119 protein-coding genes and 2 pseudogenes (2 of these 121 running past the window's edge) are annotated in these 112,563 nt (G+C 60.8%); 59 read left to right on the top strand and 62 right to left on the bottom strand.

Annotation, left to right across the window (positions count from 1 at the left end; all coding sequences use genetic code 11):
* Positions 1–412, bottom strand: the 5' portion of a protein-coding gene (locus ABD112_RS04915; protein ID WP_343923708.1) for a TrmH family RNA methyltransferase. Its footprint begins 224 nt before the window's first position; the window shows 412 of its 636 coding nt (coding positions 1–412); the start codon lies at positions 410–412; the stop codon falls past the left edge of the window.
* A gap of 132 nt (positions 413–544) precedes the next feature.
* Between ABD112_RS04915 and ABD112_RS04910 the strand changes: the two genes are divergently transcribed.
* Together ABD112_RS04910 and ABD112_RS04905 are read left to right on the top strand one after the other, a co-directional pair.
* The gene (locus tag ABD112_RS04910) at positions 545–1,405 is read left to right on the top strand and encodes a DNA-methyltransferase (protein ID WP_343923706.1); all 861 of its coding nucleotides are present in this window, start codon (positions 545–547) and stop codon (positions 1,403–1,405) included.
* Positions 1,402–2,178 carry an HAD-IIA family hydrolase gene (locus ABD112_RS04905; protein ID WP_343923704.1) on the top strand — a complete coding sequence of 259 codons (777 nt, stop codon included), beginning with the start codon at positions 1,402–1,404 and terminating at the stop codon, positions 2,176–2,178. The genes ABD112_RS04910 and ABD112_RS04905 overlap by 4 nt, the downstream gene beginning before the upstream one ends.
* A gap of 50 nt (positions 2,179–2,228) precedes the next feature.
* Here ABD112_RS04905 and ABD112_RS04900 read toward each other — a convergent pair whose 3' ends face one another.
* Both ABD112_RS04900 and pyrE read right to left on the bottom strand, forming a co-directional pair.
* Entirely contained in the window at positions 2,229–3,281 is a 1,053-nt protein-coding gene (locus tag ABD112_RS04900; RefSeq protein ID WP_343923702.1) for a septum formation family protein, read from the bottom strand.
* Positions 3,278–3,829, bottom strand: coding sequence for an orotate phosphoribosyltransferase (gene pyrE / locus ABD112_RS04895; protein ID WP_343923700.1), 552 nt, complete (start codon positions 3,827–3,829; stop codon positions 3,278–3,280). The genes ABD112_RS04900 and pyrE overlap by 4 nt, the downstream gene beginning before the upstream one ends.
* A 122-nt stretch (positions 3,830–3,951) precedes the next feature.
* Between pyrE and ABD112_RS04890 the strand changes: the two genes are divergently transcribed.
* Positions 3,952–4,788, top strand: a complete 837-nt coding sequence (locus ABD112_RS04890; RefSeq protein ID WP_343923698.1) for an exodeoxyribonuclease III — start codon at positions 3,952–3,954, stop codon at positions 4,786–4,788.
* A 60-nt stretch (positions 4,789–4,848) separates the two neighbouring features.
* On the opposite strand, the gene ABD112_RS04885 is transcribed toward ABD112_RS04890, so the two are convergent.
* The 5 genes from ABD112_RS04885 to ABD112_RS04865 all read right to left on the bottom strand — a co-directional run bounded on the left by ABD112_RS04885 (position 4,849) and on the right by ABD112_RS04865 (position 11,621).
* Positions 4,849–7,011, bottom strand: a complete 2,163-nt coding sequence (locus ABD112_RS04885; RefSeq protein WP_343923696.1) for an ATP-dependent Clp protease ATP-binding subunit — start codon at positions 7,009–7,011, stop codon at positions 4,849–4,851.
* A gap of 312 nt (positions 7,012–7,323) precedes the next feature.
* Positions 7,324–7,929, bottom strand: coding sequence for a DUF305 domain-containing protein (locus tag ABD112_RS04880; RefSeq protein ID WP_343923694.1), 606 nt, complete (start codon positions 7,927–7,929; stop codon positions 7,324–7,326).
* An 87-nt stretch (positions 7,930–8,016) separates the two neighbouring features.
* Positions 8,017–8,382 carry a DUF6153 family protein gene (locus tag ABD112_RS04875; protein ID WP_343923692.1) on the bottom strand — a complete coding sequence of 122 codons (366 nt, stop codon included), beginning with the start codon at positions 8,380–8,382 and terminating at the stop codon, positions 8,017–8,019.
* A gap of 244 nt (positions 8,383–8,626) precedes the next feature.
* Positions 8,627–9,991 (bottom strand): NAD-dependent succinate-semialdehyde dehydrogenase, encoded by a 1,365-nt coding sequence (locus tag ABD112_RS04870; RefSeq protein WP_343923690.1) that lies wholly within the window; start codon positions 9,989–9,991, stop codon positions 8,627–8,629.
* A gap of 121 nt (positions 9,992–10,112) precedes the next feature.
* Positions 10,113–11,621 (bottom strand): PucR family transcriptional regulator, encoded by a 1,509-nt coding sequence (locus ABD112_RS04865; RefSeq protein WP_343923688.1) that lies wholly within the window; start codon positions 11,619–11,621, stop codon positions 10,113–10,115.
* A gap of 125 nt (positions 11,622–11,746) precedes the next feature.
* Between ABD112_RS04865 and gabT the strand changes: the two genes are divergently transcribed.
* From gabT to ABD112_RS04850, 3 genes are all read left to right on the top strand, one after another.
* Positions 11,747–13,108, top strand: coding sequence for a 4-aminobutyrate--2-oxoglutarate transaminase (gabT, locus tag ABD112_RS04860; protein ID WP_343923686.1), 1,362 nt, complete (start codon positions 11,747–11,749; stop codon positions 13,106–13,108).
* A 124-nt stretch (positions 13,109–13,232) separates the two neighbouring features.
* A complete protein-coding gene (locus ABD112_RS04855) occupies positions 13,233–14,699 on the top strand; it encodes an NAD-dependent succinate-semialdehyde dehydrogenase (RefSeq protein WP_343923684.1) in 1,467 nt (488 codons plus the stop codon).
* Between the two features lie 207 nt (positions 14,700–14,906).
* Positions 14,907–16,043 (top strand): class I SAM-dependent methyltransferase, encoded by a 1,137-nt coding sequence (locus tag ABD112_RS04850; protein ID WP_343923682.1) that lies wholly within the window; start codon positions 14,907–14,909, stop codon positions 16,041–16,043.
* Here the strand turns inward: ABD112_RS04850 and ABD112_RS04845 are convergent.
* The 7 genes from ABD112_RS04845 to ABD112_RS04815 all read right to left on the bottom strand — a co-directional run bounded on the left by ABD112_RS04845 (position 16,015) and on the right by ABD112_RS04815 (position 20,540).
* Positions 16,015–16,821 carry a hypothetical protein gene (locus tag ABD112_RS04845; RefSeq protein ID WP_343923680.1) on the bottom strand — a complete coding sequence of 269 codons (807 nt, stop codon included), beginning with the start codon at positions 16,819–16,821 and terminating at the stop codon, positions 16,015–16,017. The genes ABD112_RS04850 and ABD112_RS04845 overlap by 29 nt on opposite strands.
* Before the next feature lie 177 nt (positions 16,822–16,998).
* Positions 16,999–17,460, bottom strand: coding sequence for a DUF6176 family protein (locus ABD112_RS04840; protein WP_343923678.1), 462 nt, complete (start codon positions 17,458–17,460; stop codon positions 16,999–17,001).
* Between the two features lie 41 nt (positions 17,461–17,501).
* Positions 17,502–17,741 (bottom strand): toxin, encoded by a 240-nt coding sequence (locus tag ABD112_RS04835; protein WP_343923676.1) that lies wholly within the window; start codon positions 17,739–17,741, stop codon positions 17,502–17,504.
* Complete coding sequence (locus tag ABD112_RS04830; RefSeq protein ID WP_343923674.1) at positions 17,738–18,001, bottom strand: ribbon-helix-helix domain-containing protein; 264 nt, start codon at positions 17,999–18,001, stop codon at positions 17,738–17,740. Before ABD112_RS04830 ends, ABD112_RS04835 begins: the two co-directional genes overlap by 4 nt.
* Before the next feature lie 70 nt (positions 18,002–18,071).
* A complete protein-coding gene (locus tag ABD112_RS04825) occupies positions 18,072–18,884 on the bottom strand; it encodes a shikimate 5-dehydrogenase (RefSeq protein WP_343923672.1) in 813 nt (270 codons plus the stop codon).
* Between the two features lie 25 nt (positions 18,885–18,909).
* Positions 18,910–20,259 (bottom strand): type II toxin-antitoxin system HipA family toxin, encoded by a 1,350-nt coding sequence (locus ABD112_RS04820; RefSeq protein WP_343923670.1) that lies wholly within the window; start codon positions 20,257–20,259, stop codon positions 18,910–18,912.
* The gene (locus ABD112_RS04815) at positions 20,256–20,540 is read right to left on the bottom strand and encodes a helix-turn-helix domain-containing protein (RefSeq protein WP_343923668.1); all 285 of its coding nucleotides are present in this window, start codon (positions 20,538–20,540) and stop codon (positions 20,256–20,258) included. Before ABD112_RS04815 ends, ABD112_RS04820 begins: the two co-directional genes overlap by 4 nt.
* Positions 20,541–20,735: 195 nt before the next feature.
* Between ABD112_RS04815 and ABD112_RS04810 the strand changes: the two genes are divergently transcribed.
* The 4 genes and pseudogenes from ABD112_RS04810 to ABD112_RS04795 all read left to right on the top strand — a co-directional run.
* Positions 20,736–21,416, top strand: a complete 681-nt coding sequence (locus ABD112_RS04810; protein WP_343923666.1) for a hypothetical protein — start codon at positions 20,736–20,738, stop codon at positions 21,414–21,416.
* Positions 21,417–21,445: 29 nt separating this feature from the next.
* Positions 21,446–21,760, top strand: a complete 315-nt coding sequence (locus ABD112_RS04805; RefSeq protein ID WP_343923664.1) for a hypothetical protein — start codon at positions 21,446–21,448, stop codon at positions 21,758–21,760.
* Positions 21,761–21,786: 26 nt separating this feature from the next.
* Complete coding sequence (locus ABD112_RS04800) at positions 21,787–22,263, top strand: SecDF P1 head subdomain-containing protein (RefSeq protein WP_343923662.1); 477 nt, start codon at positions 21,787–21,789, stop codon at positions 22,261–22,263.
* 422 nt (positions 22,264–22,685) lie between these two features.
* A pseudogene (locus ABD112_RS04795) lies at positions 22,686–22,855 on the top strand (methyltransferase); the annotation flags it as partial.
* 34 nt (positions 22,856–22,889) lie between these two features.
* On the opposite strand, the gene ABD112_RS04790 reads toward ABD112_RS04795, so the two are convergent.
* From ABD112_RS04790 to ABD112_RS04775, 4 genes are all read right to left on the bottom strand, one after another.
* Entirely contained in the window at positions 22,890–23,132 is a 243-nt protein-coding gene (locus ABD112_RS04790; protein ID WP_343923824.1) for a RidA family protein, read from the bottom strand.
* Positions 23,133–23,307: 175 nt separating this feature from the next.
* Complete coding sequence (locus ABD112_RS04785) at positions 23,308–23,955, bottom strand: GNAT family N-acetyltransferase (protein ID WP_343923660.1); 648 nt, start codon at positions 23,953–23,955, stop codon at positions 23,308–23,310.
* Positions 23,956–24,036: 81 nt separating this feature from the next.
* Positions 24,037–24,765: a cache domain-containing protein gene (locus ABD112_RS04780; RefSeq protein ID WP_343923658.1), complete on the bottom strand. Its 729-nt coding sequence runs from the start codon at positions 24,763–24,765 to the stop codon at positions 24,037–24,039.
* Between the two features lie 97 nt (positions 24,766–24,862).
* Positions 24,863–25,666, bottom strand: coding sequence for a FadR/GntR family transcriptional regulator (locus tag ABD112_RS04775; RefSeq protein ID WP_343923656.1), 804 nt, complete (start codon positions 25,664–25,666; stop codon positions 24,863–24,865).
* Positions 25,667–25,797: 131 nt separating this feature from the next.
* Between ABD112_RS04775 and ABD112_RS04770 the strand changes: the two genes are divergently transcribed.
* The 4 genes from ABD112_RS04770 to ABD112_RS04755 all read left to right on the top strand — a co-directional run bounded on the left by ABD112_RS04770 (position 25,798) and on the right by ABD112_RS04755 (position 29,854).
* On the top strand, positions 25,798–26,856 hold the full coding sequence (locus ABD112_RS04770) for an ABC transporter ATP-binding protein (RefSeq protein ID WP_343923654.1): 1,059 nt from the start codon (positions 25,798–25,800) through the stop codon (positions 26,854–26,856).
* 101 nt (positions 26,857–26,957) lie between these two features.
* Positions 26,958–28,136, top strand: a complete 1,179-nt coding sequence (locus tag ABD112_RS04765; protein ID WP_343923652.1) for an ABC transporter substrate-binding protein — start codon at positions 26,958–26,960, stop codon at positions 28,134–28,136.
* Between the two features lie 70 nt (positions 28,137–28,206).
* Positions 28,207–29,034: an ABC transporter permease gene (locus ABD112_RS04760; protein WP_343923650.1), complete on the top strand. Its 828-nt coding sequence runs from the start codon at positions 28,207–28,209 to the stop codon at positions 29,032–29,034.
* Positions 29,035–29,041: 7 nt separating this feature from the next.
* Entirely contained in the window at positions 29,042–29,854 is an 813-nt protein-coding gene (locus tag ABD112_RS04755) for an ABC transporter permease (protein ID WP_343923648.1), read from the top strand.
* A gap of 75 nt (positions 29,855–29,929) precedes the next feature.
* Here the strand turns inward: ABD112_RS04755 and ABD112_RS04750 are convergent, their stop codons facing one another.
* Entirely contained in the window at positions 29,930–31,255 is a 1,326-nt protein-coding gene (locus tag ABD112_RS04750; RefSeq protein WP_343923646.1) for an aspartate aminotransferase family protein, read from the bottom strand.
* On the opposite strand from ABD112_RS04750, the gene ABD112_RS04745 reads away from it, so the two are divergent.
* Positions 31,254–31,400, top strand: a complete 147-nt coding sequence (locus tag ABD112_RS04745) for a hypothetical protein (RefSeq protein ID WP_343923644.1) — start codon at positions 31,254–31,256, stop codon at positions 31,398–31,400. The two genes, ABD112_RS04750 and ABD112_RS04745, sit on opposite strands and share 2 nt — an antisense overlap.
* Before the next feature lie 9 nt (positions 31,401–31,409).
* On the opposite strand, the gene ABD112_RS04740 is transcribed toward ABD112_RS04745, so the two are convergent.
* The 12 genes from ABD112_RS04740 to dnaK form a co-directional block, all read right to left on the bottom strand.
* The gene (locus ABD112_RS04740; RefSeq protein ID WP_343923642.1) at positions 31,410–32,552 is read right to left on the bottom strand and encodes an ABC transporter substrate-binding protein; all 1,143 of its coding nucleotides are present in this window, start codon (positions 32,550–32,552) and stop codon (positions 31,410–31,412) included.
* 129 nt (positions 32,553–32,681) lie between these two features.
* Positions 32,682–33,533 (bottom strand): ABC transporter permease, encoded by an 852-nt coding sequence (locus tag ABD112_RS04735; protein WP_343923640.1) that lies wholly within the window; start codon positions 33,531–33,533, stop codon positions 32,682–32,684.
* 26 nt (positions 33,534–33,559) lie between these two features.
* Entirely contained in the window at positions 33,560–34,456 is an 897-nt protein-coding gene (locus ABD112_RS04730; protein ID WP_343923638.1) for an ABC transporter ATP-binding protein, read from the bottom strand.
* Positions 34,453–35,334: an ABC transporter permease gene (locus tag ABD112_RS04725; protein ID WP_343923636.1), complete on the bottom strand. Its 882-nt coding sequence runs from the start codon at positions 35,332–35,334 to the stop codon at positions 34,453–34,455. The genes ABD112_RS04730 and ABD112_RS04725 overlap by 4 nt, the downstream gene beginning before the upstream one ends.
* A 4-nt stretch (positions 35,335–35,338) precedes the next feature.
* Positions 35,339–36,355, bottom strand: a complete 1,017-nt coding sequence (locus tag ABD112_RS04720; RefSeq protein WP_343923634.1) for a TIGR03842 family LLM class F420-dependent oxidoreductase — start codon at positions 36,353–36,355, stop codon at positions 35,339–35,341.
* 52 nt (positions 36,356–36,407) lie between these two features.
* The gene (gene hydA / locus ABD112_RS04715) at positions 36,408–37,871 is read right to left on the bottom strand and encodes a dihydropyrimidinase (RefSeq protein ID WP_343923632.1); all 1,464 of its coding nucleotides are present in this window, start codon (positions 37,869–37,871) and stop codon (positions 36,408–36,410) included.
* Positions 37,872–37,938: 67 nt separating this feature from the next.
* Entirely contained in the window at positions 37,939–38,787 is an 849-nt protein-coding gene (locus tag ABD112_RS04710) for a nitrilase-related carbon-nitrogen hydrolase (RefSeq protein WP_343923630.1), read from the bottom strand.
* A gap of 149 nt (positions 38,788–38,936) precedes the next feature.
* The gene (locus ABD112_RS04705; protein ID WP_343923628.1) at positions 38,937–39,722 is read right to left on the bottom strand and encodes a YqjF family protein; all 786 of its coding nucleotides are present in this window, start codon (positions 39,720–39,722) and stop codon (positions 38,937–38,939) included.
* A 30-nt stretch (positions 39,723–39,752) separates the two neighbouring features.
* Positions 39,753–40,187, bottom strand: coding sequence for a heat shock protein transcriptional repressor HspR (locus ABD112_RS04700; protein WP_343923626.1), 435 nt, complete (start codon positions 40,185–40,187; stop codon positions 39,753–39,755).
* A gap of 5 nt (positions 40,188–40,192) precedes the next feature.
* Positions 40,193–41,173, bottom strand: a complete 981-nt coding sequence (locus ABD112_RS04695) for a DnaJ C-terminal domain-containing protein (RefSeq protein WP_343923624.1) — start codon at positions 41,171–41,173, stop codon at positions 40,193–40,195.
* Between the two features lie 17 nt (positions 41,174–41,190).
* Positions 41,191–41,913, bottom strand: coding sequence for a nucleotide exchange factor GrpE (locus tag ABD112_RS04690; RefSeq protein ID WP_343923622.1), 723 nt, complete (start codon positions 41,911–41,913; stop codon positions 41,191–41,193).
* A complete protein-coding gene (dnaK, locus tag ABD112_RS04685; RefSeq protein ID WP_343923621.1) occupies positions 41,914–43,788 on the bottom strand; it encodes a molecular chaperone DnaK in 1,875 nt (624 codons plus the stop codon). It abuts the gene before it with no gap.
* 174 nt (positions 43,789–43,962) lie between these two features.
* On the opposite strand from dnaK, the gene ABD112_RS04680 reads away from it, so the two are divergent.
* Together ABD112_RS04680 and ABD112_RS04675 are read left to right on the top strand one after the other, a co-directional pair.
* A complete protein-coding gene (locus ABD112_RS04680; RefSeq protein ID WP_343923620.1) occupies positions 43,963–45,420 on the top strand; it encodes an MFS transporter in 1,458 nt (485 codons plus the stop codon).
* Positions 45,421–45,499: 79 nt separating this feature from the next.
* On the top strand, positions 45,500–45,973 hold the full coding sequence (locus tag ABD112_RS04675; RefSeq protein ID WP_343923619.1) for a hypothetical protein: 474 nt from the start codon (positions 45,500–45,502) through the stop codon (positions 45,971–45,973).
* Between the two features lie 67 nt (positions 45,974–46,040).
* Here the strand turns inward: ABD112_RS04675 and ABD112_RS04670 are convergent, their stop codons facing one another.
* Genes ABD112_RS04670 through ABD112_RS04650 form a run of 5 tightly spaced genes read right to left on the bottom strand, consistent with a single transcriptional unit; the run spans position 46,041 to position 50,052 of the window.
* Positions 46,041–46,898, bottom strand: coding sequence for a prenyltransferase (locus tag ABD112_RS04670; protein WP_343923617.1), 858 nt, complete (start codon positions 46,896–46,898; stop codon positions 46,041–46,043).
* Entirely contained in the window at positions 46,891–47,253 is a 363-nt protein-coding gene (locus tag ABD112_RS04665) for a lycopene cyclase domain-containing protein (RefSeq protein ID WP_343923615.1), read from the bottom strand. Before ABD112_RS04665 ends, ABD112_RS04670 begins: the two co-directional genes overlap by 8 nt.
* A complete protein-coding gene (locus tag ABD112_RS04660) occupies positions 47,250–47,609 on the bottom strand; it encodes a lycopene cyclase domain-containing protein (RefSeq protein WP_343923613.1) in 360 nt (119 codons plus the stop codon). Before ABD112_RS04660 ends, ABD112_RS04665 begins: the two co-directional genes overlap by 4 nt.
* Positions 47,606–49,189 (bottom strand): phytoene desaturase family protein, encoded by a 1,584-nt coding sequence (gene crtI / locus ABD112_RS04655; protein ID WP_343923611.1) that lies wholly within the window; start codon positions 49,187–49,189, stop codon positions 47,606–47,608. The genes ABD112_RS04660 and crtI overlap by 4 nt, the downstream gene beginning before the upstream one ends.
* Positions 49,186–50,052, bottom strand: coding sequence for a phytoene/squalene synthase family protein (locus ABD112_RS04650; RefSeq protein ID WP_343923609.1), 867 nt, complete (start codon positions 50,050–50,052; stop codon positions 49,186–49,188). The genes crtI and ABD112_RS04650 overlap by 4 nt, the downstream gene beginning before the upstream one ends.
* Before the next feature lie 106 nt (positions 50,053–50,158).
* On the opposite strand from ABD112_RS04650, the gene idi reads away from it, so the two are divergent.
* A complete protein-coding gene (gene idi, locus ABD112_RS04645; protein WP_343923607.1) occupies positions 50,159–50,683 on the top strand; it encodes an isopentenyl-diphosphate Delta-isomerase in 525 nt (174 codons plus the stop codon).
* On the opposite strand, the gene dcd is transcribed toward idi, so the two are convergent.
* Positions 50,680–51,285, bottom strand: a complete 606-nt coding sequence (dcd, locus tag ABD112_RS04640) for a dCTP deaminase (protein ID WP_343923606.1) — start codon at positions 51,283–51,285, stop codon at positions 50,680–50,682. The genes idi and dcd overlap by 4 nt on opposite strands.
* A gap of 72 nt (positions 51,286–51,357) precedes the next feature.
* Here dcd and ABD112_RS04635 point away from each other — a divergent pair, with 72 nt between their 5' ends.
* Positions 51,358–51,930 carry a PadR family transcriptional regulator gene (locus ABD112_RS04635; RefSeq protein ID WP_343923605.1) on the top strand — a complete coding sequence of 191 codons (573 nt, stop codon included), beginning with the start codon at positions 51,358–51,360 and terminating at the stop codon, positions 51,928–51,930.
* Here ABD112_RS04635 and ABD112_RS04630 read toward each other — a convergent pair.
* A complete protein-coding gene (locus ABD112_RS04630) occupies positions 51,927–52,298 on the bottom strand; it encodes a hypothetical protein (RefSeq protein WP_343923604.1) in 372 nt (123 codons plus the stop codon). The two genes, ABD112_RS04635 and ABD112_RS04630, sit on opposite strands and share 4 nt — an antisense overlap.
* A 25-nt stretch (positions 52,299–52,323) precedes the next feature.
* Here ABD112_RS04630 and ABD112_RS04625 point away from each other — a divergent pair, with 25 nt between their 5' ends.
* Complete coding sequence (locus ABD112_RS04625; protein ID WP_343923602.1) at positions 52,324–52,608, top strand: hypothetical protein; 285 nt, start codon at positions 52,324–52,326, stop codon at positions 52,606–52,608.
* 85 nt (positions 52,609–52,693) lie between these two features.
* Here the strand turns inward: ABD112_RS04625 and ABD112_RS04620 are convergent, their stop codons facing one another.
* The 3 genes from ABD112_RS04620 to ABD112_RS04610 form a co-directional block, all read right to left on the bottom strand.
* Positions 52,694–53,389 (bottom strand): Crp/Fnr family transcriptional regulator, encoded by a 696-nt coding sequence (locus tag ABD112_RS04620; RefSeq protein WP_343923600.1) that lies wholly within the window; start codon positions 53,387–53,389, stop codon positions 52,694–52,696.
* A gap of 97 nt (positions 53,390–53,486) precedes the next feature.
* A complete protein-coding gene (locus tag ABD112_RS04615; RefSeq protein ID WP_343923598.1) occupies positions 53,487–54,119 on the bottom strand; it encodes a class I SAM-dependent methyltransferase in 633 nt (210 codons plus the stop codon).
* Positions 54,120–54,132: 13 nt separating this feature from the next.
* Positions 54,133–54,894 (bottom strand): flavodoxin family protein, encoded by a 762-nt coding sequence (locus ABD112_RS04610; protein WP_343923596.1) that lies wholly within the window; start codon positions 54,892–54,894, stop codon positions 54,133–54,135.
* Positions 54,895–55,012: 118 nt separating this feature from the next.
* Between ABD112_RS04610 and ABD112_RS04605 the strand changes: the two genes are divergently transcribed.
* Positions 55,013–56,452 carry a dihydrolipoyl dehydrogenase family protein gene (locus ABD112_RS04605; protein WP_343923595.1) on the top strand — a complete coding sequence of 480 codons (1,440 nt, stop codon included), beginning with the start codon at positions 55,013–55,015 and terminating at the stop codon, positions 56,450–56,452.
* 2 nt (positions 56,453–56,454) lie between these two features.
* On the opposite strand, the gene ABD112_RS04600 is transcribed toward ABD112_RS04605, so the two are convergent.
* Entirely contained in the window at positions 56,455–57,096 is a 642-nt protein-coding gene (locus ABD112_RS04600) for a CDP-alcohol phosphatidyltransferase family protein (RefSeq protein WP_343923593.1), read from the bottom strand.
* Positions 57,093–57,788, bottom strand: coding sequence for a TVP38/TMEM64 family protein (locus ABD112_RS04595; protein ID WP_343923592.1), 696 nt, complete (start codon positions 57,786–57,788; stop codon positions 57,093–57,095). Before ABD112_RS04595 ends, ABD112_RS04600 begins: the two co-directional genes overlap by 4 nt.
* A gap of 148 nt (positions 57,789–57,936) precedes the next feature.
* On the opposite strand from ABD112_RS04595, the gene ABD112_RS04590 reads away from it, so the two are divergent.
* The 5 genes from ABD112_RS04590 to mgrA are packed head-to-tail and all read left to right on the top strand — an operon-like array spanning position 57,937 to position 63,143.
* Complete coding sequence (locus ABD112_RS04590; RefSeq protein ID WP_343923591.1) at positions 57,937–59,217, top strand: ABC transporter substrate-binding protein; 1,281 nt, start codon at positions 57,937–57,939, stop codon at positions 59,215–59,217.
* Positions 59,214–60,074 carry an ABC transporter permease gene (locus ABD112_RS04585; protein WP_343923590.1) on the top strand — a complete coding sequence of 287 codons (861 nt, stop codon included), beginning with the start codon at positions 59,214–59,216 and terminating at the stop codon, positions 60,072–60,074. The genes ABD112_RS04590 and ABD112_RS04585 overlap by 4 nt, the downstream gene beginning before the upstream one ends.
* Positions 60,071–60,955, top strand: coding sequence for an ABC transporter permease (locus ABD112_RS04580; RefSeq protein ID WP_343923588.1), 885 nt, complete (start codon positions 60,071–60,073; stop codon positions 60,953–60,955). Before ABD112_RS04585 ends, ABD112_RS04580 begins: the two co-directional genes overlap by 4 nt.
* Positions 60,955–62,076, top strand: coding sequence for an ABC transporter ATP-binding protein (locus ABD112_RS04575; RefSeq protein ID WP_343923586.1), 1,122 nt, complete (start codon positions 60,955–60,957; stop codon positions 62,074–62,076). Before ABD112_RS04580 ends, ABD112_RS04575 begins: the two co-directional genes overlap by 1 nt.
* 38 nt (positions 62,077–62,114) lie before the next feature.
* Positions 62,115–63,143: an L-glyceraldehyde 3-phosphate reductase gene (gene mgrA, locus ABD112_RS04570; RefSeq protein WP_343923584.1), complete on the top strand. Its 1,029-nt coding sequence runs from the start codon at positions 62,115–62,117 to the stop codon at positions 63,141–63,143.
* Between the two features lie 39 nt (positions 63,144–63,182).
* Here mgrA and ABD112_RS04565 read toward each other — a convergent pair whose 3' ends face one another.
* Positions 63,183–63,356, bottom strand: a complete 174-nt coding sequence (locus ABD112_RS04565) for a hypothetical protein (RefSeq protein WP_343923583.1) — start codon at positions 63,354–63,356, stop codon at positions 63,183–63,185.
* A gap of 294 nt (positions 63,357–63,650) precedes the next feature.
* On the opposite strand from ABD112_RS04565, the gene ABD112_RS04560 reads away from it, so the two are divergent.
* A complete protein-coding gene (locus ABD112_RS04560) occupies positions 63,651–64,679 on the top strand; it encodes a DUF3179 domain-containing protein (protein ID WP_343923581.1) in 1,029 nt (342 codons plus the stop codon).
* Between the two features lie 32 nt (positions 64,680–64,711).
* Here ABD112_RS04560 and ABD112_RS04555 read toward each other — a convergent pair whose 3' ends face one another.
* From ABD112_RS04555 to ABD112_RS04535, 5 genes are all read right to left on the bottom strand, one after another.
* Positions 64,712–65,698, bottom strand: a complete 987-nt coding sequence (locus ABD112_RS04555; protein WP_343923579.1) for a carbon-nitrogen hydrolase family protein — start codon at positions 65,696–65,698, stop codon at positions 64,712–64,714.
* Positions 65,685–66,539, bottom strand: a complete 855-nt coding sequence (locus tag ABD112_RS04550; protein WP_343923577.1) for a nitrilase family protein — start codon at positions 66,537–66,539, stop codon at positions 65,685–65,687. Before ABD112_RS04550 ends, ABD112_RS04555 begins: the two co-directional genes overlap by 14 nt.
* 42 nt (positions 66,540–66,581) lie before the next feature.
* Positions 66,582–68,033 (bottom strand): purine-cytosine permease family protein, encoded by a 1,452-nt coding sequence (locus tag ABD112_RS04545; RefSeq protein ID WP_343923575.1) that lies wholly within the window; start codon positions 68,031–68,033, stop codon positions 66,582–66,584.
* A 35-nt stretch (positions 68,034–68,068) separates the two neighbouring features.
* Positions 68,069–69,043 (bottom strand): agmatinase, encoded by a 975-nt coding sequence (speB, locus tag ABD112_RS04540; RefSeq protein WP_343923573.1) that lies wholly within the window; start codon positions 69,041–69,043, stop codon positions 68,069–68,071.
* Between the two features lie 191 nt (positions 69,044–69,234).
* Positions 69,235–69,972: an IclR family transcriptional regulator gene (locus tag ABD112_RS04535; RefSeq protein ID WP_343923571.1), complete on the bottom strand. Its 738-nt coding sequence runs from the start codon at positions 69,970–69,972 to the stop codon at positions 69,235–69,237.
* Between the two features lie 89 nt (positions 69,973–70,061).
* On the opposite strand from ABD112_RS04535, the gene ABD112_RS04530 reads away from it, so the two are divergent.
* Positions 70,062–70,976: a sugar kinase gene (locus ABD112_RS04530; protein WP_343923569.1), complete on the top strand. Its 915-nt coding sequence runs from the start codon at positions 70,062–70,064 to the stop codon at positions 70,974–70,976.
* A 29-nt stretch (positions 70,977–71,005) separates the two neighbouring features.
* Positions 71,006–71,623, top strand: a complete 618-nt coding sequence (locus ABD112_RS04525) for a bifunctional 4-hydroxy-2-oxoglutarate aldolase/2-dehydro-3-deoxy-phosphogluconate aldolase (RefSeq protein ID WP_343923567.1) — start codon at positions 71,006–71,008, stop codon at positions 71,621–71,623.
* Here the strand turns inward: ABD112_RS04525 and ABD112_RS04520 are convergent.
* From ABD112_RS04520 to ABD112_RS04505, 4 genes are all read right to left on the bottom strand, one after another.
* Positions 71,620–72,384, bottom strand: coding sequence for an SGNH/GDSL hydrolase family protein (locus tag ABD112_RS04520; RefSeq protein WP_343923565.1), 765 nt, complete (start codon positions 72,382–72,384; stop codon positions 71,620–71,622). The genes ABD112_RS04525 and ABD112_RS04520 overlap by 4 nt on opposite strands.
* Before the next feature lie 7 nt (positions 72,385–72,391).
* On the bottom strand, positions 72,392–72,580 hold the full coding sequence (locus ABD112_RS04515; RefSeq protein ID WP_343923563.1) for a hypothetical protein: 189 nt from the start codon (positions 72,578–72,580) through the stop codon (positions 72,392–72,394).
* A gap of 65 nt (positions 72,581–72,645) precedes the next feature.
* The gene (locus ABD112_RS04510) at positions 72,646–73,290 is read right to left on the bottom strand and encodes a peroxiredoxin-like family protein (protein WP_343923561.1); all 645 of its coding nucleotides are present in this window, start codon (positions 73,288–73,290) and stop codon (positions 72,646–72,648) included.
* A gap of 506 nt (positions 73,291–73,796) precedes the next feature.
* A complete protein-coding gene (locus ABD112_RS04505) occupies positions 73,797–75,335 on the bottom strand; it encodes a sugar transferase (RefSeq protein ID WP_343923559.1) in 1,539 nt (512 codons plus the stop codon).
* A 986-nt stretch (positions 75,336–76,321) separates the two neighbouring features.
* Between ABD112_RS04505 and ABD112_RS04500 the strand changes: the two genes are divergently transcribed.
* Entirely contained in the window at positions 76,322–76,834 is a 513-nt protein-coding gene (locus tag ABD112_RS04500) for a hypothetical protein (protein WP_343923557.1), read from the top strand.
* 230 nt (positions 76,835–77,064) lie between these two features.
* On the opposite strand, the gene ABD112_RS04495 is transcribed toward ABD112_RS04500, so the two are convergent.
* A complete protein-coding gene (locus ABD112_RS04495; RefSeq protein ID WP_343923555.1) occupies positions 77,065–77,376 on the bottom strand; it encodes a hypothetical protein in 312 nt (103 codons plus the stop codon).
* Positions 77,377–77,425: 49 nt separating this feature from the next.
* On the opposite strand from ABD112_RS04495, the gene ABD112_RS04490 reads away from it, so the two are divergent.
* Positions 77,426–78,229 (top strand): tetratricopeptide repeat protein, encoded by an 804-nt coding sequence (locus ABD112_RS04490; RefSeq protein ID WP_343923823.1) that lies wholly within the window; start codon positions 77,426–77,428, stop codon positions 78,227–78,229.
* Positions 78,230–78,616: 387 nt separating this feature from the next.
* Positions 78,617–78,871, top strand: a complete 255-nt coding sequence (locus ABD112_RS04485; RefSeq protein ID WP_343923553.1) for a hypothetical protein — start codon at positions 78,617–78,619, stop codon at positions 78,869–78,871.
* 26 nt (positions 78,872–78,897) lie between these two features.
* Here the strand turns inward: ABD112_RS04485 and ABD112_RS04480 are convergent, their stop codons facing one another.
* Positions 78,898–80,934, bottom strand: coding sequence for a heavy metal translocating P-type ATPase (locus tag ABD112_RS04480; RefSeq protein ID WP_343923822.1), 2,037 nt, complete (start codon positions 80,932–80,934; stop codon positions 78,898–78,900).
* Between the two features lie 136 nt (positions 80,935–81,070).
* Between ABD112_RS04480 and ABD112_RS04475 the strand changes: the two genes are divergently transcribed.
* The 3 genes from ABD112_RS04475 (at position 81,071) to ABD112_RS04465 (ending at position 82,490) form a co-directional block, all read left to right on the top strand.
* Positions 81,071–81,373, top strand: coding sequence for a DUF2470 domain-containing protein (locus tag ABD112_RS04475; protein ID WP_343923551.1), 303 nt, complete (start codon positions 81,071–81,073; stop codon positions 81,371–81,373).
* Positions 81,374–81,450: 77 nt separating this feature from the next.
* On the top strand, positions 81,451–81,858 hold the full coding sequence (locus tag ABD112_RS04470; protein ID WP_343923550.1) for a DUF4383 domain-containing protein: 408 nt from the start codon (positions 81,451–81,453) through the stop codon (positions 81,856–81,858).
* Between the two features lie 44 nt (positions 81,859–81,902).
* Complete coding sequence (locus ABD112_RS04465) at positions 81,903–82,490, top strand: hypothetical protein (protein WP_343923548.1); 588 nt, start codon at positions 81,903–81,905, stop codon at positions 82,488–82,490.
* Between the two features lie 18 nt (positions 82,491–82,508).
* Here the strand turns inward: ABD112_RS04465 and ABD112_RS04460 are convergent.
* Positions 82,509–84,024: pseudogene (locus ABD112_RS04460) on the bottom strand (MFS transporter).
* A 107-nt stretch (positions 84,025–84,131) separates the two neighbouring features.
* On the opposite strand from ABD112_RS04460, the gene ABD112_RS04455 reads away from it, so the two are divergent.
* Positions 84,132–84,779 (top strand): biliverdin-producing heme oxygenase, encoded by a 648-nt coding sequence (locus ABD112_RS04455; protein WP_343923547.1) that lies wholly within the window; start codon positions 84,132–84,134, stop codon positions 84,777–84,779.
* A 48-nt stretch (positions 84,780–84,827) separates the two neighbouring features.
* On the opposite strand, the gene ABD112_RS04450 is transcribed toward ABD112_RS04455, so the two are convergent.
* Entirely contained in the window at positions 84,828–85,841 is a 1,014-nt protein-coding gene (locus tag ABD112_RS04450) for a Gfo/Idh/MocA family protein (RefSeq protein ID WP_343923546.1), read from the bottom strand.
* Entirely contained in the window at positions 85,838–86,431 is a 594-nt protein-coding gene (locus tag ABD112_RS04445; protein WP_343923544.1) for a GNAT family N-acetyltransferase, read from the bottom strand. The genes ABD112_RS04450 and ABD112_RS04445 overlap by 4 nt, the downstream gene beginning before the upstream one ends.
* A 221-nt stretch (positions 86,432–86,652) precedes the next feature.
* On the opposite strand from ABD112_RS04445, the gene ABD112_RS04440 reads away from it, so the two are divergent.
* The 13 genes from ABD112_RS04440 to pcaC all read left to right on the top strand — a co-directional run bounded on the left by ABD112_RS04440 (position 86,653) and on the right by pcaC (position 98,242).
* On the top strand, positions 86,653–87,381 hold the full coding sequence (locus ABD112_RS04440; RefSeq protein WP_343923542.1) for a GntR family transcriptional regulator: 729 nt from the start codon (positions 86,653–86,655) through the stop codon (positions 87,379–87,381).
* The gene (locus ABD112_RS04435) at positions 87,381–88,304 is read left to right on the top strand and encodes an N-acetylglucosamine kinase (RefSeq protein ID WP_343923540.1); all 924 of its coding nucleotides are present in this window, start codon (positions 87,381–87,383) and stop codon (positions 88,302–88,304) included. The genes ABD112_RS04440 and ABD112_RS04435 overlap by 1 nt, the downstream gene beginning before the upstream one ends.
* Positions 88,301–89,059 (top strand): SIS domain-containing protein, encoded by a 759-nt coding sequence (locus ABD112_RS04430; RefSeq protein ID WP_343923539.1) that lies wholly within the window; start codon positions 88,301–88,303, stop codon positions 89,057–89,059. Before ABD112_RS04435 ends, ABD112_RS04430 begins: the two co-directional genes overlap by 4 nt.
* Positions 89,056–90,453: a protein O-GlcNAcase gene (locus ABD112_RS04425; protein ID WP_343923538.1), complete on the top strand. Its 1,398-nt coding sequence runs from the start codon at positions 89,056–89,058 to the stop codon at positions 90,451–90,453. The genes ABD112_RS04430 and ABD112_RS04425 overlap by 4 nt, the downstream gene beginning before the upstream one ends.
* A gap of 2 nt (positions 90,454–90,455) precedes the next feature.
* On the top strand, positions 90,456–91,724 hold the full coding sequence (locus ABD112_RS04420; RefSeq protein ID WP_343923536.1) for an ABC transporter substrate-binding protein: 1,269 nt from the start codon (positions 90,456–90,458) through the stop codon (positions 91,722–91,724).
* A gap of 87 nt (positions 91,725–91,811) precedes the next feature.
* A complete protein-coding gene (locus ABD112_RS04415) occupies positions 91,812–92,693 on the top strand; it encodes a carbohydrate ABC transporter permease (RefSeq protein WP_343923534.1) in 882 nt (293 codons plus the stop codon).
* Positions 92,690–93,532: a carbohydrate ABC transporter permease gene (locus tag ABD112_RS04410; protein WP_343923532.1), complete on the top strand. Its 843-nt coding sequence runs from the start codon at positions 92,690–92,692 to the stop codon at positions 93,530–93,532. Before ABD112_RS04415 ends, ABD112_RS04410 begins: the two co-directional genes overlap by 4 nt.
* Before the next feature lie 28 nt (positions 93,533–93,560).
* A complete protein-coding gene (locus tag ABD112_RS04405) occupies positions 93,561–94,346 on the top strand; it encodes an IclR family transcriptional regulator (protein WP_343923530.1) in 786 nt (261 codons plus the stop codon).
* A 67-nt stretch (positions 94,347–94,413) separates the two neighbouring features.
* Positions 94,414–95,214: a protocatechuate 3,4-dioxygenase subunit beta gene (pcaH, locus tag ABD112_RS04400; RefSeq protein WP_425563798.1), complete on the top strand. Its 801-nt coding sequence runs from the start codon at positions 94,414–94,416 to the stop codon at positions 95,212–95,214.
* The gene (gene pcaG / locus ABD112_RS04395) at positions 95,211–95,759 is read left to right on the top strand and encodes a protocatechuate 3,4-dioxygenase subunit alpha (RefSeq protein ID WP_343923526.1); all 549 of its coding nucleotides are present in this window, start codon (positions 95,211–95,213) and stop codon (positions 95,757–95,759) included. Before pcaH ends, pcaG begins: the two co-directional genes overlap by 4 nt.
* Positions 95,746–97,092: a class-II fumarase/aspartase family protein gene (locus tag ABD112_RS04390; RefSeq protein WP_343923524.1), complete on the top strand. Its 1,347-nt coding sequence runs from the start codon at positions 95,746–95,748 to the stop codon at positions 97,090–97,092. The genes pcaG and ABD112_RS04390 overlap by 14 nt, the downstream gene beginning before the upstream one ends.
* Positions 97,089–97,853 carry an alpha/beta fold hydrolase gene (locus tag ABD112_RS04385; protein ID WP_343923522.1) on the top strand — a complete coding sequence of 255 codons (765 nt, stop codon included), beginning with the start codon at positions 97,089–97,091 and terminating at the stop codon, positions 97,851–97,853. Before ABD112_RS04390 ends, ABD112_RS04385 begins: the two co-directional genes overlap by 4 nt.
* Entirely contained in the window at positions 97,853–98,242 is a 390-nt protein-coding gene (gene pcaC, locus ABD112_RS04380) for a 4-carboxymuconolactone decarboxylase (protein ID WP_343923520.1), read from the top strand. Before ABD112_RS04385 ends, pcaC begins: the two co-directional genes overlap by 1 nt.
* 90 nt (positions 98,243–98,332) lie before the next feature.
* Here the strand turns inward: pcaC and ABD112_RS04375 are convergent, their stop codons facing one another.
* Positions 98,333–99,556: a 4-hydroxybenzoate 3-monooxygenase gene (locus ABD112_RS04375; RefSeq protein ID WP_343923518.1), complete on the bottom strand. Its 1,224-nt coding sequence runs from the start codon at positions 99,554–99,556 to the stop codon at positions 98,333–98,335.
* Between the two features lie 114 nt (positions 99,557–99,670).
* Between ABD112_RS04375 and ABD112_RS04370 the strand changes: the two genes are divergently transcribed.
* From ABD112_RS04370 to ABD112_RS04330, 9 genes are all read left to right on the top strand, one after another.
* Entirely contained in the window at positions 99,671–100,843 is a 1,173-nt protein-coding gene (locus ABD112_RS04370) for a thiolase family protein (RefSeq protein ID WP_343923516.1), read from the top strand.
* A 47-nt stretch (positions 100,844–100,890) separates the two neighbouring features.
* A complete protein-coding gene (locus ABD112_RS04365) occupies positions 100,891–101,748 on the top strand; it encodes an IclR family transcriptional regulator domain-containing protein (protein WP_343923514.1) in 858 nt (285 codons plus the stop codon).
* Positions 101,749–102,074: 326 nt separating this feature from the next.
* Positions 102,075–103,037 (top strand): ABC transporter substrate-binding protein, encoded by a 963-nt coding sequence (locus tag ABD112_RS04360; protein ID WP_343923512.1) that lies wholly within the window; start codon positions 102,075–102,077, stop codon positions 103,035–103,037.
* A gap of 45 nt (positions 103,038–103,082) precedes the next feature.
* The gene (locus ABD112_RS04355; RefSeq protein ID WP_343923511.1) at positions 103,083–103,877 is read left to right on the top strand and encodes an ABC transporter permease; all 795 of its coding nucleotides are present in this window, start codon (positions 103,083–103,085) and stop codon (positions 103,875–103,877) included.
* The gene (locus ABD112_RS04350) at positions 103,874–104,647 is read left to right on the top strand and encodes an ABC transporter permease (protein WP_343923510.1); all 774 of its coding nucleotides are present in this window, start codon (positions 103,874–103,876) and stop codon (positions 104,645–104,647) included. The genes ABD112_RS04355 and ABD112_RS04350 overlap by 4 nt, the downstream gene beginning before the upstream one ends.
* Before the next feature lie 46 nt (positions 104,648–104,693).
* Positions 104,694–105,515: an ABC transporter ATP-binding protein gene (locus ABD112_RS04345; protein ID WP_343923508.1), complete on the top strand. Its 822-nt coding sequence runs from the start codon at positions 104,694–104,696 to the stop codon at positions 105,513–105,515.
* The gene (locus ABD112_RS04340) at positions 105,512–107,149 is read left to right on the top strand and encodes a thiamine pyrophosphate-binding protein (protein ID WP_343923506.1); all 1,638 of its coding nucleotides are present in this window, start codon (positions 105,512–105,514) and stop codon (positions 107,147–107,149) included. Before ABD112_RS04345 ends, ABD112_RS04340 begins: the two co-directional genes overlap by 4 nt.
* Before the next feature lie 4 nt (positions 107,150–107,153).
* The gene (locus ABD112_RS04335; protein ID WP_343923504.1) at positions 107,154–107,846 is read left to right on the top strand and encodes a 3-oxoacid CoA-transferase subunit A; all 693 of its coding nucleotides are present in this window, start codon (positions 107,154–107,156) and stop codon (positions 107,844–107,846) included.
* Entirely contained in the window at positions 107,846–108,493 is a 648-nt protein-coding gene (locus tag ABD112_RS04330; protein ID WP_343923502.1) for a 3-oxoacid CoA-transferase subunit B, read from the top strand. Before ABD112_RS04335 ends, ABD112_RS04330 begins: the two co-directional genes overlap by 1 nt.
* Here the strand turns inward: ABD112_RS04330 and ABD112_RS04325 are convergent.
* A complete protein-coding gene (locus ABD112_RS04325) occupies positions 108,490–109,788 on the bottom strand; it encodes an ATP-dependent DNA helicase (RefSeq protein ID WP_343923500.1) in 1,299 nt (432 codons plus the stop codon). The genes ABD112_RS04330 and ABD112_RS04325 overlap by 4 nt on opposite strands.
* Before the next feature lie 95 nt (positions 109,789–109,883).
* On the opposite strand from ABD112_RS04325, the gene ABD112_RS04320 reads away from it, so the two are divergent.
* Positions 109,884–110,930, top strand: coding sequence for a hypothetical protein (locus ABD112_RS04320; RefSeq protein ID WP_343923498.1), 1,047 nt, complete (start codon positions 109,884–109,886; stop codon positions 110,928–110,930).
* Between the two features lie 36 nt (positions 110,931–110,966).
* On the opposite strand, the gene ABD112_RS04315 is transcribed toward ABD112_RS04320, so the two are convergent.
* On the bottom strand, positions 110,967–112,563 hold the 3' portion of the coding sequence (locus ABD112_RS04315) for a bifunctional copper resistance protein CopD/cytochrome c oxidase assembly protein (RefSeq protein WP_343923496.1). It continues 368 nt past the right edge of the window; only the last 1,597 of its 1,965 coding nucleotides appear in the window; its start codon lies off the right edge, out of view; the stop codon is at positions 110,967–110,969.

The raw sequence follows: 112,563 nt of genomic DNA, 5'->3' as shown, positions 1-112,563 counted from the left end.
CGATCGCAATGATCGGCAGGTCGTTGGCTGCGGTCCACTCGACAAAGGCTGCGACATCCGGATGATGCAGCACGTGTTGGTAGCGGTCAGTGACCATGGCGCCGCGTTTGTTCCAGCGCCGACGCCCAATGATGTGCACCGTGTCGGCCCCAAACGCGTTGGCGCTGCGCACGATGGAACCGATGTTCATATCGTGCTGCCAGTTCTCGATAGCAACATGGAACGGATGCCGCGTCACGTCAAGATCGGCAACGATCGCTTCCATGTTCCAGTAGCGATACCGGTCGATCACATTGCGGCTATCGCCACGTTCGAGCAGCGCAGGGTCAAAGTGGGGATCGGTGGGCAATTCGCCCCGCCACGGCCCCACCCCGTTGGTGGACAGCTCGACGCTGGGGTTCGGTTCAGTCACCGTTCCACGATACTCGTGGTGGCTCCAGCCTTCGTACCGCGCGGCCCTATTTTCGTACCGACCTAGGTCTCGTACCACTCCACGTGCAGCACTCAGCACGCGGCTGAAGCAAACGACTGTTAATCTCAGATAATGCAACTGCACTGGCAGCCCACCGGCCCCGACCTTGTCGTACACGGCGACAACCTTCCCGCGATTAGCGCCCTGCCCGACGAGAGCTTCCGGTTGATCTACATCGATCCGCCGTTCAACACGGGCCGCAAACAATCGCGGCAAGCCATAGCGACGAAGCGGTCAACGGATGGCGCCAGGGTCGGCTTCGGAGGAAACACCTACGAGGCGGTCAAAGGTGCCCTCTACTCCTACGACGACACCTTCGCCGACTACTGGGAGTTTCTCGAACCACGGCTCCAGGAAGCATGGCGGCTACTCGACGACCGCGGCACCCTCTATCTCCACCTCGACTATCGAGAGGTGCACTACGCCAAAGTCGCCCTAGACGCATTATTTGGTCGGGATAGCTTTCTCAACGAAATCATTTGGGCCTACGACTACGGTGCCCGCGCCACCAAAAAATGGCCATCGAAGCACGACACGATCCTCGTGTACGTCAAAAACCCCAAGAACTACTACTTCAACAACGAAGAAGTAGACCGCGAGCCCTACATGGCACCGGGACTAGTGACCCCAGAGAAGGCGGCACGTGGCAAGCTTCCCACTGATGTCTGGTGGCACACCATCGTCTCCCCCACCGGTAAAGAGAAAACCGGCTATGCCACCCAGAAGCCGGAAGGCATCCTGCGTCGCATTATTCAGGCATCCAGCCAACCTGGCGATTGGGTGCTCGACTTCTTCGCCGGCAGTGGCACAACTGGTGCCGTCGCCCAAGCGCTAAAACGGCGCGTGGTGCTGGTCGAGCAAAATCCCGCTGCGGTCGAAATCATCACGCGTCGTCTTTCAGACGAGACCGTGTTCGCTAACATGAGCGCATGATCAATCGCAGCGAAATCGAATGCTGGCTCACCGACATGGATGGCGTTCTCGTTCATGAAAACCATCCCGTGCCTGGCGCAGCAGAGCTTCTGCAGCAGTGGCGAGACGAAGACAAGCCCTACCTGGTGCTCACCAATAACTCGATTTTCACGCCCCGCGACCTGAGCGCACGGCTCAAGGCCTCAGGACTCGACGTTCCGGAATCCGCAATCTGGACCTCCGCACTGGCAACAGCAGATTTCTTGAAAGAACAGATCCCAGGCGGCAGCGCCTTCGTAATCGGCGAGGCCGGCATCACGACCGCCCTGCACGAAGCTGGTTTCATCATGACCGAGACCGACCCTGACTACGTTGTGATCGGAGAGACCCGCAACTACTCGTTCGAGTCGATCACTAAGGCAATCCGCCTTATCGGCAATGGCAGCCGGTTTATCGCCACCAACCCGGATGCCACCGGCCCCAGCGCAGACGGCCCCCTGCCCGCAACCGGTGCAGTCGCCGCTCTCATCACCAAGGCCACCGGCCGGGAGCCCTACATCGTGGGCAAGCCCAACCCGATGATGTTCCGCTCAGCACTCAACAAAATCGGCGCACACAGCGAGACAACAGGAATGATCGGTGACCGCATGGACACCGACATCGTCGCCGGCATCGAAGCCGGGCTCCACACGGTGCTCGTGCTGACCGGCATTAGCGATCAGAAGGAAATTGACCGCTACCCGTTCCGCCCCCACGAGGTGCTCAACAGCGTGGCAGACCTGCTCAACAAGTAGAGCGTCGCTCCGGCGGCGCGAATGCGATTGCGTTGTCGGCAGTGCCGTCGCTACTCGCCGTCTGCGTCTGCGGCCACCTGCGGTTGTGCGACTGATTCGGTGAGCACTTCGTCGCCAGTTCGGGTAGCAAAGCAGTAGTAGTCGCGCTGACCGGCATCCCAATCGCTGGCGGTCGGCGCGAAGCTCGCCACCAGCTCAAGGTCGGCAAAAGATTTTGCAGCAGCGAAATTAATCACCTTGTCGGTCGAGCACGACGCGTTCGTTCGCGCCACGAGGTCGTCGACTTCTGGGTACGGGGCCGAGACCGCATCATCAAACTCTCCCCGGGTCAGGAGCTGCGCAGCGTGCGGCTGCGCACACTCGATAACCCTGTACTCGTCCTGCCACGCGGAATCGAACGGCTCGAGGCATTCGCCGCCCAGAAGTTCATTCCACGCGTAAGTTCCGACAGGAAGTGGCCCCACGGTCGGCGCGGCGCTCGCGGTGTCAGTCGGTATTAGCGTGGCGACCGCGGCCGGCGCAATCGAGTCGCCGATCCGAGTGCCAGCCAAGAACAGGGCAGCAAGCGCTAGCGCCGCAACAAGCCCGGCGGCAATAGAGATCGCGAATAGCTGCCCCCGTGGGATCGGCGGCCGAGGTGCACGGGGCCGGCTGATCGTTGCGGGGACTAATGCACCGCGCGACTGCTCCTCGTACTCAAAAAACTGCTCGTCGCCGAAAAGCGCGCCCACCGCATCGTGATCGACAGACTCGTCCTCTGGACCTGCCGCGGAAACTGGATGCGCAGCAAGAACCTCTGTTGCGCCCTCCAGCGCAGGGTCTACCGCTGCGGGCATCCGGAGTTGGCGTCGCGTCGGGAGATCCATCGCGGCCGTGGGCAGATCCGAAGAGTTGATCGCCGCTGTCGGCAGATCGGCTGCATTCAGTGCCTCGGTGGGAGGCGGCTCGGTCAGGGCCGGGGGCTCAGCGTCAGGCAGCACGAGCTCCGGCAGTTCAGGAGTCTCGGGCTCGGGCTCGGTCGGGGTCAGCCCCCAATTGAACGCTGGCTCGCGCGGCTGCTGATCATCATCATCAGAGCCCGAGGAATGGTTGCCAGGAGTCACGAAGTCAGCCCCAGATCACCAAGCCCGATCGCAGAAAAATATGGGTATCCCGCTGCTTCGATGCGTTCTTTTGCTCCCGTGTCACGATCGACGACCACGGCAACGCCGGCGATGATCGCACCGACCTTCTCCAACGCTTCAATGGCGGCCAGCGGCGAACCACCGGTCGTTGACGTGTCCTCGAGCACAATCACCCGCTTGCCTTCAAGTTCAGGGCCTTCGACCTGACGACCGCGACCGTGATCTTTGGGTTCTTTGCGCACAACGAAGGCGTCATAGCTTGCCCCACGTGCAGCACCCTGGTGCAAGATCGCGGCGGCAACAGGATCAGCACCCATCGTCATCCCACCGACGGCGGCGATGTTGGGGATGTCGGCAATGAGATCAAGCATCACCTGACCGATCAGCGGGGCGACGCGGTGGTCAAGACTGACCCGGCGCAGATCGACGTAATAGCTCGCCTGCTTGCCACTGGTCAGCGTGAAGTCGCCGTGGAAGACGGCATCGGCGGAAATGTAGTCAATAAGCTGCTGCTTGGCGTCGGTCACGAGTAAAGGATACCCATGTGAGGCGCAATGCTAGAAGCACAGTCTGGAGAGTAGTGAGCAGGATGCCCGCAATAGTCATGCCGGCGGCGCCCAATCCGGGGTATACCGATTAGCGTTGAGACATGCGTATTGCTACCTGGAACGTGAACTCAATCCGAACCCGAGTTGGTCGCGTTGTCGACTGGATGCTTCGTGAAGATATTGACGTTCTGGCAATGCAAGAAATCAAATGCAAGCCCGAGCAGTTCCCGATTGAGGCGTTCACAGAAGCGGGCTACGAGGTTGAGCTTCATGGCCTGAGCCAGTGGAACGGTGTCGCCTTCGCAAGCCGACTTCCCATGGAAGACGTAACCGTCGGTTTCGACACGCAACCCGGCTTTGGCAACCCTCTCGATGACGGCACCATCCCAATCGAAGCACGCGCTATCGGGGTCACCGTCGAGGGTGCGCGCCTGTGGAGCCTTTACGTTCCCAACGGCCGGGAGCTCGACAACCCGCACTACCCGTACAAGCTCGAGTGGCTCGCCAACTTGGCGACTCAGACCACGAAGTGGATGCACAACAACCCCGAGCAGCCCCTCGCCCTGATGGGTGACTTCAACATCGCGCCATTCGACATCGACGTGTGGGACATCGCCGCGTTCGAAGGCAAGACTCATGTGAGCGACGCCGAGCGCGCAGCATTTAGGGCATTCGAGACTGCTGGCCTCATTGATGCACTGCGCAGTCGCGGCATCGAGGGCTACACCTACTGGGACTACCAGCGCCTGCGTTTTCCCCGCAACGAAGGCCTGCGCATCGACTTCATTATGGGTTCGCCGCAGTTTGATGAACTCGTGACTGCGGCATCCATCGACCGCGAAGAGCGCAAGGGCGACGGACCAAGCGACCACGTTCCTGTCGTGGTCGACCTTGCGATCGACACCGAGAACGAGGACGATCGGCCAATGTTCCTCTAGCCGCTTACAGCAAGCCGCATCGCTGCGTCGCTGAAGCAGCTACTGACTGCGCTGCCCGGCCTAGCTGCCGTCAGGCTGCATACGGGTCACAACCAGCGCATTGCCATCAGAGGCGAGTGCCACGAGCACGGTGTCTCCATCGCGTATGTCACCGGCGAGCAAGGCCTTCGCGAGCCGGTCATCGATCTCACGCTGCATAAGTCTGCGCAGCGGACGCGCCCCATAGATCGGGTCATAGCCGCGTTCGGAAAGCCAGGTGCGAGCATCCGGGGTCACCGCCAACTGGAGGCGGCGGTCGGTCAGTCGCTTGCTCAGTCGGTCGATATCGAGCTCAACGATTTGGCTGAGGTCATCGGTCGAGAGCGGCTGGAACACCACAATGTCGTCGAGTCGGTTGATGAACTCTGGCTTGAACGACTTGCGCACCAGATCGTGCACCGCGTCTTTGCGAGCTTCCCACGGCAGTGCCTGCTCGGTAATGAACTGGCTGCCCAAGTTGCTGGTCAAGATCAGAATCACGTTGCGGAAATCTACGGTGCGACCCTGACCATCGGTGAGACGTCCGTCGTCGAGAACCTGCAACAGAACATCGAAGACCTCTGGATGCGCCTTCTCAACCTCATCGAGCAGAATCACCGAATACGGCCGGCGTCGCACGGCTTCGGTCAGCTGACCGCCCTGCTCAAAGCCGATGTAGCCGGGAGGGGCACCAACCAGTCGCGAGACCGAGAACTTCTCGCCGTACTCGCTCATGTCGATGCGGACGAGAGCTTTCTCGTCGTTGAAAAGGTATTGAGCGAGCGCCTTCGCGAGTTCAGTCTTGCCGACACCGGTGGGGCCGAGAAACAGGAACGATCCAGTGGGCCGGTCGGGGTCGGAGATTCCCGCCCGAGTTCGACGTACAGCTTCGGAGACAGCTTGCACCGCTTCTCGTTGACCGATTAGCCGTTTGCCCAGTTCAGCTTCAAGGTGCAGCAGTTTTTCGGTCTCACCTTCGGTGAGGCGGTCAACAGGGATGCCCGTCCAGGCGGCCACGACGGATGCGATGTCTTCTTCGGTCACTTGGTCGTTAACCATGCGTGGGCCCGTTGGCTCGTTGTTTTCTGCCGTGACAAGTGCCTCTTCGATTGAAGGAATCGTCTCGTAGTTGAGCTTCGATGCTCTTTGGTATTCGCCGTCTCGCATGGCGCGATCAAGTTCGATGCGAGCATCATTGAGCCGGGTTTTGAGTTCACCGACCCCCGTGAGGCTCGACTTCTCGATCTTCCACCGCGCTTCAAGTGCGCTCAGGTGCTTTCCCTGAACCGCGAGATCTTCGCGCAGTTTTGCCAGCCGTGCTTTAGACGCTTCGTCCTTCTCTTTCTTAAGCGCTAGCTCTTCGATGCGTAGCCGGTCGACGGCGCGTTTAAGCTGATCGATCTCCACTGGTGAGGAGTCGATTTCCATCTTGAGGCGGCTCGCGGCCTCATCGATCAGGTCGATGGCCTTGTCCGGAAGCTTTCGTCCTGAGATGTAGCGGTTGCTCAAGGTTGCGGCAGCAACGAGCGCTGAATCTGCGATCGCAACCTTGTGGTGTGCTTCGTAGCGCTCTTTCAGACCACGCAAGATCGCGACAGTGTCTTCAACGGATGGCTCACCCACGAATACTTGCTGAAAGCGTCGTTCGAGGGCGGCATCTTTCTCAATGTATTGGCGGTACTCGTCGAGAGTGGTTGCACCGATCAGACGCAACTCACCGCGCGCCAACATCGGCTTGAGCATGTTGGATGCTGCGACTGAGCCGTCGCCACCTCCGGCCCCCATGAGGGTGTGAAGTTCGTCGATGAAGGTGATGACCTCACCATCAGATTCTTTGATTTCTTTGAGCACTGCTTTGAGTCGTTCTTCGAATTCACCGCGGTACTTAGCACCCGCAACGAGCGCAGCAAGGTCGAGCGAAATGAGTTGCTTGCCTTTCAGCGAATCGGCGACGTCACCGGCGATGATGCGCTGGGCAAGACCTTCGACCACAGCCGTCTTTCCGACTCCGGGCTCGCCAATGAGAACAGGATTGTTCTTGGTGCGACGCGTGAGCACCTGGCTAACGCGTCGAATTTCTGCGTCACGCCCGATTACGGGGTCGAGTTTGCCGCTGCGTGCGATCTCAGTGAGATTGACGCCGTACTTTTCGAGAGCACTCTGTTGCTCTTCGTCGGTACTAGGGGCACCCTGCATGTTTGCCATTGCAAACCCTCCACAAAAGTTGAGTTAAGACGACTCAAGTTTATACCGGTGAGCGGGCTCGTGGCTAGGCGAAGGCAGAGTGCAGCCTCGATATCCCTGAGCCAGAAGCGGCGGCAGCGGCTGCGCGAACTCCTGTGGAGTACGCGCAGCCCTAACCAGCGTGTGCCGCGCCCCTAGAATGCCGGGACGGGACGCGCCTCCGCTTCTTCCTGAGTGGTGGCCTTGCCGTTTGCTTCAATATTGGCAATGAGCCACTTCATATATCCCCCATGGGGGTATCAATCGCAAGGTTTTCTGCAGCAGCAATGAGGGCTAGAGAGTGTCGAGAATTGCCTGCATCGTGACAATTTCTTCGGTCTGAGCTGAAACAATCGCGGTGGCCAGTTCGATCGCCGCCGGGAACTCACCCTCGTCGATCTGAGCCTGCGCCATCACAATCGCGCCCTCGTGGTGCTCAATCATCTGCTCAAGGAAAAGGCGCGACGCCTCGCTGCCCTCAGCCTGCTGAAGATCATCCATATCGGCATCAGACATCATGCCGTCGCCATGCCCCATGCCCGCCATACCGCTCGTTTCCGAGCTGTCATAGTCGATTCCCCAGCCCCTCAGCCAACCCTCCATGATCGAAATCTCAGGGTCCTGCGCGGCCTTGATTTGCTGCGCGAGCTCGCTAACACGCTCATCGATGTCAGCCTTCTCCAACACGAGATCAGCCATCTCGACCGCCTGCTGGTGGTGCGGGATCATCATGATGGCGAACATCTGATCTGCCGCATTAAACGAGCCCGATTCGGCGGAGGATGGCGCCGAATTTTCGCCAGTGTTGACGCCACCTGGAGCAGTCCCCGCCGAGCATCCAGCGAGCAAAAGTGTTGCCGTGAGAGCACTCGAAATGAGCGCGGTTGTGCGGATTTTCATTATGATCTTTCTTATTCAGTAGAGGAAATATTCCAGACGCCCCGCGGGGCGGTCATGCCGGTTCTGGTCACACCAGAGCGAGCAGAATCAAGTCCTACTGATCGAAAGCACATGAAGAGACGGTGGTTCAGGCACGGGCAGAGCTGCAAGCGCCACGGTGAACGAGACAGTCAGACGTCGAGCCAGACGCCAGACAGTAATTGCGCGGATTCGAGCAACGACGAGCACCGCACCGACGAGCGCGAGGATGCAGCCCATCACGATCATCGAATGCTCCGGGGCGCACGACCCACCGCATCCCTCCGAAACCATCGAGTCATCAGTGGCATAGGTCATCGCCCCATCGTGCTGTGAGACCGAACTGGTCATCGCGGTCGCGCTATGGTCAAGGCTGAGCGAGTGCATGGCGACGAGCGCAAGAACCACGCCGGCGACGACCAATGCGGTGAGCATGAGGCTATGCCGCAGAGAATGCTGCGGCCGCAGCGTTCGACCTAGCCCGGTCATGCTCATGTACACACCTCTCTCGCAGCGAGAGTAAATCAGCTACTTGAGTGAGCGCTGTAGATCGACGGCCTGAGCAGGGCTGATTTCAGTGCCTCTCGCGGTGCTGATTCGGCTGCCATCGAGCACGCAAAAAAGTGCTGCGCGACCTCCGACGGAGAGCGCGCAGCACTTGATGAGAAAGTTTCGACCACTACGGGCGCTTAACCAACTTGCGGTTCATGAACTCGTCAATGCCGTGAGAGCCAAGCTCGCGACCGGTGCCGGAATTCTTGACTCCACCAAATGGCAGCTCGGGAGCATCCGCCCCGACCTCGTTGATGTACACCATGCCGGCGTCGATGCCGTCAGCGATGCGGTCGGCCTGGTCTGCGTCCGTGGTGAACACGTACGATCCGAGCCCGAACGGTGTTGCGTTGGCCAGCTCGATTGCCTCAGCTTCGCTGCTCACGCGGTGAAGCTGAGCCACCGGTCCAAAGAATTCCGTCCTGTACGCGGGGTTCTCGGGGCTGATGTTCTCAAGCACAGCGGGCGCAAACTTGGTGCCGTCGCGCTTGCCCGTTCCAACACGAAGGGTTGCGCCAGCGGCGACCGCTTCAGCAACCTGTTCTTCCAGGTTCTTGGCGGCATCCACTGAGCACAGCGGGCCGAGCTCGGTGCCCTCTTCCATGGGATCGCCCACAGTGATCTCGCCCATTGCGGCGCTGAACTTCTCGGCGAATTCTTCATAGAGGGAGTCGAGCACGACGAAGCGCTTTGCCCCGTTGCAGGCCTGACCGTTGTTGTCGATGCGGGCAGCAACAGCGGCCTCGACGGTGGCATCCATGTCGTCGGTCGACATCAGGATGAACGGGTCTGAGCCGCCCAATTCGAGCACGCTCTTCTTGAGGTTCGCACCGGCGGCAGCGCCGACAATGCTTCCGGCACGCTCGGAGCCCGTGAGCGAGATTCCTTGGATGCGGGGGTCTTCAACCAACTTCGCAATTTGGTCGTTATCGGCGAGCACATTTTGGTAGCCACCGATCGGCAAACCGGCCTCGTGAATGAGAGCTTCAAGCATTGCGGATGACTCTGGGCACTGCTGTGCTGGCTTCACCAAAACGGGGTTGCCGAGCACGATGCTGGGGCCTGCGAAACGGGCGATCTGGTAGATCGGAAAGTTCCACGGCATGATGCCCAAGATAGGGCCGATCGGGCTCTTGCGGATCCACGCTGTGCCAGCGCCGGCGGGAATTTCCTCGTCGGCAAGGAACGCTTCAGCGTTGTCGGCGAAGTAGCGGAAAATGTCGGCGGAGAACTCAACTTCGCCCACTGCTTGAGCCAGCGGCTTGCCCATTTCTCGCACAATAATTTCGCCGAATTCAGCGGCACGTTCGGCCAAAAGATCGGCGATGCGGATGACGATTGCCGCACGCTCTTTTACCTGATCACGGTTCGTTCCGCCCGCATATTCGGAGTGCGCTGCGGCGACGATCTGCTCAATCACTTCGTCACTGGCAGCGGGGTGTGCCGTGCCCTCCTCGCCGGTGTACGGATTGATCAATTGAAAGGTCTTCATGACAAGCTCCTCTGCTGCTCGAAAATGACCGGCGACGCCGCCGAGAATTGTTCGTAGGCTACATGCGAAATCCTGTGAGGGGGAAGTCAGACTTTTTCGAGCGAGGCTTCAGCCCTAGCCGTTACGGCTTTTCGTTGAGGTCAATTGCGGCCAACATTGCCCACAATTCGGCTCGGCCCTGAAAGCTGTCGAGACCCAAATTTGTGAGCTCGGCGAGACGCTGCATCCGAGTCTTGAGACCGTGTCGATGGATGCCCAACTCACGTGCCGCCGGATCCCACTGACCATTGTGCCGAAGCCACACTTGCGCGAACCGCAGCAGCCCAAGTCCTTCATTCGAATCGATGACGCTCGCGAGTCGCGCGTGGGCGATATCGGCGACGGAACTCGACGCGAGTAGCCCGAAGAAGCTTTCTCCGACGAGGCTGTCGAATTCGGTGACGCTGCCTGGGGGTGCAGCTTCGAGTGATCGCACGGCCTGGGTGATGGCGACGGTCAATTCTGCCCAACCGACTTCGGCAGAGAGCCCAACCGTGAGGCCGTTGATTTCGAAGAACCGGCACTCGGCGGCGAGCTGACTCGCATCGATCAGCACAAGCAGGTGCCGACCATCCGAGACCGCAAAGAATCTGCTCTCGGGGCGGGCAGCGCGACGCTCGAGCACATCGCGAATGTTCGCGCTTGTGCCGCCGAGGTCGAGGGCTGCCACCACAAAATGGTCAGTCGGAAGAGTGATGCCAGCGGCTCGCACTGCGCGACGCACACTCTCGACGCGGCCGTCTTTCAGGAGTTGAAATAGTTGTTCGAGAATCGCGCGGTGGCCGACTCGCAGGTTCTCGGTCTGTTCGAGCGAGACTTCGGCGAGCGCCGCGAGAACCGTCATTACCGAGCGGTCGAGGTCGCCAAATTGACTGCTGCGTGACCACGCCACGGCGCCACAGAGCTGGCCGCTCGGACCCAAGGTCTGCACAATGCGGTGCTCATCTGGGGTGTCATCGGCGACGCGTGCGCGACGGGCCCGGCCGAGGAGGTCGCTCACCGAGGCGCGGATGTCGGCGGGGCACTCGGGTGCGTTTGCTTCGGCACGGTCGCTCACGATTTCGCCGTCGGCATCGAAGATCCACACTCGGCAGTCGAGGTGTTCGGCGGCACGGGCGGTTGCCGCGCTGAGGCGGCCTTTGCCGACTGCGGCGCGAGCGATGTCATTTTGGGCAGCAAGAGCGCGGTCGAATCCGGCGCGGGCCTGTTCAGCTTCGTTGTCGGCGACGAGTCGGCTGATGGCGATGAACGGGATTCGGTACGGCACTTCGAATAGTGGCAGGCCGACTGCGGCGCAGGCACTGATGAGCTCAACGGGCACACCGTGGGTGATTACCTCGGTTCCGAATCCGAGGGCCGCGATCCCGGCCGCGGTGAGGCGCGCGACGTAGGCGACAAAGTCGGGGTCGGGGTTGTCGACGAACTGGCGGCCGGTCGTGAGCAGCAGTTGGCCGTCGGCCAAAAACGGGGTCGGGTCGTCGAGGTCGGAGTTGTGCACCCAGTTCACCGAACGGTCGAAAGTCTCTTGTGGGGTTAGCGCGCGCAACGACAATTGCGGCGTCGTGACGATGTCCCAAACCGGTGTTGGCATTGTGAAACCTCCTCGTGCCATTCTGGCACTATGTGCGAACTAAGTTGCCATTGTGGGTCTATTGCCGGCGGCATCCAGAGACTACGTTGATCCAAACGAATTCTTCACAGATTGGATCGGTGGCCATGACTACTTCCGCACTCGCCCCCACGGCCCCGATCGGCGGCCCCACCCTCACGCAAAAACGCGAGCTGGTCACGGCAATTCCCGGGCCCCGTTCGCTTGAGCTTCTCGAGCGCAAGAAGCAGTCGGTTGCCGCAGCAATCGGAATCACCCTTCCCGTCTTCGTGGAAGCAGCAGGCGGCGGCGTCGTTCGCGATGTCGACGGAAACACCCTCATTGACTTTGGTTCGGGCATCGCCGTCACCGGTGTCGGCAACTCGGCGCCCGCAGTCGTTGAAGCCGTCACCCAGCAGGTCGCCCAGTTCACCCACACCTGCTTCATGGTCAATGGCTACGAAAGCTACATCGAGGTCGCCGAGAAGCTCAACGAGATCACCCCCGGTGACCACGAAAAGCGCACTGCACTCTTCAACTCCGGCGCTGAAGCCGTCGAGAATGCGATCAAGATCGCCCGCTACTTCACCGGCAAGCAGGCCGTCGTCGCCTTCGACCACGCCTACCACGGTCGCACCAACCTCACGATGGGCCTCACCGCCAAGTCGATGCCGTACAAGAGTGGCTTCGGACCGTTCGCGTCAGAGATCTACCGTGCACCAATGTCATACCCATTCCGCGATGGCGGAATCAGCGGCGACGAAGCTGCCGCCCGCGCCATCCTGCAGATCGAAAAGCAGGTCGGCGCCGCCAACCTCGCCGCCATCATCATTGAGCCCATCCAGGGTGAAGGCGGATTCATCGAGCCCGCCCCCGGATTCCTCCCAGCGCTCAGCGCGTGGGCAACCGCGAACAACGTGATCTTCATCGCCGACGAAGTGCAGACCGGATTCGCACGCACCGGAGACCTCTTCGCCTCCAACCACGAAGACCTCGTGCCCGACATCATGGTGACCGCCAAGGGCATCGCCGGCGGACTCCCCCTCTCAGCCGTCACCGGGCGCGCCGATGTCATGGATGCCGCCCACGTTGGTGGACTCGGCGGAACTTACGGTGGAAACCCCATCGCCTGTGCCGCAGCACTCGCCACCATCCGCACCTTCGAAGAGAGCGGCGCCATCAACCGTGCCCGCGAAATCGGAACCATCTTCCGCGGCCGACTCAACGGACTCCGCGCCGGCGACCCCCGCATCGGAGACGTACGAGGCCGTGGCGCAATGATCGCCATGGAAATCATCGACCCGGCCACGAAGGAACCAGACGCAGCGCTCACGTCGAAGGTTGCGGCTGCAGCGCACGCCGCCGGCGTCATCGTGCTGACCTGCGGAACCTTTGGAAATGTCATCCGCTTCCTTCCGCCGCTATCAATCTCCAATGAGCTCATCGCTGACGGTCTCGACGTCGTTCGCGACGCTCTGGCCAAGGCTTAGTTCACCGCCTTAGCTCACACAACACTGCCCCACACAGCACTGCCCCATGCAGCACCAAGCCGAAGTTCAGCTAGCGCTGTTTGACTGACTCGCAGATTTCCTCACCACGAAAGGTGCACACCCCATGACTAATGCCACCGAAACCCAGCTTCTCGAAGCCGTTCCGAACCAGCTCTTCATTGGCGGTCAGTGGGTCGCAGCATCAGGCGATAAAACACTCGACGTAACCGACCCCGCTACTGGCAAGGTCATCCGCAGCATTTCGGATGCCTCTGCCGACGACGGAATGCGGGCGCTCGACGCGGCCGTTGCTGCTCAGGATGCCTGGGCCGCGACCCCCGCTCGTGAGCGTGGCGAGATTCTGCGTCGCACCTTCGACCTCGTGCAGAAGCACCGCGATGACTTCGCCCTGCTCATGACGCTCGAGATGGGCAAGCCGCTCGCGGAGGCCAACGGTGAAGTGACGTATGGGGGCGAATTCTTGCGCTGGTTCAGCGAAGAGGCGGTACGCATTTCGGGTCGCTTCGGCGACACTCCTGAAGGCACCGGTCGCATGATCGTGTCACAGCGTCCGGTTGGGCCCTGCTTCCTGATTACGCCGTGGAACTTCCCGCTCGCGATGGCAACCCGCAAGATTGCCCCCGCGCTGGCCGCAGGCTGCACGGTTGTTGTGAAGCCTGCAGCACTCACGCCGCTCACCACCCTGTTCCTTGCGAAGCTGTTCGAAGAGGCTGGCCTTCCCACCGGTGTACTCAACGTTGTGACGACCTCCAGCTCGTCTGAAGTGTCGGAGCCGATCATCGCTGACTCACGTCTGCGCAAGCTCTCGTTCACAGGGTCAACCCCGGTGGGCAAGGCACTCATCAAGCAGGCTTCCGAAAACGTTCTGCGTACGTCGATGGAACTTGGCGGCAACGCCCCGTTCGTCATCTTCGGCGACGCCGATCTCGACAAGGCCGTTGACGGTGCGATGGCGGCGAAGTTCCGCAACATCGGCCAGGCCTGCACTGCAGCGAACCGTTTCATCGTGCACAGCTCGGTTGCTGCAGAATTCGCCGAGAAAGTTGCCGCACGTGTCGGTGAGCTGAAGATCGGCCGCGGCACCGAAGAGGGTGTCGGCATTGGCCCGCTTATCAACGACAAGGCTGTCGATAAGGCAGACGAGTTGGTTCAGGATGCCGTGAAGCGCGGTGCGACCCTCGTCTCCGGCGGCAAGCGCGTCGAGGGCGATGGAAGCTTCTATGAGCCCACGATTGTCAGCAGCGTTCCGGCCGACAGCGACATCCTGCGTGAAGAAATCTTCGGACCGGTCGTCTCGATCGTCGAATTCACCGACGAAGCCGACGCCGTGAAGATCGCCAACGACACCGAATATGGCCTGATCTCGTACGTGTTCACCGAAAGCTTGGCTCGGGGAAACCGGATGATTGACGCCCTCGACACCGGAATGATGGGCCTCAACGTGGGAGTCATCTCCAACGCAGCGGCCCCCTTCGGTGGCGTCAAGCAGTCCGGTATCGGTCGCGAGGGTGGCTCGGAGGGTATCCACGAGTACCTCTCCACCAAGTACACGCTCGTCCCCAATAGCTAATGTGCAATTGCATCCCGTCGGCGCATTTAGAGGAATGTCCTCTGTGCGTTGACGAGCCCCACATCACGCGGGGCTACAACTAGATTCCCGTGAGCGAGTGGCCCCACTAGTGCCGGGGCCGCTCGCTTTCTGGGTTAGCGGTGACGGCTACGCTGGGGGCACCGCCGCACGCGCTGTCTGCGGTGCCGCTCCACTGAAAGAGTCCCCATGTCTGAGCACCTGTTCGCCACTCTGCGACGTTGGCCCGACGTGGAAGCCCCCAACCTTTTTGCGGTGGATGCCAGCGACCGCCTCATTCTTGACGAGGCCGCTCCGCAGTTGGCCGACATCCAGCCGGGTGAACTCGTGGTGATGGGTGACAACTATGGGGCGCTCACGCTAGGGGCCGCTACCATGCACGACTGCCGCGGCATCCGCGTGTTTCAGGATTCTTTGGTGTCGGAGCTTGCTCTGGCCGAGAACGCGGGTGACCTCGCACCGCACTACAGCTCGCACACGCTGAATGCTGATCTCTTGTCGGGTGCCCGACTGGTGTTGATGCAGTTGCCGCGCAGCCTGGCCGAGCTGGATGAGTGGGCTCAGGCCATTGCCCGCTTCGCATCGCCTGACGTGACCGTGATTTCGGGTGGCCGCATTAAGCACATGACGTTGGCGATGAATGAGGTGTTGGGTCGCTCCTTCGATGATGTCAGCGCGGGGCGTGCCCGCCAAAAGTCGCGCACGCTCACCTCGCTGGGCGCACGACACGGGGCTGTCGAAGCTCGCTACCCAACGACGTCGGTGTTGCGGGAACCAGAACTTCCGGTTGATGAGTTGACGGTCAGCGCCCATGGTGGTGCTTTCGCCGGTGCGACCCTCGACATGGGCACCCGCTTCTTGTTGACGTTCTTGCCGGAGATGAAACCGGATGCCGCCACCGCTGTTGATCTTGGCAGCGGCACTGGGGTGCTCGCCGTCGCACTCGCTCTTGCCCGCCCCGACCTGCACGTGGTTGCCGTTGACCAGTCCACCGCCGCCGTGGCGTCGACCCGCGAAACGGCCGACGCGAACGGTGTCGGCGCGCGCGTCGAGGCCGCGCGCGAAGATGCCCTCGCCGAACGACCGACAGCCAGTGCTGACCTCATTGTGTGCAATCCGCCCTTCCACAGCGGTGCCACCGTTCATGCCGGCGTTGCTTTGCGGATGCTGGCTGACGCCCGCCGCGTGCTCAAACCTGGCGGAGAACTGTGGGTAGTTTTCAACACCCACCTCGGGTACCGCGACTACCTGAACCGCACCGTCGGCCCCACCCGCCAGGCCGGACGCAACAGCAAGTTCACCGTGACCGTTTCGGTGCGCGAGTAGGGTTTGGCTGCCGCGCACGACAAAGGCGCGTCGCGGGCGAAACGACTCGCATCCCTGAGTCCGTGAGACTGCAATCTCGGCATACGTAATGCACAACTGTCGGCACGATCAACCCTGGTCGAGAAGCTTCTCGGTTTGAAGGCTCAAGGCCCGCCAGCCGGCCGGCCGAGAAATGGTTCGGGAGTGAGTCCTCGCTGCGCCAGTTCGGCAAACGCGCGATGTGCACGAAGCCACATTCCTGCCAGCCCAAGTCACTCTTTCGGAACCGGGTCACGTTGTAGATGATGGGACGTTCAGGCATCGACACTGTTGCTGGTGCGTGGATCGGCTTCAGCCGCGCCATCCGACTATTTGTCGCGGTGTAGGCAAGCACGTCCCCCGCCACCAACTCAGTCTCTTCGTGACGCCATGGCGGGCGGAGTTTCTTCGGGGCCGGCTGCGGTCCGGTCAGCTGGTCACGCAGTTTCTGGAGGGCCGCGACACGCTTCGCGAGTGCGGGCGAACCTGCATCAGCCCACAACTCGAGGCCCGCGCCGTGATCAATCGCTGCCAGCGCAGCCGCCTTTACTTCCGAATCCAGGCGGCCGACCTGAGTCTGCGCAGCGGCCAAGGCTATCCAAAGCTCTCCCCTGTCATTGGGTTGAAGATGAGCGAATGACTCGATGACGAGTCGAGTCGCTTCCGCATCCGGTACCCGATCTTCGAGGTGTTCACGGTACTCACTGCGGATGTCCGCTGCAGTGTCGTTAGCGAAGATGCCTGTCCCCCATGCGCCCATCTGGGAAGTATGTCAGCAAGTGCCGCCCTTGCGATATAGATACCGCCGCTCGTTGAAGCGCGCTCGCAACAGTAGATCTCGATGCCAAGCGCGACTAGCACCTTGTCCCTCGAAATCCGCAGCTCAAGTGGCTCGAAATCCGCGACTTCAACGCCGTTTGCCACGGCTCAGTGCGCCTCACACGATTCCAGTCGCTGCCCACTTCTCCATCAGCTCGCGGAGGTGGAGAGGAGTGAGCATGAATTTGGGCTCGAGCTCCTCCCATCCAGGTTCCTTTGCGCGTCGGCTATACGCTGCGTGATCCGCTCCCATTGGGAGTTGCCCATCAAGGGCCGCCCCCTCCGCGCCCATGAGACTGAGGTGATAAATCCAGACTTGGCCATTGGCTTCTGTACTTTTGAACGTCGCCTCAAAGATCTGGCGCTCAGACGAGACCGCGGCTTCGTGCTCTTCGTAGCGATCGTTGAGCGCGTTCATCCATTCCTCAAAAACCGGCTCTTGCCCCGGCTTGAGCGGGGCACGACTTAGCTCGAGGCGCATCCCGGGCGGAACCGATGATGGCATTTCGAAGCCCCCAAAATCACGCGGGTGGGGCTTGAATTGGGAATTTGACGGCACCGTCTGATCAGAGTTGGTCATGGCAGCATTATGCCGTCGTTCGATCCTGTTGAGAACAAGCGCTAGGGCAGCAAATCCAACATCTGTGGCCGAGCTTTCATGGCATGGATGATTAGTTCGTTCCCGCTATCGAAAACCAGGACAACCGTCTCGAGGAGCCGACCTTGTGAATCGAATCCCAAGCGGAGTTGGCGCGCTGGCGAATCGTCATCGAGGTCTTCGATCCAGAGCGCCCAAGTTGCAGATTGGATTGCATCCTCCGGGAGAACGCCATGCTTGAGCGCCGAATCGTGAACCTTCACGCGACGTACGAAGTGAGCGCGTCGCGGATAGTCTCCGACCGAGACTTGTGTTCGCGTGCCGCTCGGGCATCGATCGCGGCAAGTTCATCTGGAGTGAGCCGCAGCGCGACGACCTGCGAGGGCTCGGCACCTCGCCCAGGGCGGCCACGACCACGCTCTTTCAACTTGGCAACGTCATACCCGGCTTCTGCCTCAGCAGCCCATGCAGCGACCTGCTCTTCTGTGACGGGTACTCCGTTTACTGACTCACCTGTACTCATATGTTTAATGTAATACGAAATTCGGTCGTCGACAAGAGGCGCGTGTCGTCCCCGACCCTGTGTTCGCCCCTTACTCCCTCGAGAATGCCGCAGCGCGCGCGATCTGGTCGGGCGTCGGCGTGACCCCGGTGTAGCGAACGAACTGCGCCGCGGCCTGGAGCGCGATTACTTCGGCGCCTGTGATGACGAGTTTTCCGGCATCCCGAGCGGCCCGAATGAGTGGGGTCTCCGCCGGGAATGCGACGACATCGAACACCGTTTGCGCCGCGCGAATCTGGTCGGGCCTGAACGCGAGTTCGTCGGCAGCGTCTCCCGCCATCCCGAGCGGGGTCACGTTGACGAGCACCGCGTGGGCAGGCTGCGGGTCAACGCTCACGGCACGGTAGCCATACTTCGCGGCAAGCGCTTCGCCAGCCTCAGCGTTGCGGGCGAGCACCGTCAGATCAGCGAAACCGGCACCGTGGAAGGCCGCGACGACCGCTTTGGCCATGCCACCCGATCCGCGAACTAGCACCGGCACACTCGGGTCGAGTTGGTGGCGGGCGATCAGATCAGCGACGGCCTCATAGTCAGTGTTGGATGCTGTGAGCACACCGTCATTGTTCACGATCGTGTTTACCGACTCGATCGCTGCGGCCGACTGCTCAACAACATCCACGAGTTCAAGCACTGCCTCTTTGAACGGCATAGATACGGAACAGCCCCGGATGCCCAATCCTCTGACCCCGGCGATGGCATCCTCAATGTTGCTGGTCGTGAAGGCTTTGTAGATGAAGTTCAGGCCGAGCTCTTCGTACAGGTAGTTGTGAAACCGCGTCCCGAGGTTGGAGGGCCGCGCGGCGAGCGAAATGCACACGGTCATGTCTTTATTGAGGATCGGCATTGACCCATTATCGCGGCGCGACAAGCTAGTCGCGCGGTGCGAACGACCCCGAGTTCGATCTGGGTGTGGTCTTACCGCGGGGCGAGTCACTCGCATCAACAGACGACGCGCTGGCGCCAGTTCTCGATCCCGTGCCTGTCTGCTGTGAGGAGTCGCGGAGCATCGCGATGCGCTCATCGAGCACTCCGGCCATCTTGTGTTGCTCGGCAAAGGAAATCTTGTGTTTGCTCGCCACTTCTCGCCACGATTCGGCGGCGGTCACAACACGAGCAATACGCTCACGGCTCTCTCCCGCGCTAATGCCGCACGCTGATGCGAGCTCAGCCAAACCTGCCGCTTCATCAGCGGCAGAGGTCGCTCCCGCGATAGAAGTGGCTCGCGCCTCGCCAATCTCAGGATTGGGGTTCACGTCAAAGACAGGGCTCAGCTCCCACCCTCCCACGGTGTCAAGGAGCCCGTGATTTCGCAGGTGGTCGTCAGTGTTGTGAAGCGCGACATTGAGCACTGCGCGGTCGAACAGGTCCCTTCGATCTTTGTCGAGCGATGCTGAATGATCGGCGAGCGTCTCTGCCAAATCGATGTAGTCGCTCGAGGCTCCATCCTGCGCTTCCATCATCGTCATCGCGCTCATGTAGCCAACACGGCGGGAACCTGCACGATCGAATCTTTGCAATAAGAGCACATGCCGCTCGCCAACCTTCACGAGTTCACGGTGAGGAACGGGGATGCCGGCGCGCTCCGCGAGGTCGAGGGAGAGCGCTTCCCAGGCCATCACATCCCACTCGTCCTGGGTGTGCGGAAACTTCGCAATCGCGAGTGCCCCATTCGCTAACCGCACTGACGCTTTCGGGCGCGCACCACCGAGTGACGCGGTACCGGCGGCAAGCAGTATTTTGTACGCCTCGATGCCGTCTTTGTCGGCGGCCACATCATCACTGGCGCGCAGTAGCGCCGGCAACTCAATAAGTCTCGGCACGTCTGCTCGGGGCGAGAGCATCTCAGAGCTTCCGACTTTCGAGAACTGCACAGCGCCCTGCCGGGTCTCATCATTCACGCCGATGAGGAAATCGACAGCGTCACATATCCGAGCAGTTCTTCCTTCTTCCGCTGCCAGCTGTCGCTCTCGACGCGTCAGCAGGTTGCGGCCCCACCGGTCGGGCGCACTGTCAGCGAATGCGCCCGGCACCCGCGCCACGTATTGATTGCCCGAGAACAATGGAAGACCCGGGTCGAGCGGCCGCCTCTTCCGGTCGGCGAGATAGCTGGATTCGTAGGTAAACGTGGTCGTGACGTTCTGGCGCTCGCGAGTGAAATGCGCCACGCCCGCAAGAATCGGCTGGCCATCGCGGTTCACATGAACGTCGACATCCGTCATCGTGCACGCTTTCGATTAAGGAGCTCGGCGCGCGCACGACCAAGATCGGTGCGCAGAGGATCCGCCGCATCAACAACGCTGTCGAGGATGCCGAGCGCACGCGCTACTTGAAACGCGCTTTCGAGACGAACTGTGCCATCACCGCGCTCCAACTTGCGCAAGGTCATGAGAGAGATATCAGCGCGTTCGCAGACCTGCTGAGCAGTGAGGCCCTGAACCATCCGCCACGAGCGCAGGAATTCACCGAACGTCGCCTGCTGCTTGTTGATGTTGTACGCCATGAGACGCCTCCTAATGCCATTATGCTACCATTTAATGTCGTTAAAGGGCGCCTACATGGCATTACTGTGGATCAGGTCCCGCGCGCCCAGCGTCAGCAAAACCGTAAGATTGAACTTAAATGTGAGCGGGACTGAATCACCGGGAAATTTTTCCGAGCTCTTGTCATTTGTCGCGACCCGTCGCACGATGAGAACATGCATTTCGCTGGAGTTCTCCCCGAAGACGCGCCTGACCCGCGTGCCCGGCATGCGGAGTTGCTGAAGCGTATGCCGATTCCTGTGGTCGAGTTCGTTGCACAGCCCTCCGTGCAAGTCACGGATATCAGCGTGAACTCTGCCACCGACCGCTACGGCTGTTCGGCGATGACCGCCAGCGTCTCAGCCACTCTGTGGCGAAACCCTGACAACAAGTCCGATCCGGTAAACCTTGCAGACCTTGATGACGACAGCCGTCACGCAATCGAAGAGGTTCCGCCGTGGCCGCGACCCGCCTGGTTGATCGAGCGAGTCGAAAGTATGAGATTTCCCTCGTTGTGGGAGGCGGTGCAGACGAATTGGCACCGCGAAGAATCGGAGCTGAATGCGCTTGACTCCCTCCTCATCCAACACACCAACTACATCCTGATGAACCAGTTCCGTGAGGAGCTCGGGCTCAGCGCTCGCGACTGGGACGCGCCTGCGCCCCTGTCAGAGCGCACGGCTACGCGGCCCATTGATGTTTCCATTGACAGAGAGGCCGTCTCTGGCATCGAGATCGATACTGATCCCTTTGTCTACGCCGTCGGGGCAAAACTCGCGAACGGCGGCACGCTCACCGCTGTGATTGCGCGCGAGCACCTTCCGTTCATCACTGTTCAGTTCGCTAGCCGCCGCTAGCGAACTGCCCACTAATCGGAAAGGGAATCATGGGATACCGGAACAAACTTGCACGAAGTGGGCTGGTCATCTTGGCCATGGCGGCAGCTTTGACGGCGTGCACCGGCTCTGGTGATTTCAGCATTAGCAACGAGAGCTCTAGCGACGTGACCGTTTCGACCGGGGGTGACGAGGTCGCCGTCGCAGCAGGCGGCGCGGCAAGCATCCTTGGCAGCGGCTGCACCCCGGGCGATGTCTCTGTGGAGTTCGCTTCAGGCGAGACTGTTGTGGTCGCCGGGCCCATCTGCCCGGAGGAGGAGCTCGTAGTTCGAGACGGCGGGGTCGAGCTGCGAACTGTCCCCTAGGCCCTCTCACTTAACTAAGTGAAATCATGAGTTCTGAAAAACGTAGGTTTTCTCTACTGCTTGTCGCCGTGTTGGCGCTGAGTGGTTGCGCTGCCGCGGCTGACGCTGACGCTGACGAACCGACGACGACGTCTGGAGGAACGCTCGAGTTGGCGGTGTCGGAGACGTGCGTTGAGGGTTCCGACCCTGAGTGCATTCTGGTCAACGACGGGTACATTCTGCGCCCCTCGGTGTTTGAACGAGCCACCGTTGAGACTGCTGAAGTTTCTGAATCCCAAAGCGGAGTAGACGTGACATTCACGGATGAGGGGGCAGCAGTACTCCATACGCTGACGGAGAACGCGGCTGAGGCCGGATCAGACGCACGATTGGTGATCGCAATAGGCGGCGAGATTCATTCCACGACGTTCGTGGCAGAACCACTCACGGGCAATCAGGTATTGATCGCTCTCCCGCCCGAAGAAGACGCGCAAGAGACCGCAGACTTGATCAACGGAAACTAGTCAGCTCGCGTTGTCTTCGTGATTCACTCCCGCGGTCCCTAAGCGGAGCCGGGAGAACAGAACTGGTGAGTCGAAGCGCGGCACCGATGCCGAGAAAAAATCGACTCGGTTCCGGCTGAATGCAGCGCTGCGGCTCGACCGCCGGACAGGCGATTGCAGGTCGAATCTGTCGATCAGGACCATGCTGTGGCCCCCTGGCAATTTCCCAGCAGGCTGCCGGGAAATTCAGCGCGAAGATCCCCCGCTAAACGTCGAACCACCCCGCTGAGCGCGACCCTGCGCGTTCCGAACTCGTACCTTCGAGCCTGTGAGTAAGTCGGCGTATCCATCGGGGAGCACAAGAGCGTTATCTGCCATGTCGGCCATTTTTTCCGATGCCGCTGTCGTTCTCCGAAGCCAGTGACACAGCCGCGACACGTTTTTTGCGGATGATGGCTGACGCTCGCCGCGTGCTCAAACCGGGCGGAGAACTGTGGGTAGTTTTCAACACACACACCTCGGGTACCGCGACTACCTGAACCGCACCGTCGGCCCCACCCGTCAGGCCGGACGCAACAGCAAGTTCACCGTCACCGTTTCGGTGCACGAGTAGGGAGTTGTGCGGCAACAGTCGTTCGAGGTGGAGATCATGGGCGCTGTGCGATGAGTTCGATTTCGAGGTTGGAAACCAACGGAAGTGATGCGACCCCGATCGTGGTGCGCGCCGGAAACGGTTCGCTGAACTGGGCCGCGTAGACCTCGTTCATCGCGGCGAAGTCATCCATGTCAGTGAGGAAAACGCTGACTTTCACCACATTGTCGGGGCCGAGCCCCGCTGCGGCGAGCACGCCGAAGAGGTTGTCGAAGCACTGCTGTGTCCGGTGCTCGATTCCGCCGTCGACGAGCTTGCCGGTTGCCGGCGGATAGGGGTCTGCCCCGAACAGAACACCAATCCGTTAGCGTCGATGCCGTGGCTATAGGGCCCGACCGCAGCGGCGGTTTGACTGGTGATGGGTTGCCGCATGGGGTGCTCCAATTCGTGGATGAAGTTAAGCGGGGACACTGCTATTTGCCCTGGGCCGGGTCCCGCCACATTGTCGTGACCGCTGGCCGTCCAGGGGCAACCGGAACGCTGCCGTGCACGCGGAATCCAGCCGACTCATAACGGTGGTCATTGGCGCCGTTGCTTGACTCCAAATAGGTTCCGATTCCTTGAGCATCGGCCTGTTCCACAACACTCGCCAGCAACGCCATCCCTATTCCGTGACCGCGCGCCTGAGCTCGAACGCCCAGCATAGAAACATAAAGGTGCGGAATTTCGAGAGGGCGAGCATGGTCGAATCGCTCGAAGAGCCCGTTAACCGTCTCGGCGTGATCCCCGAGAAGATCACCAAGAACAGTCGGGAATCGTTCCGCATCCGCATCGGACATCTCGTTGACGTCGGGGCCGAAAGCCGTGACCACAGCACCGTAGCCGGAGGTGAGCCATACGGCGTCATTAGCGATGGCGTGGGTCACGGTCATCCGGAAAATAGCGGCGTGCTGCGCTGCACGTGCCTCCGGGTCGGGAAAAGCCCAACTCCACACCGGATCCTGATCGAACGCTTCAACAAGGGTGCCAACGACACCCGGCAGGTCCGTCGGCGTCGCCAGCCGCGCCGACAACCCAGTATGAGCACCTACCGAGTCACCGCTACCACTCGTCGCCGTCATGGGTACAGCATACGATGGCGCTCACGGTCGATTGACGACGAAAAGTGCACGTCTTTCGTGAATTTAGGCCGGCTAGAGAAACTATTCGACGATGATCTCGAGCGCGAGCCCATTACACGGCGTGCGCGAAAGATCTGCCAGCGGCCCACCGCGCACAGCATCACCGGTAGCGTGACGCGGGTTAGTGGAGACCACTACGCGACCAACACTGTTGATGACGGTGACGTTGTCCCCCAGCTCGGAGAGCAACGGAAGCAGTTGGCGTTCGACCGAATCAATCAGCAGATCGAGGCCGGCAACGCCAACGAACCGGCCGTCAATGTGCACGGGAGCGGCGACGGTGATCGTGTATTCGTCGCTGCAGAGGTAGTCAACGTACGGCCCGGCAACGTGTCCGCGGCCAGTCTCCATCGGCACCCGGAACCACTCAAGTTCGCTGTAATCGATGAGTGCTTTGTTCACGGATTGTGCGGCCAGCAACAACTTGCGTGGGTCGTCACCCTGCCACCATGAGAGGTGATTTCGCTCGTCGGTCAGCAGCCCGATTGCGGCAATGAATCCTGCGCCGTAGATCTGTGCGTCGGGGAGTCCTAGGATGCGATGCGCATGCGGTTCAACTAGCGCGTCGAGGCGCTGCGACGAGAGTGCGCCGACGTGCGGTGACGAGGCAAGCTCTATCCCGAGCTGTGCAGCCGTCGCATCCAGAGCCTCGATCGGGCCCCTCAGGTATTCGGAGACAATCTCGGCTGCGCGCTCAGCAGTTGTTTGCGCTGCGATTCCGGACGCCTGCGCACTGGTTACTGTCACCATGGGGTGATGCTGTCGGTCGAAATCATGGGTGCCTCGCCTGCTGGTTGCGTGGTTCTATCTGTCGCATCCTACGCACGGGATGGCCTGCAGCGCTAGTTCACCGATTTTTGGACTGAAGCTCAATGAGGGCGTTGATCACGCTGTCGACCATGCGTTCCGTCGCGTCAACCGCAGCCTGGTCATCGCCCGCTTCGACAGCATCCACCACAGTCACGAGCAGTTGGTGCTGCGTTACGCGGGAGCCACTTTCGGCGTCGAGGAGCCGAAGGAGCGGAGAGAATTCTGCTTGCAGTCGCATCTGCTCGCGAGTAAGGCGCGCGGATTGGCTCAGAGAGACGAGTTCGACTTGGACATCGTCGAGGGTGCTGCGCCACTGGGCAAGGTCGGCGTCGTCCAACCGCACCAGACGTGATCGAATTTGTTGTACTTCTGACGGCGCTGCGCGGCGGGCCGCAAGGCGTACACAGGCCGCGGTAATGGCCGAATAGTGGGCGCCCAAATCGCGCAACGCGAGGCGAGATGTTTCCGCCAGGGCGGTGCGTGCGTGTGCCACAGGGTCGGCGGAGTCCGCAACGAAACTGCCTCCGTTGCGTCCGCGCTTAGTGACAACTAGTCCCTGGCTGCGCAGCGCGAGGAGCGATTCGCGCACGGTCGTCGGCGCTACCCCAAAGGTGCGAGCGAGGTCATTTTCTGAGGGAAGTCGCTCTCCTGCGCGGAGGTGTCCCCCGGTGATTGCCCCGGCAAGGCGACGCTCGACGAGCTCAGCACGGCCGGCATCACCGATGGATTGAAAGAGAGAACCATGGAGGCGGCCCGGTCGTGTGGCATCGCGGGATCGTGCGGCGTCGCTGTCAACCGCCGCACGGTGTTCCGGCGCGTCAATCGATTCGGACGGGTGCATTGCTCAATTCTCGCACTGTTCGACTGAGCCGTTGCTGTTTTGTGACTATTTGGACACACGCTTGAAATATGAACTCTGGTTCTATAGGTTTAGAGCCACTCAGTGATCAATGTCGTTCCAAGGAGTCCACCGTGCACGCGTCCGCCCAGCAAGCCTCGTCCGAATCAGACTCCCTGACAGCGCCCGGTGCCGTAAGCCTCACTGGGGTCTCAAAACAGTTCGGCGACTTCACTGCAGTCGAAGCGCTCAACCTCGACGTCAAGCCGGGGGAGTTCCTCTCAATGCTCGGGCCGTCCGGCTCGGGCAAGACGACCGTGCTGCGGATGATCGCAGGCTTCGAGAACGTCACCAGCGGCAGCATCCACCTCAGTGGCGTCGACGTGACCGAGGTTCCGCCGCACGCTCGCCAGGTGAACACCGTGTTTCAGGACTATGCACTTTTCCCTCACCTGACCATCGCCGAGAACGTTGGCTACGGTCTTCGCGTCGCCGGAGTCGACCGCACCAAGCGTCGCGCGCAGGTTGGTCTCGCCCTCGATCAGGTTCAGCTTTCTGCTGTGGCAGACCGTCTACCCCACCAGCTTTCCGGTGGTCAGCGGCAGCGCATCGCCTTGGCCCGCGCGCTCATCCTGCGCCCCCAAGTTCTACTCCTCGACGAGCCGCTCGGCGCCCTCGATAAGCAACTCCGCGAAGAAATGCAGATTGAGCTCAAACAAATCCAGCGCGACGTCGGCATCACTTTCATTTTTGTCACCCACGACCAAGAAGAAGCACTAACCCTCAGCGACCGCGTTGCCGTCTTCAACAAGGGGCGAATCGAGCAAGTCGGCACTGCTCGCGAGGTCTACGAGTTTCCTGCCACAGAGTTCGTCGCCCAATTCTTGGGACTTTCTAACCTCGTCCCCGCTGAACTCTCTAGCGATGGCGTTCAGTCGAGTGTGCGGCCCGAGCGCGTGCGCCTCCGAGCAGCCAGCTCTGCGGCGAGCGCCGGAGCGATCTCGTTACTCGGCACGGTCTCCGAAACGGTCTACACCGGACCAACCACCCGGTTCCTCGTCGACACCGAAGGGGGCGTTCGCATCATCGCCGAACGCGCCAACGACCACCATCCCTCGGCCGAATCGGCCTTCGCTCGCGGAGACCGGGTGCGCGTCGAGTGGACAAAAGACCACGCCTCTCGCATCGGCTAACAGACCACCCCGCATGACCGGCGCTACCGGCACAACCGGGCCAGCCGCATCCAGAGTCACCCACAGAATGCACCATCACAACAACCACAAAGGAGACACCCATGAGATCAAAGATAATGACAGGGGCAGCGATTCTTGCTGCTGCCGCCCTAGCGCTCACAGCCTGTACGACCGATTCTGGCGGCAACACGGCCGGCGGCCTCTCGATCGACGTTCCCGACGTTCCCATGCTCGAAGAGCTGGGCGAGATGGAAAGCGAAGTCAACATCGTCGCGTGGAGTGGCTTCGTCGAGCCAGCTTGGACCGACGAATTCACCGCCGAAACCGGATGCACGGTCAACCGTCGTGTTGCCGGCACCAGTGACGAAATGGTTCAGCTCATGCGCACCGGCGACTACGACGTCGTCTCCGCTTCGGGTGACGCCAGCCTTCGCCTCATCGCCGGTGGCGACGTTCAGCCCATCAACCTCGACCTCGTTCCCAACTTCGGTGACGACATCGTTGAGGGCATGAAGGGTCAGATCTACGACACCATCAACGGCAAGTCCTACGGTGTTCCCATCGGCCGCGGCGCCAACATCCTGCAGTACAACAGCGACGTTGTGACCGAAGCGCCCACGAGCTGGGATGTGGCGTGGGAAGCTGACAGCCCCTACGCCGGCAAGATCATCGCGTATGACGCACCGATCTACATCGCAGACGCCGCCGTGTACCTGATGGCTCACGAGCCTGACCTCGGCATCACCAACCCGTATGCACTCGACCAGACCCAGCTTGATGCTGCGATCGACCTGCTCAAGCAGCAGAACGACATCGTCTCCGAGTACTGGGCTGACCCTGCCGCACAGATCACCTCGTTTGCCGGTGGCACCTCCGTGCTCGGCACATCGTGGGAGATCCTGCGCAAGCTGACAGACGACGACAAGTTCAAGAGCGTTCTCCCTGAAGAGGGTTCAACCGGATGGTCGGACGCCTGGATGATCAGCGCACTGTCGGAGTCCCCGAACTGCGCCTACGCGTGGGTTGACTACACGAGCGAGGCTGAAGTGAACGGCGCGATCGCCACGAACTTCGGTATGGCTCCGGCCAACGGTGCCTTCTGTGAGACCAGCGACGAAGCCGCAGCACACTGCGACTACTTCAACGCGACCGACGAAGAGTACTTCAGCAACGTGTGGTTCTGGACGACACCCATCGAGCAGTGCATCGATGGCCGCACTGACGTCACCTGCACGAACTTCCAGCAGTGGACGGATGCCTGGCTCGCCGTCAAAGGCTAGCTAAATGGAGGGGCGGCTCTCACAGATCCGCCCCTCCCTCTCTTCTCCACACCCAACCGAACGGAACACCATGAATCGCCGCGCGCAACTCTCGGCACTGCTGGCGCTGCCCATGCTGTGGCTCATTGGCATTTACATCTTCTCGCTTGTCATGCTCCTCGTGACAGCGTTCTGGGTGACCGACCCGTTCACCTCCAAAGTGAAGCCCGGGTTCACGCTCCGCAACTTTGAACAGATCATCGCCAACCCTGCCTATGCCTCGACCTCGATTCGCACTCTCGGCATCGCCCTCGCAGTCACTGTCTTGAGCATCCTGATTTCTGTTCCGCTCGGCATCTTTATGGCGAAGGTCGCGTCACCCAAGCTGCGTGCCATCCTGGCCGTCGCCATCACCCTGCCACTGTGGGCCGGATACCTCGTCAAGATTTTGGCTATGCGCATCACCTTCACCGAAGAAGGTTTCTTCAACTCGATGCTCGGCCCCCTCGGAATCAGCGGCCCCGGATTCAGTATTGTCACCGTCATTCTGACCCTCACTTATCTGTGGCTGCCGTACATGGCCGTGCCCGTCTACACCGCGATTCGTCAGCTGCCGCCGAACCTGTTCGACGCGTCAGCTGACCTCGGCGCCGGTGCCGGGTTCACGATCCGCACGGTCGTGCTTCCGCTCATCAGGCCAGCCATCATCGCGGGGTCAATCTTCACTTTCTCACTGAGCCTCGGCGACTACATCGCCGCGAAATTCGTGGGTGGCTCCACTCAAATGATTGGAAGCATCATCGCTTCCAACATCAACCTGAACCCTCCGATTGCCGCCGCGTTCTCGCTCGTGCCGATCGCCTTCGTTGTTATTTACCTTGTCAGCGTGCAGCGCACCGGCGCTCTAGAACGGATGTGATGCGACCATGTTGAGACTCTCGCTCGGTGCCAAGTTCACCCTCGGAACCATCGTCGCGATCTCCCTCGCGTTCATGTACATTCCGCTCTTCTTGGTTGTCATCAACTCGTTTAGCGCTGCGCGCATCTCGAGCTGGCCGATCACCTCGTTCTCCACCATCTGGTGGGAGAAAGCGTTCGTCAGCGAGCCCATCCGCGCCGCTCTACTCAACTCGGTGATCGTCGGACTCGGGGCAACCACCATCGCGCTCGTCCTGGGCACCCTCGTCGCCTTCGCCCTGCAGCGTTACACCTTCTTCGGAAAACAGAGCGTCAACCTGCTCGTTGTTCTCCCGATCGCCCTCCCCGGCATCGTCACCGGTGTTGCCCTCAACAACACCTACAACCGCGTACTCGAACCGATCGGAATCGAAGTTGGATACTTCGGCATGATCATCGCCCACGGCACTTTCTGCATCGTCATGGTCTTCAACAACGTGCTCGCCCGACTGCGCCGCATCAACCCCAGCATCGAAGAGGCCTCGCGCGATCTCGGTGCTACCCCGATGCAGACCTTCCGACTAGTGACGTTCCCGCAGTTCCGCAGCGCGTTCGTCGCTGGTGCCATCCTCGCATTCGCACTGAGTTTCGATGAGGTCGTCGTCACCATCTTCACCGCCCCGCCCGGAGTCGACACTTTGCCGCTGTGGATCATGAACCAAATGGCCCGCCCCAACGAAGCCTCCCTCGTGAACGTTGTCGCGACTGTCGTAATCCTCGCGTCGTTCATCCCGGTATGGGTCTCGCAACGACTTGCCCGCGGAGCTGACGAACGCGAATAACCGACGGGCTCTGCGTCGGCGCGCGACGTGCGCGCGAGAACCAGGCGGCCAGTTTCCACTATCGAACCGCAAGTATCACGCCAGTTCGGCCGTGAGTACCTCGTCATAGATCGCCATCGCCTCGGCAACTTCGTCACCGGTGACAACGCACGGCGGCACGATGTGGATGCGGTTCTCCGACACGAACGGCAGCAACCCGCGAGTGACGAGTGCGGCTCTGATGCGCGCCATCGTCGCTGCGGGAACTGGCTCGCGCGTCTGCCGGTCGGTGACGAGCTCCATCGCCCAGAAGACACCGCGACCGCGCACGTCGCCGATCGCCGAATGGCGCTCTGCCAGAGCGCCGAGCCCGGGCCCGATGTGGTTCTCGCCAATGTCGCGTGCGTGCTCGAGGATCCCCTCGGCAGCGATCGTGTCGAGCGAGGCAACCACTGTCGCGGTGGCGAGGGGATGCCCCGAATAGGTGAGCCCTCCGGGGAACACCCGCTCGTTGAAGAAAGCAGCAATGGGGTCGTCAATGATGACGCCACCCACGGGCACGTAGCCCGAGTTGACGCCCTTCGCAAAGGTGATGAGGTCGGGCCGCACGTCAAACGCATCGAACGCGAACCACTCGCCGGCTCGCCCGAAACCGCTCATGACCTCATCAAGAATCAACAGGATGCCGTGCTGATCACACAGTTCGCGCACGCCCGCGAGGTAGCCAGCCGGCGGCACCAGAATGCCCGGTGTCCCCGGAATCGGTTCAAGCAACACTGCTGCGATCGTCGCCGCACCCTCCGCTTCGATCACGCGACGCAAATGCTGCAGCGCGCGCTCGCTCTCTTCCTCGGGAGTCTTCGCCCAAAACTCTGAGCGATACAGGTAGGGACCAAAGAAGTGCACGTGGCCGCGCGCAAACTCATTCGGGATGCGGCGCGGGTCACCGGTGGCCACAATGCTGCTGCCGGTATTGCCGTGATACGAGCGGTACGACGAGAGAATTTTGTCGCGCCCGGTGTAGAGCCGCGCCATCCGCATCGCATTCTCGTTAGCGTCAGAACCGCCATTCGTGAAGAACACGCGATTGAAACCCTCGGGGGCAATAGCCGCCAGGCGCTTCGCTGCTTCGCCGCGGGTAATGTTCGCCGTCGGTGGCGAAATTGTCGCCAATAACTCAGACTGCGTGCGGATCGCCGCCAACAGTGCCGGATGCTGATGCCCCAGATTCACGTTGACGTGCTGGCTCGAAAAGTCGAGGTACTGCGTTCCGGCATGATCCCAGACCCGAGAACCGAGGCCGCTCTCAATACTGACAGCGGAGGCGTGGGCTGAAGTCTGGGCAGACCACGAGTGAAAAATGTGGGCTTGATCGAGCTCGAGCGCGTAAGCATCGAGGTCGCAGGCATTCTGTTCAGTCATGGCGTGGGCCCTCACTTCGACGACGATGCTCGTCGTGCTGCTGATACTACGTGTTGCAGTGGTCGTGCAGATGATGATGATCGTGCAGGTGAACGAACGGATGCCGCCCTCGCGACGGCGAAAGCGGCATCCGGTTATCTGTTAGTCAGTTCGACTAGTTGCCGCCCTCAAGAAGGGAGACCTCGATCGGGCTGAAGTCTGCACCGGTGGTGTCGACTCCATCAGCCTCGAGTTCTTCGAGGGCCTTCATGATCCAGTCGTTTGACCAGGCACTTGCTGGTGGTGCTGCAGTGATGGGGCTCGCACCCGTTTCATTCACGGCGCTGATTGCACCATCAACGGTGCGCTGCCAAGATGCTTCATCGATTACGCCCATGCCGTTCGGTGCCGGCCAGATGAGGTTGTTGGTCTCGTTGACCATCCAGAGCTCGTGGCTTGGGCCCCATCCCGAACCTGCACCGATCGTGATGTCTGCAGCAGCTTCGGGGTTCTCAGCGGAGTAGATCCAACCCTTGACGACGGCCTTGAGGAACTTCACCGTAGTTTCTTGGTAGGCCTCATCGCTGTCGAGGCGTTCGCTGTCAGCCCAGATTGCGTCCTGCAGCATGCCGCCAACGGTGTCTTCGTAGCTGATGACGTTGAAGTCTTCGGGCTGGTAGAGCTCACCAGTCTCGGGGTCGATCGACTCGAGAAGCTGAGCGTACTCGTTATAGGTCATCGCCTGAGCTGCATCGATGTCACCCTGCAGGAACGCGTTCATGTTGAAGTCCTGCGTGATGATCTGCACTGTCGACGAGTCGAGGCCCTCTGCGGCCATCGCCGCGAAGATCTCCCACTCATTTCCGAAGCCCCACGAGCCGATCTTCTTACCTTCGAAGTCCGCAATGGTGTCGATGCCGGAGTCGGCCCATGACACCTGCAGCGTTCCTGACCTCTGGAAGATCTGGGCGATGTTGGTGAGGTTGGCACCCTGCTCGATCGAGCCAAGAACCTTAGGAACCCACGCGACGGCGTAGTCGACGTCGCCGTTGGCGAGCGCATCCTGCGGAACGATGTCGCCACCAGAGGGGATGATCTCAACGTCTAGACCTTCCTCCTCAAAGTAGCCCTGATCGGCAGCGGCAAAGTAGCCGGCGAACTGGCCTTGGGGCAGCCATTGGAGTTGGAGCTTCACTTCGGTGAGGCCGTCAGCGGATCCGCCGTCGCCCCCATCGGTTGGTGAGCAGGCTGTGAGGAGGAACGCTGCCGTGACGGCAAACGCTCCAGCCGCGAGTGCGCGGCGTTTAGTGAACTTCATTTCAGACCTTCCAGATTCACGGTGCAAATGGATACTGCTGGTGACGTTCGTGTTGCAGGTGTAGCTGTGTTGCCGATGTTGCTGGTCGTGCTGTGTACGCCTTCATCCTCCTCTTTCATGGGGGCGTGATCAACGGGAGCCCCCGGCCGGGACGCGACGCAGCGCAATTCTTTCGAGTGCGAGCGTCGCAAGGTAGAAGAGCAGGCCGAGAGCAATGGATGCGCCTACGTACGCCCATGCCCTGGCATACGCACTTGAGGCAGCAGAGGTGGCGATGAGACTTCCGAGGCCGCCTCGTGGGCCGCCGAAGTATTCGGCGACGAGTGCTGAGATGACGGCGAGTGACGATGCGATGCGGATGCCCGTGAGAATAAACGGGCGTGCCGTCGGGAGTGTGAGCGAACGCAACATTTGTGTGGAGTTCGCCGCATACGCCTTCATGAGGTCACGGTGCACCGGTCTTGTCTGCCGGAATCCACGCAACGTGTTGAGAAAAACGGGAACAAATGAGGCGATCGCTGCGATAGCTTGGCGGCCGAACTGGCTGTCGGCACCGAACATGGAGTTGAGCACTGGCGCGAGGGCGACAATCGGCACGACAGCGAGTGCGGCGATGATTGGCGCGCTCATCTGGTCAGCGATTCGCCACCGAGCGGCGATCGCGGAAAGCACGATACCGAGCAGCGCACCGACGAGAAGGCCGAGTAGGGCGTTTGTTCCGGTGAGCATTGTCGCCGAGACGACCGCTGGCCAGAACTCGACGAGTTCGCCAACGATCGAGGCCGGGCTCGGCAGCAGATAGTCGGAAACTCCTCCCACTGTCACAAGAAGCTGCCACAGGCCAAGCACAATCAGACCCAGGATGATCGGCGCCGCGATACGAAGCGTCGACTCAGTTCGCGGGCTCCATCCCTGCTTCCGGCTCGTGCCCGCACCACCTCGGGGGGACACGATCGCGTTCGCTGTTGTGCTGGTGCTCATCGATTCTCTGTTCATCGATTCTCTGTTCATCGAGAATCCACTCCTCGGGAGGATCGCGCTTCGAGTCCTGGCTGATCTGCCGCCCCGCCGTGCAGTGCTTCGCGCACCTCAGTCACCATCTCGAAGAAAGCTCCATCTTCACGCAAGTCATCGGTGCGATCCTCGCGACCGGCGGCGGCGCCAAGTCGCATCGGCACTATCTGACTGATGCGCCCCGGTCGCGGCGACATGACGACGACACGGTCGGAGAGGAACACTGCCTCGGGAATGGAATGCGTTACGAAGACCACTGCTGCCCCGGTATCGGCCGCGATGCGCACGAGGTCGGTTTGCATCTTCTCGCGGGTCATCTCGTCGAGTGCCCCGAACGGTTCATCCATCAGCAACAGCCGCGGCTCTTCGGCGAGTGACCGGGCGATCGCGACTCGCTGCTGCATGCCACCAGAAAGCTGATCGGGAAAACGATCGGCAAACTCATTGAGACCAACCATGTCGAGCAATTCGGCGACCCGCGACCGGCGAGCAGCGGATGCCACACCATGGAGTTCGAGCGGGAGTGCAACGTTCGCGGCTACCGTGCGCCACGGCAATAGACCGGCCTGCTGGAATGCGATGCCGTAATCCTGGTCGAGGCGGGCCTGCGTTGCAGTCTTGCCAAACACGGTGAGCTCGCCAGCGCTGGGCGTATCGAGGTCGGCGATGAGTCTCATGAGTGTCGACTTGCCACAGCCCGATGGGCCGATGAGCGAGACGAACTCGTCCGCGGCGACGGTGAGGTTGATCGCCTCGAGGGCGTTCACGATGCCGGATGCGGTTTCGAAGTGTTTGTCGACACCGCGAACCTCGACAGCTGCAGCGCCCGCGAGGGCTACGCCATCCGTCTGGTCGTTCTGAATTGCTGAGTTGGGGATTTGATCGCTCATGCGGTCTCCTCGGTTCGTCGGTAGTCCTTGAGAATCACACTGAGCAGCGCGACCGAACCGGCCGCCACTAGCCCGAGCACGATGGCGCCGAATATTGGGCCCCACGCTTTCGCTGGGTCGCCAGAAGCCTGCCCGGCGAATTGGATGAGAAGGCGACCGATGCCGCCTTGGAGCCCTGTCGAAACCTCCGCAACAACCGCACCGATGACCGCGTTTGCGGCCCCGAGCCGGAGCGCCGGCAAGAGGTACGGCACTGCTGCGGGAAAGCGCAGTCGCTTAAGCGTCGACCAATAGCCCGAAGCATAGGTCTCGAATAGTTCGACATGGATGCGGTCAGGAGACTGCAGCCCTTTGAGAGCGCCAACAGTGATGGGGAAGAACGCCAGATAGCTCGCAATGAGTGCGACAGACATCCAATCCTGCCACTCGAAACTGCCGATCTCCACGCGCGAGCCCCAGCTCTTTACGACGGGAGCAAACGCGATAAGGGGCACGGTCTGACTGATAACAATCCAGGGCAGCAGGCCAAACTCGGCTAGCCGCCACCGCTGCATCAGGAGCGCAAAACCGACACCCACGACGACACCGACCAGCCAGCCTGCCGCAGCAATGCCCAGCGTGGTTACGGCGGCGAGCCCAACGACCGCCCAGAGGGGCAACGCATCGTCAGCTCGAGTGACGGGCTCGCCGAGACGCACGATCATGTCCCAGAGATGGGGCATCGCAAGATCGGTTGTACGAGGAAGGACACGAAGTTCGCCGATGGAGAGGCCATCGGCAGGCCCGAAGAACTTGTACCCCTCCCACAGCAGAGCGATCAGCATCACACCGGCGAGACCCCAAATGAAACCGCCAACTAGGCGAGGTCGCGCCGTCATCGGCTCACGCCTTCGCCGTGACGTGCTCGGCGAAAGCAGGGATCACGGTCTCGCCGTAGACACGCAAAGTCTCTTCCTTGTTGTCATGCTGGAGGTAACCAGCGAACTGGTCGACACCAAGTGCTCGCAGCTTCTCCAACTTTTCGATGTGCTGCTCTGCAGTGCCCATAACGCAGAAGCGGTCGACGATCTCGTCAGGCACGAATGCGGCATGCGTGTTACCTGCCTGACCATGCTGGTTGTAGTCGTAGCCTTCGCGCTTTTTGATGTAGTCAGTGAGCGCCTTCGGCACGTCACCATCAGAGCCGTACTTCTTGACGATGTCGGCCACGTGATTGCCCACCATTCCGCCAAACCAGCGGCACTGGTCGCGCATGTGCTCCCAGTCGTCACCGATGTACATGGGTGCTGCAACGCAGAACTTCACCGACATGGGGTCGCGCCCAGCAGCCTCCGCCGCGTCACGCACCTTCTTAATCATCCACTCGGCGATGTCGAGATCGGCGAGCTGCAGAATAAAGCCGTCACCGACTTCACCGGCGAGTTTGAGCGCAAGTGGGCCATAGGCGGCAACCCATACCTCGAGTTCAGAACCCTTGCTCCACGGCAATTGCAGCTGTGCTCCGCCATATTCGACGGAACGCGAGTTCGCGAGTTCGCGGATGACGTGGATCGACTCGCGCAAATCCTTGAGCGTCGTCGGCTTGCCGTTTGTCACTCGCACTGCCGAGTCGCCACGGCCGATACCGCAGACGGTGCGGTTGCCGTACATCTCGTTCAGGGTCGCATAGGTAGCTGCCGTGACCGTCCAGTCGCGGGTCGCCGGGTTCGTGACCATCGGCCCAATCTTGATCTTGCGTGTCTCGGCCAAAATCTGGCTGTAGATGACGTAGGGCTCCTGCCACAGGATGTGCGAATCGAACGTCCACACGTGGCTGAAGCCGTGGGCTTCAGCCAGTTTGGCAAGTTGCACCGTACGTGATGCTGGCGGGTTGGTTTGTAGTACTGCTCCGAAGTCCATGGGGCTCCTCATTCGTAGTGGAAGATTGGGCGACGCGAGGCGACGCGATCGTTTAGGTCAGGTACTGAGTGAGGCCGCGCTTCATGAAGCGACCGTCGCCCTTTGAGCCGATGTACTGATCGCCATCGACGATGACCTTGCCGCGAGAGATGACAGTGTCGACGTGACCGTCAACCTCGAAACCTTCCCAGGCAGCGTGGTCCATGTTCATGTGGTGCTTCTTGCCGGTGGGATTACCGTTCTCATCGACCGGCATACCGATCGAGGTGTGACCACGGGGGTCGTAGACAACAATGTCGGCGTCAGCTCCGGGCTGGATGACGCCCTTGCGGCCGTAAATACCGAACATGCGCGCCGGCGTCGTGCTGGTGAGTTCAACCCAACGTTCGAGGGTGATTTCACCGGTGACGACACCCTGATACATGAGGTCCATACGGTGCTCAACGGTTCCCATTCCATTCGGAATCTTGCGGAAATCGGTGAGACCCAACTCTTTCTGGTCCTTCATGCAGAACGGGCAGTGGTCGGTAGAAACCATCTGCACATCGTTGGTGCGCAACGACTGCCACATGGCATCCTGATGGCCCTCTTCACGCGAACGGAGTGGCGTTGAGCACACCCATTTCGCGCCCTCGAAGTGCCCATACTGCTCACTCTGGGCGCCGAGTTGTTCCTCGAGGCTCAAGTAGAGGTACTGCGGGCACGTCTCAGCAAAGACGTTCTGGCCACGGTCGCGAGCGGTCGCGATTTGCTCGACCGCCTGCTTCGCACTCACGTGCACCACATAGAGCGGGGCGCCGGTGAGCTTCGCGAGCATGATCGCTCGGTGCGTCGCTTCCTCTTCCATCTCCCAGGCGCGAGCAACACCGTGATAATACGGGTCAGTCTTGCCCTGCTCGACGAGTTGCTCGGCGAGAACGTCAATAACCGGACCATTCTCGGCGTGCATCATCGTCATCAGACCGGTGTCGCGCGACACCTGCATTGCCTTCAGAATTTGTGCGTCATCCGAATAGAAAACGCCGGGGTACGCCATGAACATCTTGAAGCTCGTAATGCCCTCGTCGGGCAGCTTCGCCATCGCCTTGAGTGAATCGGGCGTGACGTCACCAACGATCTGGTGAAAGCCGTAGTCGATGGCACAATTTCCCGAAGCCTTGCCATGCCACGCGGCAAGAGAGTCTTCGATACGGGTGCCGAAGGTTTGCACCGCGAAGTCGATGATCGACGTTGTGCCGCCCCACGCCGCAGCGCGCGTGCCCGTCTCGAAGGTATCGATTGCCGCGGTGCCGCCAAAGGGCAGCTCCATGTGCGTGTGCGCGTCAATGCCGCCCGGAATAACGTACTTTCCGGTGGCATCAATGACGTGATCGACGGATGCCGCGATATCCGTTCCAAACAGGGTGCTGCCGGGTGACAGCACTGCCTTGATTACTTCGCCGTCGATGAGAACGTCAGCTGGGGCTCGGCCCGTTGAGCTGACTACCGTACCGCCGGAAATGAGAGTGGTGGCCATGATTCGCTCCTCTGCGATGTCTTGTGCCTACTGTTCCCCGGGCGCAAAGACAACCCGGGGGCTGACGTTATGGCTTGGGGATCGAGAGGTACGCGTCCGGACGACGGTCGCGGTAGAACTGCCAGTCGTCGCGCATCTCCTGGACGAGGTCCATGTCGAGATCGCGGATCATGATCTCTTCGTCGGTTCCCGATCCACGCTCGCCAACAAAGTTGCCGCGCGGATCAATAACCTGGCTGGTGCCGTAGAAGTCGACGGCCATGTCGCCGTATTCGTTGTCTTCGCGACCAACACGGTTGGGCTGAAGCACGAAGTAGCCGTTAGCCACTGCTGCTGCTGGGCCTTCAACCTCCCACAGACGGTTGGAGAGTCCAGGCTTCGTGGCGTTCGGGTTGAAGACGATCTCGGCACCGTTCAAACCAAGCTCGCGCCAGCCCTCAGGGAAGTGGCGGTCGTAACAAATGTGAACGCCGACTTTACCGACAGCGGTTTCGAACATCGGGTAGCCCAGGTTTCCGGGGCGGAAGTAGAACTTCTCCCAGAACCGGTCGAGGTGAGGAATGTGGTGCTTGCGGTACGAACCGAGGTTCGTGCCATCCGAGTCAACAACAACAGCAGTGTTGTAGTACACACCAGTCATCGCTTCTTCGTAGATCGGCAGAATCATGACCATGTCGAGTTCTTTGGCGAGCGCCTGAAAACGCTTAACGATCGGGCCATCAACAGGCTCGGCGTAGCGATAGTACTTCTTGTCTTGAGTAATGCCGAAGTAGGGGCCGTAGAACAGCTCCTGGAAGCAAATTATTTGGGCGTCCTGCTCTTTCGCGTCACGAGCGAACTGCTCGTGCTTCTGAATCATCGACTCCTTGTCGCCTGTCCAGGTTGTCTGTGTAATTGCTGCGCGGACCGTCGCCATGGTGCCTCCTGCGTTGTTCGGCATCGTTGCCTTCTGCTGTGGTTACCCATCATGTCCCTGTCAGAGCAAAGAGGCAATGCTCATTTGTGCTGATGAGACCGCATTGAGAGCGCTATACCACGTATTGAGGAGTCGAAAAACCAGAGCCGTTACGATGAGCGAGCAGGGACCCAGATAGTGCGCGCGCGGGGCTGACGAACGCGAATCGGCCGCTGTGGCGAAGCAAATTCTGTCGAGACCTGAGTCGCGTACATTACCGAATCTGGCGCACGATCGGCAAGACCCTCGAAACCAGCAGCGGCAAGCAAGCCATCGTCGAGGTACACAAGCTCTGCGGGCTGCAGCGGCCACGGTTCGTGGTGGTTGCGACAGTAGATGGTGGCTCCACGGTGGGTTTCGTGAAACGCCCAACGCGCAGTCAAGAACGTCGCAACAGGGTCAGCCGCGAGCGCAACGCTCGCCACCGGATCGTCGATCGGTCGCACAATGATGTGGGATGCGGCATCCGGTTGACCGTGCCGCTGAGTTTTATAGGCCACTTGGCCGTCTCGCTGCCCGATCTGCATCGATGCCCATCGGTACGGCAGGCTGAAGGCGGCCTGCGCTGTGAGTACCGGGATCAGGTGCGACGCCTCGAGCGAGAGAAACACCACTCCGCGGCGGCCCTGATCGTCGATTGAATAGAGCCGCACATTGACCTCGGGAAAGTCGCCGAGCCACGGGATGCGGGGCCCGCCAAAGAACGAGCTGCGAGACATCTGAAATGCGATGAGCCCCACCCAGGTACTGCCGCCAATCGTGTCTGGACGACACCCGGCCGGCATGAATGGTTCGACGAGACTGGGGTCGACCCGCCAGTGCAGAAACGTGACTTCGCTCCAGCGCTGCCGCAGAATCGCGGGGCTACCGAGCAGGGGCGCTTCGGACGACATCATCGCGACACATACATCATGAGGACAGGTGAATCATGGTGACAGCTGACTGTCGCGTCTCGTGAATGGGCGCCACAACACGACTTGATCGGTGCGCTCACCCCTGGTGCCCGCTTTGAGCGAGATCACCTCGCCAGCGGCACCGGCGGCAAACACTCGTCGCCCAGGTTTGGCGAGCAGTTCATCCGCTAGCGCTGCTTCGAGCTCATGCACGCGCAAATTCAGCTCGCTCACCCGATTTTCGAGATCGAGGATGCGCTTGACGCCTTCGAGGTTGAGACCTTCAGCGCTCAGGGCAGAAATTTCGCGCAATTGCATGACGTCGCGCATGCAATAACGCCGCGACCGACCGCTGGTTCTCGTGGGTGACACGAGACCCAGACGGTCGTACTGTCGCAGTGTCTGCGGATGCATGCCCGCCAGCTCTGCCGCGACGGCAATAGCAAAGGCGGGCGTGGACTCATCCATGGTTGTTAACTCCTGGCTTTGGCAATCAGGTCATCCCGCGGGTTTTCTACGGGCATTGCTTTCGCAAAGGCTTCGAGGTGTTCGAGTGCGGCTTCCGGGATGCGGTTAGGCACCGCCACTTGCACTTCGGCAAGCAGGTCCCCGGTTGCTTTTGTCGTGGCCACCCCTCGGCCCTTTACTCGCAATACTCGTCCGCTTGGCGTTCCCGCCGCAACCTTGAGTTTCACTGGGGCACCGCTCAAGGTGGGAACCTCGATGGTGGCGCCGAGCACAGCTTCCGCAAACGTCACCGGAACAACGACCCGCAGGTTGTTGCCCTCGCGTTCGAATACCGGATGCTTACGAACCGCCACGGTCAGCACCAGATCGCCTGGTTCCCCACCGTTCGGGCTCGGCTCACCCTTTGCCTTGAGGCGGATCTTCTGACCGTCGCTGACTCCCGCAGGAATCTTGACGTTCATGGGACGACCGCCCGCGGGCTGCAGTTTGATCGTTTCGCCGTTTATCGCTGTAACGAAATCGAGCGTGGTATTTGCCGCTAGATCGCGACCCTTCGCAGGACCACCACGGAACCCAGCAGGTCCGCCGCCGCCAGCGGGGCCACCGAACATGCCACCGAGGAGATCCTCGAAGCTTGCGCTCGACTGGCCGCCACCGTACCGCTGGCCGCCACCGCCACCAGCGCCGAACATGCCACCAAAGACATCCTCGAAGCCGCCGGATTGGCCGCCCGCTTGAAAGCGAGCGCCCGAGCCCATGGCGCGAACCTGATCGTATTCCTTGCGCTGTTCCGCATCAGAAAGCACGGAATGTGCTTCGCTGATTTCTTTGAAGCGGGACTCTGCTTTCGGATCTCCCGGATTGGAGTCCGGATGAAACTGACGCGCGAGTTTGCGATAGGTCTTCTTCAAATCGGCCTCCGAGACGTCCTTCGACACCCCGAGCACCTTATAGAAGTCCTTATCGAACCAATCTTGGCTAGCCACTACACGCCACCCCCGACCTACTCAGTAGGGCCGGAGACAGCAACCTTCGCGGCACGAACAACGCGCTCACCAAGAATGTAGCCAGGCTCGATCACATCAGCGATCGTGTTTTCGGTTGCCTCCGGGTCGCTCAAGTGAACAACAGCTTCGTGAAAGGCGGGATCGAACAGTTCGCCCTTCTCACCAATTCTGCGCAAACCGAAGCGCTCGAAGCTGGAGTTGATCTTCTGTGCGACCAATGCCAAGGGACTGCCATCGATGATGTCGCCATGCTTGTCTGCACGATCAAGATCGTCAAGAGCAGGCAACAGCGACCGAATAACGTCGGCGATAACAGCCTCACGATTGGCAACCCGATCGCGCTCAACGCGAGTGCGGAAGTTCACCAATTCGGCCTGAGCGCGCAACATTTGGTCACGCATGTCAGACACAAGATCGCGGCTAGCGTCGTCGAGCAGTCGCTGATCTTCGGCGCTCAGCTCGTTCTCACCAGTCTCGTCAGCACGTGCTTCGGGGTCGGCATTCGTCGCGGACTCGTCGGACTGCTCGTCGTCAATAGACGCCTCGACAGTCTCGTCAGCAGCATCCGCACTTTCAGCGGGCTGCCCCTCGGCTGCCGCAGATTCCTCCGCGGCAGCCGAGCTGGCCGCACGAACGTCGCCGGTTTCCGGATCAACGCGACGTTTGTCGCGAATCACCGGCTCCTTGGGATCGTCGTGGTCTTTGTTTTTGCCTGACATCTACTTGTTGTCCGTGTCCGCGGCTGGCTCGTCGTCGTCAACCACTTCAGCGTCAACGATGTCCTCGTCAGAGTTCTCGTCGGCGGAAGCCTCGGCGCCATCTGCAGCAGCCTCAGGGTTTTCTTCTTGGTGCTTGTAGATTGCTTCGCCGAGCTTCTGCTGGCTCTCGGTCAGCTTGTCGAATGCGGTCTTTACGGCCTCTTCGTCATCGCTAGCCAGTGCCGTGTTGAGCGCGTCAACGTCGGCCTGAACCTCAGTCTTGACCTCTTCTGGCAACTTCTCAGCGTTGTCGGTGATGAGCTTTCCGGTGGAGTAGGCAAGCTGCTCAGCATTGTTGCGAACCTCTGCGGCCTCGCGACGTGCCTTGTCTTCTGCAGCGTGCTCTTCACCTTCGCGCACCATGCGCTCGATGTCATCCTTCGACAGGCTTGAACCGCCCGTGATGACCATCGACTGCTCCTTGCCGGTGCCCTTGTCCTTTGCGGACACGTGCACGATGCCGTTGGCGTCGATGTCGAAGGTGACCTCAACCTGCGGAATTCCGCGAGGTGCCGGCGCGATGCCGGTGAGCTCGAAGGTTCCGAGGTTCTTGTTGTCGCGAGTGAACTCACGCTCACCCTGGAAGACCTGAATCGACACGGAAGGCTGGTTGTCATCCGCCGTGGTGAAGGTTTCGCTTCGCTTGGTCGGGATGGCGGTGTTGCGGTCGATGAGCTTGGTCATCATTCCGCCCTTGGTCTCGATACCGAGGCTCAACGGGGTGACGTCAATGAGCAGAACGTCCTTGCGCTCGCCCTTGAGTACACCAGCCTGGAGCGCTGCACCAACGGCAACAACCTCATCAGGGTTGACGCCCTTGTTTGGCTCCTTGCCACCAGTGAGCTTCTTGACGAGCTCAACAACAGCAGGCATACGGGTCGATCCACCAACGAGCACTACGTGCGCTACGTCGGCAAGCTTGACGCCTGCCTCTTTGATGACGTCGTTGAACGGCTTTGCTACGCGCTCAAGCAGGTCTGAGGTGAGCTCTTCGAACTTGGCGCGTGAAAGCGTCTCGTCGAGGTTGGCTGGGCCATTCTCGGTCAGCGAGAGGTACGGAAGCTGGATGCTTGTCGACATCTGCGAGGAGAGTTCTTTCTTGGCCTGCTCGGCAGCTTCCTTGAGGCGCTGCTTTGCGATCTTGTCGCCAGAAACGTCAACACCGGTCGAGTCCTTGAAGCGCTGGATCAGGTAGTCAACGACGCGGGCATCCCAGTCGTCACCACCGAGGCGGTTGTCACCCGAGGTGGACTTGACCTGAATGGTGGAGAAGTCGTCGTCTTTGCCCACTTCGAGCAGTGAGACGTCGAACGTTCCGCCACCGAGGTCGAACACGAGAATTAGTTCGTCTTCTTTACCCTTGTCGAGGCCGTAGGCGAGTGCGGCAGCGGTGGGCTCGTTGATGATGCGCAGAACGTTGAGGCCAGCGATCTCACCGGCTTCCTTCGTTGCCTGACGCTCAGCGTCGTTGAAATATGCGGGAACCGTGATTACTGCGTCGGTGACATCTTCACCCAGGTACTGCTCGGCGTCGCGCTTGAGCTTGGCAAGCGTGCGGGCCGAAATTTCCTGCGGTGTGTAGTTCTTGTCGTCGATCTCCACCTTCCAGTCAGTACCAATGTGGCGCTTGACGGATGCGATGGTGCGGTCAACGTTAGTGACGGCTTGGCGCTTTGCGGTTTCACCAACGAGGACTTCGCCATCCTTGGTGAATGCGACGACGGATGGCGTAGTGCGCATTCCTTCGGCGTTTGCGATAACGGTGGGTTCTCCACCTTCGAGTACGGCAACCACTGAGTTTGTGGTTCCGAGGTCAATACCTACTGCTCGAGCCATGTGCTCTTACTCCTTTAAGCGTTTGAGTGTGCGAACTTGAGTCGCTTAGTATCAAGTTTCCACCTCCGCGGAGCGAGAGTCAAGCTGCGTAGCTGAAAGTTGAGTGTGTATGACTCAAGTGTGGAGTTGGAGTCATTGCAACAAATGTTTGCCGCGCACCACTAACCTGTTCGCATGACGGACAAGACTCCCGACAACGACCGCCCCGGCCCACCCGCCGTGCCTCGCATCAGCCGCACCCGCGCGATTGGCACAGTAGGCCAGGGCCTCCTCGGCAATACCGATATCCCTAAGAGTCGCGTTCGCGCGTGGGCGCTGTGGGATTGGGGCTCGGCAGCATTCAACGCCGTCGTCACCACATTCGTCTTCAGCACCTACCTCGCCAGTGATCTATTCATTGACCCAGAGATTCTTGCGGCCGCGGGTGACGACACTAAGAACCCGGCACTGGTGCTTGCACAAGCAGGCAATACAACAGTGATCTCGAGTGCCCTCCTCATCGCAGGGGCCCTCGTGGCCGTGCTCGCACCAATCCTGGGTCAACGATCGGATGGGTCTGGTCGCCGCAAGCTGTGGCTCGCCATCAACACTGGCCTCGTTGTTGTCGCGATGGCCGCGATGTTCTTCATCCTCCCAGTGCCCTCCTACCTCTACCTCGGCGCCGCACTGCTAGCTGCCGGCAACATCTTCTTCGAATTTGCCAGCGTCAACTACAACGCGATGCTGGTTCAGGTCTCTACGCCCAAGACCGTTGGCCGCGTCTCAGGCTTCGGTTGGGGTATGGGCTATGTCGGCGGAATCGTTTTGCTGATCATCCTGCTGGTCTTGTTCATTCAGAACTTTGGAAGCGAAACCGGCAATGGTCTACTCAATGTGCCGTTCGGTAGCGACGGCGGCGCTCTCGATGTGCGCTACGCGATTCTTGCCTCGGCGGCCTGGTTCGCGATCTTCGCGATTCCCGTGCTAATCGCGGTACCAGAGATTTCTGCTGGTGCCCGCGAAAACCGGGTTAGTTTTTTCGGAAGCTATGCGAAATTGTTTGGCACGATCAAGGCTTTGGCCCAGAAGAGCCCGCAAGTGCTCATGTTCCTTCTGGCCAGTGCCGTCTTTCGGGACGGGCTCGCCGCCGTATTCACCTTCGGCGCCATCATTGCAGCGCAGGTGTTTGGCTTTAGCCCAAGCGAAGTCATCTACTTCGCCGTGGCCGCAAACCTCGTCGCAGGAATCGGCACATTTGTCGGCGGCTGGCTCGATGACAAGCTCGGTGCCAAGAATGTGATCATCGGATCACTCGTCGGTCTCGTGATTGCCGGACTCGCAGTACTCTTCGTGGGCGACCTTAAGACTGGGTTCTGGATTGCTGGCCTGTTCCTCACTCTCTTCGTCGGGCCAGTGCAGGCGGCGAGTCGGAGCTTTCTCGCCCGCATTACGCCTCCGGGGCGAGAGGGCGAGATCTTTGGGCTTTACGCCACCACCGGTCGAGCAGTCAGCTTCTTGGCCCCCGGCCTCTTTACCCTCTTTGTGTTCCTGACCGGGGACACCCGCTTTGGCATCATCGGCATCGTGATCGTGTTGCTGACCGGACTCGGCCTCATGATCCCCGTCAAAGCAAAGCAGTCAGTGATCGACTAGCCCCCAGTTGGTGGGGGTGAAGCGCGCCACTCGCGTTTCGCCACCACCCTGCGTTTGGCTTCAGGAGTAATGTCGGTTCATGGACACGCAACAGCCCATCAGCTACTGGGTAAAGCTCGTTGACCGGCTCATCGACGGTCTATTCGCCACCACCCTCGAAGAACACGGCCTCACCAGAAGGCAGTGGCAACTGCTGAACGTGCTGTCAAAAGGTGCGGCAGGAGTCGAACGGCTCGACATCGAGATTGCGCCGTTCCTCACTCCCGCGAGCGCCACAGTTCCGCCAGCTCAAGGCGCACACACGAGTTCGCTTGAGTCGTTGACCGAGCTCCTCGAGAGCGACTGGCTCACGACAGACGGGGTGCTCTACGATCTCACCGATCGCGGGCGCGGAGTTGTTGAACGCCTCACTGTTGTGATCGCCAATGAGCGCAAGAAAGCGACTGCAGGTGTGACAGCCGAGCAATACGCGACGACTGTCACCGTGCTTGAGGCCATGGCGCTCAACCTTAACCCTGAGGGCGCAGCAGGACCGCCAACTGCAGCTCCATAGCAACGCCCGCGCTGGTCGGCCATGAGCTGTCGGTAGCGGTTGCTAATCCGGGTTTGAGCGCAGTCGGCTAGCGGATCAACGCCCACCAGATAAGCAGCATGGTCACGAAGAATCCGGTGACGAAATTGAGGGCCAAGAATTTTCTCCAGCCCCGGTTGGCTGACTCTGCTGTGGCATCCGTGATGTTCCAGAATGGCGCGCACATCGCGATGTACGGCAGCACCAGAATTGCCGCGAGCGGGCCGGGCCAGTCGGAGAAGAGCAAGAGCAGGCCGCCAGCGAGGTAGGCGTACACCGCGAACCGAGTCGTTGCCCGAGCCCCGATAACTGTCGCAATTGAAGAGATTTCGGCGGCACGATCGGCCAGAACATCCTGCACCGCTCCGAACGCGTGCGAGGCGATTCCCCACAGGAAGAACGCCGCGAGGATCGCCCACAGTTGCGGCGTGAACACCGCCCCCGCCAATACAAGCGCATAGATTGTTGGGGAGACGAAGTGGGTGCTCGAGGTGAGTGAATCGAGGAACGGGCGTTCCTTAAAGCGCAGCCCCTTCACTGAATAGGCAACCACAGCAAACATGCTGACGAGCAGCACGAACCAAGACAGCGGGTTACCCACGGCCACGAGATACACGAGGAACGGGAGCGTCGTGACTGAAGCGGCGATGAGCGTTGGCCGGTGCATCCGCGGGGCAAGCAAGGCACCTTCAACCCCACCCTTGCGCGGGTTGCGCAGGTCGGACTCGTAGTCGAAGACATCGTTGATGCCGTACATCGCCAAGTTGTAGGGCACAAGGAAGAAGATCGTTCCCAGCACAAGCGTGAGATCGATGGCGCCGGTCGTGAGGTAGTACGCGGCGGCAAAGGGAAAGGCGGTGTTGACCCAGCTGAGTGGACGCGACGAGAGCAGCAGATCCTTAAGCATTAGTGCCTCCCGGTGGGTTGCTAATGTCGGCGGCGGTGCGGGTGTCGGCATCCACCGAGACGCTGTGCGAGCCCAGCAACGCCCACAAGCACGGAAGGGCAACGACGGCCGCGAGCGCATAAGCAAAATCTTCGAGCGGGGCAACGCCGACGAAGGCACCGCTGATGGCATCCGCGTTGTAGCCGACAAGGCCGACCGAAATCATGACGTTGTCGAAGACGGCGGTCATGATCAGAAGGATGCCCGCAGTGATCGCAATGGCTCGCCAGCGAGGTGTGCGATGGGTGGCCACAGCGGCAACGGCCAGCGCCACAACGATTGCCAAAAACACCGCGTTCAGGAGCCAGTACGTCATGCGGGACCCGCTTCGATACGCGGAGCAGTGCCCTTGCCGCTGCGGGCACCAGAACGCGCGCGGGCGAGAGCGCCGTAAACGTTCATCGTGAGATAGCAGAGCAGCGTGAGAAAGAAGACTTCTTCTAGAGGAACCTCAGGGGCGATAAGCAGACCGGTCATGAAATCGGTTTCTCCACGGAAGAAGATACCAAGGCCCACCCCGAAGAAGTCCCAGACGAGAAAGAACAGCACCCCTGCGACCAGCACGACTGTTGCACGGCGAGCATCCTGCCAGAAAAACAGCGTGAAGCGCCGATCGAGCACCACCATGCCGGTGAGCGAGATCAGCAGCGCCACTAGGTAGAGAACGATCACGGCTGCGCCCGCGGTTGAGACTGAGACTGCGGGGCGAGCGGCTCGGGAAGGGGGCCGGGAGAGGTGTCGCCACGCAATCGCTTGACGAGCACTTCGGCGCTGATGAGACACATCGGAAGCCCGATGCCCGGAATGGTCGAGCCGCCAACATAGTAGAGACCGTCGACCTTCTTGCTCATGTTGCCCGCGCGGAAGAACGCACTCTGTTTGAGAGTGTGTGCCGGGCCGAGTGCTGTGCCGCGCCAGGCGTTCAGGTCGTCGGCAAAGTCGCCGGGGCCGACCGTGCGGCGCACCGTCACGCGGTCTGCAAAGTCGGGGATGCCCGTCCAATCGCCAATTTGAGCGATGACCTTATCGGCGAGCACTTCGATTCGGGTGTCACCGTCGCCATCAACCTCACCGCGACCGATGCGAGGGTCGGCCGGGATCGGGACCAAAACGAAGACGTTCTCGAAGCCATCCGGAGCAACATTCGGGTCAACACCGCTGGGCTTACAGATGTAGAGCGAGGCAGGCTCGGGCACCGTCGGGTTGTCGCCGAAGATTGCTTCGAAGCCCTCTTGCCAATCCTTCATGAACAGCAGCGTGTGATGTTGGAGCTCAGGCAGTTCTCCCTCAACGCCAAGGTACAAGAGCAAGGCGCTGGGGCCGGGGATCTTCTGCTCCCAATACGACGCCGGATAGGTCTGTTCCTCGGGGGCGAGCATCGTGGTTTCGGTGTAGTGAAGGTCTGCAGCAGAGACCACAATGTCGGCGTCGACGAACTGAATCGCGCCGTGGGCGTCGACGTATTCGACTCCGGTCGCAACGCCATTGGCGGTCACGATACGGGTGACCTTCGCACTCGTGCGGATCTCGACTCCGGCATCCGAAGCAATCTCGGCAATGCTCTCGATCACCCGTGTGAAACCACCCATGGGGTAGAGCACGCCATCGGCCAGATCAAGGTGACTCATGAGGTGATACATGCTGGGCGTGAGGTACGGCGATGACCCGAGGAACACGGCCGGGTAGCCCAAAACCTTGCGCAGCCGATCATCCTTAACCGTGCGCGCAACAAGCCCCGAGAGCGGTTCAATGAGCAAACGGATGAAGCGGGCTGCCTTAGCGAGCACCGCCTTCGTCGCGCTCGTGCGAAGGTCTGCGAACGTCGTGTACAGAAAGTACTGCTTAGCCAGTTCGTACGTTTCTTCCGCCGACTTCAGGTACTTCTGCAGGCGCACGGCTGAGCCAGGCTCGATCCTCTCAAACAGGGCGAGGTTCTCTTCGAGGTCGGTCGAAATGTCAATGGGGTCGGCTTCGCCCTCGAAATACACCCGGTAACCAGGATCGAGGGTTACAAGGGAGAGCTGTTCGGCCGCACTCGTGCCCATGAGCTTGTAGAAGTGGTCGAAAACCTCGGGCATCAAATACCAGGAGGGGCCGGTATCAAACCGGAAACCATCGTGCTGCCACGAACCCGCACGACCACCCACCGCAGGCAAACCCTCGAGGAGTGTGACCGTGTGGCCCTCCTTCGCCAGCAAAGCAGCGCTCGCCAGCCCGGCGATACCTCCACCAATAACGACAACGTCACTCATTTTCGAGGACCAACCCCAATCGCGGCAGCCGCAGCCAACCGCAGTTTCACAACGTTAGGAACGCGCACACGAGTGCGAACCAATTCACTAGCCGTAGTCGCCCGGATGCGCTTCGAGAGCTGAGCAAAAAGGGCGTGCGCAAGCGCAACAGCCTTCTTGCTGCTCGCGGGAAGTTCTGAGCCGATTGCGGCATCCCGCAAATCGTTGTCGAGGTCATCGAGCAGGCGAATCTTCTCCTCTTCGGTGAAGGTCGCGACATCGATGCCGGGGAAGTAGCTTCGGCCAAGTGTCTCGAAATCGTCGGCAAGGTCCCGCAAAAAGTTGACCTTCTGGAAGGCAGCGCCCAAAGCGCGTGCGCCGTGCTTGAGCTTGGCGCGCTGTTCGTCGCTGACGTCATGTCCGTGCAAGAACGCGCACAGACACATGAGCCCTACAACCTCGGCTGAGCCATAGACGTAGCGCTCGAAACTCGACTGGTCGTGCACCTTCTGGCTAAGATCCATGCGCATCGACTCAAAGAATGGCGCGGTCAGCTCGGCGCCGAATGACACCTCGCGGGCGGTTAAGGCGAAAGCGTGAACGATGAGGTTCGAACTGAATCCCTGATCCATCGCGTTTTCGGTCTCGCGTTCAAGTTCATTAAGTTGACGGGTGACGGAAACTAGGTCGAGGCCCGCCTCCTCGGCACCGCCATCAACGATCTCGTCAGCGATGCGCACCAGCGCATAGATGTTCTCAACGTGCTGACGAACATCCACCCCCAACAGTCGCGAGGCAGCAGAAAATGAGGTGGAGTAGCTGCGGATGACGATGCTCGCTGCATCTTCAGCGACACGATCATAAATTTTGAGTCTGGTGCTCACGCGCGCCGACTTTCAAGCTGCCAGCACACATTGGTTAGGCTGTATTCACGGCGACACAGCGCGTGCGACGTTCCGAATCTATCCACCTAGGCAGACTATCGCGATCATGAGTGAAATCCCTGAGCAGGTCGTGCTTCTCTCTGACACGGGAGAGCACATTGGCGTCGCGGACAAGGCCCTCGTGCACACGACAGACACGGCACTTCATCTCGCGTTCTCGTGCCACGTCTACAACGCTGACGGCCAGGTGTTGGTCACGCGGCGTGCGCTCTCGAAACTCACCTGGCCTGGCGTATGGACCAACTCGTTCTGCGGGCATCCGGCCCCCGGCGAAGACATGGCCGCCGCGATCATCCGTCGCGCCAAGCATGAACTCGGAATCACCATCAGCGACGTGCAGCTCGTGCTGCCCGATTTTCGCTACCGCGCCGTCGACTCATCGGGCATCGTCGAAAACGAGATCTGCCCCGTCTATCGTGCAGTGACTGCGGATAACGCCGCCCCCAACGCCGACGAGGTCGCCGAATTCGAGTGGGTTGACCCGCAATCGCTGCGCTCGGCTGTGTCTGCAACGCCGTTCGCGTTTAGCCCGTGGCTGGGCTGGCAGTTGGAGCAGCTGAACGAGAACTAGCCCCCGATTGAACCGGCGTCGTTTGCACGCACGTCGGTGTGGTGGAAGTTCTGAAAGCTGCGGCTTGCCGTAGGCCCACGCTGGCCCTGGTAGCGCGAACCGTACTGGCCCGAACCGTAGGGCGACTCGACGGGTGAGCTTGTGCGAATAAAGCACAGCTGCCCAATTTTCATACCTGGCCAGAGCTTGATTGGCAGAGTCGCGACGTTGCTGAGCTCGAGCGTGACGTGACCCGAGAATCCGGGATCAACGAAACCTGCGGTGGAGTGGGTGAGCAACCCGAGGCGCCCGAGCGAGCTTTTTCCCTCAAGGCGGGCGGCGACGTCATCAGGCAAAGTCACGAGCTCGAAGGTGGAACCGAGCACGAACTCGCCGGGGTGAAGAATGAATGGCTGGTCGGCATCCACTTCCATGAGGTGAGTGAGATCGGGCTGGTCGACTGCCGGGTCAATGAAAGGGTACTTGTGATTGTCGAAGAGGCGGAAGAAGCGGTCAAGGCGCACATCAACACTCGACGGCTGCACCATCTCCAGATCGAGAGGCTCTAGTCCAATGCGACCAGAGTTGAGTTCGGCCCGGATGTCGCGATCACTGAGAAGCATGGCCTAAGACTAGCGAGTCGATGGGTCTCGCGAGACGCCCCATCCACGAACAATTGCCTTAAGATTGAAGGCATGTCGGCGACAACTCGGTTGGTCGTGCTCGGTGCTGTGCATCAGTTTCAGCCCGTGCATGGCTACTTTCTGCGCCGCGAGCTTATGACGTGGCACATCGATAAGTGGGCCAACATTCAGCCCGGCTCCGTCTACAACGCGCTACGTTCACTCATGAACGATGGCTTCCTTGCCGAGAACGGCACCGAAACTGCCGGTAACCGACCTGAACGCACCACCTATCGCATAACTGATGCAGGTGAAGTCGAGTTGTTGCGGATGCTGCGCGACACGCTCTGGAACGTCGAAGTGTTCGACACCACACCCGTGATGGTGCTCACTTCGTTTATGTACGCCCTGCAGCGCGAGGAAGTTCTTGCCGGGTTGCTTCACCGGGTGAGCGAAATTGATGCGCGAATCGCCAGCAACACGTACCGCATTGGGGATCTTGCGGCCTCGACGTCTACACCACGCTATGTGCGTGAAGTTTTCGAGCTCGCCACTGCGCGGCTGCACGGGGAGCAACAGTGGGCCAGAGACGTGAGCGAGCGCATCCGGGCCGGCGACTACATTTTTGCCGGTGAAGAACGCTAGTAGCTGCGCGTGGGGTTTGCTGTGCGGATCTCGTCGAGTGCTCGGTCAGCGATATCGGTGGTGAAGTCGAGGCTCGTGCCGGTGACAGAGATCCAGAGGTCGCCAACTAGGTAGTGAGTGGTAGCAATAGTGCCGATCTTATTTTCGGCAGAAAGTTCGAGAGCGGTGGCCCCGCCGCTAGTGGCACCGAGGTAACCGGAGGAGAGCAGGGCCGCTTTGAGGTTGGCTGCATCCGTGTCATTGATATCGGCAATCGTGAGGCTGAAAAAGCCGTCGGAGTTGGGAATACCCCAAATACAATTCTTCGTGATTGAGGCGTCGGAAATTGCAGTCTCAACCTCGGAGAGTTCATCGCCAATGATGGGCACCGAATCCGTGTCGCCAAGTACCTCCGTGGCAGGCGAGAACAAGCTTTTGGCGGTGGTCAGCGGCAGGAGAGTCTCGCAGCCAGGGATGATCAGCGGCTCAGGCGTGGGCAACGGAGAAGAGCTGGCTGACGATGACGCACTAGGGGTGCTCGATGGGCTCGGCGATGCGCCACCCGTGCCTGAAGGAACACAGCCGGCGAGCGCAACAGTAAGCAGGACCGCGGATGCCGCGGCAGCAGTTGTTCGCGCACGCCCACCCGTCACCATCGCTGAGTTTCTTTCGCTGCGACCGTTCATGCCTGAAGCGTAGCCCCGCCCAGTCTCCCGCGGAAGAGAGTAGTTCCTACTCTGGAGAGCTCCGCTGACGAACGTCAGCAGTTGTGCGTGAGGCTAGCTCACCCAGACTGACGTGCGAGCTGAGCAAGAGCATCCACGTCTTGAATGATGATTCGTGCACGCCCCTGCCGGATGATGCCGCGGCTTGCCAGATCTGCCATTGCTTTGCTCGTCGATTCACGCGTCGCACCCAGGAGCCCTGCGAGCTGGTCGTGGCTGAGTCGAATTGTCGGATTCGCGAAACGGGGCGTACGTGCTGCTTCGGCCAGACGCAGCAGCGTGCTGCACACGCGCGATTGCAGCGGTCGCAGCGCAAGGTCGGTGAGCCGTTCTTCTAGGCGAACAACCTGCTCACCGAGGTGGCGCGAAATGCGGATCGCGATGCGGGGGTCCGCCAGCAGATACCGCTCGACATCGGCGGTGTTCATGAGGCAGAGATCAACGTTGTCGATGGCTTCTGCATAGTTGTCGTACATGCGTTGCCCGACCATCATCATTTCGCCGAACACTGCGCCAGGCTCGAGAATGGCCATCGTCAAAGCTTTGCCATCTTCGGTGACCCGAAAAATGCGGATGCGGCCCTTCTTGAGAATGAAGAGTGCGGTGACCGGCTGGCTCTGGCTGAACACCATCTCGCCCAAAGCGTAGGAGCGCGACGGAGCCATCCGATCCATGGCAAGAATTTCTTCTGGCGAGAGATCCGCGAAAAGGTCAACCTCGCTCAAGCAGCTAAACGCACCGTCATCTGTAGCCATCAGCGGTTCCGAATCCCTTCGCTGCGGCGACCATGGGCGATCACTGCCCAATGGGGCGGATGTCACCTGCTCGCCGCACGAATCCATCATGACATGCTCACTTGAGTGTTCCCGTGACAGCCTGAATGTGGCCACCACGACGACTGGTCTGCTTCACATTGTTCGCTCGCTGCGTCAGCCACTCCCACGGGTGCGCTTCAATATCGGCACCGCCCATTGCGCACGCCAGACGGGCAAGGGGAGTAAAGATTGCCGCAGCCCCAACTGGCCGCTGCATGTCAACAATGCCCACGCGGCCACCGGGAACCAGCAGTCGCGTGGCCCTCTCAAGCACAGTGGGGTGATTGCCCATCACGCTGAGTGCGTACGCCGAGAACACTGCGTCAATCTGCGGGGTCGCACCCTCATCCGCGAGGTCTTCCGCCGAGAGCTTTGTGGCATCCGCCTGGACCACCCGCACGTTTGTCCAGCCATTGCGCACCGCACGCTTCGCCGCTACCTGCAACATCTGAGCGCTCGCATCCACACCAATCACGTGCCCAGGAGGACCAACCGCATTCACCAGCAACTCAAAACTCAGCCCAGTGCCGCATCCGAGATCAAGAACGGTGTCTCCGGCGCGCAAGCCCATAAGTTCGATGCCGGCCACTCGGCCTGCACGGTACACAGCCCATTCACCCGAGAGTGCGTCATAAAATCGCGTACCGAAGCGGTACTTCTTCCATGCCATCCCGCGTCGCCCTCTAGCGGTATTCGGGGTTGGCATCGAAACCGAAGCGCTCACCGGCGTTCCAGTCTTTGCGAGAGTTTCCATAAGCGGGGATGCCGCCAGCATTCTTCAGGATCGACGCCAGATGCATCAGGTTCCACGACATGAATGTGGTGTTGCGGTTGGTGAAGTCGTTTTCTGGACCCCCAGAACCCTCGTCGAGGTAGCTCGGGCCGGGCCCGATCGCGCCAAGCCAGCCAGCGTCTGCTGCCGGTGGGATCACAAAACCCACGTGCTGCATGCTATACAAGACCGACATTGCCGAGTGCTTCACACCATCCTCGTTGCCGGTGAAGATCGCACCGCCGACCTTGCCGTAATAGACGTACTGGCCCTTCTCGTTGAACTCGCCGCTCATGGCGTACAGACGCTCAATGAGCATCCGTGTCACCGAAGAGTTATCGCCCAACCAGATTGGTCCGCCGATGACCAAGATGTCGGCAGCTTCGATCAACGGCCACACTTCGTCGAGCCACGCATCCGTCGCCCAGCCGTGCTCCCGCATATCGGGATACACACCGAGGGCAATGTCGTGGTCGATCAGTCGAAGGCTGTCCACGTGCACGCCGGCGCCACGCATGAGGCGGATGCTCGTATCCATCAATCCCTGCGTGTGGCTCACCTCGGGGCTCTTCTTCAACGTGCAGTTGATGTAGACGGCCTTGAGCCCGCCATAGGACGGAGCAGCGGAGGCCGCGTCGGAGGGAGCAGAATTCGCAGAGATATCGGTAGCCATGCCCAGATGGTACGCGCCACCGACCGATGACAACTGTGATCTGTCGTACGGTTTGCAGGCCCATCCGCTGATAGACATAACTTGGGCGCTTGCCCGCGCCCGAAAGGAAATAGACAGTATGACCGCAGAGTGGGACCTCATCGTCATTGGATCCGGCAGCGCCGGCCTTGTGGCCAGCCGAACAGCCGCACGATTCGGCGCCCGCGTGCTGCTGGTCGAACGACACCGTCTCGGCGGGGATTGCCTCTGGACCGGATGCGTGCCATCCAAATCGTTGATTGCTGCCGCACACGCGGCGCACGTTGCTCGCACCTCCGAACGGTTTGGCGTTTCGACGGAGAATCTCACCGTCGACTTCGCCCGCGCCATGGGTCACGTGCGTGAGGCCGTAGACACGATTGCCCCGCACGACTCCGCCGAAGCCCTCGCGGAACTTGGCGTTGAGGTTCTGCACGGAGATGCCCGCTTCACCGGGCGCAACTCGCTCGAAATCGACGGCACGCCTCACACGTTCACGCAGGCCGTAATCGCCACCGGCACAGAGCCCCGACTGCCTCAGTTCGCTGGCACGGACACTGTCGACATGCTCACCAGCGACAGCATTTGGGAACTCGACGAACTGCCGAGAAACCTCGTTGTGCTCGGCGGCGGTGCGATCGGCAGCGAACTCGGTCAGGCGATGGCACGCCTCGGCTCTGACGTGACCATCGTCAACCGCAGCACACGAATCCTGCCCAGCGAAGACGAACGCTCAAGCGCCATCCTGCAAGCCTCCTTCGGACGCGACGGAATCACCGTGCTCCATGGCCGCAGCGCAGCCGAAGTAGTTTCCCACGACGGTCTGGCCGGTGAGCTCGTTCTTGACGATGGCACCCGTCTGCCCTTCGACCGCCTGCTTGCCGCAATCGGACGATCCACCCGACTCGGCGCCCTCGCCCCAGAACTGGCCGGCGTCAACATCACCAAAGACGGCTACATTGACGTGGATGCCTCGTTGCGCACCTCAAACAAACGGATTTGGTCGGCCGGAGATGCGGCCGGGCTGCCCAAGTTCAGCCACGTTGCCGGCGTCAGCGGAAGTGTGGCCGCAACCAACGCCATCCTGGGTCTGCGCCGCACGTTCAACGAACACGTCGTGCCCCGCGTCACCTTCACCTCGCCCGAAATTGCCGCAGTCGGCATGGCACCACAGGATGCCGTGAAGGGCAAACACCGCGTCTTCACGTCAGAGCACGCCTCGACCGACCGTGCCATTGCCGAAGCCGAAGAAGACGGCTTTGCCCAGATCGTGGTCGACTCCCGCGGTCGTGTGCTTGGCGGCATCATCGTCGGGCCGCGCGCAGGTGAAAGCCTTGGCGAGCTGAGCGTAGCCGTGAGCGCAAAACTCTCCACCAGTGTGCTCGCCGGTGCCACCCACGCCTACCCGACATTCACCGATGCGCTCTGGAACGCGACAATTGCCGATGTGCAGCACCGATTGCAGCACGGAATCGTGAAGTCCGGCATCCAATTGCTCGCACGTATACGACGGGCAACTCTCGGTGGACGCGGGCGTTAGCGCTAACGCAGCAGCCGGTAGCCGACGATCATTCGCTGGATCGCGCTCACAAACACAACCACGCTCCACACGAGCGCGATCTGCCAGGCGAAGAACGGCAGCAGCAGCCACAGTGAGTGCACGAGAACTGTTTCACCACCCTCCGCGATACGACCGAGGAAGAACAGCGAACGGTTGTCAGCATCAGAACTGGTGCGGCCTGTGCGCTCGGCGATTGACGAGAACGCAAGAAAAGCGGCGCCGTTCAGGTAGTAGCTGAACATGACGAGAAGGAACGGCCACCACGGTGCCGAGAAAGCTGCGGTCGCACCAATTGCCAGCCCCAAGACTGTGGCACCGTAGACCGCGAAGTCGGCCACAATATCGAGAAAGCCGCCCGCTTGACTGGCATTCGCGGCGCGAGGAGTCGATGCTGCTGCTCGTCGGCGGGCGAGGGTGCCGTCAAGACCGTCAAGCACTCGCGAGAGAATCCACGTGATGAGGGCAAGCGTCCAGCACTGCGTCGCAGCAAGCACTGCGCTGCCCAGCCCAGCCATGAGGCCCACCATCGTGAGCCGGTCAGGCGTGATCCAAGAAACGTCCACAGCGGCGGCGAGCGCGTTGAGCGGTTTGGAGAGAACTCGACGCAACTGCACGTCCATCATGGTTCGAGCTGCTCCGGGGTCGGCTCAGAGGTTGTCTGGTGTGAGGCTGTCTGCTCTTTGCGCAATCGGTATGCTGCGACAATTCCACCGATAGTCAGAACGCCGAGCGCACCAAGCGCAATGAAGAATCCGCCATTGAGCTCGGCCCCATAGGCGCCGACAGCAACATACGCAACCGTTCCCGGGATGATCCCGATGACCGTGCCGAGGGCATAATCCCGAACACGCACCGCGGTAAGGCCCGCCGCATAGTTAATGACCGTGAATGGGAGCAGCGGAATAAGACGCACCCCGATCACGGAGAGCAGACCCCGCCGCCGCAACATCTCGTCAACAGCCCGTACTCGTGCGCCGGTGAACCGTTCGACCGCGTCACGGCCAAGGAGTCTCCCAAGAACGAAGGCGAGCGCTGCACCAAGAAGGGCGCCGAGCAGCACGAGACCAACCCCCGACGGTAAGCCCCACACGACGCCGGCCGCAATGCTGATGACGTTCTTCGGAACGGGGGCGAGAGTGATCAGGGCATAACCAACCACGAAACCTGTCGCGCCCAGAATGCCCGCGCTCTCGGTCCACGAATGGATCTGTTCCAGGGAGGGAAGCTGAATGGTAAGCGCTACAACTACAACTGCGAGGAAAAAAACGACGAGCACGCCGGCTCGCCACAGGGTTGCCGCGCGAGTCTTGTTCATTGGACCAATGCTACGTCCGCGACCGCTACTGCGTATGTGATGTGGCTTACTGAGCGCGGCGGCCCGTCGCCGTAGCGTTGGCATGCGCTGCACAGGAGTACTGCCCGCTGCGACCGAACGCCCCCCTCGACCCCCAAGGAGCACTCGAGTGCTGACCCGGACACCCTTCCGCCGTGCAACCAATCGGCCTGCCCGTCGCCAGATCATTCCTGCCCTTGCCACTCTCGCTGTCAGCGCTCTCGCATTGACAGCGTGCACGGCGCCAGCTGCCAGCACAGAGGGTCCCGAATTCTCTGACTGGGCGGCCGTTCACGAAGCCGCGCAGGGTCAGACCGTGAAGCTCTGGATGTGGGGCGGCGACGATCAAGGAAATGCCTACGTCGATGATGTTCTGGCTCCCGCTGCCGCCGAGCAGGGAGTCACTCTAGAGCGGGTTCCGATCGCCGACACGAAGGATGCCCTGAACCGGGTGTTTACCGAGTTGCAGGCTGGGCGCACCACCGATGGCGCCGTCGACCTCGTGTGGATCAATGGCGACAACTTTCGCACCGGCAAGCAGGCAAATGCGTGGCTGTGCGATTGGACGGGACTGCTGCCGAACATGAGCGCGGTCTCAGAAACCGACCCGCTGCTCACGAAAGACTTTGGCACCCCGGTCGATGGCTGCGAGGCTCCGTGGCACAAGGCGCAATTCTCCTTCGTCTATAACTCGGCCACGGTGCCCAACCCCCCGACCACTATCGAGGGCATCCTCGACTGGGCCGAAGCTAACCCTGGCCGGTTCACCTACCCCGCTGCTCCAGATTTCACTGGTTCAGCATTCTTGCGAGAGGTGCTCTACAGCGTCTCTGGTGGTCACGAAAATGTTCCGTCGCTCTATAGCGATGAGGCTTTCGCTGAGCTTTCGCCCGCCCTCTATGAGCGACTCGACCAGCTCGCTCCCTCCTTGTGGCGCGACGGCACGACCTACCCGGCAACGTCTGAACAGTTGACCAAGCTGTATGCCGACGGCGAGATCGACATGATGATGACGTACGGCCCGGCGACCCTCACGGCTCTCGTCGAGAACGGCACCCTTCCCGAGACGACGCGAGTATTGACCGTCGACGACGGAACGTTAGGCAATGCCAGCTTCTTCGGCATCCCCAGCATCTCCGGCAATATCGCCGGGGCAATGGTTGTTGCCAATGAGGCGCTGTCAGTCGAGCAACAGCTCGCCAAGGCAGATCCCGCAGTGTGGGGCCAGTTCACGGTGCTGGATGTGGATGCGCTTTCCGCCGCTGATCGCGCGCTCTTTGATGCTTTGCCGCGGTCGCCGGTTGTTCCGAGCTTCGATGTTCTCTCCCGCAATGCGAACCCCGAGCTGTCAGCCGAGTGGGTGCCAGCGCTCGATGACGGATGGCGCACCCGCATCGCCGCTCGCCAATGACCGTGCTGCAGCCACGGCCGCGACGTCGACGGTTGCGCGCCACTCTGCTCGTTCTTCCTGCCCTCATCCCTGTCGTAATCGTCGTGATTGGCGGTGTCGGCACGACGGTCGTGCAGAGTCTGGGGCTGATGCCTCTCGTCGGTTCGCCAGCGCTGAGTGTCGCGGCGTTTGAGGGGAGCGACGACCTACTCGGCTCGGCGCTGCTCTCGCTCGGCATCGCCGTCGTTTCTACCGCGATTGCCGCTGTCGTTGGATTCTTCACCGCGGTGCTCATCATTTCGGGCAACTGGGGTGGCCGCATCGTGGGTGCGCTTGGCGCTGCTGCTGTGACGGTGCCGCACCTCGTGGGCGCAGCAAGCGTGGGTCTTCTGCTCTCAGACTCCGGCGTTCTCGCCCGACTGCTTGGCGTTGCTCCGGAGGCGTGGCCTGCGCTTGTCGCCGGGCCCACCTGGTTTGCCGTGATTGCCGAATACGCGTGGAAAGAGTCCGCCTTTGTGGCGCTCATCATCGTCGGCACGCTTGCTACCCGCATCACCTCCTATGACGAGACTGCTGCCGTTCTGGGTGCCCACCGCTCTGCGAGATTGCGCCTCGTTCTCTTTCCGCTGGCCGCCCCCTCGCTGCTGGTGGCATCCACCATCGCTTTCGCGTACACGCTCGGCTCGTATGAGGTTGCGTGGTTACTGGGCAAGACCTACCCGGAACCGTTGTCGGTAATGGCACTGCGCCTGTTCAACTCGGCAAGCCTCACCGCACGGCCCGAAGCTGCCGCGGTCGCGGTCATTACGCTGCTGCTCACGGGCGCAATTATTGCTGTCGCCATGCTCGGGATCCGCCGGATGCGAGCGTGGCAATGAGTATTTCCACCACCAGCGTTGATCTCGATCGTGCGCGGAAGAACCAGCACCAACGGCGGATGCCCGGAGATCCCGGTCGCCCTCTGTCTCAATCGTGTGGGGCTGCCTGTGCCGCCCGAATCGTGTCCACGGTATTCGTATCGTTGTGGTTCGCGCTCCCCTTCCTGCCGCTCGTTTTGTGGTCGTTCGCCGACCAGTGGATGCACCCGCATGCACTTCCGACGGCAACCGGCAACGAAGGGCTCACGGCGGCGCTCGCCAACGGCGGAGTTGCAGCCTTCGGCGACTCTCTCGTGCTGTCGCTCGTCGTGGCAGCGATCGCTACGCCGCTCGGTGCGATGGCCGCCCGCGCACTAGCTCGGGGTCAGGTGCGCTTCGAGAAAGCGATCACGGTGCTGCTGTTTTCTCCCGTGATGCTGCCGCCATTTGCGGCAGTTCTCGGCGTCAACATTGTGTTGTTGCGGGCGTGGGTGCCACCAGCCGTCGGCGTCGTCTTGGTGCTCGTGGCAATTGCGATTCCGTACACAACGTTCTCGATGCGCGCCGCCTATGCCACCTACGACAATGGTTTCGATGAGGCAGCACGCACGCTCGGCGCAAGCTCCCGCCTGACCCTGTGGCGCATCCACCTCCCGCTCATCGCTCCAGCGCTGGCACGATCAGCGTTTCTAGCGTTCTTGGTGGGGTGGAGTGATTACCTCGTCACCCTGGTGGTGGGAGGTGGCGAACTCGTGACACTGCCGCTGATCATTGCCTCAAGTGCATCCGGAATCGGCAACGAGTCGAGTGTTGCGGTGCTGTCGTTGTCTGCTGTTATTCCGCCGCTGATTCTGCTTGGCGTTTTGTCTCGCACCCGCAATCTGAACCCAGGGAGACAGTGATGACCGCTGAATTGATGACCTCTGCGATAACGCTCACGGCCGTCACCAAGAGCTATTCGACGGTTGCGCCGGCTGCTCTTCAGGACGTGAACCTCGATATTTTGCCCGGTACAAGCACCGCCATCGTGGGGCCGAGCGGTTCGGGCAAGAGCACGATCCTGCGGATCATCGCCGGGCTCGAGGATGCCAACGGCGGCCGGGTGCGGTTGGCCGGCCGCGATGTCACCGACCTTCTTCCGGAGCAGCGGGGTATCTCGATGGTATTCCAACGCCCGCTGCTGTTTCCGCATCTCACCGTGCTCGACAACGTGGCATTTGCCGATCGCGCCGCTGGCCTAGGGCGCGCGCAAGCTCGGGAACGAGCCCGCGAACACCTTGACATGGTGCAGATGTCCACGTTCGCTTCCCGGTCGCCCCACTCTCTGTCTGGTGGCCAGCAGCAACGGATCGCTGTGGCCCGCGCTCTCGCCGCGAAGCCGTCGGTTCTTCTGCTCGATGAGCCCTTCAGCGCGCTCGATCCTGGGCTCAAGGATGAGATGCACGCGATGATCGCGGACATTCGGGCGGCCGTGAACCCGACAATCCTGTTTGTCACCCACGACCGCGATGAGGCGAGTGCGATGGCCGAGCGGATCGTCGTCTTGGAGAACGGTCAGCTCCTGCAACACGACACTGTTGATCATGTCTTCCACCGTCCGGCATCACTCGCAGTTGCTCGACTGCTCGGCGGAAAGAATGCGTTCGCTGGCGTCATCGAGGAAGGCGTGCATCACTCCGGACTCGGACCCATTGCGGTCACGAGCGAGCTCCCTTCCGGCCCCGCGACTCTCGTCTTCCGGCACGAGGCGGTGACTGTTGCGTTGCAGCAATCTGGTAATGATGTGGATGCTGGAGCACCCGCTACTGGCAATGCTGGCGTTACGGTGTGCCAGACATCCGGCGCAAGCCAACTCAGCGGTGTGGTGACGTCGATCGCGCGTCGTGGCCCACGTTGCGAAGTTGTCGTTCGGGTCGGAGACGCCGAGGTTCACACCGAAGCCACCCCCAGGCAGCCGATCACCGTCGGCAACAACGTCACCGTAAATTTGCCCTGCGAGGCGCTCTGGGTTGTGCCGGAGTAGGGCGGCGACGGCCAGGCGAGCTGTGGGAGCATGAGCACATGGTCTATGTCGCTGATGAATCCCGCTACGAACCGATGCCCTACCGCCGAGTGGGTCGCAGTGGCCTGAAACTGCCCGCGGTTTCGCTCGGACTGTGGCAGAACTTTGGCGATGACAAGCCGATCGAAAACCAGCGCGCCATTCTTCGGCGAGCCTTCGACCTCGGAGTAACGCACTTCGATCTCGCCAACAACTACGGGCCGCCCGCGGGCTCTGCGGAGTCAAACTTCGGCCAGATCCTTCGTGAAGACTTTCTGCCGTACCGCGATGAGATGATCATCTCGAGCAAGGCCGGCTACGACATGTGGCCGGGACCCTATGGCGTTATGGGCTCGCGCAAATACTTGCTCGCAAGCCTCGATCAGTCGCTGAAGCGACTCGGCCTCGATTACGTCGACATCTTCTACTCCCACCGCGCAGACCCTGACACTCCGCTTGAAGAAACGATGGGCGCGCTGCACACTGCGGTGACGTCTGGCCGCGCCCTCTATGCGGGCATCTCAAGCTACTCGCCCGAACTCACGCGAGAAGCTGTGCGAATCATGCGCGAGCTCGGCACCCCGCTGGTCATCCACCAGCCCTCGTACTCAATGTTCAACCGCTGGGTCGAAGACGGACTGCTCGACACCGTCGACGAACTCGGCTTGGGCATTATTGCCTTCTCGCCGCTCGCCCAAGGGTTGTTGACTGACCGCTACCTCGGAGAAATCCCCGCCGACTCGCGCGCAGCCAAGGGTGGCTCGCTCAAGTCGGAAATGATCAACGACGAGACCCTCACTCGCGTGAAAGCGCTCAACGATATTGCCGCCGGTCGCGGACAGTCGCTCGCGCAACTCGCGATCTCGTGGGCGCTTCGCAACAACCGTGTCACGTCCGCCCTCATCGGTGCTTCGAGTGTCGGCCAGCTTGAGCAGAATCTCGCCGCTGTGCAGAACCTCGAATTCGAGCCTGCCGAGTTGGCAGCAATTGACGAACACGCCAAGGATGCCGACATCAACCTGTGGGCGGCCTCGAGCGCTGTTTCCTAGCCTGCTCGGTGGATCGGCGGCGGATCTTAGCGCGCTGTTCTAGGGGCGGCGGCGCTTCCGGTTGTTCTTGGAGGCCGACTTTGTGCGGCGCTTCGCCGTTTCGTCGAAACGCATCGGGTCGCCGTTGCCGCCACCAGATGTTTGTAGAAACAGCTGGGCAAGATTGGCAACCTCTCCACCGACTCGATACAAGAACAGCGTGATCTTCGACATGAGTGCAACTCTAGTTCACGGTTTTACTGTAACGGTCACACTGCGTTTGGGCCTTTTCGCGCTGCGGTCGATGCCCCTCGCCCGTGGTTACCAGAGCAACGTTCAACACTAGTTTCCTACTCATAACGTTGGCTTTCCACTCATAACGTTAGCTTCCTACTCATAGGCTGCTCGGGCCGCGAACTGCACTTCTGGCACTTTGCGCCACTGTGCCCTACGTCACAGACAGATGGGTTCACGCCGGCCTAGTCTTGGCGCACCGAGCGCGAATTACGCCAGGACGGGAGCCAGACCATGAAGAAGCGAACTGCCGTAATCGTGATCGCTGCGGTCGTCGTTGCCGCCGTGATCGCTGCGATCTCCCTGAGCGCGCTGAACAACTCTGCGCCGGCACCCGGGGCATCGCCAGCAGCATCCGGTCCCGTGTCGGGCACGGTAGAGATTCCCAACTTCCTGCAGCAAAGTTTCCCCAGCACTGACTGGTCGCAGGCCGACCCGGCAATCAGCCAGGCCCTCAGCGGCGGGCCGCCAAAAGACGGCATCCCGGCGATCGATGAACCCCAGTTCGAGCCAGTAGCAAGCTTCGAGCATCCGGATGAGGTGCAAGCAATCTTGGTTCAGGGCGAAACCGAAACCAAGGCTTACCCCTACAACATTCTCGTTTGGCACGAGATCGTCAATGACACGATTGATGGTTCGCCCATTTCGGTCACCTTCTGCCCACTCTGCGGAAGTGCCGCCGTCTTCGACAGCGTGCTTCCCGGCGGGGAAACCACCACATTCGGGGTCAGCGGTGGACTGTTGGAAAGCAACATGATCATGTTTGATCGCAACACCGAAACCCTGTGGCAGCAGAGCACCGGAAAGGCGCTCGCTGGCGAGCACTACCCGAACCAGCTCGAGTTGCACAGCTTTCAACTTCTCAGCGTCGGCGAGATCAAAGACCGGTATCCGGATGCCGCAATCCTGAGCGAAGACACCGGATACTCCCGCGGCTACGACAACAACCCGTACGCCGGCTACGACGACAGCGAAAGCTTCTACTTCGCACCGAGCCGAATCGACGACCGGTATCCATCGAAAATGATCTTCGTCGCGTTCACCGTCGGCGACACCCATGTGGCTGCCCCGTGGCTGCAACTGGAAGACGGCCGCAGCTACGAGACGATCGTCGATGGTCAGGAAGTCACCCTTGAGAAGAATGGCGGCGAGCTGCAGATTGTCGGACCCGACGCCGTCGAAATCCCGTTCTATTTCGAGATGTGGTTCAGCTGGGCCGTGCAGAATGACGACGGCCAGGTCTTCGACCCCGAGGCAGAGTAGCGGCGACGACGGCACCGCTCAACGAACGAGACTTAGTCGATGAATTGAACCCCACCCAGCTGCCGACGGCGATCAACGTTGAGCGTCAGCACGTCGGGGCGCGAATAGTGGCCAGCAACATCGAGATCGTGACTGTGGGCATTCCGTGCGCTCAAGTCGAGCGTTGCAATGATGGTGCGAGCTTCACCCACAACGGGCTCGACAACCCAGGACCCGTCGGGACCAGCCACGCCAGAACCGCCATCGAAGAGAACGCCGTGCTCAGGAGCATCCGGTCCAACACCCTGTCGGTAGGCATCGAGAAGTTCGGCGGGCACATCGTCGGTCGTCAAATACTGGCCGGCACAGACTACAAAGCAGCGGCCCTCGAACGCATAGGTGCGCGACGCCAGGTGGTGCATTTCGGGAACATCTGGCCACGCCGCAATGTGGATCTGCTCATCCTGCGCATGCAATGCCTGACGCGCCAATGGGTTCCAGTGCTCCCAACACACGAGCCCGCTCACACGGCCGGCGGGAGTGTCGACAACCCGCAGACCCGCGCCATCCCCGGCGCCCCACACGATGCGTTCGGTATGGGTCGGCGTGAGCTTGCGGTGCAAATTTAGTGTCTCGCCATCAGGGCCAATAGTGATGAGTGAGTTGTAGAGCGTGCCCGACTCGCGGCCAGCGCGCTCATTCAACCCCATCACGACAGTCACCGCATTGCTGCGGGCAGCCTCCCGAAGTGGCTCCAGATCGTCGTCGCCCGAACCCGGTTCGCCAACGACCGGGCTCTGCTCCAATAGCTTGCCGTACCAGCCTTGGGCGATCTCGTCGCGCCATCCGGCCAACCCAAACACCCATGCCGGGTAGCAGGTCAGCCACGTTTCGGGAAAGACCACCAGGTGGGCGCCGTGCTCTGCAGCATCCGCAATGTGCTTCACCGCACGAGTGAGCGACTCCTCAAGATCAAGAACAGCAGGCGGGTGTTGGATGATCGCAACAGTCGTCGCGGTCACAGAACTATGCGGTGCCATGGGCTCGCCTTTCGGCTTTGAAGTAGAGTTCGGGGCGGCGATCGGCATGAACATCGTTGAGTTCGCTGATCGTCTTATTGCGGGCGTCACTCAGATCGACGTGCGCGATGTGCAGCCCAGCCACGCCAAGCCCGAGCGTTGTGAGGGGGAAGCCGTCGGCATCCACAATCACGCTGCCGCCGAGCCAGTCCTGCCCTCGTTCACGCCCGGCACGGTCTGTTGCAGCAACAAACATGCGGTTAGTTGCCGCAGCAGCCTGAACCTTGACGACCTCGATGGGCCGCTCACCCTCTGGAGCGGGATACAGCGGCCAATTCACGGGGCAACACAACAGATCTGCGCCCTCTAACGCCACTGTGCGTACCCACTCCGGAAACTCAAGGTCATAACAAACCATCACGCCGATGCGGCCAACCGCAGTATCAACCACAGGTGGCACACCCGAGCCAGGCGTAAATAGATCAGCTTTTTCTGTGTTCCAGAGATGCGCTTTGCGATAGCACGCACGCACCCCAGACGCATCGACGAGAACAGCAGAGTTGTAAATCTTGCCGTCGCGCCCGGCCTCGGCGAACCCGCCGACGATAATCAGGTCACGCTCTGCGGCGAGCGCCGCCCACTCGCCGACGGTGGGGCCGTCTACTGGTTCAGCTGCAGCACGCAGTTCGTCAATGTCGGTGAACATGTAGCCCGTGTTTGCGAGCTCCGGCAGCACAACTACCTGAACACCAGCATCCGCAGCCCGGATTATGGAAGAGCGCAATGACTGACGGTTTGCCTCGACATCGCCGACCACCAGAGTTACTTGGCAGCTTGCGACGGTCACCATGTTGTTAGTCATTGCGCTCTCCTACCTATAGGCCAGTACTGATTTGGCCGGTGCCTAGTGGCCGGTGCCCTCGAGCGTACGCTCGCTAGCTTCGCGGGCAGCATCCTCAGCCGTGAGGTCGAGGTTGCGCGAGAAGACGTAGTACAGCACTCCCGATACGAGCAGACCAACCACGAACGACAGGTCAGCCCCACCCAAAGCGGCAGCAACAGGGCCGACATAGAACGAGGTGTAGAAGAACGGAATCATTGCCACGAACCCAATGAGGTACGCAGTTACACCCCGCCACGCCCAGTTGCCGTAGATGCCCTTCGGCGAGAACATTTCGGCGATGGCGTACTTGCCGTGACGTACCAGGTAGAAGTCCACAAGGTTCACCGCGGTCCACGGCACGAGGAAGTAGAGCATCATGATGACGAAGTCAGTGAAGCTGCCCAAGTAGGCGTCCGGAATCAGCAACGCGATCAGCAATGTGAGTAGTCCAACAGCGCTGAGCCCGACGACTCGCAAACGCTGGGTCGGACGAACCCTCTTGAACCCGTCAACAGCACTCGTACCGGTAAGCATCGCTCCATACGCGTTCACGCCCATGATCGACAGCAGAGCAACCGTCGAAACCAGCACGGCGAAGGTACCGAAGCCGGGGAAGAGAGTGTCTCCTACTTCCTTGATGGCGCCGATGGCATCCGCATTCGGGATGTTTGCCGCAAGCAGTGCTCCGAGCGACATCAGCCAGATAGCTGACCCAGCAGCACCCACGTAAACCCACGTGATGAGCTTCGGTGCCGAAACATTCTGCGGCAGGTAGCGCGTGTAGTCGGATACATAAACCGAGTAGCTGATGTTGTAGCCAGCAGCGAGCGAGAACTGCACCAAGAACGCAGTGGTGTTCCACCCGAGCGCGGTCTCATCGGTTGCGATAGCAGCTCCAACACCCGAGTAGTTGACGATTGCCAAAACGGTGATGATGGCGAAGACAGCCACAAGCAGACCGGTAAGCCAGCGTTGAATGAAGTGAAGCAGGTCGTGGCCGACCACCGCGATCACAATCGAGACAATGATCAAGATCGGATACCAGACGAGCTTGCCGCCTGGCAACACCAGCTGCAGCCCCTGTGTCGCGAGGATCACGTCGAATACAAGGAAGCCCACGTAAACGAACACTGTTGCCGTGAATGGCACGATTACGCCACGACGCCCAAACTGAGCGCGCGACTGGATCATCTGCGGGAGCCCCATCCGCGGGCCCTGGTTGGCGTGGAACGCCATGAAGAAGGTACCGAGTCCGGCGCCAAGAACAACGGCGAGGATGCTCCACGCCACATTGAGCCCAAGCACGGGACCGATGAATCCGGTAACCAGGGTGGGCAACACGAAGTTGCCGGCGAACCAGAATGGCCCCTGGTGCCAAACTTTGCCGTGCCTCTCGGCGCGGGGTACATAGTCGATAGAACGAGTCTCCAGAACGGACTCTCGCTTCATCGACGATTCGGGTGCGGTTGACATCGGTGTCCTTTCGATTGTGCGTTGATTTCGGGTATTCACAAAGTTGTGCTCGGAGTCATGGCCGAGATGATTTCGTAGGCCACATGGGATGCCGCCACGGCAGTGATCTGCGCGTGATCGTAGGCGGGGGCGACCTCGACAACGTCTGCCCCCACAATGTTGACGTTGCGCAGAGCGCGCAGCATCGCGAGCAGTTCGCGGCTAGTCATTCCGCCAGCTTCTGGAGTTCCGGTACCGGGCGCGTGGGCCGGGTCGAGCACATCAATGTCGACCGAAACGTAAACCGGACGATCGCCGAGGCGGGCGAGCATCCGTTCGATCGCACTCTGCAGCCCCTCGGTCTCGATCTCGACGCTGGAGATGATCGCAAAGCCGAGTCGTTCGTCGTCACGGAGGTCATCGCGGGAATACAGCGGACCGCGGATGCCCACATGCATGCTCGCGTGCATGTCGATGAGGCCCTCTTCTGAGGCCCGGCGGAAGGGCGTGCCGTGAGTGATCGGAGCACCGAAGTAGGTGTCCCAGGTGTCGAGGTGGGCGTCGAAGTGGAGCACCGCGATGGGACCATGCTTCTCAGCAACTACGCGAAGCAGGGGAAGCGCAATGGTGTGGTCTCCACCGATCGTGACGAGTCGCTTGCCGTCGGCGCTCAGCTCGGTAGCCGCCTGCTGAATCTGGGCCACCGCCTCGCTGAGGTCGAAGGGGTTGGCCGAAATGTCTCCGGCATCCACCACCTGTTGAGTGCTGAACGGAGTGACATCTTGCGCCGGATTGTACGGGCGCAGCAGTCGTGAGGCTTCGCGCACGTGGGCTGGGCCGAATCGCGCTCCGGGGCGGTAGCTGACTCCACTATCAAAGGGGACTCCGACGACGGCAATGTCGGCGCGCGGTACGTCTTCGATGCGAGGCAAGCGGGCAAATGTGGCGATTCCGGCGTAGCGAGGCGCAATGCTCGCGTCGGCGGGGCCAATCGGTTCGGTCTGGTCAGCCTGATCGGTCTGGTCAGTCATGGATGCCGCTTCCCTTCGTTGGGCCGGGTGAGATACTTATGCGAAACATAATGTGCATATTAGGCAACAAAGCGTGTGGTTGATTCTGTCGGTATCCGCTGCGCCTGTCAAGATGGACACGAAATCACCTCCAGCCAAGGAACCCCTTGCGCCCTGTGGACGCTCGTGCCCGCGGCCTGGAGCGGCGCTGGTTAGGCTCCGCCCAACTCCGCGGAGATCTCGCGCGCCACACTCTGCAACAGCGGCAGGTGAGATTTCAAGGAGTTAAGGTCGGCGACCATCCGGATAGCGGTGATCGACAGGGCGCCAACGACACCTGCCGAACTGCGAATCGGCACGGCCACGCAGTTCACGAAGTCTTCGAACTCACCATCATCGACAGCCCAGCCTCGGGCGCTGACCTTCGCCAGCTCGGCATCGAGTTCCTCCCGCGTGGTCAACGTTTTGTCGGTGAACTTTTGCCACACGACACCGTTCAGAACGGCATCCCGATCGTTAGCGGGCAATTCGGCGAGGATCGCTTTGCCGACCCCACTGCAGTATGGCCGAACGGCGCTGCCGATGCGGGAATACATGCGCACTCCACTCGTGTCTTCCACTTTGTCGACGTAGACGATGCTCTGATCAACGACAGCAGCGAGATGGATGGTGTTGCCCACGGTGCGGTGAAGCTGCACAAGCCGGTCGTGGGCGATCTCTTTCAGGTCAAGACTCTCGGCAGCAAGGTGCGACAGGGCCATCAGGTGCAAACCAAGAACATAGTGGCCGTTTTTGCGCTTGCGCAGATACCCGACCTCTTCAAGGGACTGCACCTCGCGAAACATTGTGGAGCGGTGAACCTCGAACTCTTCGGCGAGCTCACTCACGCTGGCCGGGCGACGGGCGATCGAATCGATAATTCGCGCTGCGCGACGAACACTCTGTGACATCCGGGCTCCTCAGTGTTGCTGTTCAGCCGCGTTCGCTGCTCGCTCGCGCCTGTTGCAGTATATGCAACAGTGTTGCACAGAATGCGCACATGGTCGATAGTGGAGACGTGCAGCCCAATAAACAGCCTGAGATCATCGCGATTGGCGAGACGATGGTGCTCATCACGCCCACCGTGGCCGAGCCCCTCGAAACCGCCGAGCTGTTTCGCCTCGAAACCGGGGGCGCAGAATCAAACGTCGCAGTCCACCTGTCTGCCCTTGGCCATAATGCAGCCTGGGTGAGCCACCTCGGCGCGGATGCTTTCGGGCGTCGCGTCGAACGCCAACTGCGTGAGCGGGGAGTCGACACCAGCCTCGTGCAATTCAGCACGGATGCCCCGACCGGCTTCTATTTCAAAGATCCCGGCACCGGCGTGATCTACTATCGCGCCGGATCGGCCGCCTCAGCGATGACCCCCGCTGACCTCAGCGACGTTCCGTTGGAGAGGGCCGCGATCACTCACATCTCGGGGATCACGTCCGCACTCTCGGCCACCTGTGCCGACCTCATCGAGTCCGTGCTCGACCGCGCCGAGCAGAGCGACACCACCCTGAGCTTCGACGTCAACTACCGAGCTGGTTTGTGGCCGATCGAGGAAGCCGCGCCGACCTTGCTCGCAATCGCACAACGCGCCAACATCGTGCTCGTGGGCCTCGATGAGGCGGAAGTGCTCTGGGGCACGACAACGCCAGACGAGGTTCGGGCGTTGCTCGGCAACCCCACGTTCTTAGTCATCAAAGACGGAGATGTCGGCGCCACCGAATTCAACGCGGACGGCCACGTCTTCGTGCCCGCCCACACCGTTGATGTTGTTGAAGCCGTCGGGGCCGGAGATGCCTTCGCCGCCGGCTACCTGAGCGGTTACCTCACCGACCTCACGCCAGAACAACGCCTCAGCCTCGGCCACGATCGCGCGGCCCTCGTCTTGCAGTCCACGACAGACCTCCCCCACCCCACACACTGAACACCTCCCTCCGCTGAAAGGCACTCCCCATGACTCACATCTCTAACGAATCACTCGACCAACTCTTCGACGGCCAGCCCCTCATGGCCATCCTCCGCGGCTTCGGTGCGGAACGAAGCGTCGAGTTGGCTCGCACCGCGTGGGAGCTCGGAATCGACTCCGTCGAAGTACCGATTCAGTCCGAGCGAGACATCGACGCGCTTCGTGCAGTCGTCGCCGCGGGCAAAGACCTGGGCAAGTCCGTCGGTGCCGGAACCATCGTGTCGCTCGAAACCGTTCGCCAAGCAGCGGATGCCGGTGCCGCGTTCACCGTGAGCCCCGGCTTCGATCTCGACGTGGTTCGTGCCTCGTTCGATGCAGGCATGCCGCCGCTTCCCGGTGTCGCCACGGCATCCGAAGTTCAGGCTGCTTCCAGCGCCGGGCTCACCTGGGTGAAAGCCTTCCCGGCATCCATTTTGGGAACGGGCTGGTTCGGCGCAATGGCTGGACCGTTCCCGAGCATGCGTTTCGTGGCAACCGGAGGAATGGATGCCTCCAACGCTGGCGACTACCTCAAGGCTGGCGCCAAGGTTGTTGCGGTCGGTTCGGCACTCGCCGATGAGACCCAGTTGCCGCGCCTCGCTGAGGTTATTGCGGGACGAGGCTAGCGCCTCTCAACCACCACAGGCTGCAGGGTTGCACTCTTCGGTTCGCGGTTGTCGCCCGAGGAACGGCCTGTGAGACGGCGGCCGATCCACGGGAGCACGTATTCGCGCCAGTAGGCCGCGGTGCGGGGGCGGGCGTCATCCGCTGGCCCCTCATCGGCGGCAAAGTCGGGCACGGGAATCTCGAGCGCCGACAGCACATTGCTGGCAACCCGGGCATGACCGCGCGTGTTCAGGTGCAGTTTGTCGACCGACCAGTACCGCAGCTTTGCGAGCTCTTGATCGGCCCAGTTGTTCACAAACGTCACGTTGTCTTTCGACGCCCGAGACATCACTTCTTGCGCCAAACGATCACCGCGGGTGGATATGAGCGCACCGAACGGCAAGTGCTTGCTCGGGTTGCCACCACTCAGCAAGAGAACGTGGATGCCGCTGGCCGTCGCCGTATCCACTGCGGCAAGCAGTTGGTCGGTGATCGATTCCAGCGAAACTTTGGGGCGCATTATGTCGTTTCCGCCACCGTTGATGCTCATCAGCTCAGGTCGGAGGGCAACAGCCGCCTGCAGCTGCTCCCCAGCGATGGGAGCGAGCAGTCGTCCGCGGATCGCGAGGTTCGCATAGGAGACGGGCGCGGGCGAAGCAAGCGCAAGACCTAACGCAACCTGATCTGCCCAACCGCGCACGCGGCCATCCGGCAGTTCATCTCCGACACCTTCAGTGAAACTGTCACCGATAGCGACATAGCTGGCGAACTGGTGAGACATGCAGTTTCTACTTTCCGAATGGGGAATCGGGGCGGCGCCAAATGACAACTAGCGCGGTAGCAATCGGGCCAAAAAGGAGGCCTAAGAGAAACCAGGTCAAGCGGCCACGACGCTTCATCTCGGCCAGTCCTGCGGTCACAATCGCGAGCGAAAACCATCCCCAGACGGCCACGAGAAAAACTTGGGTGTCAATCATTGCCCCAGCCTACGCCCGCGAAGCGACCCCACAGCGAAGCGGGCGGCGATCGTTCCGACCGTGGGCTAAAGCCCCTTCACGACCTCAATAACATCGGCGGGTTCCGCGCGCAGCTTGTAGTCAGCATTGACGAACGCGAAGGCAATCGTGCCGTCTTGCTTGATCACATAGGTCGCGGGAAGCGGCAGTTGCCATCCGGTGGCACCGTTCGACTTCATGAGGTCGTAGCCCGACTTCTCGTAGAAAGCCTTGGTGCGGTCATCCACCGGGTGAAGCAGGCCGAAACCGTTGATAGCGGTCAGCTCACCATCGGAAAGCACGGGGAATTCGAGGTTGTGCTTCTCTTCGGTCGAGAGTGATTCGTCGGGGGTTTGCGGCGAGATCGCGATCAGCGCCGCACCGGCGTCACGGAACTCAGGCAGCTTCTCTTGCAATGCCTTGAGTTCGAGGTTGCAGTACGGGCACCAAGCTCCGCGGTAGAAGGCGATCACGACAGGGCCAGCCTTAAGTAGCTCAGACAGACGCACCTGGTTTCCCGCAGCATCTGGCAGCTCAAAATCGGGGGCCGTGTCGCCCACCTTCAACGCATTGTTGATGATGCCGGCCGCTTCTACTACGCGCACCGAGTTGCTGAGAGTGTCGCTGTCTTCGGCAGACTTGGTAGCTGCTGACGAATCCGCGCGGTCTTTGAGTTGCTGGGTAAGAGTCATATCGCTCCTGATCGTTGTGGGCTCGCGGCGGTGAAACGGCTCGATCGGCAGCAGAAACTGCCAGCGCGCGTTCACTGGAGCGAACCCGTGACCACGTCACACTATTCCGCCAAGCTAAGCGTCTGATGATAGTTCCAGCGACGGTCAAGGCCTGAGCCCGAGCGAGCGACCGTTAACCAGCTGGAGAGGTTAGCCCGCCGCTGACGGCACAGTCCGCTTCGCAAAGCTGGGGGGACTTAGCGTCCGACACCAGTGAGCGTGGATCGCAGGGCACCGCGGCGCCCCGAGACGGCCGCCGGTTCCAGTACGACCCTTCTGCTCAGCGTGGCATCGTTCACGTACACAAAAGTTCCACCTTTCGTGGCACACATCAGCGACGGGTGTTTGCCCTCACATGCCTCCCGACGGCAACTGTGAGGGCGCCTGGGGGTTATTGGCGACCCGCAGGTGGTAGTTGTCTGGACCGTTCATTGCTTTGGCACGAACGCCGGTCGGTGAGCGTTTCATCAGTACGCCCCCACCGGGTGGATGAGCACTTTGAAGGTGCGCCACATGATTACGAGGTCTCCGACGACTGACCAGTTCTCGACGTAGTAGAGGTCAAGTCGCATGCTGTCTTCCCAGTTCAGGTCGGAGCGACCGTTGATCTGCCACATGCCGGTGAGCCCCGGCTTGATGTACATGCGGCGGTTCACCTTTCCTTTATAAGCACGCACTTCGTTGGGCAGCGGTGGGCGGGGGCCCACGAGACTCATTTCGCCTTTCAGTACATTCCAGATCTGGGGCAGCTCATCGAGTGAGTACTTTCGGATGAAGCGACCGATGGCTGTCACTCTCGGATCGTTCTTCATCTTGAAGAGCACACCGGAGCCTTCATTTTTGTCCGTGAGTTCGGCAAGCTTCTCTGATGCGTCTGTCACCATCGAACGGAACTTGAACATCCGGAACGTTTCGAGGTTGCGCCCCACCCGAACCTGGCTGAAGAAAGCTCCTCCGGGGCTATCCCAACGGATCAGCATTATTAAGAGGAGAAACAGTGGCGAAAGGATGACGAGCGCGAGCGCCGAGACCACAATGTCGAGGCCGCGTTTGACGACGTGTTTTCCTCCCTCAAACTGCGGAATTTCGACGTGTATAAGAGGAAGGCCTTCGACTGGTCGAAAGTGGATGCGCGGCCCGGCGACATTGGCGAGACGTGAGGCCAAGATCAGCTCCGCCGCTGTGCCCTCCAACTGCCAAGCGAGGTTGCGGATGAAGTCGTTGCCGCATCCGTGGTCGCCGGCAACAATCACAGCGTCAGCGCCCAGCTCGGCGGCTGTCTCGGCAACCCGCTCCGGCCCAAATCCGTATCTGGCAGAGGAGTCGGATTTCGGCGAATGCTCAGAGTCTGGTTCAGCCAGCACACCAACGACCGCAAATGCCGCACTCAGGTTGCCTTTGATTCGTGAAATGACATAGTCGACTTCGCTACGGGTTCCGACGACAACCGCACGAGATAGTGCGCGACCAAGTCTGCGCTGCGTGTTGAGCCAGCGTCGCCACAACCACCGACTCGCCAGGAGAACGATGACGCCGCTCGCCATTACTAGCACTGCAGCCTTTCCGGGGAAGCCTGCTTCGACGATCAGCAGGGTGATCGACAGCAGCCCGAAAACGGTCATGCTCGCGGTAATGAGACTTTTGTACTCGTTGGGCCCGGCACCGATGACGCGACGATCGCGGGTGTGGAAAATCTGGAGCAGCGCGAGCCACATCAGTGCCATGCCGGCGAGCCCGAGCCACATCAATGGATTCACTCCCGCCAGAAACTGGGGAATGCGGGTCAGTTCAGCGCGCGTGATCAGCGCGGCAATCATCGTGATGGCGATAATCGCGGCATCGGTCAGCAGCAGCTTGGTTTGGTAAGTGCGCGCCCAGACCAAACCGGATTCTGGATGGCGCGTGCTCGACGGTTGCGGGTGGAAGTCGGCGGCTTCGACTAACCGAAGGTGACCGCGCTCTCGATCGGTTTGGGGCAGAGGAGGGAACTTTCGCAGTTCACTCATCGCTCGACTCTCGAGAGCAAAACGTTCGCACTGAGGCGGTAGAACTCAGTGCACGATGGGTTGTTTGGGCATTCAGGGGAGGGCGAAAAAGCACATGCATCGGGAATCACGACATTTCGGGTGTCGGTCTTAGGGTCGCGCTAATTGGGGGCGCACGACGGGGGCGAGCGCAGGGGGCGGCGCGCTGGTAAGCACGCACTGGCGGGGCGGGTGATGTTACTTGCTCTGTTTGTTTCTGACCCCCAATGAGGGGGTAGTGAGTGAAGTTACTCGCGTTGCGCTAGCGAGGCATACCCCCCGTTCGAGGGACATGCGGCGTGTCGTGTTGACGATGAGGGCAGTTTTTGCGTGAGAGTCATCTGCGTGGCGTGCCTCAGCGGATGCCCAGCATGCGAGCGGCGAAGCCGCTTTGCGCCACAACAGTAAGACGGCAAAAGACACAGCGTCGAACCCTATTGATGCCCCATTGTCGCCCGCAATCGCAGGCATCGGGCGGTGTCATCGCATCCCTATACGGCGACGACTTTCCCTGCGTCGCCCCCTCCGGTAGCGAACCCGACGAGCGGCTTCGCAAGCCTCTCAGCCGAGCACTCCCCGACTCCGGATGCACCCTACGGCCCACGCTCAACAATTTTGAGATCCAGTGACTATCCGTGCAAGTGGTCTACCGATTGGGTTTCAACTTCCGAAGATAGCTCGGGGATCAGGACAGCTCCACCCAAACCGAGGGACATCAGCCCACGAAACATGAAAATCTCTAGAGGTTGGTGTCGCGCAACCGATAGCTTCAATTACACCTGTGCGGCTCAGGATTGCAGCCCACGCCGCACCCGACGCTGTTTCTTGAGAAAGCACACCGATGAGCGACTACTGGGCGTTACTACCGATCGTGATGGGTGTTGCGTTGGTCAATGGGGCGGTGAGGCTCTCATGACTTTGGTGCTGGTGCGGCAGTCGACGTGGTGCGCGAAAGACGTGGTGCTCTGATGGATGCGGCTCTTCCGATTGTCATCGACGAGGAGGGTAACCTCATGGTTTACCCGACCGTTGAAATGGCGTGCCTGGAGATGGAAGCGATCGATGTCGTCGACGGCGTCTACGAAGCATTCGACGGGCACGGGCGACGGCTGAAGTTAGTTGCGCACGGCGAATTTGTTTCGATTGCGGTGCCGCCCGACGCGCATCCGGAGCCTGCTGAGCTTGAACGGCGACTGCGGAAATACATCGATCCCGAGTTGGCCGCGGACTTGGGGATCGAGAACGTGGATGATGCGTCGCTGCCGGCGCTGGTACATGCCTTGTTTAGCTATCAACGCGGGGAGACTGCACGGTCGGGCTACGGCACCTGGAACCAGCCGGACCGTGCCACACGAGTGGGTTGGGAACGGCATGCTGGCCGGTTGGTGTTTCGCATATCGGCGAGATGGCTACCTATCCACCGGCACCGCGGTTACGGGCGCATCGAATTGCTGTCGAACGGCCCGAGGATAGAAAAGTGACCCGAAATAACGCGCTCCCCATCGCCACAAAGGTTGCGGAGCGGCTTGCTGCGCGCGCACCCCCTGCCGCCGGAACCCACCTCAAGCGCCCTCCAGCCGTTGCCGCGAGCTGCTCGCAAGGATCTAGGATTGGCCGCTCGTGGAAAGAACTAACTCGCGGCCGGGCGATGCCGCGGCTTGGGCACATTGCTGGGCCGCGGCAATCGCGCGCTCTTCGAAAGACTTGCGAGTCAGATGAGTAGGCGCGCAACACCGCCCCTCGACGGATCCGGATGATAACCATGGCCTTGATCGACGAGAACGGTGTTCGATGGGAGTTCGACACCTCTCTCGGCTATGGATATCGCCGCCAAGTGCACGAGTTCGTACAGCGCCCAGCGGTGACTCGAGTACTCCTCGACCGCTACCGAGATGTACGTGACATCTCTGCAAAACCCGCGACCATCGACCGCGTCGTTCGCGAGGCTGAGGGCGACCTCGCTAAAGTCATCGATACCTACCACGCTGGGGTCTATCGACGGGGCGGACGAGATTGCTGTCATCTACGTCGATCATTAAAGGCGACCACATGCGGTCAAGGATTGGAGAGTGATGTACGAGTCATTGTCTGATTCCGAGTTGACCGACCTTGGTTGCGATGCGGCGGATCGTGGAGACCACGACACTGCGATCCTAATTTTCACGGCCGCTATCGAGCGCGGTGAGGAGTGGGCGGGCATCAACCTGGGGAACAGTTTGATGACACTCGCCGACGTGCCGCGAGCAGTGTCCGCGTTTGAGCATGCTTGGCGAGTCGGCAAGGATCCCGATGCTGGCTTCAACCTTGCGTGGGCTCTCGACGAGAGCGAACGTGTCGAGGAATCGCGCGAGGTGCTCCAAACGCTCTGCGATCAGGGTTACCGGATCGCCATGGAGCGGGAGGCGTGGAACTTGAGAGTGGATGATGGGCAACTCGCGGCATCCGAGGCCCTCATGTTGAGAGCGGCAGAGGATAACGGACCTGACGGTAACCGTGCGGCCGGGATCGCCGGATTCTGGATGTGGGAAGATCGCAAGGATCACGGTGCCGAACTGTTGCTTTTACGCGGGATTGGGCACTATGAGGAAGCTCGCACCGCGCTCGCTGAACTCTTTCAGGCGACCGCAAGAGAATGCGAGGCCGAGAGGCTGCTTCAGGCCGGCTATGCGTTGCTGGAGATCGTCAGCATGATCCCGTATGCCGATCTCCTCGAAGAACGCGGAGAGTTCGCACGGGCTGAAGAAGTGTTGCGTCGGGGCTCCGAACTCGGTGATTCGCACAGCTCCTGGAAACGGCGGCTCACTGCGGGCACGCCGTGGCCGTGGAAATGCTCTCGGAGAACAACGCATGAGCGAGCGATTCCCGGAAAGGTTTAGTCAATGTCGGATGTGAGCTCAGTTGCTCTCGACTAGTTCGAATGTCCGCCCCGTGGTGACTATGCGATGAAGGGCTCTCTACTTAAGCGCCCTCTCTGGGTGGGGTTAGCGTGGACGGGCCCCCTAGCTGGCGTCATAATCGCGGGACTATTCATCATTGCGTGGTCGGCGCCCCCTATGCTCCTGACCGTGATCGAGAATCCGGCGACCGCGAGCGGTCGGCTTCGGGCTTGTCGGGGTGGTGTGGTTCACAGAATGGAACCCGATTGCCGTTTGTGTCCCAGTTGCGGTCATCGCCGCACTCGGGCACGGAACACTCACCGCAATCAAGGGGCGCGGTGAGGCACAACCACGATCCGCATCACCCCCAGCACGAGGAGCAGCTGCATGAATGACTTCCCCTGGGGAGGCATCCCGATAGTCCTACTCCTGATCGCCGTCGGCGTTACCCTTGTGATCGCACGACGGTCGGCCTTTGAGGCCTTCCTGCTTCTGGTCGAGGACTGGCTGCCCGGCTACAACCCACACTCGAACCTTTCACCGTCGCCGCTCTACGTTGGGGCTTTGGGGGTCGTACTGATCGTCACTGGAATCGTCCATGCCGTCTCCCTTTCACTCACAGCGATTGAGGTTTTCGGATGATGCGCGGCGCTGCCGCCACCGCCGGCCTAGTCCTTGCGAATAACCGCTTCGGGCCGCAGGTCGAGCCGACGCAGCAGCTGTGCGTTCGCAGCAACGACCACGGTCGAAGCTGACATCAGCAGGGCACCAACCGAGATGGGCAGCACGAAGCCGATGGGCGCGAGTACACCTGCGGCGAGGGGCACCGAGATGAGGTTGTAGCCGGCAGCCCACCACAGGTTTTGGCGCATCTTGCCGTAGCTGCGTCGCGAAAGTTCGAACACTGCGAGCACTGAGCGGGGGTCGTCACTTGCCAGCACGACACCGGCCGAAGCAATTGCTACGTCAGTTCCAGCGCCGATCGCGATTCCGACATCCGCCTGGGCAAGTGCCGGTGCGTCGTTTACGCCGTCACCCACCATCGCGACGATGCCGCCCGCCTTTTGCAGTTCGGCGACCTTGCTTGCTTTGTCTTCTGGATGCACGCCCGAGAACACCCGGTCAATGCCGAGTTCTGCGGCCACCGACTGAGCAACAGCATCGGCATCGCCCGTGATCATCACGACGGTGACGCCCCGATCGTGGAGTGCATCAACAGCTTGGCGGGAGTCTTCGCGCACTTCATCCGCAAGACCGATCGCACCAATCACGTGCCCGTCAGAGAGCACATGCAGAATGATTGCGCCCTCATCTGCCCACGTCGTGGTCATTTCGACCGCACTCTGATCGTGCTGGCGAAGCATGCTCGGCCCACCAACGCTGATCGTGGAACCGTCGACAGTAGCTTCGACACCCACTCCGCTCGACGAGCTGAATTGTGAGGCGGTCGCCCGGTCGAGCTCACGATCTTTCGCTGCCGTCACGATTGCCTTGGCCAGCGGATGTTCGCTGTCGTACTCGGCTGCAGCTGCAAGCCGAATCACTTGATCTTCGCTCGCATCCCCGACAGCCACGACGTGAGTGACAGCTGGCTCGCCCTTGGTGAGGGTTCCGGTCTTGTCGAAGAGCACGGTGTCGACCTTGCGCATGGTTTCGAGCGCGAGGCGATCTTTTACGAGCACGCCGGCACGGGCCGCACGCTCTGTGGAAATCGAGACGACAAGCGGGATCGCGAGACCCAATGCGTGAGGGCAGGCGATCACGAGCACGGTGATGGTGCGCACGATCGCGTCGTCGGGGTTGCCGACGAGCGTCCACGCGACTGCGGTGATCGCTGCGGCGCCGAGTGCGAACCAGAACAGCCAGCCAGCGGCGGTGTCCGCGATTCGTTGGGCGGGAGACGAAGAGTTTTGGGCGGTTTCGACGAGCCTGGTAATGCCGGCGAGCGCCGTGTCATCCCCAATCGCGGTCACCTTCAGGCGGATCGAGTTGTCGGTGGCGACGGTTCCCGCAACCACACGGTCACCCTCAGCACGGGCAACCGGCTGAGATTCTCCGGTGATCATCGACTCGTCTAGCTCAGCCCGGCCCTCCGTGATCTCACCATCGGCGGGCACTCGACCGCCGGGGCGCACCATCACGACATCACCAACAACCAGGTCGGAGGGGTGCACGGTGACGAAACTGTCACCCTCAACTTTTTCGGCCTCATCGGGCAACAGCGCCGCAAGCGAGTCGAGAGCGCTAGAGGTTTGAGCGAGCGAACGCATTTCGACCCAGTGGCCGAGCAACATCACCACGAGGAGCAGGGCGAGCTCCCACCAGAAGTCGAGTTCGTGAGCAATGAGACCAAGAGTGGATGCCCATGATGCGAAAAATGCAACGGTGATGGCTAGGGAGATGAGCAGCATCATCCCGGGTTTGCGAGCCTTCAACTCAGAGAGGCCGCCAGTGAGGAAGGGCTTGCCGCCCCAGAAGAACATGACGGTGCCGAGCACTGGCGAGATCCACTGCACGAAGGCGACGTCGGGCAGTGTGTAGCCGATGATCTGGGAAAACATCATGCTGAAACCGGCGACCGGCAGTGCCATCACGAGCATGATCCAGAACAGCCGACGGAACTGGGCTACGTGGTCGCCGTGGCCTGAGTGTTCATCGTGGGCGTCGTGTTTCTCGCTCGGTTGGTGCTTCTCGCCCGGCTGCATGTCGTGCTTACCGCGCTGCCCGTGCGAGTTCTGTGCCTGTGTCTCGTGCTCAGTCATACCATCCATGCGTGTCACGTTATACCCCCTAGGGGTATATTTCAACTCAGAATCGTCTACTCCCAGCTAGCGTAGGGTCGTGACTACTTTCAGCGCAGAAATCGTGTCCGCCGTACTCGCCCACATGAACAGCGACCACAACGATGACAATCTGCTCATCGTGCGAGCGTTTGCGGAGTCCTCCGCGATTTCCGCCGCCATGGTCACTCTCGATGACACCGAGGGCACCTGGCAGTATTCCGACGTCGACGGCATTGAGCACCACGTAACCGTGCCTTGGAGCACCACCATCACTGAGCGCGCAGAGATCCGGCACGAAATCGTGCGCCTCTACGAGCGTGCGTGCGAAAAGTTGGGTACAGAACCGCGCCCGAACAATTGATTCCAAACCATTTTGTCGAGGGATACGAATAAGAGTCAACCGCGCGAACACCGGGTTTGCGCAGAGGAGGCACTGTAATGACTAAATCACCTAACCGCCTGCTGGGAACAGTTTTCGGCGCGGTCTACGTTCTCGTCGGGCTGCTCGGCTTCACCGTCACCAATGGCGTCGGTTTCTTCGCCACTGAGGGTGGACTGCTGCTCGGCTTGTTCGAAGTGAACATCTTCCACAACGTGGCCCACATCCTCATCGGTGCCGCACTGCTATTGGCTGGCCTCTCCAACGTGAAGGCAGCTCGCGCTGTGAACTCCACAATCGGGTTCGCCTACCTTGCGCTCGGTTTCGCAGGGCTTCTGCTCGTAGGTTCGGCCCTCAACATCTTGGCCTTGAACGCTGCTGACAACGTGCTGCACTTTGCCAGCGCCGTCGTCTTGCTTGCTGTTGGCCTCGGTGCCGACAAGCGTGCAGCTAGCGTCAACGCCTAACTCGCACACACAGCACCAGTTCACGCCCCGAGAGGAGAACCGTCATGTCCACAATTACCCGAACCTGGATCGCTTTTGCCGCAGTAGGCACCGGCCTGATCCATATTGCACTCGTGATCGGTTCCCCTCTCGCGCTGGGCATCCCGCTAGCCATTCTCGGCGTCATCGAATTTGGCTGGGGTATCCTCGCCTTCACCCGCGACGAACTGCCATTTGCCCGCGCCGCGATGGTTGTAGCAGTCGCGCCGCTCGTCGCTTGGGGGCTGCTGGTTGCCGCGGCATCCACTCTTCAGACCCCCGCGCTTGCCGCCGCCTTGGATGTCGTGCCTTGGGGCATTGCCGCCATCTTCCAACTTTTTGTGGCCGGCTCCCTAGCGCGGCACGCCCGTCGCAAGCGTGAAGGTAAACGCACCACTGCATCCGCACCCGGCGCCGCACGCTACCTCACCGCCCTGATGTTGGGCGCTCTAGCGGTTTCTGCCCTCACCACCCCCGCTCTTGCCGCCACCGAGGCTGGCATCTATGCGCAGCCCCATGGCGAGCACGACAGCTCGATTACTCCGCAACGGGATGCCCCCGCCGGCGAAGATACCGAAGACCTGTTCAACATCCCCAGTCACGAAGGTCACTAGGCTGCACGGGCAGTGCGCTTAGCTCCGCACTGAGCGCAGGGTCACCAACGTGATCGTGATTGCCACGGCCATAAGAGCAACGGCGACCCAAGACGTTGCCACAACTCCCGAGTCGAAGGCGTGACGGGCCGAACTCAACAGTTGCTCGCCGAGACCTTCCGGCAGTGTGGAGGCTACCTCCACGGCACCACCGAGGGTCTCTCGTGCTGCCGTCGCATCCACTGCCGTGAGTCCGTCTGGAATCACGATCGACGACCGGTAGGAGGCAGTGAGGATGCTGCCCAGCACCGCTGTTCCCAGCACCGCGCCCAGCTCGTAGGCGGTCTCGGAAACGCCGGAGGCCGCCCCCGCCTTATCTGAAGGAACGCTGGAGATGATGAGGTCGTTTGACAAGGTCTCGGCTGAACCGATCCCCGCACCAAGAACACAAAAAGCCACAATGTAGCTCAGTACAGTAGCGTCGCTCCCGATCAGCGCGATCGAACCGTAGGCGAGAAGCGACAGGAGCAGCCCGCCGGCCATGAGGAAGCCTGGTCGAACGTATCGAACGAGCGGCACCACGCCGAGTCCCGCGAGGATGATCACAATAATGCCGGGGGTGAGCGCGACAGCCGCATCGAACGGGCTGAGCCCCACCACAAGCTGCAAGTGCTGGGTGAGGAAGAACAGAAGCCCGAGGAGTGAGAAGACGCTGACAAGGTTCACGAGCACCGCACCACTGAACGACGGCACCCGGAACAGTTTCATGTCGAGCATCGGATTCGTCTGCGCAAGGAGTCGACGCACGAAGAATATGCCCGAGAACACCGCGACTACGAGCAGTGCGACAGGCAGTACGCCAATACCCTCCGTAGCGAGGACCTTAATGGCGTAAACAGCCGGCCCCAACGTGAGGATCGACAGAGCGATACTGCCGAGGTCGAACGGGCCGGGAGCAGGGTCCTTCGATTCCGCGATCAACAGTGGAGCGAAAATGAGCAGCGGCAACAAGAACGGCACGGCGACTAGGAATACCGATCCCCACCAAAAATGCTCGAGCAGCACTCCCCCGACAAGCGGCCCGATAGCGGAACCGGCCGAGAATCCCGCGGCCCAAATAGCGATCGCAAGTCGACGCTGCCGACGATCGACGAAGAGCGACCTCAAGAGCGACAGGGTCGACGGCATGAGCATCGCACCAAAGACTCCAAGGAACACCCGCGCGATGATGAGCGAAGCAGCATCGGGGGCGAAGGCCGCGATGCGCGGAGACGATCCCGAAGCCCGAGGCGCCAATCAGCAGCATGCGGCGGCGGCCGAACCGATCGCCGAGATTTCCCATCCCGACAAGCAGAGCGGCGAGCACCAACGGGTAAACGTCAACGATCCAGAGTTGTGCAACCGCACTGGGGCGCAGGTCTCGAGCAATACTGGGCAGGGCAAAACTCAACACCGTGTTGTCGATCGAGACCAGAAGGGTGGGCAGCATCAGCACCACAAGTGCGAACCATTGCTTAGTCGTCGCCAGGACACGGGGCTGTTCAGTCGCAGTCACTCGCTCACGATACAGTCCCGGCGAACACTAACCTTTTGGACGATGCGGAGCCACTCGTCATCCCGCTAGAGTGAGGGTCACCTAACTAACCTCGCTAGGAGACCTCAGTGGCTGTTATTCCTTTCTCGCAGGCCCTTCGCGAGCGCACGTGGTCAAGCCACGGCGACAGCGAAGGTGCCGATTTCATGAAAGATCTCATGACGGGCAAGGGCAGCCACGATGACTACATTGCACTGGTAGCTCAGCACTACTTCATCTACGAAGCTATCGAGGCTGCGGCTGACCACTTTGCGGCCGACCCGGTTGCCGCGCCGTTCATCACATCGCAACTGACTCGACTGCCCGCCATTGAAGCCGACCTAAAATTTCTGATTGGTGCCGACTGGCGCGATCAGATCACTCCCCTGCCGACCGCTGCCGCCTATGCGGCCCGCGTGCGTGACATTGCTGCCCAAGACTGGGCTGGCGGGTTCATCGCCCACCACTACACCCGCTACCTCGGCGACCTTTCGGGCGGGCAAGTCATCCGCACCATCATGCAGCGCCAGTTCGGATTCGAAACCAACGGTGTCGGCTTCTACCTGTTTGATGAGATCGCGAAGCCCAAAGAATTCAAGAACACCTACCGCGAACAGCTCGACGCTGTGCAGTGGGATGATGCCGAACGTGAGCGCGTAATCGACGAAGTTCTCGCCGCCTACAAGTTCAACACCGACCTGTTCGTCGACCTTTCGCGCGCTAAAGCTGCCGCGTAGCCGGCGGGGCCGCGCTAGGCCGCCGAACCGAACCGAGCTGCCCCCGAGCTAGCCCGCTTCTACCTGAGCGCGCAGCGAGTCGAGCGTTTCTAGGATCGCAACCGACACATCGAGTGGATGCTCGGGAGCCTCGGTTCGCCCACCTGCAATGTGTTGGGCAATCGCCGTCGCCTGAAACGCGAGCCCTTCGCGGCCGCGAAGCCCAGTGCCATCCGTAAACTCGGTGCGCTCATCGTCGCGCACAAACGCAAACCCGTTTGGCGCATAGAACGGAGTGCGCACCTCGACGCGAGCACGCGTGCCGCTGATGCGGGCCTCCGTGGGGGTGTCAGCAAGCATCGTCGTGTGCAACACGGCTTGGGCACCGGCGGCATGGCCGAGGATCATCGCCGCCTGGCCATCAACACCGGTGTCGAGCATCCGCCCCGTCGCCACCGCCGAGGTGGGTGCTCCGAGCACGAAGCGAGAGAACCACACGGGGTAGATTCCGATATCGCGCAGCGAACCTCCGGCCATGGCCGGGTCGAAAACCGGCTGCCCGTTCGGCGCACCAAAGTTGGCACCAAAATCGGCGGTGACCATCTTCACATCACCGAGCTCGCCGTCGGCAAGTAGCTGGGAAATCATCGTGGTCTGCGGCAAGAAGCGGGTCCACATGGCCTCCATCGCGAACACGCCTGCAGCTCGGGCGGCATCAACGATCAGCTGAGCATCGGCGGCATCAATGCCGAGCGGCTTCTCGATGAGAACGTGCTTACCTGCCGCAATCGAAAGCAGGGCCAGCGGTCGGTGAAAAATGTTAGGCGCCGCAATATAAACAATGTCCACCTCGGGGTCTGCCACCAACTGCTCATAGCTGCCATAACTACGCTTGACGCCGTTCTTCTGCGCAAACTTGGCGGCACGCTCAGCCGAGCGCGATGCCACAGCAACTACTCGCTGGTCAGTGTTCGCGTGCATCGCGGCCACCCAGTCAGTGGCAATTCCACCTGGAGCGAGTACGCCCCAGCGCAGGGTCGGCCCGCCCCGGAGCGGTGCTGCAGTTGGCTCAGGCAAGATCACGACAGTTCCATTCCCATGTAGATCGAATCGGTTCCGCGAGCAAGCTCCACAAAGCCAAGGTGGCGGTAGAACGCGATCGCGTTGTGGTTGTCTTCGCCAACATCTAAGTGGATGCCGTGCGCACCGCGAGCGCGAAGCGCCACAAAAAGAGTCTCCAGCATCACTCGCCCCAACCCCTTGCCTTGGGCACGTGGTAGCAGGTCGATGTGAAGGTGTGCCGGATAGTTCGCGACCACGGCGTCGGGCACGGCGACCGGCGTGTGCAGGTGGGAGATCAGTTCATCATCGAGACCCGATCCGCTGGTCGGCGGGTACTGTGCGCGCAATGCTGGCCACCACTCACGCTCTTGCCACGCCTCGAATTCGCGCGTGCTGGCTGTCCCGAGCACATAGCCAGCGACTCCGAACTCATCTGCGATGACGAACGCGAACTCCGGTTGCCCCACGAGATAGGAGCCAACATAAATGTGGCCGAGGAGGTCGGGATTCTCGTAGAGAGCGCTCCCGTCTGTTCCGGCATCCGCAGTCTGTAAGCAAACTCGGTAGGTGCCCGGGAGATCCTGAAGGCCTGCTGAACGGATATGGCTCATGGCTTCACCATATAACGTGCGTCAAGTGGTCTAAATGGCATATCACGCCTTGGACACAGAGTGGTCTATACGGGGTACAAGGAACTGGTGACCAACGAGCATCAACCCTGAACTTGCGGGGATGTTTCGGGCAGGTAACATCAACGTGCAGCCCTAATTGGTCTATACAACCCTTTACCAGAGGTAGCCAAATGGGCTCTAATGTGAAGGTGACAGTCGTTGTGGAATCAACCAGAAACACGCTCAGAGCGCGCCTTCGCGAATTAGTGGCGTCGACAGAGGCAGGAAAGAGCCTGCCCAGCGAGCGTGACCTGAGCGCCCAGTGGGGCGTCGCTCGAATGACCATCCGCCGCGCAGTCGATTCTCTCGTCGCCGAAGGTCTCGTCGAGCGCCGTCACGGCTCTGGCACCTACGTGACTCCTCAGCCGTTCGTTCGCTTACTCGGGCTCACCTCCTTCTCTCAAGACATGCGCGACCGCGGCCTCGAACCAAGCGCCCGCCTGCTGGCCTACCGCGTTGCCGCCGCCGACGCCGCGATCGCAGCGCAATTGCAGATCACGCTCGGAGACCCTGTGGTCAGCTTTACCCGGCTGCGCTTAGGCAGCGGCGAAGCGATGGCGGTCGAAACTGTCTGGATTCCGCAAGCGCTCGTTCCCGGAATCAACGGGGGCGACCTCGGAGGTTCCCTCTACGAACTCCTCAGCACGCGCTACCGCATCGCCCCCGGCGCAGCGAGCGTTTCCATCGAACCAGTGCTGCCCGACCAGCGCGTGCGTGAACTCCTGACCATCGCCGAAGATCAGGCCTGTTTACGCATTCGGATGGTTGACTCCGATTCGAGCGGCACCATCATCATGATCGCCAACTGTTTCTACCGCGGCGACAAGTATCAACTCACCGCCCAGGTCTCTGGTGCGGCATTCGCTCCTGAACAAGCAAGGAACAATTGATGCCAACCGTTCTCGGTGTCGACGGTGGCCAGTCAGGCATCCGTCTCAAAAGCTCCGCACAACCAGGAACTGTCGAAGTTGATGGTGTCAGCCGTCTCGAGGGCGATACCGTGCGGTCGGTGTTCAACGCGATCGCGAGCGCCTGGAAGCATGGCCACTTTGCGCCAGTTGATCGTGTTGTTCTTGGGCTAACCACCTCCCCCGCCGATGCCGCATCCGCTTCCCGACTAGGCGCTCTCATTGGCGCAACCACCGGCGCGCGCGAAGTATGGATCGCCGACGATACCGTCACCTCGCACGCCGGTGCGCTGTCTGCTGAAGCCGGCGTCTCCTTAATCACGGGAACCGGTGTCGGGTGCTTGGCACTGAAAGACAGCGGCGAATCACGAGTCATCGACGGGCACGGCTACCTCCTCGGCGACGCCGGCGGCGGATTCTGGATTGGCAGCCGCGGAGTCTCCGCAGTGCTTAAACAGCTCGACGGCCGCGGCGAAACGACCATACTCACCGAGCGAGCCGAGAATCAGTTCGCTGGCCTCAACAATCTCGCTGCGCGACTTCATAGCGTGCACCGCCCCGTCAACCGCATCTCGCAATTCGCCCGCGACGTACTCACCGCTGCAGTCGAAGGGGATGCTGTAGCAAACGCCATCGTCAACGACGCCGCACGCGAATTGTTTGACACCGCTCGCGTTGGCCTGCACTGGGTCGGCCAAGATGCTCCCCTGGCCCTTGGCGGCAAACTGCTCGGCCCTAACACCGTGCTGTTCGCTCGAGTAGTCGAACTCCTCGCCGCAGACGGACTCTCATTCCGACCCGCGGATGCCTCAGCACTCGACGGAGCTCTATTACTCGGCGAAGGAGAGGCAGACAACATCTATCGCGAACTCATCCATGTGTGGAAAGAGGAGTCAGCATCATGACCTCGTCCAGCCCGACGGCACTCGACGCAGGGTCCCCTGCCGACCGTTACCTCACGCATGCGATCGAGCTCATTGAACGACTGCGTACTGACGAATCAGCAAACATTGTTGCGGCATCCAGACTTGTCGCCAACACGTTGATTGCCAAACGCATCGTTCACGTCTTTGGCACCGGGCACTCACACATGCTTGCCGAAGAACTCTTCTATCGCGCTGGCGGACTTGTCAACGTTCAACCGCTGCTCTTTGAGGGGCTCATGCTGCACTCGAGTGCACCGCTCAGCACTTCTCTTGAGCGCCTCCCCGGTCTTGCCGATGCCCTGCTCCTCGATCATCCGATCGCGGAAGGTGATGTGGTGATCGTGGCCTCAAACTCGGGGAGAAATGCGGTCACATCTGAACTAGTGCAGCGCGTTTTGGCTCGGGGAATTCCTGTGATCGCGCTCACGAGCCTCAACCACGCCACCTCCCCCGCAGCGCGCCCAACCCAGCTCCCCAAGCTGCATGAGCTGGCCACCGTCGTCATCGACAACGGTGGTTCTGTTGGCGATGCGGCCGTTGACATCACCGGAATCGATAGCCGCGTCTCGGCTACATCGACCGTTGTCGGGGCCGCAATTCTCAACGCAGTGATGGCACAGGCAATCCAGCTAGCGGTGAACGAGGGTGTAATTCCTGACATCTATGAGAGCAGCAACACCAGCAGCGGCGACGCAAGTAATCACAAATACACCACCAAAGTAGCCGCGGTATGAGCGGTTCCCAGCACACGCATTCGCCCCCATCGCCGTTCGCCATCCGGGGCGTGATTGAAGGGTTCTACGGACCGCCCTGGAGTCACGAGCAACGACTCGATCTCATCGGCTTTCTCGCCGAACGCGGAATGAACACGTTCGTTTACTCACCAAAAGATGATCCACTGGTTCGCCACGAATGGCGCAACCCCTACGCCGGCACCGAGCTCGCACGCCTGGCCGAGCTGATTGCTCGATGCTCTGAGCACGGCATGAGCTTCATGTATTGCCTCTCCCCTGGGCTCACCATCAGATACTCCAGCAGCGAAGACCACGAGATGTTGACTGCCAAGTACACCGCCGTGCGCGAATTGGGCGTCACCAATTTTGGGTTGCTGCTCGATGACATCCCGACGCGATTGCAGCATCCCGAAGATAAAACGGCCTTCACAGATTTGGTTGAAGCGCAGCAGTCGCTCATCGGCAGCGTGTTCTCGCAATTCACCAGTGATACCCATCTCACGGTTTGCCCCACGCAGTACTGGGGTGATGGCACCGAGGAGTACATCACTCGTCTCGGCAGCGGAATCGACCCCCGCATTGACCTGTTCTGGACGGGCCGCGCAATCTGCTCGCCCACCCTCGACCTCAACGACGCGGCTGCTTTTGCTCGCTCAACTGGCCGCCCGGCAACGTACTGGGACAACTACCCCGTGAACGATGTGGCGATGGGCCACGAGCTCCACATTGGGCCGTACCAGGGTCGCGACCCGCAGCTGTTTCGGTTCTCGACCGGCATCATTGCTAACGGCATGGAACTCTTCGAGTCATCCAAGATCCCCTTTGCCACGATCGCCGACTACTTGCGTGACCCCGAAGGCTACGCCCCAGAGGCCAGTTGGAAGCAGGCACTTCTGGATGTCGTTGGCCCAGAGGACGTCGCAGATTTCAGTCTCTTTGCTGACACCGTTCGTTTCTCGTGCCTCTCGTTCGACGATGCCCCGGATCTCGCTGAGGCCCTCGAACACTTCACTTTCGAGCTGGAGTATGGCGATCGCGCGCTCGCTGCCTCCGAACTATTGCAGCGTGCGGAGTCGATGGTGCAGGCTGCCGATCGGTTGCTCGACGGCCCCGTCAGCAATCCGCAACTGATCTCTGAGGTTCGCCCGTGGCTTGAGTCGTTCCGTGTAGGGGCTCACGCCCTAGTCGCGATCGCGACTCTTGCGGCTGACGGTCGGCTCGATTCTGATGGCTCCACCGTTCTTCGCCCCTTCCTCGATAAGCTGCGAAGTGCGCATCGTCGTGTGTTCGGCGATCTGCTCGATATGACTTTGGCGGAGCTTGTCGCCGCCGGGGGCTCACCACCTGCACCACCCGCACCACCCGCTAGTGAATCACCTACAGCAAGGGACTGATCATGACCGATAGGCGAAAAGTGACCACCGCTGCCGTTGCGGCGCTGAGCGCAACTGCTCTCATCCTCTCCGGTTGCGCGGCTGGTGACGGCGGCTCAGATGACAACGTTCTGCGCATCGCAATGGGTTCACCCGGTGAAGCCCAGATTCGGGTCTGGGATCATGTTGCCGCCCAGTTTGAGGCAGCTAACCCCGATGTCACGGTCGAGATGAACTACCAGGATGACGACCTGTACCAAACTATTGGCCTCCCGAACCTGCTCAATGGTCGCAACGCTCCCGATATCTACTTTGAATGGGCGGGTGCTCGCCTTGAGCAGCGCGCCGCAGATGGTTTTGCCGCAGATCTCACTGATGCGGTGACAACGGGCCCCATCGCTGGACTCTTCGACGAAAAGGTTTTCACCTCGCTGACCGTCGACGATGCCGTGGTTATGGTTCCGCACGCAGCAGACGTGGCGAACGTGCTCTGGTACAACGAAGACATCTTTGCGGATGCCGGACTCACCCCTCCTACGACGTGGGACGAATTGCTTGCCACGTGCGACGCGCTCGATGCTGAAGGCATCATCCCGATCGCTTCTGGCAACAAAGACTTGTGGGCGGCCGGCAACTGGTTGGCCCATATGACTTCGCGGGTTGTTGGCGAAGACGTCTACAGCTCAGCATTATCTGGCGAAACCGACTTCAATACTCCGGAATGGGTTGAGGCATTCGGTTACGTCAAGGATCTTGCCGACCACAACTGCGTCAACGAGAGCGCGAATGCTGTTGACGACAATGAGGGCGCACAGCTCTTCTTCCAGGGCAAGGCAGCGATGCACGCCATCGGTTCTTGGCTCGTGAGCTGGGCAATCGACGAAGCTCCCGAGCTCAACTTCGACTATGTAAACCTGCCGAGCATGCCCGGTGCTGGCGACCAGGACAGCGTCATCGGCGTTGTTACCGGATACGTCGTGAACGCCAAGAGCAGCAAGCAAGATGTGGCTGCAGAGTTCCTTGCACTGCTCAACAACGACGAGAACGTTCAGGCGTTCATCGGCGCTGAACTTACCCCAATGGCTCTCTCGGCATCCACCGGCGAGGACATCGACTCACGAAGTGCCGGTCTGATTGACATGTTGGAGACGGCTCCCGCAATCGTTCTTCCGCCAGACACCGGCTACGACCTTGAGACCGCAAACGCACTGTATGCGGCGCTTGCTGAGGTACTGGGTGGCCAAAGCACTCCCGAGGATGCCGTTGCCGGCATAGATCAGAAGCTTGGCTAACGCGTCCCGCGCGAGTTAGCCAACTTTGCTGATCGCCCGCCAACCCGAGGCGGGCGATCAGCAACCTTCGTGAGAGGCCCCTAACCGATGAAACCGAACCGCAGGGTCACCCCGTACCTGTTTTTGGTGCCCACCATGGCCGTGTTCGGTTTCGCGGTGCTGTTTCCCGTGATCATGACGTTTGCCTACAGCTTCACGGAGTGGAACGGCTACGGCACGATGGTTTTTGTCGGCATCGACAACTACATCAAGGCCGCAAACGACACTCTGTTCCGTGACTCCTTCGTGCACGTGCTCATCTACATTGCGGCGACGATTCTGCTTGAGGTCGTTGTTGGTCTAGTGCTCGCCGGCCTCGTCAGCGTGAGGCGCCGAGGATCGCTGTGGTTCCGGGTGGCGATCTTCACCCCGGTGATGCTCCCCATGGTGGTTGTGGCAGTGTTGTGGGCTTTCGTCTACAACAACGACTTCGGCTTACTCAATGCGGCCCTCGCAAACTTTGGTCTCGAAGATTTGCAACGTGTGTGGCTCGGCGACCCCGCTACCGCGCTGCTCGCGGTGAGCGTCGTCTCCGGTTGGGTATATGCCGGTTTCTACATGACCATCTTTTATGCCGCCTTCAGTCAGGTGCCCACTGAGGTAATCGAGGCCGCCCGACTAGACGGCGCTGGTGAGTGGCAACTATTTCGCCGCATCAAGGTTCCGATGATTGGCAACGCGATCACGGTCGCCCTGCTGCTGTGTATCACGGGCGGCTTCCAAGGGTTCGATCTCTTCTATGTGATGACCAACGGCGGGCCCTATGGCGCCACTGAGATCCCCACCACCTACCTCGTTAAGTCTGTATTCACTTTCGGGAATGTCGGCTACGGATCAGCGATGGCCGTCGTGCTCACCGCCGTTGTTGTGGCGTTGGGGTTGGTCTTCACGAGAGTCAATCGCGAGAAGCCAGAGAACGTGAGCGCATGAGGACCGCACAGCGCAGCCGGGTCGGACGCATCCCCAATCTGCTCTTCACTCTTTCGCTCGTTGCGATCGCTGTCGTCTTCTTCTTTCCAATGCTGTGGATGGTGTTCTCCAGCTTCAAGTCGAACTCGGCGATCTTCTCCACCCCTTTCGCGCTCCCGACGGAGATCGACTTCGGTCGCTGGGCCGAGGCGTGGGAGATCGGCCACATCGGGCAGTACGCCCTCAACAGCGCGATCGTGACTGGGGCGTCGGTGCTCGGCATCCTGCTGTTCGGTGCCGCTGCGGCGTTCGCGTTTAGTCGCTACCGCTTCCGTGGCCGTAACCTCCTGATGGGGTTACTGGCGCTTGGCCTCTTGTTGCCGCTGCAGTCGTACTTCATTGCGCAGTCCACGATGTTTACCCAACTTGCCATCACTGATACCCGGTGGGCGCTCATCATTCCGTACACGGCTATGGGCTTGCCACTCGCGGTCTATCTGCTGAAGGTCTATCTGGATGCCGTGCCCGACGAACTTTTCGAGGCTGCCCGCATCGACGGTGCCGGCGACCTTCGCGTGTTCGGGTCGATCGCGCTGCCGCTGTTGCGGCCGGGCCTCGCTACCGTCGCGATCTTCTCAGCACTCTCCAGCTGGAACGAGTTCTTGCTCGCCCTGCTCTACATTCAGGATGACGCCCTCAAGACGATCCCCACCGGGCTGCTCGCATTCTCGAGCCGGTATGTCACCGATTACGGCCTGCTCTTCTCGGCACTATCGATCATCACGCTCCCAATGATCGTGATCTATATCGTCTTCAACAAGCAGATTGTGGAAGGCATCACCGCCGGAAGCGTGAAGTAGGACGGCGTAGGTGGCTAGACTTCAGCCCATGGCGGGCAATGCGGCAGATCCGGGAGTTTCGGTCATTGCTCGCACAGCGACGCTACTCAAGGTCTTTAGCGGCGAGCATCCTCGCCTGAAATTGAGCGAGGCATCTTCTCGATCCGGTCTATCCATGACCACAACACATCGGATGCTGGGTGAGCTGGTCGCAGCGAACCTGCTGTCTCGCGGACCAGACGACCGATATTCAATCGGACGAACGCTCTGGGAACTGGGCGAGATCTCGCCACTAAGTCTTCACTTGCGGGAGACAGCCCTTCCCCACCTACTGACCCTTTATGAAGCGACCGCCGAAAATGTACATTTAGCCATCTTGGATGGGATCGAAGCACTCTACGTCGCCCGATTGGTCGGGACGAATTCGGTTCCAACAATCAGCCGGATGGGCGGGCGCCTTCCGCTGCACACTACCGGCGTCGGCAAGGTCCTCCTTGCCTGGCAGGATGAAGCGTTCCTCTCCGCCTACTTAGCGCGAGAACTTGAAAGTCCGACCAAATTTTCGATTACCGCGGAGCCGAAATTGCGCTCTCAAATCAGGGAGGTCAGGCGCTCGGGTGTTAGCTGGACGCATCAAGAAATGACGCTCGGAAATACCTCCATTGCGGTACCGATATTGGGCCACTCTGGGCTACTGGCCGCCGTCGGCGTTGTTACTCACACCGTCAAGGCAGAAACATCGCGGCTCGTGCCGGTGCTGCAGAACGCCGCGTCAGCAATATCAGCAAGCCTGCTCGAACTGATGGACCATGATGGGGTTGACTCGTTGGGGTAGTTTCCGCTGAGTGGAAGAATTCCGTTGTTTACCGATCCAAGGGGTGGCACGCTTTCCTCAGCGCACCATGATGAACGCCTCAACGAAGGACGACATGACAGTCAGCGATCAGCAACAGATCTCAAGCGAGATCAGTTCACGACAAGAACAATACGAAATGGATCGCGCAGGCGGCGCTCAGGTCCACAATCGCACGACGCTGAATTATCCACCGTACCGCAGTAGTCTCCTGCGCTACCCCACAAAAGACCTGCACCATGCAGATCCAGAGAGTATCGAGCTCCTATCGCCCGCGTTCGGACACAACGATGTCGCGGAGATCGAATCCGATCTCACCCTGCAGCACACAGGAGAGCCAGTCGGCGAACGTATCGTCGTCTCCGGGCGAGTTCTTGACGGTGACGGACGCCCGGTCCGCAACCAGCTAGTCGAAGTGTGGCAGGCAAACGCAGCAGGAAGGTACATCCACAAGCGTGATCAGCATCCGGCACCTATCGATCCGAACTTCACAGGAACCGGCCGCACGATCACCGACGACAATGGCGACTACCGTTTCGTCACCATCAAGCCGGGTGCGTACCCGTGGAAGAACCACACCAACGCCTGGCGGCCGGCGCACATCCATTTCTCGCTATTCGGCAACGCCTTTACGCAGAGAATAATCACCCAGATGTACTTTCCCGGCGACCCTTTATTCCCTCTCGATCCGATCTACAATTCGATCATCGATCACGACGCCCGCGACCGCCTCGTCGCTAACTACGATCACGACCTCACCTCACCGGAGTGGGCTCTCGGATATCGCTGGGATATCGTTCTGACCGGTCCGCAACAAACTTGGTTCGAAGCGGAAGGAGACGACGAATGAGCCTCCTGCCCACTCCCGGCCAAACCGTCGGCCCGTTCTTCGGCTATGCGCTTCCGTACGAAGGTAGTGAAAACCTCGTTCCGCCACACCACCCTCACGCTGTCCGGCTGACCGGTGCCGTGTACGACGGAACCGGCGTTCCCGTACCAGACGCGCTAATCGAAGTTTGGCAGGCCGACGAGAACGGTAACATTCCGACGGCGCGCGGGTCACTCACCCGAGATCGGCACGTTTTCACCGGCTTCGGGCGTTCGGCTACCACCCGCGATGGTAGCTATTCGTTCACCACGGTTGAGCCAGGCTCGATTAACGACACAGCGCCCTTCTTTGCGCTAGTCCTCTTTGCGCGCGGAATACTCGACAAGCTGCACAGCAGAATCTATTTACCTCAAGACCGCGACGCACTGGAACACGACCCATTTCTCTCCGTGCTGCCTCCCCAGCGACGGGCTACTCTAGTAGCGAACCGTCAGAGCGACGGGTCGCTACACCATGACATTCACCTACAGGGTGACGATGAGACAGTCTTCATTGACTTCAGCTAACTTCAGCGCCGCAGATCACGGCCTGCTCGCGCCTTACTGGGCGGGCACGCCAGTCGCCGCCGCGACAGGAGACGATGCGGTGCTGTGCGCGATCCTCGATGTCGAGGTCGGGCTGGCCACTGCCCAGAATCGTCTAGGGCTAGTTCCGGATGCTGCAGCCGAAGCCATTCGAAATGCAGCAGCACGGTTGGAGCTCGACGCCGCCCGGCTGGCCTTAGCTTCGCGTTCGAGCGGCGGAAACCCCATCATCCCGCTGCTGGCTGACTTGCGATCGGCAGTAGGCCCGGATGCTTCGAACTACGTGCACCTCGGGGCAACCAGCCAGGACATTCTGGACAGCGCGCTAATGCTGGTATCCAAGCGCAGCATTAGCCTGCTCGTGAGCGACCTCGATTCCGCGCTCACTACTCTCGCCGCCTTGGCCGACCGGCATCGCACTACGGCAATCGCCGGTCGCACGCTGACCCAACACAGCGTTCCAACAACCTTTGGGCTTAAAGCCGCTGGCTGGATGGTCGGGGTGGCCGACGCTCGCCGCTTCCTCGTGACGATTGCAGACAACCTACCCGCTCAGCTCGGAGGAGCGGCTGGAACGCTTGCGTCGTTCACCCAGCTTCTTCCGGGACGTGAGCTGGCGTTGGTCGACGCGTTCGCAGACGAGCTCGGATTGGAGCCCTCGCCGCTACCGTGGCACACCATCCGGACGCCGGTTATCAGATTGGCGGACGCACTCGCCGGCGTGGGCGTTGCGCTCGGCAAGATCGGCGTGGACGTGTCCCTACTGTCGCGCACAGAGATCGCAGAACTCAGCGAGGAATCTGGCGGCGGATCGTCAACCATGCCGCAGAAGCAAAACCCGATACTCAGCGTGCTGCTCCAGGCAGCTGCCCGCAACACTCCTGAGATTGCCGCGGAGCTTCACCGCAGCGCCATCGCCGTCGATGAGCGCCCCGACGGCGCTTGGCACACCGAGTGGCAGGCACAACGCGATCTGCTCCGCACGACGGGTGGCGCCGCATCGCTCGCTGCGGAGCTGCTAACCGGGCTGCGCGTTGACACCGACCGAATGCGCCAGAATTTGGGGCTGACTGGTCCGCTCATTGTGAGTGAACGAGTCATGCTCGTTGCGGGTCCGATTCTCGGTAAGAACAAAGTGCGACAGCTCATCGCTGTCGCCGCGTCCGAACCGGCAAGCCTGAGAAAAGCGTTGACACGGGAACTCCCTGACTGGTCGGACGCACAGCTCAATGACCTCCTTAACCCGGAAAGCTACCTCGGGATAAGCGACGAACTCATCGACCGGGCCATGGCCCACGTAAAGGCGAGCGGATGAGCACCCCCTCGATCCGCGCGATTCGGGGCGGCACCACCGGCGCCCCGCTGATCGTGCTCGGGCCTTCGCTAGGAACGTCGTCACTGGTCTGGGAGGATGCCGCCAAACTGCTCGGCTCACAGTTCAGCCTGCTGTCCTGGGACCTACCCGGGCACGGTATCTCAGCCCCAGCATCCTCGAGCTTTAGCGTGGCGGAGTTGGCAGATGCCGTAATCGAGCTCATCGATGAACCAACCTTCTACTACGCCGGGGTCTCGCTTGGCGGCGGCGTCGGACTGGAACTGGCACTTCGCCATCCGAAGCGGCTTGATCGCGTCGCATTGATCTGCTCACTTGCCAAGTTCGGGAAGGCTTCCGCTTGGACGGAACGCGCCACTCTCGTGAGGGCCCAGTCGACCTCGGTGCTCGTGGGAGCTTCCGCCGATCGCTGGTTCTCGCACGGGTCAATTGCCCGGCTACCCCAGGTGACCGGCCGACTTCTGCATACCCTCGCCGATGCGGACGACGAAAGCTATGCCCTCTGCTGTGAGGCACTAGCAAACTACGACCTGCGAGGCGAAATCGGCAACCTGACCCAACCTTTGCTGGCGATATCAGGGCATGACGACCCGGTGGCGCGGCCAGAGGCGATGGCCGAGTTAGCGGCCTCAGCCCCTCACGGGCGCGCAATCGATGTGACAGACGCGGGGCACCTCACCAGCGCGGAACAGCCAGCAGTAGTCGCGCAACTTCTCACAAACTTCTTCGGAAAGGACCGCTAATGTCAACTGACGACCAGCGACGAGACCAAGGGATGAGCGTTCGGCGCGAGGTACTCGGAGACGAGCACGTCGACCGTGCTAACGCGAACATCACCGAGGTGACCCGAGACTTTCAGGATTTCATTACGCGCTATGCCTGGGGCGACATTTGGTCGCGACCCGGACTAGACCGACGACTACGGAGCACGGTCACGATCACCGCGCTAATAGCACACGGCCACTGGGACGAACTCGGCATGCATCTGCGAGCCGCACTTCTTAACGGGCTCACCCAGGAAGAAGTCTCAGAGATAATTCTGCAGTCTGGAGTTTATTGCGGCGTTCCTGCCGCGAACTCAGCGTTCCAGATCGCACAGCAAGTCTTTAAAGCAGCTCCCGAAGACGTATAGCGCTCGTCGGTTCTGCTGACGAGTTGCGCTTGTCGAAACAACCGCACGACTAGACGGGATGTCGATCCGCTATCCCACCCAGCTAGATGGTCAATGCGGGTGGGACAAGAAGGGTAGTCCAGTGTAGATTTCGGCCAGATGTGACATACCGCGCGGTGACTCGCAGAGTTGGCTCAGCTGCCCCAACTGCACTTGGTAGTCGTAATCCGGGTTCTCTGGATTCTCGGCATCAGTCGAATCCTCGAAACGGTGCAACATGCGGGTCATCCAGGCGGAGAAGTGCTGGATCTGCCAAACTCGCTTCACTGACCGTGGGGAGTACTCGTCGAGACCAGACGCGTCGCCGTTCCGATACCAAGCGACCATCCCATCGTGCAGGTAACTGGCATCGGCGATCGCCAGGTTCAATCCCTTAGCCCCGGTCGGCGGAACGATGTGTGCGGAGTCACCAACCAGAAAGAGATTGCCGAAGCGCATCGGGTCGCTAACAAAACTACGCATCGGGGTGATGCTCTTGTCAAAGATCTCCCCACGCTCGAGCGTCCAGCCCATGGTCCCGAGGCGCAGATCAAGTTCGTCCCAAATCCGATCATCTGACCAGTTAGTGATGTCGTCATGCGGATCAACCTGCAGGTAAAGCCGACTGACGGTGTCGGAACGCATACTGTGCATCGCAAAACCGCGCTCATGGAGGGCATAAATTAGCTCATCCGTCGACGGCTGTACGTGGGCGAGGATGCCCAACCACCCGAACGGGTACTCACGTTGGTAGGTCGTTTTCTCTGCAGCAGGGATACTCGGCCGGCACACGCCGTGCGCTCCATCTGCGCCCGCAACGAAGTCGGCGGTTAATTCGAACTCCTCGCCGTCTTGAGTGAAACGAACCGTCGCAGGGCCGTCGGCCACGTTGTCGAGTTCGATGTCCGACACGCTATATCTGGCAGGGGTACCTGCTTCGTCGTGCGCGTCTATGAGGTCTCGCACAACCTCCTGTTGGCCGTAGACCCAGACCGAACGCCCGACAAGTTCGCGGAACGAGACGTGGTGCCGGCTTCCGTTGTATTGCAGATAGATTCCGTCGTGACGTTGGCCTTCGTGATGTAGGCGATCACCCAGACCGGCGTCGGTGAGAAGGTTGACGGCGTCCTGTTCCAGCACTCCGGCGCGGACCCGCTCGATAGTGTACTCGCGGTCTCGCAACTCGAGCACAACATTCTCGATTCCGGATCGTCGCAGCAGGTGGGACAGCAGCAGCCCCGCGGGGCCTCCACCGATGATTGCTATCTGGGTACTGATACTGGTGCGCGTGGCCACGTTGCCATCCTTCCCGTTCACGGGCTTGACCGGGTTGATATTTCCCAAAGGTACGACCATCATTAGAACACAAGTTCGTTCTGCGCACAGAATTGCTTTGGTGATGGGAGTTTTATGTCCACCAGTTTCATCTACGACGCCGTACGGACGCCGTACGGACGCTACGGAAAGTCCCTCGCGGGGACCCGGCCTGACGACCTAGCCGCCGGGGTGCTCCGCGAACTCGTGGCGCGGCATCCGAATTTCGATCCGTCGACCATCGACGATGTGCTCCTCGGCGACGCCAACGCTGCCGGCGAGGACAACCGCAACGTCGGTAGGATGGCGGCGATCTTGGCGGGATTCCCCACCTCCGTACCGGGCACCACGCTGAACCGGCTTTGCGGTTCGAGCCTGGAAGCAGTAATCCAAGCCAGTCGCGCCATAGAAACAGGTGACGCCGACGTCATGATCGCCGGCGGGGTCGAATCAATGAGCCGCGCGCCATGGGTGATGCTCAAGCCGTCGCGTCCCTACCCGAGCGCGCACGAAACCATGCACTCCACGACCCTCGGCTGGCGCATGGTGAACCCGAATATGCCCGAACAGTGGAGCGTGCCTCTCGGTGAGACCGCCGAGATACTCGCCGAACGTTATGGAATCGGTCGAGAGCAGCAAGACGAGTTCGCCCTTCTCAGCCACCGCAACGCCTCCGCCGCATGGGACGACGGCGTCTACGACCGCGAAGTCGTGCCCGTCGCGGGAGTCGACTTGGCCAGGGATGAGGGCATTAGGGCAGACACTTCGTTGGAATCGCTGAGTGCGCTGAAACCTGCTTTCAGGCCAGACGGATCAGTTACCGCCGGCAACTCCTCACCGCTCAACGACGGCGCCGGCGCGATTCTGATTGGTTCTGAGAACGCACCGATCGACGCGGAGCCTCTGGCACGCATAGTTTCTCGCGGCGTACATGCGGTTGACCCCAACATCTTCGGCATTGCGCCGGTCGAAGCTGCCAACAAGGCACTCGCCCGGGCCGGTAAGACCTGGGCGGATGTCGACGTGGTCGAGTTAAATGAGGCGTTCGCCTCCCAGAGCCTCGCCTGTCTGCAGCTGTGGCCAGAGCTCGACCCGGCGAAGGTGAATATTCATGGTGGCGCGATCGCTATCGGCCACCCGCTCGGGGCCTCCGGCTCTCGAATTGTCGGCCACGTCGCGCACGAACTTGCTCGGCGCGGCGGCGGCGTGGGCGTTGCTGCGATCTGTATCGGTGTCGGCCTCGGCCTCGCGATTGTGCTTGAACGGTGAGCGCGAGCCTAGACTCGGCGGAGTCGCCAGAAGGGGATGATAGTGGGATGGTGAACGTTAAGGAATCGACTGAACAAGCAGACTCGGCGCGCGACCCGAGCGGGCAGTATGTGCAGTCGCTGGCACGCGGGCTCACCGTCATCCGCGCTTTCGACGGCGACCACCCGGTGATGACGCTCAGCGACATCGCTAGACGCACCGGGCTTACTCGCGCGACCAGCCGCCGGTTTCTGCTGACCCTCGTCGAGCTCGGCTATGTGAAAACGGATGGGAGGATGTTCAGCCTCACAGCCCGCGTACTCGAGCTGGGCTTCAGCTACCTCTCAGCACTTTCGCTACCGGAGATCGCTCAGCCGCACCTCGAGCACCTGGCCGCGAGCATCCACGAGTCCACCTCGGCGTCGGTGCTCGACGGCACGGACATCGTCTATGTCGCACGCGTACCCACGCGGCGCATCATGACTGTACGCATCAACATCGGCACGCGCTTCCCTGCATTCGCCACCTCAATGGGCCGGGTACTGCTGGCGTCATTCAACGCGGAAGAACTCGACTTGCACTTGAGCGGCATTGACTTCACCGGCCTCACGTCTCACACGATCAAGTCCCGGGAAGCGCTGATGGCGGAGCTCGCGCGGGTTCGCGAGCAGGGTTGGGCGATGGTCGATCAGGAGCTTGAGGACGGTTTGCGCTCGATCGCAGCCCCAATCTGGCACGGCTCGACGGTGATGGCTGCGATCAACGTGTCTACCAGCGCGAACAGCCACTCGGTGGAATCGATCCACGAGCACCTACTACCTCCGCTGAAGCTTGCGGCGGAACGCATCAGCCACGACCTGACCGCTTCCCGTCCGTTCTCGCGTCCCGGAGACAGGGGTTTCAGCCCGACCAGCCACCCGCTTTAACATCTGGCCTCGTTCCCCACCGCCCAAGTGCGGATCGAAATCTGCACCTTCAACAATGTTCCCGGGGTCGGGTGGGGCCGACCATCGAGCATCAGTTTCGCGCATGCTGGTGCGCGTCGGCGCTCACCCGCGCCCCCTATATTGGCGCGCACCCGACCCCGAAGCGGTGCTTCCCCCGGGGCAACGTAAAGGGCTACACAGCCGTTTCTTGTGAGTCGCCGAACATCCTTGACGGAATGGCCGAACCCTTTGTACTGTATAGAGAACACTAGTTCGCATCCCGTACAAATTACCCACAACAAATTCTTGCCACAAAGGAGTGCCAAATGAAGAAATCGCTAATGGCCGGATTCGCAGCCGCGTCCGTCCTCGCACTAGCTGCTTGCAGCAGCGGGAACGTTGATGACGGTGCCTCTGCACCGAGCGCCGGCGAACCAACCGCCATCACCGTCGGAGTTATACCGATCGTCGACACCGCACCGCTCTGGCTCGGCGTCGAAAAGGGTTTCTTCTCAGACGAAGGCCTCGATGTGACAGTCCAGCCCACGACCGGTGGTGCAGCATCCGTGCCCGGCGTGGTGGGAGGAAGCTACGACTTCGCTTTCGGCAACTACGTCTCGGGCATGGTCGCCAACGACCAAGGACTCGCCCTGAAGTACGTCGCTAACGGCAACACGACCGCTGGCGACCCCGACTTTGGTGCCGTCATCGTTCCGGCAGATTCCGACATCCAGACCCCGGCCGACCTGTCAGGCAAGATCGTCGCGGTCAACAACTTGCAGAACATCGGTGACACCACGATCCGCACGGTCGTCGACGACGACGGTGGAGATTCCTCGACAATCAAGTTCGTCGAGGTCTCCTTCCCCGACGCCGAAGCCGCCGTGGCCAACGAGCAGGTAGACGCGGCGTGGATTCTCGCGCCGTTCCTCAATTCCGCGGTCGCCAATGGCGCACGGGTGATCACGTACAACTTCTCGGACTTCAACCCAAACCTGGACGTCGCCGGTTACTTCACGACGCTGGACACCTTCGAGAACAAGCCTGAACTGGTCGCCGCATTCGCCACAGCGATGAACAAATCGCTTGAATACTCTGACAACAACCCGGACGAGGTCAAGCAGATCGTGACCACGTACACCAAGATGACGATGGAACAGCTGGACGCCATGGTGCTTCCGAAATTCAACGTCGACTTCAACCGCGAAGCGATGGAGAAGCTGGGGGCCGCCGCATTTGGCTACGGCACACTGAGTGCTGAGCCGAACCTCGACGAGCTGCTTCCGTAGCCCGACCGTTTCACCCAAGGAGAAGTCGAGTACCCAATGACGAGTATGAGCAGCAGGATACGCAATAAACGAGTGGCCAGTTCGGCGCTCGGACTGGCGGGTATCCTGCTGTTCCTGCTTACCTGGGAGGCGGTATCTCGTCTGGGCCTGGTGGAGGAGAGGTTCCTCCCACCCGCCAGCACTGTGCTGGTCGCGTTCTTCGGCAGCCTCGGCGACCCGGACTTCTACCAGGCTGTAAGCGAAACGATGCTCGCTTGGACGATCGGCCTCGTCCTTTCGATTGTCGCCGCTGTCACACTCGGGCTCATCATCGGTTCGAGCTCCTTCCTCAATAAGGCTACTTACTCGACCATCGAGTTCCTGCGCCCAATCCCCTCGGTCGCGCTGATCCCGCTCGCCGTATTACTCTTCGGATTCAAGATCGAGTCTTCCCTGCTCCTGATTATCTACGCATCCTTTTGGCAAGTGCTACTTCAGGTGCTGTACGGGGTGGCAGATGTCGACCCGGTCGCTAATGACACCGCGAAGAGCTATGGCCTCGGCCCCCTCGCACGGGCACGCTATGTTGTCTGGCCCACCGTGCTCCCGTACCTGATGACCGGTATCCGCCTCGCCTCCGCCGTCGCGTTAATCCTCGCCATTACCGCAGAGTTAATCATCGTCAGCCGCGGGCTTGGCTACCAAATCCGGCTCAGCCAGAGCGGCGGTTCAATTCCCGAAATGTACGCGCTCATACTCGCCACCGGGATGATTGGCGTCATCATCAACCTCGTCATGCGCGTCATCGAGAAGAAGCTGTTGAGTTGGCACTCATCGATTCGGCGGGAGACTGTCGCATGATCCTCCTCAAACGTGCTGGCTACTTCCTCGGACTGCCAATTCTGCTCGTCACCATGTGGTGGGCACTCACCCTCGGAGAGCCGAACTTCTTCGTTCCCACCCCGCAAGTGCTGGCTAAGACCTTCTGGGAGGTGTGGTCGGGCGAGAGGTTCGTCACCGACTTCCTCCCCAGCGTCATCCGACTGTTCATCGGCCTAATCGCCACAATCGTTTTGGGGATTGTCGCCGGAATCCTGATCGGTTCCTTCCGCTGGCTGCGCAGTCTCACCGAACCGATGCTCGAGTTTTTCCGCGCCATCCCACCACCCGTTCTCGTCCCGCTGTTCATGCTGCTCATCGGCATCAACGATCAGATGAAGATCATCGTCATAATCTCTGGTGCGATCTGGCCGGTGCTACTGAACACGGTCGAAGGTGTGCGAGCCGTCGACGAGGTGCTCACCGACACGGCCAAGACCTACGGCATCAGAGGATTCTCCCGGCTGCGCTACCTAGTGTTGCCGGCGGCTAGCCCACAGATCATGGCCGGGATCCGCCAGAGCCTGTCGATCGGCTTGATACTCATGGTCATCTCGGAGATGTTCGGCTCATCGTCGGGTCTCGGCTTCACCATCGTGCTGTTCCAGCGCACATTCGCTATTCCAGAGATGTGGAGCGGCATTGTCGTGCTCGGCCTGATCGGCATCGCTCTCTCTCTGATCTCAAAGGCAATCGAGGGCCGGGTGCTGCGTTGGTACCACGGCCTCAAAGAGGTACAACGTGACAGTTGACGACCTGACCCACGACCGCGCACCAGCGAGCAGACCAGGAAACACCATGACCACTCCAATGCTGTCGATCAAGAATCTCCAAAAGATATACCCCGTCGCCGACGGCGAGATCGAAGCTGTCCGCGACATCACTCTCGAGATCGCGGAGGGTGAGCTGATTTGCATCGTCGGCCCGTCTGGCGCAGGCAAGACCACCCTCCTGAAGTGCATCGCTGGGTTGCTCAGCCCCACCTCAGGAAGTATTGAGCTGGCTGGCATCCCGGTGACCGGTCCGCCCAAGCCGATGGCTGTCGTATTCCAGGAGTATGGCCGCAGCCTGTTTCCGTGGATGACGGTTCGCGCCAACGTCGAACTTCCGCTGAAGAACGCTCGCGTACCGAAATCGGAGCGCGACAAACTGGTCGACAACGCCCTAGAGGCGGTCGAGCTCGAGCACGTGCCCACCAGCTACCCATGGCAGCTTTCCGGCGGAATGCAGCAGCGCGTGGCGATCGCCCGGGCTGTTGCTTATCGGCCGAAGGTGCTGTTGATGGACGAGCCATTTGCCGCCGTCGATGCCCAGACCCGTGCTGACCTGGAAGACCTAGTGCGAAACATCTGGCATAAGTTGGGCGTCACTATCCTCTTCATTACGCACGACATTGATGAATCGGTGTACCTCGCCCAGCGCGTCATTATGCTGTCGAACTCACCGACCGTGGTGCAGGATGACCTCATCATCGATCTTCCGGACGACCGCGACCAGTTGGAGACTCGCTCGAGCACTCGGTTCGCGGAGCTACGCACCCATGTCTACGAACAGATTCAGCTGGCTAAGGCGTCCAAGCCGACCGGCGCCGTTTCCGTTCAGAAGGCGGCCCGACGATGAAGGTCAGTGAGGCCGTCGGCCGTGCACTCGTGCAGTGGGGAGTCGATCAAGTTTTCGGTGTCGCTGGGAGCGGCAATTTTGAAGTCTCCAACGCCATGGTCGCTGCCGGGGCGACATATGTTTCCGCGCGCCATGAAGGCGGGGCGGCGACGATGGCGGATGGCTATGCCCGTCTGGCGCGCAAGGTCACAGCGGTCAGCGTGCACCAGGGGCCCGGTCTCACCAATGCCATGACCGGCATCGCGGAGGCAGCTAAGGCGCACACCCCACTGATTGTGGTTGCCGGCGAGACGCCCGCAACCATGAAGACCTCCAACTTCTGGATCGACCAAGCTGCCGCGGCGGAGGCCTTGGGCGCGGTCGCGTTCCGCCTGGAGTCTCCAGCAACCGCGCTGGCCGATGCCGCGCGTGCCTTCATTCTCGCCGGCACTGGTCAGCCGGTTCTGCTGGGGCTGCCCCTCGATGTTCAGTCTGCGGAGATCGTCTGGCCAGGGTCAGCGCCATCGCTTCCCGCACTAGCGTCACCTCCGGCACCGTCCGATGAGGCCATTCTAGATTTGGTATCTCGACTGACCAGAGCGGAGCGACCGCTCATCGTCGCCGGACGCGGTGCTTTCGGCGCGCACGATGCCATCGTCAAGCTAGCCGCAGGCTCTGGAGCCCTGCTGGCAACAACAGCCATGGCGCGTGGACTCTTCAACGACGACCCGTGGAACGTCGACGTCATGGGCGGCTTCGCCAATGAGACGATTTCTGAACTGATCACGCGCGCAGACCTGATCGTCGCGTTCGGGGCCTCACTCAACCGTTGGACCTCACGAAACGGTGAACTCATCGGAGACACCGCGGTCGTACAGGTAGATGTCGATCGGACCGCTTTCTCCCGTCACCGCACCGTGGCAGCATCCGTCATCGGCGATGCCGCACTGGTCGCTTCAGCCGTCACCAATGCTCTCCCAGCCAGCAATGGTGCCGGCTACCGCACCGCGGAGGTGGCCCAGAAACTGAAAGACGGGCGGCTATGGCGCGACCAACCGTTCGAGGCACGCTCCGCTGACGGCCGAATCGATCCGCGCACGCTGGCGGTCGCCCTTGACGACCTACTGCCGGCCGAGCGCATCGTCACCGCGGATGCAGGAAGCCACACCGAATACACAGCGATGTATCTTCAGGTTCCGGATGATCGCGGTTACTGCCTGCCACTGGGGTTCCAGTGCATCGGGCTCGCGCTTGCCGCATCTATCGGGGCTGCCATCGCCCAGCCGGATCGCCTCCCGGTCGTTGGAGTCGGTGACGGCGGGTTCATGATGAGCCTGGTCGAGCTCGATACGGCCGTGCGCCTCGAGCTGCCGCTCGTCGTGGTTGTCTACAACGACAGCGCGTATGGAGCGGAAGTGCACCACTTCGGACACAGCGGTCAGCCGCTCGACATCGTCCAGTTTCCCGACACCGACATCGCAGCCATCGCCCGCGGTTTTGGCTGCACCGCCGTCACTGTGCGATCGCTCGACGACCTCAGCGGGGTCCGCGAGTGGCTGGACGGTGACCGCTCCACACCGATCGTGATTGACGCGAAAACGATCTCATTCCCGTCCTGGGTCGACGCTCACGCGTTCGTCGGCGAGCCTAAGTAGCCCAATGATTTCCAAGATCGTAATCAGTGCGGCGGATGCCGTGCGGGACATCGCAGACGGTGCCACCGTGATGGTCGGTGGCTTTGGCACGGCCGGGCAGCCGATCGAGCTAATCGAAGCACTGCTCGAGCAGGGGGCGTCCGACTTGACCATCATCAACAACAATGCCGGGAACGGCACCACCGGTCTGGCAGCGCTTCTCGCTGCCGGCCGGGTACGCAAGATAATCTGCTCCTTCCCCCGTCAGGTCGACTCACAGGTGTTCGACGGACTGTACCGGGCCGGTCAGCTGGAGCTGGAGCTGGTGGCACAGGGCACACTGGCCGAGCGTATCCGAGCAGGCGGTGCCGGTATCGCCGCATTCTTCACGCCGACCGCATTCGGGACCGCGCTGGCCGAAGGAAAGGAGACGCGTCACATTAACGGGCGCGACTATGTTCTCGAAGACGCATTGGTCGCCGACTATGCACTCATCAAAGCGCACCAAGGCGATCGACTCGGCAACCTCGTGTACCGCAAGACAGCACGCAATTTCGCGCCAATGATGGCGAGCGCCGCGACGACCACTATCGCGCAGGTGAGCCAGCTCGTCGAGCTCGGTTCCCTCGACCCGGAGGCTGTAGTGACGCCGGGCATCTTTACCAAACGGCTTGTCGAGGTCGGCGGCGCTCTGCCCGCGGTGACGGAAGGACAGTGATGAAGGGACCATTAGACCGCGACGGGATGGCGAACCGGGTGGCACAGGATATCCCCGAGGGCGCTTACGTTAACCTCGGAATCGGGCTACCTACTAAGGTGTCAAATTTCTTACCGGTTGATCGCGAGATCGTTCTGCACACCGAGAACGGGATGCTCGGGATGGGTCCGGTCGCTGGGGCCGATGAAATCGACCTCGACTTGATCAACGCGGGCAAGATCCCGGTGACCGAGCTTCCGGGAGCCTCCTATTTCCACCAAGCGGACTCATTCGGGATGATGCGGGGCGGCCACCTCGATATTTGCGTGCTCGGGGCATTTCAGGTGTCGATCTCTGGCGACCTGGCCAACTGGCACACTGGTGGCGCGGATGCGATTCCCGCCGTCGGCGGCGCCATGGACCTGGCGATCGGCGCTAAACAGGTTTTAGTCATCATGGAGCTATTCACGCGCGATGGCCAGTGCAAGCTAGTGACGGAGTGCACCTACCCGCTCACCGGGATCGGCTGCGTAAACACCGTTTACACCGACTACGCCGTCTTCGGCCTCCAGTCGGATGGCGTCTACGTACGGGAGGTTTTCGGAGACACTTCAGTCACTGGGCTTGCCGAGATGACTGGACTACCCCTGCAGCAGCTACCAGGCTAAGCCTCGATCGCGGGGATGGGCTGAGTGCGTGACATGAAGCGCACTACGTTGTCATCAACGATGATGTCGCTCGGTCGCAGCGGACGACTCAGGTAGAGCCCTTCAAGGCTGCTGATGCGGCTGAGGGCAACGTACGTCTGGCCCGGCGCGAACGAACGCGACCCGAGGTCAACGATCGCGCTGTCATACGTTTTGCCTTGCGACTTGTGGATCGTGACAGCCCAGGCCAACCGCAACGGAAACTGCGTGAACTCGGCAACCACATCTTTGCGCAACGCCTTTGTGCGTGCCGAGTAGGAGTACTTGAACTTCTCCCACACTGCCGGCTTCACTTCATAGTCGCGGCCGTCGACCTCAACCCATACCGTGGATGCAATCTTGGTCACGGTGCCAACGCTGCCGTTGACCCACCGCTGGGTTCCGCCCTCGTTGGTGTCGTTGCGCAAGAACATCACTTGAGCACCAACCTTCAGGTCGAGCGCGTCGTCAGCGGGATACGCCCGGCCACCAAACTCTCCAGAAATTTCTGCTTTGGCCGTGAGCAACTTGCCGGGCAGCCGTGCGAGTTCGGTGGCGTTGATGCGGGTGACCGCACTGTTCGTCGTCGCGAGGGTGATCGTTCCATCTGTTGGCGCCGGCCGCGCTCCCACCGTATTCAGTCGCTCAGCGATCTCAGCCGTCACACCGTTGTGGCGCACGGCGTTCAGCATGTACTTGAATTCGCCTTCATGCTGGCGGTGGATGCTCGTCAGCTCATAGATCGTCAGCTCTGTCTGCTCCCACACCAGAGCATCAAAGAACCACATCGAACGGTAGCGGTCTTCAAAGTAGGCACGCTCATCCGGATCTCCGGGCACAGGAGCAAGCTGGTACGGATCGCCAAAGAGCACCACTTGCACGCCACCGAACGGTTCGTTCTTTCGCTGACGCGCTTGGCGGAGGCTGCGGTCGATGGCATCGAGGAGGTCGGCGTTGACCATCGAGACTTCGTCGATCACGAGGGTTTCGATCGTGTTGAGCAGTTTGCGCAGTTGGGGGTTCTGCTCAAGTTCGTGGTCGGCGATGACGCCAATGGGCAGCCGGAACAGCGAGTGAATCGTCTGGCCGCCAACATTGAGGGCTGCCACTCCGGTCGGCGCACAAATCACTATCTGCTTGGAGGTGTTGTGCGAGAGGTGGTTGAGCAGTGTCGATTTTCCGGTGCCAGCGCGCCCCGTAACAAAGAGGTTGTCGCTCGTCGTCTCGATCGCAGCGAAGACTGCTGCTTGCTCGGGAGACAGGGTGATTTTTGACACGCAATCACCCTAATGCTGCTGATGCCGGCTCCCTGCCTCTTGCGCGACTTTCGTGCTGTGGCATATCTCTCACCTCAGCGGTTTAGGATGTGTGAATGCGTCGCGAGCTTGTTACCTGGTCTGTGATGCTCGGGCTGATTATGGTCGCCTTCGTGACCACCGTGGTTGTGCTCAATTCCATGCTCTTTAGTTCTGATGGCTTTGTGCGCAGTTACCTCGGAGCACTTGCTCGCCACGACATGGCATCGGCGTTGACTATTGCCGACATCCACCTTCCCGGTGAGTATGGTGCGGCATCCGATGATGGGTCCGGCGCAACGCCCATTGACACGACTGGTGCTGGCTCGCTGCTGCTGGCCGGATCGCACGATCTGTTGCGCCCCTCATCTCTCAGCTCGCTCGAAGACATCGCTTTGGTCGAGAAGGAGACCAACGCCGACGGTACCGAGACTGTCACCTTCAATTTTGAGTTGGATGGCCGTTCAGCACAGTCGACCTTCACTGTCGCCCGCGCCGGAACCAACTTTGGTGTCTTCGCCGATTGGGACTTTGTCACCCCGCCACTCACCATCGTGCGACTCACCGTTCTGAACTCTCAGGAGTTCAACGCCAACGGCAGCGACTTTGTGTCGTCGGCACAAGACGCTCCCTCGTCATATGTCGTACTCACCCCCAGCAGTTTCGATATCACCCACAAGTCAACGTTCCTCAAGGCAGAACCCATCGTCGTCTCGGCGACCGAGCCCGGCGGCACGGTGCGCGCCAGACTCGATGTCGTCGCAAACGCGGCAATGATTTCCCAGGTCCAGCGAGAAGTCGACGGTTACCTCGACGAATGCGCCACCCAGGTGGTCTTACTTCCCACCGGATGCCCGTTCGGTCAGCCCATGTCTAACCGCATCGTTACGACCCCCGAGTGGAGCATCGCCGAGTATCCTCCGGTGTCACTCAGCCCAGGTTCAGAACCGTCGAGCTGGCTCATGCCGGCTACGGATGCCGCAGCCCACTTGCGCGTCGATGTGCGCTCAATCTTCGATGGTTCAGTTTCGACCTTCGACAAGGACGTCAGCTTCAGCGCGAGTTACCTCGTTACGTTCTTGCCCGGAGATCAGTTGCTGATCACGGAGCAATACCCCGAGTAGACGGCACCCATGCTCGGGAGAGCTCAACGAAGTTAGCTAGCGGCGCTCGGCCAGCATCTCGTTGTAGGCGTCAAGCTCGGCATCCCCGTCGCGCTCGGCCTTGCGGTCGTAGCGTACGGAGGCACGGCCGTCACTGCGCCTCCACATGATGGCAACCGCGATGGCCAACGAGATTGTGGGGATCTCGCCGACGCTCCAGGCGATACCACCACCAATGCGCTGATCCTGAAGCGCGGACACGCCGGTGTCCCAACCCATTGCGCCGTACCAGTCGGCCAGCAGCAATCCGGTGCCGGTCATCAGACCGAGCCCGAAGAAAGCGTGGAACGCCATTGCGGCGAGCAGGATGAGCAATCGAATGGGGAATGCGGGGCGATGCGGCGAGGGATCGACGCCGATCAGCGCCTGCACGAAGAGGTAGCCGGAGCCCAAGAAGTGGATGATCATCCACTCGTGGCCAACATGGTCGGTCGTCGCCCAGCGAAATAGCGGCGTGTAGTAGAAGACCCACAGCGAGACGACAAAGATGCCAGCAGCAACAACGGGATGCCCGATGATCGCCATGTAGCGCGAGTGCACGATAAGCAGAATCCATTCACGCGCGCCGCGACTGCCATCGGTGCGTTTGGCGATGGCTCTCATCGCCAATGTCACGGGCGCACCGGGCACGAGCAGCACCGGGATCATCATCCCGAGGGTCATGTGCCCAAGCATGTGCATCGAGAACAGGTAGCCCTCATAGACGTTCACACCACCGTTGGTGATGTAGAACAGCAGCAGCATCCCCACAACCCAGAACACGGTGCGGTGGATCGGCCAGCTGTCGCCGCGCTTGTGGAGGCGCCACACGCCGGCGAGGTAGAAGAAGATCGCGAAAGCGCAAATCAATACCCAGATGAGGTCGAAGCTCCACAGACTGAACAAGTTGCTCGCTGACACCGGAGGTGGCAGCGGTGAGCCGGTGAGGTAGGCGGCTGGCGAGGAATCGGGGATATCGGCCGCCACGACCTCGGGAACGGGCGTGGGAGTTGCTGCGAGGGCAGCCGCAGCGCCTGATGCGAGCCCCATGAATGCCAGCTCGGCTGAGACGATCCACCAGAACCATCCGCGGCTCTTGGTGTGGCTCGATTCGAGCCGACCGATCGCGTAGTTGCGGTAGACGGCCCCGAACAACCCCAACATGATGAGGGCGAAGACTTTGACGAGAACGAGGAGGCCGTAGGGCGTCAGCAGGTTGCTCAGGTTCTCGACGCGAATTTCTGCACTCACGTAGCCGGAGACTGCCACGACGATGAAGCTGATCAGCGCGATTGTTGAATAGCGGCGCAGCACGAGAGTCAGCCGGCTCTTTGTGAGCTTCGGCTGCGCAATAGCGATCGCGAGAAGCCCGCCAAGCCAGAGAGCCGCAAACATTAGGTGCAGGAAGATGGCGCTCGTGGCGGCATCGTGATCTGCTGTGCCACCACTGTGGCCTTGAAGTGCCATGGGAACAAGCCCCGCAATAGCCAACACCAGCACGAAGGCGAGGCCGGTCGGGTTGCGCACCGCAAAACACAAAACCGTCACTGCGGCCCCTATGAGCACCGTGGCCAGCCAGGCTTGGCCCAACTCGGTAACGGTCAGAAAGCTCGCG

This window comes from Rhodoglobus aureus, assembly GCF_039527955.1.
Taxonomy (GTDB): Bacteria; Actinomycetota; Actinomycetes; order Actinomycetales; family Microbacteriaceae; genus Rhodoglobus; species Rhodoglobus aureus.
This window is presented reverse-complemented; position numbering and strand designations above follow the sequence as displayed.

Coding starts and splice junctions, on each gene's coding strand:
- ABD112_RS04545 (WP_343923575.1), bottom strand. CDS start 68,033: ATGTCAACCGCACCCGAATCGTCGATGAAGCGAGAGTCCGTTCTGGAG.
- ABD112_RS04760 (WP_343923650.1), top strand. CDS start 28,207: ATGAATCGCCGCGCGCAACTCTCGGCACTGCTGGCGCTGCCCATGCTG.
- ABD112_RS04870 (WP_343923690.1), bottom strand. CDS start 9,991: ATGAAGACCTTTCAATTGATCAATCCGTACACCGGCGAGGAGGGCACG.
- ABD112_RS04410 (WP_343923532.1), top strand. CDS start 92,690: ATGAGGACCGCACAGCGCAGCCGGGTCGGACGCATCCCCAATCTGCTC.
- pcaC (WP_343923520.1), top strand. CDS start 97,853: ATGTCAACTGACGACCAGCGACGAGACCAAGGGATGAGCGTTCGGCGC.
- ABD112_RS04480 (WP_343923822.1), bottom strand. CDS start 80,934: ATGCAGCCGGGCGAGAAGCACCAACCGAGCGAGAAACACGACGCCCAC.
- ABD112_RS04335 (WP_343923504.1), top strand. CDS start 107,154: ATGATTTCCAAGATCGTAATCAGTGCGGCGGATGCCGTGCGGGACATC.
- ABD112_RS04355 (WP_343923511.1), top strand. CDS start 103,083: ATGAGCAGCAGGATACGCAATAAACGAGTGGCCAGTTCGGCGCTCGGA.
- ABD112_RS04815 (WP_343923668.1), bottom strand. CDS start 20,540: ATGGCGTACAACATCAACAAGCAGCAGGCGACGTTCGGTGAATTCCTG.
- ABD112_RS04360 (WP_343923512.1), top strand. CDS start 102,075: ATGAAGAAATCGCTAATGGCCGGATTCGCAGCCGCGTCCGTCCTCGCA.
- ABD112_RS04485 (WP_343923553.1), top strand. CDS start 78,617: ATGAATGACTTCCCCTGGGGAGGCATCCCGATAGTCCTACTCCTGATC.
- ABD112_RS04365 (WP_343923514.1), top strand. CDS start 100,891: ATGGTGAACGTTAAGGAATCGACTGAACAAGCAGACTCGGCGCGCGAC.
- ABD112_RS04575 (WP_343923586.1), top strand. CDS start 60,955: ATGACCGCTGAATTGATGACCTCTGCGATAACGCTCACGGCCGTCACC.
- ABD112_RS04800 (WP_343923662.1), top strand. CDS start 21,787: ATGAGTTCTGAAAAACGTAGGTTTTCTCTACTGCTTGTCGCCGTGTTG.
- ABD112_RS04780 (WP_343923658.1), bottom strand. CDS start 24,765: ATGGTGACAGTAACCAGTGCGCAGGCGTCCGGAATCGCAGCGCAAACA.
- ABD112_RS04535 (WP_343923571.1), bottom strand. CDS start 69,972: ATGTCACAGAGTGTTCGTCGCGCAGCGCGAATTATCGATTCGATCGCC.
- ABD112_RS04530 (WP_343923569.1), top strand. CDS start 70,062: ATGGTCGATAGTGGAGACGTGCAGCCCAATAAACAGCCTGAGATCATC.
- ABD112_RS04340 (WP_343923506.1), top strand. CDS start 105,512: ATGAAGGTCAGTGAGGCCGTCGGCCGTGCACTCGTGCAGTGGGGAGTC.
- ABD112_RS04595 (WP_343923592.1), bottom strand. CDS start 57,788: ATGAACAAGACTCGCGCGGCAACCCTGTGGCGAGCCGGCGTGCTCGTC.
- ABD112_RS04905 (WP_343923704.1), top strand. CDS start 1,402: ATGATCAATCGCAGCGAAATCGAATGCTGGCTCACCGACATGGATGGC.
- ABD112_RS04425 (WP_343923538.1), top strand. CDS start 89,056: ATGAGCGGTTCCCAGCACACGCATTCGCCCCCATCGCCGTTCGCCATC.
- ABD112_RS04600 (WP_343923593.1), bottom strand. CDS start 57,096: ATGATGGACGTGCAGTTGCGTCGAGTTCTCTCCAAACCGCTCAACGCG.
- ABD112_RS04350 (WP_343923510.1), top strand. CDS start 103,874: ATGATCCTCCTCAAACGTGCTGGCTACTTCCTCGGACTGCCAATTCTG.
- ABD112_RS04420 (WP_343923536.1), top strand. CDS start 90,456: ATGACCGATAGGCGAAAAGTGACCACCGCTGCCGTTGCGGCGCTGAGC.
- ABD112_RS04415 (WP_343923534.1), top strand. CDS start 91,812: ATGAAACCGAACCGCAGGGTCACCCCGTACCTGTTTTTGGTGCCCACC.
- ABD112_RS04745 (WP_343923644.1), top strand. CDS start 31,254: ATGGCGTGGGCCCTCACTTCGACGACGATGCTCGTCGTGCTGCTGATA.
- ABD112_RS04550 (WP_343923577.1), bottom strand. CDS start 66,539: ATGACTAACAACATGGTGACCGTCGCAAGCTGCCAAGTAACTCTGGTG.
- ABD112_RS04515 (WP_343923563.1), bottom strand. CDS start 72,580: ATGATTGACACCCAAGTTTTTCTCGTGGCCGTCTGGGGATGGTTTTCG.
- ABD112_RS04890 (WP_343923698.1), top strand. CDS start 3,952: ATGCGTATTGCTACCTGGAACGTGAACTCAATCCGAACCCGAGTTGGT.
- ABD112_RS04520 (WP_343923565.1), bottom strand. CDS start 72,384: ATGTCTCACCAGTTCGCCAGCTATGTCGCTATCGGTGACAGTTTCACT.
- ABD112_RS04445 (WP_343923544.1), bottom strand. CDS start 86,431: ATGAGCCATATCCGTTCAGCAGGCCTTCAGGATCTCCCGGGCACCTAC.
- ABD112_RS04465 (WP_343923548.1), top strand. CDS start 81,903: ATGTCCACAATTACCCGAACCTGGATCGCTTTTGCCGCAGTAGGCACC.
- ABD112_RS04490 (WP_343923823.1), top strand. CDS start 77,426: ATGTACGAGTCATTGTCTGATTCCGAGTTGACCGACCTTGGTTGCGAT.
- ABD112_RS04635 (WP_343923605.1), top strand. CDS start 51,358: ATGTCGGCGACAACTCGGTTGGTCGTGCTCGGTGCTGTGCATCAGTTT.
- ABD112_RS04885 (WP_343923696.1), bottom strand. CDS start 7,011: ATGGCAAACATGCAGGGTGCCCCTAGTACCGACGAAGAGCAACAGAGT.
- ABD112_RS04470 (WP_343923550.1), top strand. CDS start 81,451: ATGACTAAATCACCTAACCGCCTGCTGGGAACAGTTTTCGGCGCGGTC.
- ABD112_RS04705 (WP_343923628.1), bottom strand. CDS start 39,722: ATGATGTCGTCCGAAGCGCCCCTGCTCGGTAGCCCCGCGATTCTGCGG.
- ABD112_RS04525 (WP_343923567.1), top strand. CDS start 71,006: ATGACTCACATCTCTAACGAATCACTCGACCAACTCTTCGACGGCCAG.
- ABD112_RS04585 (WP_343923590.1), top strand. CDS start 59,214: ATGACCGTGCTGCAGCCACGGCCGCGACGTCGACGGTTGCGCGCCACT.
- ABD112_RS04665 (WP_343923615.1), bottom strand. CDS start 47,253: ATGACGTACTGGCTCCTGAACGCGGTGTTTTTGGCAATCGTTGTGGCG.
- ABD112_RS04690 (WP_343923622.1), bottom strand. CDS start 41,913: ATGTCAGGCAAAAACAAAGACCACGACGATCCCAAGGAGCCGGTGATT.
- ABD112_RS04505 (WP_343923559.1), bottom strand. CDS start 75,335: ATGAGTGAACTGCGAAAGTTCCCTCCTCTGCCCCAAACCGATCGAGAG.
- ABD112_RS04320 (WP_343923498.1), top strand. CDS start 109,884: ATGCGTCGCGAGCTTGTTACCTGGTCTGTGATGCTCGGGCTGATTATG.
- speB (WP_343923573.1), bottom strand. CDS start 69,043: ATGACTGACCAGACCGATCAGGCTGACCAGACCGAACCGATTGGCCCC.
- ABD112_RS04855 (WP_343923684.1), top strand. CDS start 13,233: ATGACTAATGCCACCGAAACCCAGCTTCTCGAAGCCGTTCCGAACCAG.
- gabT (WP_343923686.1), top strand. CDS start 11,747: ATGACTACTTCCGCACTCGCCCCCACGGCCCCGATCGGCGGCCCCACC.
- ABD112_RS04750 (WP_343923646.1), bottom strand. CDS start 31,255: ATGACTGAACAGAATGCCTGCGACCTCGATGCTTACGCGCTCGAGCTC.
- ABD112_RS04495 (WP_343923555.1), bottom strand. CDS start 77,376: ATGACAGCAATCTCGTCCGCCCCGTCGATAGACCCCAGCGTGGTAGGT.
- ABD112_RS04825 (WP_343923672.1), bottom strand. CDS start 18,884: ATGCCGATCCTCAATAAAGACATGACCGTGTGCATTTCGCTCGCCGCG.
- ABD112_RS04405 (WP_343923530.1), top strand. CDS start 93,561: ATGGCGGGCAATGCGGCAGATCCGGGAGTTTCGGTCATTGCTCGCACA.
- ABD112_RS04765 (WP_343923652.1), top strand. CDS start 26,958: ATGAGATCAAAGATAATGACAGGGGCAGCGATTCTTGCTGCTGCCGCC.
- ABD112_RS04735 (WP_343923640.1), bottom strand. CDS start 33,533: ATGAGCACCAGCACAACAGCGAACGCGATCGTGTCCCCCCGAGGTGGT.
- ABD112_RS04370 (WP_343923516.1), top strand. CDS start 99,671: ATGTCCACCAGTTTCATCTACGACGCCGTACGGACGCCGTACGGACGC.
- crtI (WP_343923611.1), bottom strand. CDS start 49,189: ATGAGTGACGTTGTCGTTATTGGTGGAGGTATCGCCGGGCTGGCGAGC.
- ABD112_RS04680 (WP_343923620.1), top strand. CDS start 43,963: ATGACGGACAAGACTCCCGACAACGACCGCCCCGGCCCACCCGCCGTG.
- mgrA (WP_343923584.1), top strand. CDS start 62,115: ATGGTCTATGTCGCTGATGAATCCCGCTACGAACCGATGCCCTACCGC.
- ABD112_RS04610 (WP_343923596.1), bottom strand. CDS start 54,894: ATGGCTACCGATATCTCTGCGAATTCTGCTCCCTCCGACGCGGCCTCC.
- ABD112_RS04555 (WP_343923579.1), bottom strand. CDS start 65,698: ATGGCACCGCATAGTTCTGTGACCGCGACGACTGTTGCGATCATCCAA.
- ABD112_RS04740 (WP_343923642.1), bottom strand. CDS start 32,552: ATGAAGTTCACTAAACGCCGCGCACTCGCGGCTGGAGCGTTTGCCGTC.
- ABD112_RS04700 (WP_343923626.1), bottom strand. CDS start 40,187: ATGGATGAGTCCACGCCCGCCTTTGCTATTGCCGTCGCGGCAGAGCTG.
- hydA (WP_343923632.1), bottom strand. CDS start 37,871: ATGGCCACCACTCTCATTTCCGGCGGTACGGTAGTCAGCTCAACGGGC.
- ABD112_RS04710 (WP_343923630.1), bottom strand. CDS start 38,787: ATGGCGACGGTCCGCGCAGCAATTACACAGACAACCTGGACAGGCGAC.
- ABD112_RS04810 (WP_343923666.1), top strand. CDS start 20,736: ATGCATTTCGCTGGAGTTCTCCCCGAAGACGCGCCTGACCCGCGTGCC.
- ABD112_RS04880 (WP_343923694.1), bottom strand. CDS start 7,929: ATGAAAATCCGCACAACCGCGCTCATTTCGAGTGCTCTCACGGCAACA.
- ABD112_RS04430 (WP_343923539.1), top strand. CDS start 88,301: ATGACCTCGTCCAGCCCGACGGCACTCGACGCAGGGTCCCCTGCCGAC.
- ABD112_RS04580 (WP_343923588.1), top strand. CDS start 60,071: ATGAGTATTTCCACCACCAGCGTTGATCTCGATCGTGCGCGGAAGAAC.
- ABD112_RS04510 (WP_343923561.1), bottom strand. CDS start 73,290: ATGACTCTTACCCAGCAACTCAAAGACCGCGCGGATTCGTCAGCAGCT.
- ABD112_RS04615 (WP_343923598.1), bottom strand. CDS start 54,119: ATGGCATGGAAGAAGTACCGCTTCGGTACGCGATTTTATGACGCACTC.
- idi (WP_343923607.1), top strand. CDS start 50,159: ATGAGTGAAATCCCTGAGCAGGTCGTGCTTCTCTCTGACACGGGAGAG.
- dcd (WP_343923606.1), bottom strand. CDS start 51,285: ATGCTTCTCAGTGATCGCGACATCCGGGCCGAACTCAACTCTGGTCGC.
- ABD112_RS04805 (WP_343923664.1), top strand. CDS start 21,446: ATGGGATACCGGAACAAACTTGCACGAAGTGGGCTGGTCATCTTGGCC.
- ABD112_RS04910 (WP_343923706.1), top strand. CDS start 545: ATGCAACTGCACTGGCAGCCCACCGGCCCCGACCTTGTCGTACACGGC.
- ABD112_RS04675 (WP_343923619.1), top strand. CDS start 45,500: ATGGACACGCAACAGCCCATCAGCTACTGGGTAAAGCTCGTTGACCGG.
- pcaH (WP_425563798.1), top strand. CDS start 94,414: ATGATGAACGCCTCAACGAAGGACGACATGACAGTCAGCGATCAGCAA.
- ABD112_RS04720 (WP_343923634.1), bottom strand. CDS start 36,355: ATGGACTTCGGAGCAGTACTACAAACCAACCCGCCAGCATCACGTACG.
- ABD112_RS04345 (WP_343923508.1), top strand. CDS start 104,694: ATGACCACTCCAATGCTGTCGATCAAGAATCTCCAAAAGATATACCCC.
- ABD112_RS04850 (WP_343923682.1), top strand. CDS start 14,907: ATGTCTGAGCACCTGTTCGCCACTCTGCGACGTTGGCCCGACGTGGAA.
- ABD112_RS04775 (WP_343923656.1), bottom strand. CDS start 25,666: ATGCACCCGTCCGAATCGATTGACGCGCCGGAACACCGTGCGGCGGTT.
- ABD112_RS04670 (WP_343923617.1), bottom strand. CDS start 46,898: ATGCTTAAGGATCTGCTGCTCTCGTCGCGTCCACTCAGCTGGGTCAAC.
- ABD112_RS04725 (WP_343923636.1), bottom strand. CDS start 35,334: ATGACGGCGCGACCTCGCCTAGTTGGCGGTTTCATTTGGGGTCTCGCC.
- ABD112_RS04755 (WP_343923648.1), top strand. CDS start 29,042: ATGTTGAGACTCTCGCTCGGTGCCAAGTTCACCCTCGGAACCATCGTC.
- ABD112_RS04560 (WP_343923581.1), top strand. CDS start 63,651: ATGAAGAAGCGAACTGCCGTAATCGTGATCGCTGCGGTCGTCGTTGCC.
- ABD112_RS04830 (WP_343923674.1), bottom strand. CDS start 18,001: ATGAGTACAGGTGAGTCAGTAAACGGAGTACCCGTCACAGAAGAGCAG.
- ABD112_RS04500 (WP_343923557.1), top strand. CDS start 76,322: ATGGATGCGGCTCTTCCGATTGTCATCGACGAGGAGGGTAACCTCATG.
- ABD112_RS04845 (WP_343923680.1), bottom strand. CDS start 16,821: ATGGGCGCATGGGGGACAGGCATCTTCGCTAACGACACTGCAGCGGAC.
- ABD112_RS04605 (WP_343923595.1), top strand. CDS start 55,013: ATGACCGCAGAGTGGGACCTCATCGTCATTGGATCCGGCAGCGCCGGC.
- ABD112_RS04840 (WP_343923678.1), bottom strand. CDS start 17,460: ATGACCAACTCTGATCAGACGGTGCCGTCAAATTCCCAATTCAAGCCC.
- ABD112_RS04435 (WP_343923540.1), top strand. CDS start 87,381: ATGCCAACCGTTCTCGGTGTCGACGGTGGCCAGTCAGGCATCCGTCTC.
- dnaK (WP_343923621.1), bottom strand. CDS start 43,788: ATGGCTCGAGCAGTAGGTATTGACCTCGGAACCACAAACTCAGTGGTT.
- ABD112_RS04620 (WP_343923600.1), bottom strand. CDS start 53,389: ATGGCTACAGATGACGGTGCGTTTAGCTGCTTGAGCGAGGTTGACCTT.
- ABD112_RS04385 (WP_343923522.1), top strand. CDS start 97,089: ATGAGCACCCCCTCGATCCGCGCGATTCGGGGCGGCACCACCGGCGCC.
- ABD112_RS04565 (WP_343923583.1), bottom strand. CDS start 63,356: ATGTCGAAGATCACGCTGTTCTTGTATCGAGTCGGTGGAGAGGTTGCC.
- ABD112_RS04785 (WP_343923660.1), bottom strand. CDS start 23,955: ATGACGGCGACGAGTGGTAGCGGTGACTCGGTAGGTGCTCATACTGGG.
- ABD112_RS04820 (WP_343923670.1), bottom strand. CDS start 20,259: ATGACGGATGTCGACGTTCATGTGAACCGCGATGGCCAGCCGATTCTT.
- ABD112_RS04875 (WP_343923692.1), bottom strand. CDS start 8,382: ATGCTCACCGCATTGGTCGTCGCCGGCGTGGTTCTTGCGCTCGTCGCC.
- ABD112_RS04330 (WP_343923502.1), top strand. CDS start 107,846: ATGAAGGGACCATTAGACCGCGACGGGATGGCGAACCGGGTGGCACAG.
- ABD112_RS04730 (WP_343923638.1), bottom strand. CDS start 34,456: ATGAGCGATCAAATCCCCAACTCAGCAATTCAGAACGACCAGACGGAT.
- ABD112_RS04865 (WP_343923688.1), bottom strand. CDS start 11,621: ATGCCAACACCGGTTTGGGACATCGTCACGACGCCGCAATTGTCGTTG.
- pcaG (WP_343923526.1), top strand. CDS start 95,211: ATGAGCCTCCTGCCCACTCCCGGCCAAACCGTCGGCCCGTTCTTCGGC.